Source organism: Oscillospiraceae bacterium, from assembly GCA_025757985.1.
In the GTDB taxonomy this organism is placed as follows: domain Bacteria; phylum Bacillota; class Clostridia; order Oscillospirales; family Ruminococcaceae; genus Gemmiger.
This window is the reverse complement of the sequence record CP107210.1, coordinates 2528099-2643441: the sequence shown is the minus strand read 5'-3', so window position 1 is coordinate 2643441 and position 115343 is coordinate 2528099. Positions and strand designations below refer to the sequence as shown.

Annotated in this window: 97 protein-coding genes, 3 tRNA genes and 2 rRNA genes (2 of these 102 running past the window's edge); 28 read left to right on the top strand and 74 right to left on the bottom strand. The window is 59.1% G+C overall.

Going from position 1 to position 115343, the window contains the following annotated elements:
• The 4 genes from OGM67_12535 to OGM67_12520 all read right to left on the bottom strand — a co-directional run.
• Positions 1–1354, bottom strand: a 23S ribosomal RNA gene (locus tag OGM67_12535) (it extends 1478 nt beyond the left edge of the window).
• A gap of 327 nt (positions 1355–1681) precedes the next feature.
• Positions 1682–1758: transfer RNA gene (locus tag OGM67_12530), tRNA-Ile, on the bottom strand.
• Between the two features lie 3 nt (positions 1759–1761).
• Positions 1762–1837, bottom strand: a tRNA-Ala gene (locus OGM67_12525).
• 235 nt (positions 1838–2072) lie between these two features.
• Positions 2073–3586, bottom strand: a 16S ribosomal RNA gene (locus tag OGM67_12520).
• Together the 16S and 23S rRNA genes with 2 tRNA genes alongside form the textbook arrangement of a ribosomal RNA operon.
• 702 nt (positions 3587–4288) lie before the next feature.
• Between OGM67_12520 and OGM67_12515 the strand changes: the two genes are divergently transcribed.
• The 3 genes from OGM67_12515 (at position 4289) to OGM67_12505 (ending at position 6482) form a co-directional block, all read left to right on the top strand.
• Positions 4289–5230 (top strand): magnesium transporter CorA family protein, encoded by a 942-nt coding sequence (locus OGM67_12515; GenBank protein UYJ34383.1) that lies wholly within the window; start codon positions 4289–4291, stop codon positions 5228–5230.
• A gap of 104 nt (positions 5231–5334) precedes the next feature.
• Positions 5335–5895 carry a sigma-70 family RNA polymerase sigma factor gene (locus OGM67_12510; GenBank protein UYJ34382.1) on the top strand — a complete coding sequence of 187 codons (561 nt, stop codon included), beginning with the start codon at positions 5335–5337 and terminating at the stop codon, positions 5893–5895.
• Entirely contained in the window at positions 5892–6482 is a 591-nt protein-coding gene (locus OGM67_12505) for a hypothetical protein (GenBank protein ID UYJ34381.1), read from the top strand. Before OGM67_12510 ends, OGM67_12505 begins: the two co-directional genes overlap by 4 nt.
• Positions 6483–6521: 39 nt before the next feature.
• Here OGM67_12505 and OGM67_12500 read toward each other — a convergent pair whose 3' ends face one another.
• From OGM67_12500 to OGM67_12480, 5 genes are all read right to left on the bottom strand, one after another.
• On the bottom strand, positions 6522–7241 hold the full coding sequence (locus OGM67_12500; protein ID UYJ34380.1) for an ABC transporter ATP-binding protein: 720 nt from the start codon (positions 7239–7241) through the stop codon (positions 6522–6524).
• Positions 7238–8617 carry a hypothetical protein gene (locus OGM67_12495; protein UYJ34379.1) on the bottom strand — a complete coding sequence of 460 codons (1380 nt, stop codon included), beginning with the start codon at positions 8615–8617 and terminating at the stop codon, positions 7238–7240. The genes OGM67_12500 and OGM67_12495 overlap by 4 nt, the downstream gene beginning before the upstream one ends.
• A gap of 53 nt (positions 8618–8670) precedes the next feature.
• Positions 8671–9441: a hypothetical protein gene (locus OGM67_12490; GenBank protein UYJ34378.1), complete on the bottom strand. Its 771-nt coding sequence runs from the start codon at positions 9439–9441 to the stop codon at positions 8671–8673.
• A gap of 63 nt (positions 9442–9504) precedes the next feature.
• A complete protein-coding gene (locus OGM67_12485) occupies positions 9505–9885 on the bottom strand; it encodes a GntR family transcriptional regulator (protein ID UYJ34377.1) in 381 nt (126 codons plus the stop codon).
• Between the two features lie 148 nt (positions 9886–10033).
• On the bottom strand, positions 10034–11278 hold the full coding sequence (locus OGM67_12480; protein UYJ34376.1) for a DNA polymerase IV: 1245 nt from the start codon (positions 11276–11278) through the stop codon (positions 10034–10036).
• A gap of 142 nt (positions 11279–11420) precedes the next feature.
• Between OGM67_12480 and argF the strand changes: the two genes are divergently transcribed.
• Positions 11421–12407 (top strand): ornithine carbamoyltransferase, encoded by a 987-nt coding sequence (gene argF, locus OGM67_12475; protein UYJ34375.1) that lies wholly within the window; start codon positions 11421–11423, stop codon positions 12405–12407.
• Between the two features lie 183 nt (positions 12408–12590).
• Here the strand turns inward: argF and OGM67_12470 are convergent, their stop codons facing one another.
• The 5 genes from OGM67_12470 to OGM67_12450 form a co-directional block, all read right to left on the bottom strand.
• Entirely contained in the window at positions 12591–14318 is a 1728-nt protein-coding gene (locus OGM67_12470; protein UYJ34374.1) for a peptide ABC transporter substrate-binding protein, read from the bottom strand.
• A 299-nt stretch (positions 14319–14617) separates the two neighbouring features.
• Positions 14618–15613: an ABC transporter ATP-binding protein gene (locus OGM67_12465; GenBank protein ID UYJ34373.1), complete on the bottom strand. Its 996-nt coding sequence runs from the start codon at positions 15611–15613 to the stop codon at positions 14618–14620.
• Complete coding sequence (locus tag OGM67_12460; protein ID UYJ34372.1) at positions 15610–16611, bottom strand: ABC transporter ATP-binding protein; 1002 nt, start codon at positions 16609–16611, stop codon at positions 15610–15612. The genes OGM67_12465 and OGM67_12460 overlap by 4 nt, the downstream gene beginning before the upstream one ends.
• 18 nt (positions 16612–16629) lie before the next feature.
• Positions 16630–17679 (bottom strand): ABC transporter permease, encoded by a 1050-nt coding sequence (locus OGM67_12455; GenBank protein ID UYJ34371.1) that lies wholly within the window; start codon positions 17677–17679, stop codon positions 16630–16632.
• A 15-nt stretch (positions 17680–17694) separates the two neighbouring features.
• Positions 17695–18612: an ABC transporter permease gene (locus tag OGM67_12450; protein ID UYJ34370.1), complete on the bottom strand. Its 918-nt coding sequence runs from the start codon at positions 18610–18612 to the stop codon at positions 17695–17697.
• Between the two features lie 387 nt (positions 18613–18999).
• Between OGM67_12450 and OGM67_12445 the strand changes: the two genes are divergently transcribed.
• Positions 19000–19076: transfer RNA gene (locus OGM67_12445), tRNA-Arg, on the top strand.
• Between the two features lie 639 nt (positions 19077–19715).
• On the opposite strand, the gene OGM67_12440 is transcribed toward OGM67_12445, so the two are convergent.
• From OGM67_12440 to OGM67_12425, 4 genes are all read right to left on the bottom strand, one after another.
• Positions 19716–19988 (bottom strand): type II toxin-antitoxin system YafQ family toxin, encoded by a 273-nt coding sequence (locus tag OGM67_12440; GenBank protein UYJ34369.1) that lies wholly within the window; start codon positions 19986–19988, stop codon positions 19716–19718.
• Positions 19975–20247 carry a type II toxin-antitoxin system RelB/DinJ family antitoxin gene (locus OGM67_12435; protein ID UYJ34368.1) on the bottom strand — a complete coding sequence of 91 codons (273 nt, stop codon included), beginning with the start codon at positions 20245–20247 and terminating at the stop codon, positions 19975–19977. Before OGM67_12435 ends, OGM67_12440 begins: the two co-directional genes overlap by 14 nt.
• Before the next feature lie 243 nt (positions 20248–20490).
• Positions 20491–21336: a hypothetical protein gene (locus OGM67_12430; protein UYJ34367.1), complete on the bottom strand. Its 846-nt coding sequence runs from the start codon at positions 21334–21336 to the stop codon at positions 20491–20493.
• On the bottom strand, positions 21333–21677 hold the full coding sequence (locus OGM67_12425) for a type IV secretory system conjugative DNA transfer family protein (protein UYJ34366.1): 345 nt from the start codon (positions 21675–21677) through the stop codon (positions 21333–21335). The genes OGM67_12430 and OGM67_12425 overlap by 4 nt, the downstream gene beginning before the upstream one ends.
• 272 nt (positions 21678–21949) lie before the next feature.
• On the opposite strand from OGM67_12425, the gene OGM67_12420 reads away from it, so the two are divergent.
• From OGM67_12420 to OGM67_12410, 3 genes are all read left to right on the top strand, one after another.
• Positions 21950–22300, top strand: coding sequence for a hypothetical protein (locus OGM67_12420; protein UYJ34365.1), 351 nt, complete (start codon positions 21950–21952; stop codon positions 22298–22300).
• Positions 22301–22310: 10 nt separating this feature from the next.
• Positions 22311–23897, top strand: coding sequence for a recombinase family protein (locus tag OGM67_12415; protein UYJ34364.1), 1587 nt, complete (start codon positions 22311–22313; stop codon positions 23895–23897).
• 729 nt (positions 23898–24626) lie between these two features.
• Positions 24627–25241: a PBECR4 domain-containing protein gene (locus OGM67_12410; GenBank protein ID UYJ34363.1), complete on the top strand. Its 615-nt coding sequence runs from the start codon at positions 24627–24629 to the stop codon at positions 25239–25241.
• 246 nt (positions 25242–25487) lie between these two features.
• On the opposite strand, the gene OGM67_12405 is transcribed toward OGM67_12410, so the two are convergent.
• The 14 genes from OGM67_12405 to OGM67_12340 all read right to left on the bottom strand — a co-directional run bounded on the left by OGM67_12405 (position 25488) and on the right by OGM67_12340 (position 40797).
• Complete coding sequence (locus OGM67_12405) at positions 25488–26594, bottom strand: aldo/keto reductase (GenBank protein ID UYJ34362.1); 1107 nt, start codon at positions 26592–26594, stop codon at positions 25488–25490.
• A gap of 165 nt (positions 26595–26759) precedes the next feature.
• Entirely contained in the window at positions 26760–27479 is a 720-nt protein-coding gene (locus OGM67_12400) for an amino acid ABC transporter ATP-binding protein (protein UYJ36235.1), read from the bottom strand.
• 13 nt (positions 27480–27492) lie between these two features.
• Entirely contained in the window at positions 27493–28182 is a 690-nt protein-coding gene (locus tag OGM67_12395) for an amino acid ABC transporter permease (GenBank protein ID UYJ36234.1), read from the bottom strand.
• Between the two features lie 131 nt (positions 28183–28313).
• Entirely contained in the window at positions 28314–29120 is an 807-nt protein-coding gene (locus OGM67_12390) for a transporter substrate-binding domain-containing protein (protein UYJ34361.1), read from the bottom strand.
• A 289-nt stretch (positions 29121–29409) separates the two neighbouring features.
• The gene (locus tag OGM67_12385; GenBank protein ID UYJ34360.1) at positions 29410–30312 is read right to left on the bottom strand and encodes a DMT family transporter; all 903 of its coding nucleotides are present in this window, start codon (positions 30310–30312) and stop codon (positions 29410–29412) included.
• A 129-nt stretch (positions 30313–30441) separates the two neighbouring features.
• Positions 30442–31065: a hypothetical protein gene (locus tag OGM67_12380; protein ID UYJ34359.1), complete on the bottom strand. Its 624-nt coding sequence runs from the start codon at positions 31063–31065 to the stop codon at positions 30442–30444.
• A 162-nt stretch (positions 31066–31227) separates the two neighbouring features.
• Complete coding sequence (locus OGM67_12375) at positions 31228–31803, bottom strand: YitT family protein (GenBank protein UYJ36233.1); 576 nt, start codon at positions 31801–31803, stop codon at positions 31228–31230.
• A gap of 132 nt (positions 31804–31935) precedes the next feature.
• The gene (locus OGM67_12370) at positions 31936–33120 is read right to left on the bottom strand and encodes an aspartate aminotransferase family protein (GenBank protein UYJ34358.1); all 1185 of its coding nucleotides are present in this window, start codon (positions 33118–33120) and stop codon (positions 31936–31938) included.
• Between the two features lie 250 nt (positions 33121–33370).
• Positions 33371–34225, bottom strand: coding sequence for an acetylglutamate kinase (gene argB, locus OGM67_12365; GenBank protein ID UYJ34357.1), 855 nt, complete (start codon positions 34223–34225; stop codon positions 33371–33373).
• A gap of 173 nt (positions 34226–34398) precedes the next feature.
• Positions 34399–35625, bottom strand: a complete 1227-nt coding sequence (gene argJ / locus OGM67_12360; GenBank protein UYJ34356.1) for a bifunctional glutamate N-acetyltransferase/amino-acid acetyltransferase ArgJ — start codon at positions 35623–35625, stop codon at positions 34399–34401.
• A 178-nt stretch (positions 35626–35803) separates the two neighbouring features.
• On the bottom strand, positions 35804–36745 hold the full coding sequence (gene argC / locus OGM67_12355; protein ID UYJ34355.1) for an N-acetyl-gamma-glutamyl-phosphate reductase: 942 nt from the start codon (positions 36743–36745) through the stop codon (positions 35804–35806).
• A gap of 170 nt (positions 36746–36915) precedes the next feature.
• A complete protein-coding gene (gene argH, locus OGM67_12350) occupies positions 36916–38289 on the bottom strand; it encodes an argininosuccinate lyase (protein UYJ34354.1) in 1374 nt (457 codons plus the stop codon).
• A 249-nt stretch (positions 38290–38538) separates the two neighbouring features.
• A complete protein-coding gene (locus OGM67_12345) occupies positions 38539–39777 on the bottom strand; it encodes an argininosuccinate synthase (GenBank protein ID UYJ34353.1) in 1239 nt (412 codons plus the stop codon).
• Positions 39778–40236: 459 nt separating this feature from the next.
• Complete coding sequence (locus OGM67_12340) at positions 40237–40797, bottom strand: NUDIX domain-containing protein (GenBank protein ID UYJ34352.1); 561 nt, start codon at positions 40795–40797, stop codon at positions 40237–40239.
• Positions 40798–41049: 252 nt separating this feature from the next.
• Between OGM67_12340 and OGM67_12335 the strand changes: the two genes are divergently transcribed.
• Positions 41050–41610: a TetR/AcrR family transcriptional regulator gene (locus OGM67_12335; GenBank protein ID UYJ34351.1), complete on the top strand. Its 561-nt coding sequence runs from the start codon at positions 41050–41052 to the stop codon at positions 41608–41610.
• 294 nt (positions 41611–41904) lie between these two features.
• On the opposite strand, the gene OGM67_12330 is transcribed toward OGM67_12335, so the two are convergent.
• From OGM67_12330 to OGM67_12300, 7 genes are all read right to left on the bottom strand, one after another.
• A complete protein-coding gene (locus tag OGM67_12330) occupies positions 41905–43680 on the bottom strand; it encodes an oleate hydratase (protein ID UYJ34350.1) in 1776 nt (591 codons plus the stop codon).
• 193 nt (positions 43681–43873) lie between these two features.
• A complete protein-coding gene (locus OGM67_12325) occupies positions 43874–44518 on the bottom strand; it encodes a hypothetical protein (protein ID UYJ34349.1) in 645 nt (214 codons plus the stop codon).
• Positions 44515–45276: a class B sortase gene (srtB, locus tag OGM67_12320; protein ID UYJ34348.1), complete on the bottom strand. Its 762-nt coding sequence runs from the start codon at positions 45274–45276 to the stop codon at positions 44515–44517. The genes OGM67_12325 and srtB overlap by 4 nt, the downstream gene beginning before the upstream one ends.
• Complete coding sequence (locus OGM67_12315) at positions 45276–46352, bottom strand: hypothetical protein (GenBank protein ID UYJ34347.1); 1077 nt, start codon at positions 46350–46352, stop codon at positions 45276–45278. Before OGM67_12315 ends, srtB begins: the two co-directional genes overlap by 1 nt.
• A gap of 37 nt (positions 46353–46389) precedes the next feature.
• On the bottom strand, positions 46390–46908 hold the full coding sequence (gene lepB, locus OGM67_12310) for a signal peptidase I (protein UYJ34346.1): 519 nt from the start codon (positions 46906–46908) through the stop codon (positions 46390–46392).
• On the bottom strand, positions 46909–49251 hold the full coding sequence (locus tag OGM67_12305; GenBank protein ID UYJ34345.1) for a DUF5979 domain-containing protein: 2343 nt from the start codon (positions 49249–49251) through the stop codon (positions 46909–46911).
• 133 nt (positions 49252–49384) lie between these two features.
• Entirely contained in the window at positions 49385–50587 is a 1203-nt protein-coding gene (locus OGM67_12300) for a family 10 glycosylhydrolase (GenBank protein UYJ34344.1), read from the bottom strand.
• A 154-nt stretch (positions 50588–50741) separates the two neighbouring features.
• Here OGM67_12300 and OGM67_12295 point away from each other — a divergent pair, with 154 nt between their 5' ends.
• Positions 50742–52661, top strand: a complete 1920-nt coding sequence (locus tag OGM67_12295) for a diguanylate cyclase (protein ID UYJ34343.1) — start codon at positions 50742–50744, stop codon at positions 52659–52661.
• Between the two features lie 233 nt (positions 52662–52894).
• Positions 52895–54388 carry a sugar transferase gene (locus tag OGM67_12290; protein ID UYJ34342.1) on the top strand — a complete coding sequence of 498 codons (1494 nt, stop codon included), beginning with the start codon at positions 52895–52897 and terminating at the stop codon, positions 54386–54388.
• Positions 54389–54697: 309 nt separating this feature from the next.
• Here the strand turns inward: OGM67_12290 and phoU are convergent, their stop codons facing one another.
• The 5 genes from phoU to OGM67_12265 all read right to left on the bottom strand — a co-directional run bounded on the left by phoU (position 54698) and on the right by OGM67_12265 (position 59266).
• On the bottom strand, positions 54698–55372 hold the full coding sequence (gene phoU / locus OGM67_12285; GenBank protein UYJ34341.1) for a phosphate signaling complex protein PhoU: 675 nt from the start codon (positions 55370–55372) through the stop codon (positions 54698–54700).
• Between the two features lie 13 nt (positions 55373–55385).
• Positions 55386–56138, bottom strand: a complete 753-nt coding sequence (pstB, locus tag OGM67_12280; GenBank protein ID UYJ34340.1) for a phosphate ABC transporter ATP-binding protein PstB — start codon at positions 56136–56138, stop codon at positions 55386–55388.
• A 185-nt stretch (positions 56139–56323) separates the two neighbouring features.
• Positions 56324–57169 carry a phosphate ABC transporter permease PstA gene (gene pstA / locus OGM67_12275; protein ID UYJ36232.1) on the bottom strand — a complete coding sequence of 282 codons (846 nt, stop codon included), beginning with the start codon at positions 57167–57169 and terminating at the stop codon, positions 56324–56326.
• A gap of 55 nt (positions 57170–57224) precedes the next feature.
• Positions 57225–58118: a phosphate ABC transporter permease subunit PstC gene (gene pstC / locus OGM67_12270; protein UYJ34339.1), complete on the bottom strand. Its 894-nt coding sequence runs from the start codon at positions 58116–58118 to the stop codon at positions 57225–57227.
• 197 nt (positions 58119–58315) lie between these two features.
• Entirely contained in the window at positions 58316–59266 is a 951-nt protein-coding gene (locus OGM67_12265; protein UYJ34338.1) for a substrate-binding domain-containing protein, read from the bottom strand.
• A gap of 699 nt (positions 59267–59965) precedes the next feature.
• On the opposite strand from OGM67_12265, the gene OGM67_12260 reads away from it, so the two are divergent.
• The 3 genes from OGM67_12260 to OGM67_12250 all read left to right on the top strand — a co-directional run bounded on the left by OGM67_12260 (position 59966) and on the right by OGM67_12250 (position 64235).
• Positions 59966–61759, top strand: coding sequence for a Na/Pi cotransporter family protein (locus tag OGM67_12260; GenBank protein UYJ34337.1), 1794 nt, complete (start codon positions 59966–59968; stop codon positions 61757–61759).
• A 339-nt stretch (positions 61760–62098) separates the two neighbouring features.
• Positions 62099–62791, top strand: a complete 693-nt coding sequence (locus tag OGM67_12255) for a response regulator transcription factor (GenBank protein ID UYJ34336.1) — start codon at positions 62099–62101, stop codon at positions 62789–62791.
• On the top strand, positions 62784–64235 hold the full coding sequence (locus OGM67_12250; protein ID UYJ34335.1) for an ATP-binding protein: 1452 nt from the start codon (positions 62784–62786) through the stop codon (positions 64233–64235). Before OGM67_12255 ends, OGM67_12250 begins: the two co-directional genes overlap by 8 nt.
• 159 nt (positions 64236–64394) lie before the next feature.
• Here OGM67_12250 and OGM67_12245 read toward each other — a convergent pair whose 3' ends face one another.
• A complete protein-coding gene (locus OGM67_12245) occupies positions 64395–65255 on the bottom strand; it encodes an undecaprenyl-diphosphate phosphatase (GenBank protein ID UYJ34334.1) in 861 nt (286 codons plus the stop codon).
• A 171-nt stretch (positions 65256–65426) separates the two neighbouring features.
• On the opposite strand from OGM67_12245, the gene OGM67_12240 reads away from it, so the two are divergent.
• From OGM67_12240 to OGM67_12230, 3 genes are all read left to right on the top strand, one after another.
• Positions 65427–66083: an HAD-IA family hydrolase gene (locus OGM67_12240; GenBank protein ID UYJ34333.1), complete on the top strand. Its 657-nt coding sequence runs from the start codon at positions 65427–65429 to the stop codon at positions 66081–66083.
• Between the two features lie 296 nt (positions 66084–66379).
• On the top strand, positions 66380–67579 hold the full coding sequence (locus OGM67_12235) for a pyridoxal phosphate-dependent aminotransferase (protein ID UYJ34332.1): 1200 nt from the start codon (positions 66380–66382) through the stop codon (positions 67577–67579).
• Between the two features lie 9 nt (positions 67580–67588).
• Complete coding sequence (locus tag OGM67_12230; GenBank protein ID UYJ34331.1) at positions 67589–68563, top strand: L,D-transpeptidase; 975 nt, start codon at positions 67589–67591, stop codon at positions 68561–68563.
• A gap of 165 nt (positions 68564–68728) precedes the next feature.
• On the opposite strand, the gene OGM67_12225 is transcribed toward OGM67_12230, so the two are convergent.
• Complete coding sequence (locus OGM67_12225) at positions 68729–69706, bottom strand: outer membrane insertion C- signal (GenBank protein UYJ34330.1); 978 nt, start codon at positions 69704–69706, stop codon at positions 68729–68731.
• Between the two features lie 189 nt (positions 69707–69895).
• Positions 69896–71170: a GTP-binding protein gene (locus OGM67_12220; GenBank protein ID UYJ34329.1), complete on the bottom strand. Its 1275-nt coding sequence runs from the start codon at positions 71168–71170 to the stop codon at positions 69896–69898.
• Positions 71171–71897: 727 nt separating this feature from the next.
• Here OGM67_12220 and OGM67_12215 point away from each other — a divergent pair.
• Positions 71898–73685 carry an aminopeptidase P family protein gene (locus tag OGM67_12215; protein UYJ34328.1) on the top strand — a complete coding sequence of 596 codons (1788 nt, stop codon included), beginning with the start codon at positions 71898–71900 and terminating at the stop codon, positions 73683–73685.
• Between the two features lie 371 nt (positions 73686–74056).
• Here OGM67_12215 and scfB read toward each other — a convergent pair whose 3' ends face one another.
• From scfB to OGM67_12175, 8 genes are all read right to left on the bottom strand, one after another.
• Positions 74057–75565 (bottom strand): thioether cross-link-forming SCIFF peptide maturase, encoded by a 1509-nt coding sequence (gene scfB, locus OGM67_12210; GenBank protein ID UYJ34327.1) that lies wholly within the window; start codon positions 75563–75565, stop codon positions 74057–74059.
• Positions 75566–75736: 171 nt separating this feature from the next.
• Positions 75737–75883 carry a six-cysteine ranthipeptide SCIFF gene (gene scfA, locus OGM67_12205; protein ID UYJ34326.1) on the bottom strand — a complete coding sequence of 49 codons (147 nt, stop codon included), beginning with the start codon at positions 75881–75883 and terminating at the stop codon, positions 75737–75739.
• Between the two features lie 179 nt (positions 75884–76062).
• Positions 76063–77466, bottom strand: a complete 1404-nt coding sequence (locus tag OGM67_12200) for a PLP-dependent transferase (GenBank protein UYJ34325.1) — start codon at positions 77464–77466, stop codon at positions 76063–76065.
• A gap of 179 nt (positions 77467–77645) precedes the next feature.
• Complete coding sequence (locus OGM67_12195; protein UYJ34324.1) at positions 77646–80141, bottom strand: SMC family ATPase; 2496 nt, start codon at positions 80139–80141, stop codon at positions 77646–77648.
• Positions 80138–81271, bottom strand: coding sequence for an exonuclease SbcCD subunit D (locus tag OGM67_12190; protein UYJ34323.1), 1134 nt, complete (start codon positions 81269–81271; stop codon positions 80138–80140). The genes OGM67_12195 and OGM67_12190 overlap by 4 nt, the downstream gene beginning before the upstream one ends.
• Positions 81272–81425: 154 nt before the next feature.
• A complete protein-coding gene (locus tag OGM67_12185) occupies positions 81426–81926 on the bottom strand; it encodes a GNAT family N-acetyltransferase (GenBank protein UYJ34322.1) in 501 nt (166 codons plus the stop codon).
• 105 nt (positions 81927–82031) lie between these two features.
• On the bottom strand, positions 82032–82364 hold the full coding sequence (locus tag OGM67_12180; protein UYJ34321.1) for a NusG domain II-containing protein: 333 nt from the start codon (positions 82362–82364) through the stop codon (positions 82032–82034).
• Complete coding sequence (locus tag OGM67_12175) at positions 82361–83251, bottom strand: ribonuclease Z (protein UYJ34320.1); 891 nt, start codon at positions 83249–83251, stop codon at positions 82361–82363. Before OGM67_12175 ends, OGM67_12180 begins: the two co-directional genes overlap by 4 nt.
• A gap of 355 nt (positions 83252–83606) precedes the next feature.
• Here OGM67_12175 and OGM67_12170 point away from each other — a divergent pair, with 355 nt between their 5' ends.
• Both OGM67_12170 and OGM67_12165 read left to right on the top strand, forming a co-directional pair.
• Positions 83607–84095: an RNA polymerase sigma factor gene (locus tag OGM67_12170; protein UYJ34319.1), complete on the top strand. Its 489-nt coding sequence runs from the start codon at positions 83607–83609 to the stop codon at positions 84093–84095.
• A gap of 3 nt (positions 84096–84098) precedes the next feature.
• Positions 84099–85154 (top strand): hypothetical protein, encoded by a 1056-nt coding sequence (locus OGM67_12165; protein ID UYJ34318.1) that lies wholly within the window; start codon positions 84099–84101, stop codon positions 85152–85154.
• Between the two features lie 297 nt (positions 85155–85451).
• Here OGM67_12165 and OGM67_12160 read toward each other — a convergent pair whose 3' ends face one another.
• Positions 85452–86642, bottom strand: coding sequence for a sodium ion-translocating decarboxylase subunit beta (locus OGM67_12160; GenBank protein UYJ34317.1), 1191 nt, complete (start codon positions 86640–86642; stop codon positions 85452–85454).
• Between the two features lie 12 nt (positions 86643–86654).
• Positions 86655–87068 carry an OadG family transporter subunit gene (locus OGM67_12155; GenBank protein ID UYJ34316.1) on the bottom strand — a complete coding sequence of 138 codons (414 nt, stop codon included), beginning with the start codon at positions 87066–87068 and terminating at the stop codon, positions 86655–86657.
• 526 nt (positions 87069–87594) lie between these two features.
• Between OGM67_12155 and OGM67_12150 the strand changes: the two genes are divergently transcribed.
• Positions 87595–89310 (top strand): ammonium transporter, encoded by a 1716-nt coding sequence (locus OGM67_12150; GenBank protein UYJ34315.1) that lies wholly within the window; start codon positions 87595–87597, stop codon positions 89308–89310.
• 360 nt (positions 89311–89670) lie between these two features.
• Here the strand turns inward: OGM67_12150 and OGM67_12145 are convergent, their stop codons facing one another.
• Positions 89671–90534, bottom strand: a complete 864-nt coding sequence (locus tag OGM67_12145; protein ID UYJ34314.1) for an AraC family transcriptional regulator — start codon at positions 90532–90534, stop codon at positions 89671–89673.
• Between the two features lie 361 nt (positions 90535–90895).
• On the opposite strand from OGM67_12145, the gene OGM67_12140 reads away from it, so the two are divergent.
• Positions 90896–92512, top strand: a complete 1617-nt coding sequence (locus tag OGM67_12140; protein UYJ34313.1) for a mannitol dehydrogenase family protein — start codon at positions 90896–90898, stop codon at positions 92510–92512.
• Between the two features lie 358 nt (positions 92513–92870).
• A complete protein-coding gene (gene uxuA / locus OGM67_12135; protein UYJ34312.1) occupies positions 92871–93968 on the top strand; it encodes a mannonate dehydratase in 1098 nt (365 codons plus the stop codon).
• Between the two features lie 295 nt (positions 93969–94263).
• On the opposite strand, the gene OGM67_12130 is transcribed toward uxuA, so the two are convergent.
• Positions 94264–95256: a 2-hydroxyacid dehydrogenase gene (locus OGM67_12130; GenBank protein ID UYJ34311.1), complete on the bottom strand. Its 993-nt coding sequence runs from the start codon at positions 95254–95256 to the stop codon at positions 94264–94266.
• Positions 95257–95597: 341 nt separating this feature from the next.
• On the opposite strand from OGM67_12130, the gene OGM67_12125 reads away from it, so the two are divergent.
• Positions 95598–95975: a hypothetical protein gene (locus tag OGM67_12125; protein UYJ34310.1), complete on the top strand. Its 378-nt coding sequence runs from the start codon at positions 95598–95600 to the stop codon at positions 95973–95975.
• 526 nt (positions 95976–96501) lie between these two features.
• On the opposite strand, the gene OGM67_12120 is transcribed toward OGM67_12125, so the two are convergent.
• From OGM67_12120 to dinB, 8 genes are all read right to left on the bottom strand, one after another.
• Positions 96502–98238: a recombinase family protein gene (locus OGM67_12120; protein ID UYJ34309.1), complete on the bottom strand. Its 1737-nt coding sequence runs from the start codon at positions 98236–98238 to the stop codon at positions 96502–96504.
• A gap of 114 nt (positions 98239–98352) precedes the next feature.
• Positions 98353–98526 carry a hypothetical protein gene (locus OGM67_12115; GenBank protein UYJ34308.1) on the bottom strand — a complete coding sequence of 58 codons (174 nt, stop codon included), beginning with the start codon at positions 98524–98526 and terminating at the stop codon, positions 98353–98355.
• Entirely contained in the window at positions 98513–98944 is a 432-nt protein-coding gene (locus tag OGM67_12110; GenBank protein ID UYJ34307.1) for a recombinase family protein, read from the bottom strand. The genes OGM67_12115 and OGM67_12110 overlap by 14 nt, the downstream gene beginning before the upstream one ends.
• 6 nt (positions 98945–98950) lie before the next feature.
• Positions 98951–99397, bottom strand: a complete 447-nt coding sequence (locus OGM67_12105; GenBank protein ID UYJ34306.1) for a recombinase family protein — start codon at positions 99395–99397, stop codon at positions 98951–98953.
• 41 nt (positions 99398–99438) lie between these two features.
• A complete protein-coding gene (locus tag OGM67_12100; GenBank protein UYJ34305.1) occupies positions 99439–100026 on the bottom strand; it encodes a hypothetical protein in 588 nt (195 codons plus the stop codon).
• Positions 100027–100456: 430 nt separating this feature from the next.
• A complete protein-coding gene (locus OGM67_12095) occupies positions 100457–100879 on the bottom strand; it encodes a sigma-70 family RNA polymerase sigma factor (GenBank protein ID UYJ34304.1) in 423 nt (140 codons plus the stop codon).
• A gap of 346 nt (positions 100880–101225) precedes the next feature.
• Positions 101226–101756, bottom strand: a complete 531-nt coding sequence (locus OGM67_12090) for a hypothetical protein (protein ID UYJ34303.1) — start codon at positions 101754–101756, stop codon at positions 101226–101228.
• A gap of 36 nt (positions 101757–101792) precedes the next feature.
• Positions 101793–103040 carry a DNA polymerase IV gene (dinB, locus tag OGM67_12085; protein ID UYJ34302.1) on the bottom strand — a complete coding sequence of 416 codons (1248 nt, stop codon included), beginning with the start codon at positions 103038–103040 and terminating at the stop codon, positions 101793–101795.
• A gap of 173 nt (positions 103041–103213) precedes the next feature.
• Between dinB and OGM67_12080 the strand changes: the two genes are divergently transcribed.
• From OGM67_12080 to OGM67_12065, 4 genes are all read left to right on the top strand, one after another.
• Positions 103214–103630, top strand: coding sequence for a helix-turn-helix domain-containing protein (locus OGM67_12080; GenBank protein UYJ34301.1), 417 nt, complete (start codon positions 103214–103216; stop codon positions 103628–103630).
• Between the two features lie 102 nt (positions 103631–103732).
• Positions 103733–104050, top strand: a complete 318-nt coding sequence (locus tag OGM67_12075) for a hypothetical protein (protein UYJ34300.1) — start codon at positions 103733–103735, stop codon at positions 104048–104050.
• Between the two features lie 224 nt (positions 104051–104274).
• Entirely contained in the window at positions 104275–104556 is a 282-nt protein-coding gene (locus tag OGM67_12070; protein UYJ34299.1) for a hypothetical protein, read from the top strand.
• 47 nt (positions 104557–104603) lie between these two features.
• The gene (locus tag OGM67_12065) at positions 104604–105224 is read left to right on the top strand and encodes an XRE family transcriptional regulator (GenBank protein ID UYJ34298.1); all 621 of its coding nucleotides are present in this window, start codon (positions 104604–104606) and stop codon (positions 105222–105224) included.
• 116 nt (positions 105225–105340) lie between these two features.
• On the opposite strand, the gene OGM67_12060 is transcribed toward OGM67_12065, so the two are convergent.
• From OGM67_12060 to OGM67_12030, 7 genes are all read right to left on the bottom strand, one after another.
• Entirely contained in the window at positions 105341–107170 is a 1830-nt protein-coding gene (locus tag OGM67_12060) for a prealbumin-like fold domain-containing protein (GenBank protein ID UYJ34297.1), read from the bottom strand.
• 125 nt (positions 107171–107295) lie between these two features.
• Complete coding sequence (locus OGM67_12055) at positions 107296–107445, bottom strand: hypothetical protein (protein ID UYJ34296.1); 150 nt, start codon at positions 107443–107445, stop codon at positions 107296–107298.
• A 362-nt stretch (positions 107446–107807) separates the two neighbouring features.
• Positions 107808–109325, bottom strand: coding sequence for a DUF4127 family protein (locus OGM67_12050; protein ID UYJ34295.1), 1518 nt, complete (start codon positions 109323–109325; stop codon positions 107808–107810).
• Positions 109326–109340: 15 nt separating this feature from the next.
• Complete coding sequence (locus tag OGM67_12045; GenBank protein ID UYJ34294.1) at positions 109341–110543, bottom strand: AGE family epimerase/isomerase; 1203 nt, start codon at positions 110541–110543, stop codon at positions 109341–109343.
• Positions 110544–110589: 46 nt separating this feature from the next.
• Complete coding sequence (locus OGM67_12040) at positions 110590–113070, bottom strand: glycoside hydrolase family 3 C-terminal domain-containing protein (protein ID UYJ34293.1); 2481 nt, start codon at positions 113068–113070, stop codon at positions 110590–110592.
• Between the two features lie 22 nt (positions 113071–113092).
• Complete coding sequence (locus OGM67_12035) at positions 113093–114376, bottom strand: Gfo/Idh/MocA family oxidoreductase (protein ID UYJ34292.1); 1284 nt, start codon at positions 114374–114376, stop codon at positions 113093–113095.
• 28 nt (positions 114377–114404) lie between these two features.
• A protein-coding gene (locus tag OGM67_12030) for a beta-N-acetylhexosaminidase (protein ID UYJ34291.1) crosses the window boundary here: on the bottom strand, positions 114405–115343 show its 3' portion. The gene runs 930 nt beyond the window's last position; 939 of the gene's 1869 nt are visible here — the last part of the coding sequence; its start codon lies off the right edge, out of view; it ends in the stop codon at positions 114405–114407.

Below are 115343 nucleotides of genomic sequence, written 5' to 3'. Positions count from 1 at the left end.
ACGAACCTTCCTCCAAAAACCTGAGGTTTCCGGCCATGTGGATTCTCACCACATTCGCGCTACTCATTCCGGCATTCTCACTTCTGTAAACTCCACAGCCGCTTACGCTACTGTTTCTCCGCTTACACAACGCTCCCCTACCCCGCATCTTACGATGCAGCCTAAGCTTCGGTTTGTATCTTAGCCCCGTTAAATTTTCCGCGCAGAGACGCTCGACCAGTGAGCTATTACGCACTCTTTAAATGAGTGGCTGCTTCTGAGCCAACATCCTGGTTGTCTGCGTATTTCCACATCGTTTTCCACTTAGATACAATTTGGGACCTTAGCTGTAGATCTGGGCTGTTTCCCTTTTGACAATGAGATTTATCTCACACTGTCTGACTCCCATACATCAATACTCCGGCATTCTTAGTTTGATAGGCTTCGCTACCCTCTCGGGCGCTAGGCCATTCAGTGCTTTACCTCCGGGTATCTAATATGAGGCTAGCCCTAAAGCTATTTCGGGGAGAACCAGCTATCTCCGAGTTCGATTGGAATTTCTCCGCTACCCACAATTCATCCGCCGCCTTTTCAACGGAGGTCGGTTCGGCCCTCCATGAAATTTTACTTTCACTTCAGCCTGATCATGGGTAGGTCACCCGGTTTCGGGCCCATTGCATGTTACTGAACGCCCTGTTCAGACTCGCTCTCGCTACGCCTCCAGTCCTTAAGACCTTAAGCTCGCAACATACAATCGCTCGCCGGACCGTTCTACAAAAAGTACCATATCACACGTTGATGTGCTCTATGTGCTTGTAGGCACAAGGTTTCAGGTTCTATTTCACTCCCCTCCCGGGGTCCTTTTCACCTTTCCTTCACAGTACTATACGCTATCGGTCACTGGGTAGTATTTAGGGTTGGAGGGTGGTCCCCCCATCTTCCGACCAGGTTTCACGTGTCTGGCCGTACTCTGGAACTCGCGCAGCTCTCGCCGTTTTCATCTACGTGACTCTCACACTCTTTGGTTGGCCTTCCCATGCCATTCGATTAACAGCTAAAGTCCTAAATGCGGTCCATACCCCGGAAGGATTTCTCCTTCCGGTTTGCCCTCTTCCGCGTTCGCTCGCCACTACTAACGGAATCTCGTTTGATGTCTCTTCCTCGCCCTACTTAGATGTTTCAGTTCAGGCGGTTCCCCTCCTGTACCTATGGATTCAGTACAGGATACCGGAGTATGAACTCCAGTGAGTTTCCTCATTCAGAAATCTCCGGATCAAAGGATGTTTGCTCCTCCCCGAAGCTTATCGCAGCTTACCACGTCTTTCATCGGCTCCCAGTGCCAAGGCATTCTCCTTGCGCCCTTTGTAGCTTGACCGTTGTTTATCTCTCGATAAACATATCTTATTTCAGATTCTCCATTTGCCAACGAGATTTTACCATTTACTGTCGAACTTGCGTTCTTCAGTTCCGCTTGGTGAAATTATAGATTTTAATTTAAAATCAGGAATTTTACATAGCTAATAAAATCTCATTTCGCAGTTCTATATTCAGTTTTCAAGGTACATCTGCCATTCTGGCGAATGGCCTCGACCATCGAGATGTTATACTCCGTTCGACTCTCTTTTCGGGGCTCGTCTCACTCCGTATAACCTTCGTGGTCTCGCATAAAGGATTTGTCGGTTACCCAACACTGGGTAACCAGTGGTGGGCTGAAATGGACTCGAACCATCGACCTCTCGGTTATCAGCCGAGTGCTCTAACCAGCTGAGCTATCAGCCCAAATGGTGGAGATAAAGGGATTCGAACCCTTGACCCCCTGCTTGCAAAGCAGGTGCTCTCCCAACTGAGCTATACCCCCGCGCTACTTGCGTTTCGGGTTTCGCTGTCCCTTATGCTTTTGAGGTTATCTGCAGCCTTTATTCATGGTCGCCTGTTCGGCTCCCTCTAAACAAGGCTATCGGCTCGCTCATCGCTCCGCCGACTTTTGGCCTTTTGAGGCCAAAAGCAAGACCCTCAAAATTGAACAATACTGAAACTTATTCACCTGTCCGAAATGATTTAGACCAGCTAGATCATTTCGTCTGACTCCCTAGAAAGGAGGTGATCCAGCCGCACCTTCCGATACGGCTACCTTGTTACGACTTCACCCCAATCACCAGTTTTACCTTCGGCGGCGTCCTCCTTGCGGTTAGACTACCGACTTCGGGTCCCCCCGGCTCTCATGGTGTGACGGGCGGTGTGTACAAGGCCCGGGAACGTATTCACCGCGGCATGCTGATCCGCGATTACTAGCAATTCCGACTTCATGCAGGCGAGTTGCAGCCTGCAATCTGAACTGAGACGTTGTTTTTGAGTTTTGCTCCACCTCGCGGTCTTGCTTCTCTTTGTTAAACGCCATTGTAGTACGTGTGTAGCCCAGGTCATAAAGGGCATGATGATTTGACGTCATCCCCACCTTCCTCCGTTTTGTCAACGGCAGTCTCGCCAGAGTCCTCTTACGTAGTAACTGGCAATAAGGGTTGCGCTCGTTGCGGGACTTAACCCAACATCTCACGACACGAGCTGACGACAACCATGCACCACCTGTCTCGATGTCCCGAAGGACTTCACTTATCTCTAAGCTATGCATCGGATGTCAAGACCTGGTAAGGTTCTTCGCGTTGCTTCGAATTAAACCACATACTCCACTGCTTGTGCGGGCCCCCGTCAATTCCTTTGAGTTTCAACCTTGCGGTCGTACTCCCCAGGTGGATTACTTATTGTGTTAACTGCGGCACTGAAGGGGTCAATCCTCCAACACCTAGTAATCATCGTTTACGGCATGGACTACCAGGGTATCTAATCCTGTTTGCTACCCATGCTTTCGAGCCTCAGCGTCAGTTGGTGCCCAGTAGGTCGCCTTCGCCACTGGTGTTCCTCCCGATATCTACGCATTCCACCGCTACACCGGGAATTCCACCTACCTCTGCACTACTCAAGGCCAGCAGTTTTGAAAGCAATTTATGGGTTGAGCCCATAGTTTTCACTTCCAACTTGCCGGTCCGCCTGCGCTCCCTTTACACCCAGTAATTCCGGACAACGCTTGCACCCTACGTTTTACCGCGGCTGCTGGCACGTAGTTAGCCGGTGCTTTCTTGTTAGGTACCGTCATTATCGTCCCTAACGACAGGAGTTTACAATCCGAAAACCTTCTTCCTCCACGCGGCGTCGCTGCATCAGGGTTTCCCCCATTGTGCAATATCCCCCACTGCTGCCTCCCGTAGGAGTCTGGGCCGTGTCTCAGTCCCAATGTGGCCGTTCAACCTCTCAGTCCGGCTACCAATCGTCGCCTTGGTGGGCCGTTACCTCACCAACTAGCTAATTGGACGCGAGTCCATCCTAGAGCGAATAAATCCTTTTCCCGCAGATCCATGCGGATCCGTGGGCTTATGCGGTATTAGCAGTCGTTTCCAACTGTTGTCCCCCACTCCAGGGCAGGTTACTCACGCGTTACTCACCCGTTCGCCACTAAGCTGAAAAAAGCAAGCTCCTCTCAGCTCCGTTCGACTTGCATGTGTTAGGCGCGCCGCCAGCGTTCGTCCTGAGCCAGGATCAAACTCTTTATAAATGGTATTTAATCGCCATTTAAAAGCGTTAAATCGCTGTAATCACTCAGACACAATCGCTTGCGTCCTGTATGAATTACTTGTAAATTTGGAATTGATTAACGTGGGTTTCCAAACCCACGATCAAGGTTCCACAAGTTTCAGTTTTGTTCAATTTTCAAGGTCCTGCTGTGCTGTCGCGTCTCCGTGACAGCTTGTATATTATATATCAGAAACGCTTGATTGTCAAGGGGTTTTCTGAAAGTTTTTTGAAGAAGTTTTCTTCAAAAAACGCGTACAAGCTGTTGATAGAAGGGCTTGCCGCGGCTTCCGCCGCGGGACAGCTTGACTATTATAGCAAGTGGTCATACTTTTGTCAATGGGGTTTTTCGGTTTTTTTGACAAATTTTGAGGGAGGTATTTGGGCAAGGTGCATATTGCGGGTGAGGGGAAGCATGACTACTAAATGTGGGTGCGGAGGGGTCAAGACCCCTCCCTACAGGCGGGCGGAGATGGAAAGATTGCCCGATAAAGGGCGTTATCCGCAAGGTTGCCCCTCATCCGGCCCTGCGGGGCCACCTTCCCCCTCAGTGGAAGGCTTGGGGGCGGGTGGGCCGTTGGGTGGGTGGCTACCGCAAGGGTTACGGCCGGGGAAAATATCTGCTTGCGCAATGTGCGGAAAAGCTTTATACTGATATTATAATAATGTATGGGTGGAACGAGCCATGATGAAGATTTACCGCACACAGGATAAGCAGCTGACGCGGGTCGATGATATGAGCGAGGGGACTTGGATCTGTCTGACCAGCCCCACGGACGATGAAGTGCGCCGGGTGGCGGCCACACTGGACATTGAGACAGCCGATATCGTGGCTGCGACCGACCCGGAGGAGTCGGCGCGCATCAGTCTGGAGGACGGCTACACTGTCATCATCGTTGACATTCCCATCAAGGTCGAGGGCGCCGGCGAGGGCGTCTACTCCACGATCCCGCTTGGTATTCTGCTGACGCAGGAGCTGATCGTCACGGTCTGCTCGGCCGATACCGCCGTTATCGGGGATTTTGCCGCCTGCCGGGTCAAGGGCTTCTCCACCCGGAAGAAGATGCGGTTCGTCTACCAGCTGCTCTACCGTGCGGCTACGATGTACCAGCAGGAGCTGCGCCTGATCGACCGCCGCCGTCAGGCCATTGAGAAAAATCTGTCCGGTGAGTTGAAGGACAGCGACCTGATGGAGCTACACGCACTGGAATCCACGCTGGTCTACTTTGCGACAAGTCTGCGGTCCAACGCTACCGTGCTGGACCGCCTGACCCGCTACAAGCGGTTGGAGCAGTACCCTGATGACCGTGAGCTGCTGGACGATGTGATTGTTGAGATCCGGCAGGCCATTGAGATGACCAGCATCTACCGCGATGACATCAAGGGCACTCGGGAGCTGTTCAGCTCGATTCTGGACAACCGTCTGAACAACGCGATGAAGTACCTGACCAGCATCACCCTGCTGATGGCCGTGCCCACCGTCATCAGCGGTTTGTACGGCATGAATGTCCAATCCGATGGTATGCCGTTTGCCAACACCACCGCCGGGTTTGCCATCGTGCTGGCGCTGACGCTGGCTTTGTGCGTGTTTGCGGCGTGGGTGCTGCATAAAAAGCATATGCTGTAAGCGCCGCTGCAAGCACAATTTCAAAAGTCTGCCCCGACCGGCAGGCTTTTTCTGTAACATTTGCGATTCTTTTCCTACTATACTATTAAAAGGAGGGCAAGATCATGGAGGATGCCGCCATCGTGGCGCTCTACTGGGCGCGGGACGAGCAGGCCCTGAGTGAGACCGCCGCCAAATTCGGCGCCTACTGCCGCAAAATTGCCGACAACATACTCCACAGCGCCCACGATGCCGAGGAGTGCGAAAACGACACCTGGCTGGCCGCCTGGAACAGCATGCCCGACAACCGCCCCGCAAGGCTGGCGCCCTATTTGGGGCGCATCACGCGGAATCTTGCGCTTGACCGCTTTGACAAAACCACAGCGCAGAAGCGCGGCTGCGGCCAGAGCTTTGCCCCGCTGGACGAGCTTGCCGAATGTGTAGCTGCGCCGGGCAGCGTGGAGGAAAGCTTTGACGCCGCCGAGACCGGGCGGCTGATCAGCGCGTTTCTGCGCACGCTGCCCGAGGAGACCCGCAACATATTTTTGCGGCGGTACTGGTACTGCGATGCCACCGCCGACATTGCCGCGCGGTACAGCCTGACCGAGAGCAAGGTGCGGGTGACGCTGCACCGCACGCGCGGCAAGCTGGCCGCATACTTACAGGAAAGGGGTGCTGCACTTTGACAGAGCGCGAATTGTTTGAGGCCATCGGCCATCTGGACGATGACCTGATTTTGGCCGCCGACGCGCCGGTGAAAAAGCGCCGCAGGCCGCCGGTGTACTGGCGCAGCCTTGCCGCCGCAGCCGCCTGTGCCTGCATCTTTTTAGGCGGCATAACGGTTTGGCAGCGCAGCGCCATCCCCCACGATGCTGTGATGCTGAGCGCCCAGCCGCCTGAGGCTGCAGCAGCCGAGGCAGCCCCCGATGAGGCGATGGCCGACACCGCCGCCCCGCAGACCGCGGGCAACGCAGAGGCCAACGAGGGGGCGGCCGCCCAAAGCGCTCAGGACACCGCCGAATCGTCCACAGCACTGGGCGTGGCGCGGTGCGTGCAGCTGGACGGTGTGCGGTATTTTGAGTCACCCGCCCAGATTGACTTTGCCGCCGACCGCGACCCCGACGGCGTGATTGCGGACAGTGTGGCGTACGATGCCTTCCCGGAGGCGGACGGATGCTCCAACTTCGGCACGGGGTATTCCTACTGGCTGACCGGGGAGAAATCCATCGTTGTGGAGATCGACAGGGAGTATTTATTGTTTGAAGCGAATTAAAAAAGTGGCCCATGAGCCTGCTTGCTCATGGGTCACTTTTTATTCTTCCTCAAACGCCAGATACCGCTGCGGGTCCCAATGGCAGGCCGATGCCATGTGGGCCAGCAGGCTGTCGCCGGGTGCCAGCGTGTCCAGCTGCAGGTCCTCCGCAATGCGGCCGTCATGCAGGATCAGTGCGCGGTCCAAAAAATGCTCCACATCCTCAATATAATGGGTCGAGAGCAGCAGCGTTTCCCCGCCGGTCAGCGTGGCGCTCATCAGCTTGATGAAATCCCGCCGGGTGAAGGGGTCCTTACCCAAAAACGGCTCATCCATCAGGTAATACGGCACCCGCTTGGCAAAGCCGGCAGCCAGCTCTACCCGTGCGCGCTGCCCGGTGGAAAGCTGCCCGATCGTATCCGTGCCGTGCAGGGCGAAAAATTCCAGAAATTTTTCGTACCGCGCAGGGTCAAACGCGGGGTGCAGGTCGGTCAGCAGCTGACCGTAGGCTGCCACCGTCAGCGCCGGGTAATAGCTGCCCTCGCCGGTGATATAACTGATGCGCTCGTACTGCACCCCGGCAGGCCGGCCGTCCAGCAGCGCTGTGCCCTTGTGCGGCAGAAGCCCCGCAATGCAGCGCAGCATCGTTGTTTTACCAGCACCGTTCTCGCCCAGAATGCCCACGATCTGGCCATCCGGCACAAGGAAATCCGCACCCAGCAGGCCCACAGCCGCGCCGTGGCTGCGGTAGGTTTTCTGCAGGCTTCGCACCTCGATCATAGCTGTCTCCCCCTGTCCTTTTCGTAAAGCTCGTAGCTCATGTAGCGGCGCAGAGTGACCCTGCGCCAGTCCTCGCCCAGCTGCGCGCCCCAATCGCGCTCGGCCCCGGTGTTCAGGCGGCCCCGGTAGCGCGTGCCGCTGCCGTCCAGCGGGCAGACCAGCAGCAGCGTGCCGGTCTGGTATATGTTGTAGGCATTGTCTGTGCCGCCCTCGCCCACCGTGGTGTACTCGGGCGTGGCAATAAGCAGTGCATCACCGGCTGTGTTCAGCACGGCTGCCTCGGCGTTGCGCAGGTAAACGCTTTCCCCCACCGGCAGGCTTTGGTGCAGGGCAAAGCTGCCATTCTCGATGCGCAGCGCAGTCAGATAACCGGAGTAGTCATCGCCGTAGATATGCAGCACGGCATCGCGGTCGGTGCTGCGCGGGAGGGCCACGGCGGAAAAGTCCGCTTGCCCGGCAAACTCCGCCAGCTCCAGATGATCGACCCGCACACCGGCCGCATTGACAAGGTCAGCGCAGGCCTTGTCTACCTTATTTATATAGACGCACAGTGTCAGGCCGTCAGCCATCGGCAGGCCGCAGGCGACCAGCCGGGCATCCTCGGGGCAATAGAACGGTTCCAGCGTGCCAACCTCGGTGGTCGCACACAGTACCTCGCGGTCACCGGCTTTGCCATCGGCGGGCAGCGCCTCAAGCGCCTCGTAGCTGACCGGCGTTGCCCTGTACAGACCCGCCCTGCGGCTGCCGATGGTGCGCTTCCAGACAAGGCCCTGCCCGCCTCCCAAGCCGAACAGCTGCCCGGCAATAAAATCGTAGTCCGTTTCTATGTTCTGCAGCTGCTCGGGGCTGTCGGCCTCATAGTCGTACTGGGAGCTGGTGCGTGTCAGATAACTCGGTGCCTCCGCGCAGGTGGTTACCGCAACAGGCTCGTCCGCCACTGCATCCCGCAGTGCCACGCGCAGCACGCCGTCGGCCATATAAATTTCAGCCATTACGCGGAAAGCGGATGCAGTGCTCTCCAGCTGCCAGCTGTCTGCGTAGGTATGCACACGGCGGGCAGCAGCGTCAACGGCGGCACGGCTTTCCGGCGTCAGCGCGTAGATTGTCCGCATGGTAACACCCGGTGCACCGTAGCGATACTGCTCCTCGTCCCCATCCGGGTCCAGCGCAAAGGCGGTGTCCAGATACCCATCGTGCAGCTCCCAGTAGGTGTGGGCACTGTCCAGCCTGCTCTGGCCGCGCATCGTAAAGCCGCGCAGCGCGGCGGGGTCGCCTGCCAGATCGGTGAGGGTGACATCCAACGCACCGCGCCAGCCCAGCAGCACCCAAAGCGCGCCTGCGGCCAGCAGGGCGGCGGCCAGAACGATTGCTGTCACAAAATTCCGCAGAGATGTTGATTTTTTCGTTTTCATGTCTGGTCACTCCCCTTTCAGGCTGCCTCGCCGCGGCGGATGCTGCGCACCGCCCACCAGACGGTGAGCACAGCCAGCACAGCGGCCGCAGCGATATAGAAGGCATAGCGCGGCTCGTCAAGCAGCCATTCCAGATGCTGCTCGATGCTCACGATATAGAAGCACACCCAAGCGCAGAACAGACCGCTGGCAAAGACGGGCAGCTTGCGCCAGCCGCGCACCGTGTCCAGCGCGGCCAGCATCGCGGCGGACAGGGCCAGAATCCCCAGCAGGATCACTATCTGTGCCGGGCGGCGCGGCAAAAGGCGGGCGAACAGGTTGTTGGCAACGACCTGCTCATACAGGTTGGCGGCGGGCAGCACCGCGCCGTACAGCTGGCGGCGGCGCCAGCCCTCCAGCGCTGTGACGGGGTAAAACTCCACGATGTACCACACAAGCTGCCACGCGGCAAAGACCAGCTCGGCAGCGGCGATCGTGACGGCCTTGGCCGCAAGCTTCTGCCCCGGCGTGCCGGGCAGCGTGGCCCATGTATAGCCGCTGCGGGCGCGGCGGCTGTTGTGGGTGGCCGCCCCCGCTGCCAGCGCGGTGAGCAGGTAGAACCCGAGGTAGACAAAAATCTGCATTGTAGCGTAATAATGGGACGCCAGCCCCAGCCCGGCCGCCCCCGGCTGCGCGGCCCGCCACAGGATGACCGCTGCCTGCTGGGCGGCAAAAACGCCCCACAGTGCCAGCAGACTGCGCCGCGCCAGACGGAAATTCCACGCGGCAAGGGTGAAGGTATGCTGCATCTGGATTCCTCCTTGTGTATTATAAGTATAGTACGCTTAACTTAAAAAAACGAAAGCCTCGTCCTACGCCTCGTCGTCCCAAAGCTCGCTGACCAGCGCAATGACCTTTTTGTAGCTCAGTCGGTTCGCCTTGGCCCGGGCCACAAAATCCTCCACAAGGCCGCGGGTCAGCTCCTCATCAATTTTCTCCCGCAGGGCGGGGGTCAGCCGCAGATAGCTGCCGCTGTTGCCGTCCGTGACGACATAGCCCTCCTCGGTCATCAGGCGGTAGGCCTTTTGGGCCGTGTTTGGGTTGATGCCGGTCTGCGCGGCCAGCTCCCGCCGGCTGGGCATCGGCTCGCCGTCCTGCACCGCGCCCGTCAGGATCTGTCGTTTGAGGTATTCCGCAATCTGCTGGTAGACCGGCGCGCCGTCATGAAATTGCAGCCCGCTGAAATTTACCAAGTGTTCCGCCTCCTTTCCCGGTTTTATATTGTGCTTTAAGTGTATTATACGCATAATACACTTGCTTGTCAATAGGTATCGCCATACTTTGTCCGCGCGCTGCGGTGCGCGGATGCCCGCTGCTTGTGGTTCGGGCCGCCCGCACCCGTCACTTTTTTTCTTTCTCGCGTTCCTTGGCGGCGCTCAGTGCCTCGGGCTTGCGGGTGTCAGGGGTCAGCAGCGTGGCGCGGGTCACGGCAGCGCCGCCAAACCTGCGGCGCAATGCATCGGCGGCGCGGTCGAGCTTTTCCTGCTTGTCGATCCGCGCGGCATCGGTAAAAAGATCCATCTGCTCAAAGTTATCCTCGCCGGTCTTTTCGGCGCTGACGCCCACCAGCCGCACGGGCCGCGCCGGCCACATCTGGCGCATCAGCTCGACCGCCACACGGTAGAGCCGGTCGGTGGAGTTGGTCGGGTTGGGCAGGGTCGTCTGGTGGCTGGTGCGGCGGAACGCATTGTCCACCAGCTGTACCGTCACGACACGGGCGGTCTTGCCGTCCGCCCGCAGCCGCCGCCCGACCGAATCGCAGAGCGCCAGCATCGTGGCGTCCGCCTCCTCGGGGCGGGGCAGGTCGCGGGGCATCGTCACACTGTTGCCGTAGCTGTTGTCGCGGCTGCCCTGCTTTGTCACGGGGTCGGCCTCGCGGCCGTTGGCGTAGTTCCACAGCGTATCGCCGCGCGCCCCGAACAGCGAAACCACCGTGGCCCGGTCCTGTGCGGCCAGATTTCCTATTGTATAAATGCCGCAGCTGTTCAGCTTTTTGGCCGCGCTGGGGCCGACGCCGAACAACTCCCCCACCGGCAGCGGCCACATCTTTTTTTCTACCTCGTACAGATAGAGGGTGTGGACCTTGTCCGGCTTTTGAAAGTCCGAGGCCATCTTGGCAAGCAGGCGGTTGGGGGCGATGCCCACATTGACCGTAAAGCCCAGCTCGCGGTGTACGCGGCGGCGGATCGTGTGCGCCGCCGTCAGCGGCGGGCCGAACAGCGCCTCGGTCCCGGTCATGTCCAGAAACGCTTCGTCAATGCTGTACTGCTCAACATCGGGCGTATAGTCGTTCAGGATTTGGATCAGCGCCTTGCTGTTCTGCACATACCAGTCAAAATCCGGCGGCACGACCGTCAGCCCCGGGCATTTGGTGCGGGCCGCGAACAGGCTCTCCCCCGTTTTGATGCCGTACTGCTTGGCGGGGCCGCTCTTGGCCAGCACAACGCCGTGGCGCTTGGTTTCATCGCCGCCGACCACAGCCGGGATCGTGCGCAGGTCCACCGTGCCGCCGTCCTGCAGGAGCTTGAGCGCCGACCAGGAAAGAAACGCCGAGTTTACATCGACATGAAAGTAGATTTTTGCCATACCGCTTTCCTCCTTGCCGGGCGCTGTTTTTTTGCATGGTATCATTATATCACAAAAAGCTGCGCTTGCATATCCGCGAAAAATGTGCTATAATACATGCATATTTATACACTAGTAACGAATTTTTAAAAGGAGAATGAATATGGACCTCGTAGGGCATGATTTTTTGACATTGCTGGACTTTACCCCCGCAGAGATCGGCGGCCTGCTGGAGCTGGCAGCCGAGCTGAAGGCTAAAAAGAAGGCCGGCATCCCCCATGACACGCTGCGCGGCAAAAATGTTGCGCTGATTTTTGAAAAGACCTCCACCCGCACCCGCTGCGCGTTTGAGGTAGCCGCCCACGATCTGGGCATGGGCACGACCTATCTGGACCCCACCGGCAGCCAGATCGGCAAAAAGGAATCCATCGCCGACACAGCCGAGGTGCTTTCCGGCATGTTTGACGGCATCGAGTACCGCGGCTACGGCCAGTCGATCGTGGAGGAGCTGGCGCTGCACGCCCGCGTGCCGGTGTGGAACGGCCTGACCAACGAGTACCACCCCACCCAGATTCTGGCCGACCTTTTGACCCTGCGCGAGCGCTTCGGCAGCCTGCAGGGGCTAAAGCTCGTCTACATGGGTGACGCCCGCTACAACATGGGCAACAGCCTGATGATCGGCTGCGCCAAGATGGGCCTGCATTTTGTGGCCTGCGCGCCGAAGGCCTACTGGCCGAACCCCGAGCTTGTTGCCCGCTGTGAGGAGTTTGCCCGCCTGAGCGGCGGCAGCGTCACCCTGACCGAGGACACGGATGCCGCAGCCGGGGCCGATGCCGTCTACACCGATGTGTGGGTCAGCATGGGCGAGCCGACCGCCGTATGGGAGGAGCGCATCAACGCGCTGGCCCCCTATCAGGTCAACGCCGCGCTGATGGCCAAGGCCAAGCGCACCGCCGTCTTTATGCACTGCCTGCCGGCCTACCACGACCACAAGACCGCCATTGGCCGGGAAATGGGCGAGCGGTTCGGCCGCGCCGAAATGGAGGTAACGGACGAGGTATTCACCGGCCGCCAGTCCATCGTTTTTCAGGAGGCCGAGAACCGTATGCACACGATCAAAGCTGTCATGGCGGCAACCTTAGGCGCGTAACTTCCTTGCCTTTCCCCCCGGGGAAGGTGGCCGAGCGAAGTTAGATTGGGAGAGGGGCGGCTGCGGAGAGTCCGCCCCTCATCCGTCAGCGGGCGGAGCCGCTGACAGCTTCCCCCGCAGGGGAAGCCGCGCAAACAAAAAAGGCACATCCCAGCGCGGGATGTGCCTTTTCTTTATAAGGAATTACTCCTCAACATAGCCGTACTGCAGGTACCAGTAGCCGTAGGGGCTGTGCCAGGTGCCCTTCAGAGAGGGGCTCTGCAGCCAGAAGTCGTTGTAGTAGGCCACCGGGATGCAGGCGTAATCATTCATCAAGATGTCCTCAGCCTCATGCAGCTTCTGGAAGTGGACGCTCTTGTCAGCAACCTTGGAAGCCTCGACTGCGGCATCAAAGTCAGCGTTGGAGTACTTACCATCGTTGTTGCCGTTGCCGGTGGTGAACAGCTCGATCATGTTGGAGGGATCGTTGTAGTCCATGACCCAGCCGTTACGGGAAGCGTCATAGTCGCCGGCGCGGCGCAGCGGGGTGAAGCTGGCCCACTCGACCTTGTTGATGTTCACGGTGATGCCCAGCTCGCCCCAGGCCTGCTGCAGATACTCAGCAACGGGGGTGTGGTAACCGGCATCGTTGGTGCTGTACTCGATGACGGGGAAGCCTTCGCCGTTGGGATAGCCGGCATCGGCCAGAGCCTGCTTGGCAGCCTCAAGGTTGGCCTCGTAGTCTTCGCTGATGTAGGTCTTGCCGCCGTTGGCGTTGTCGTAGAACATGCCGTTCTCATCGACGATGCCGGGGCCGACCAGATTGTAAGCGGGGGTGTAGGTGCCCTGCATGATGGTGTTGGCAACATAGTCACGGTCGATGGCGAGGCTCAGAGCCTTACGGACATTGACATCGTTGAACGGCTCCTTCTGGTCGTTCAGGCTGACATAGTAGGTGCCCAGGATGGTGTCAACATAGAAGTCCCCGCCGTCCTCAGCCTTGGTCAGGCTGGGGATCTCATCGGTGGGAACATCCTTGACGAGCTGTGCCTCACCGCTGTTGTAAGCGGCGTAGGCGGCGCTGGAATCCTCAAGCAGGAGCAGGGTGATGGTGTCGGAAACGATCTTGGAGGAATCCCAGCCGCCGACATAGTTCGGGTTCTTGGACAGAACAATACGCTCGGAGGGGACCCAATCGGTGATCATGTAGGGGCCGTTGCAGACGTAGGTGTCGGGCTGCGTGCACCATGCATCGCCGTTGGCCTCAACAGTGGCCTGCTGCACAGGGCTCATGGCGGCAAAGGCAGCCAGCTTGTCAAAGTAAGCGCAGGGGTAGCTCAGGGTGACGGTCAGGGTCTTGCCATCCTCGCTGGCAACGACATTCAGGGCGTCGAAGTCAGGCTCGGTGGTCATGTTGCCGCCTGCATCGGGGTTGCCGACGGCATCCTCATAGCCGTCGATCATGCCGACAACGGTCTCGGCATAGGGGGCAGCGGTGTCGGGCGCGGCCAGACGCTTGAAGGAGTACTCAAAGTCCTTCGCGGTCAGGTCGGAGCCATCGCTCCACTTCAGGCCGTCACGCATCGTGAAGGTCCAGACCAGACCGTCATCGCTGACAGTGTAGCTCTCAGCCTGACCGGGGATGACCTCGTTGTTCTGATCGATGAGCAGCAGCGGCTCAAAGACAGTGATCAGCGTGTTGGCGCCGTCGATTGCGCTGTTCAGCGCGGGGTCCAGAGTCTCGGGGTTAGGTCCGTACTCGACAGTGAAACCGTTGGCAGTGCCAGTGCTCTCTTCGCCGGTGGCAGCCTCGGTGGATGCAGCGGTGCTGGTCTCGGTGGAGGCTGCGGAGCTTGCAGAGCCGCCGCAGGCAGCGAGAGAAGCAGCCATGCAGCCGGCCATAGCCACGGCAGCAATGTTCTTCATCTTCATGTGGAATACCCTCCAAATTCATTATACTTTTATACCCAATCCCCCTCGGGGGCGCAGCCCCCAACGGAGTGAATATTTATACTTTACCACCCTAAAGCGGCATTTGCAAGTGTTCTGTAACTTTTGTAACTGTTTTGATAGAAAATCCGTTTGTGTTCCACTCGCGTACAATTCTGTGACACACAAATGAATGTTTCTCTGTCGCGCACATTTTTGGTGAAAGCACAAGGCGGCCGCGGTGAGCCGCCCTGTATAAGTATAAGTCTCAGGCCAAGTGAAGTCAGTCGGCGGACAGATTCTTACTTTACCTTATCCAGATGGTGGCAGGCCGCCCAGTGGCCGCTGCTGACCTCCTTGAACTCGGGCACCTCGGCGGCGCAGCGCTCATCGGCGTAGGGGCAGCGGGTGCGGAAGCGGCAGCCGCTCGGCGGGTTCAGCGGGCTGGGCACATCGCCCTGCAGCACAATGCGGTGGCTCTGGCGGGCCGTCACAGGGTCAGCCACCGGAATGGCCGAGATCAGGCTGCGGGTGTAGGGGTGGACGCTGTGGGCGATCAGCTCAAAGCTGTCGGCCAGCTCGACCAGCTTGCCCAGATACATAACACCGATGCGGTTGGAGATATGCTTGACAACGCTCAGGTCATGCGCGATAAAGAGGTAGGTCAGCCCCATCTCCTGCTGCAGATCCTCAAACATATTGACGACCTGCGCCTGAATCGAGACATCCAGCGCGGAGACCGGCTCATCGCAGACGATGAACTCCGGGTCCACAGCCAGCGCACGGGCGATGCCGACACGCTGACGCTGACCGCCCGAGAACTCGTGCGGGTAGCGGTTGGCATGCTCACTGTTCAGGCCGACACGCTCCAGCAGGGAGATGATCTTGTCGTGGCGCTCCTTGGCGTTGGCGCACAGGTGGTGGATGTCGATGCCCTCGCCCACGATGTCGCCGATCGTCATGCGGGGGTCAAGGCTCGCGTAGGGGTCCTGAAAGACGATCTGCATACGGCGGCGGTAGGGCAGCATGTCCACCGCGATCTTCTTTTTCTTGTCAAACAGCACCTTGCCGTCATAGATGATGGTGCCGTCCGTCGGCTCATACAAACGCAGCAGGGTGCGGCCGGTGGTGGTCTTGCCGCAGCCGGACTCGCCGACCAAACCCAGAGTCTCGCCCTTGCGGATGGCAAAGCTTACATCATCGACAGCCTGCACATACTGCTTGTTCTTGCCCACGCCGCCGGCAGGGAAATACTGCTGCAGGTGCTGTACCTCGACCAGATTCTTCTGCTCACTCATTCGGCCTTGCCTCCTTTCTCAAATTCTTCCTTCTGGCGCAGCCAGCAATAGGTGTAGTGGGTGTCGCTCAACTCGGTCTTGGGCGGCATCTTGTTCAGGCAGACCTTCATGCAGCTCTTGCAGCGCGGCGCAAAGGGGCAGCCGGCCGGCGGGTTGAGCAGGTCAACGGGCTGGCCCTCAATGGGCACCAGACGCTCCTTCTCCTCGGCGTTCAGCTTGGGGATCGAGTTGATCAGGCCCTTGGTGTACTCGTGCTGGGGGTTGTAGAAGATCTCATCGGTCGTGCCGTACTCAACGATGTGGCCGGCGTACATGACGGCGATCTTCTCGCACATCTGGGCAACAACACCGAGGTCATGGGTGATCATGATGATCGACATGCCCAGCTTGTGGCGCAGGTCGTTCATCAGCTCAAGGATCTGTGCCTGAATGGTCACATCCAGCGCGGTGGTCGGCTCATCGGCGATGAGCAGCTTCGGCTCGCAGGCCAGTGCAATGGCGATCATCACGCGCTGGCGCATACCGCCGGACAGCTCATGCGGGTACTGCTTCAGGCGGCGCTCCGGCTCGTTGATGCCGACCAGCTCCAGCAGCTCCTTAGCGCGGGCCCACGCCTCCTGCTTGGTTTTTTTGGTGTGCAGCAGGATGACCTCAACGATCTGGTTGCCGATGGTGTACACCGGGTTCAGGCTCGTCATCGGGTCCTGAAAGATGATCGAAACCTCATTGCCGCGAATCTTGCGGAACTCCTTCTCGGTCATTTTGTCGATCTGGTGGCCGTTGAACCACACCGTACCGCCGACCAGACGGCCGGGGTAGGCGGTCAGGCCCATGATGGAGTAGGCCGTGACAGACTTGCCGGAGCCGGACTCGCCGACAATGCCCAGCACATCGCCCTGATTCATGCTGAAGGAAACGCCGTTCAGCGCCTTGACCTCACCGGCGGGGGTGAAGAAGGACAGGCGTTCGTCCTTGATCTCAAGAATTTTTTCGCTCATGATTCTTCCTCCCTTCCTTTAGCTCTTCAGTTTCGGGTCAAAAGCATCGCGCAGACCATCGCCGAACAGGTTGAACACAAGGATCATGATGCTGATCATCAGCGCGGGCGCGATCAGCAGCATGGGGTAGGTGTTCATGCCCTTGACGGCATCGGTTGCAAGCGAGCCCAAAGACGGCATGGGCGCCGCAACGCCCAGACCGAGGAAGCTCAGGTAGCTCTCGGTAAAGATGGAGGACGGGATCTGCAGGGTGGTGGTGACGATCAGGGTGCCCATGCAGTTCGTCAGCAGATGCTTCTTGATGATGCGGCCGCCGGACGCGCCGAGTGCGCGGGCTGCGGTGACATACTCGCTCTCCTTGAGCGTCAGGACCTGAGAGCGGACGATACGCGCCATGCCGACCCAGTACAGCAGCGCGAAGATGATGAAGATCGACACCATGTTGGGGCCGAGCTTCTGCATCCAGCCGAAGCCGGGCTTGGTGGCCAGACTCTCCAGCGGTTCCTTGATGGCCATGGCCAGCAGGATGATGAGCAGGATGTCGGGGATGGTGTAGAGAATATCGGTGATGCGCATCATGATGTTATCGATCCAGCCGCCCGCAAATGCGGAGATGGCGCCGTAGGTCGCGCCGATGAGCAGGACCAGCACAGAGGCCAGCAGGCCGACGGACAGGGAGACGCGGGTTCCCATCATGACACGCACGGCAAAGTCACGGCCCATACGGTCGGTGCCGAGAATATGCGGAAAGACCTTCTCACCCGCATCGATGAGCTTCTGCTCAGCGGCAGAATACTCAAACGGAGCAAGGTTGTTGCTGCCCTTGATCTGCAGCTCATAGCTGTAGGGCCACAGGGACGGCAGAACATAGGCCATGAAAGCGATCAGCAGGATGACGACCAGACTGACCATGGCGATCTTGTTTTTGCGCAGACGGCGCATGCCGTCCTTCCAGAAGTTGACGCTCTCGCGCATGATGACAAGGCTCTTTTTCTCCTCGTTGGATGCGGGGGCGAAATCCTCCACGTTGAGTTGCAGGCTCAACGGATTCTTTTTCAGATTTTCCATTTTGTCTGCTCCTCCTTACTTCAGCTTGATGCGCGGGTCGATGATCTTGTACAGAATATCAACGACCACATTGGCCACAATGACGAGGGCGGCCAGCAGAATGGTGGTGCCCATGATCATTGTGTAGTCACGGTTGGTGATGGCGGACACAAAGTCGCGGCCCAGACCCGGGATCGAGAAGATCTTCTCGACCACGAAGGAGCCGGTCATCAAGCCGGCCAGCATCGGGCCGACATAGGTGACAACGGGCAGAATGGCGTTGCGCAGCGCATGCTTAAAGAGGATCTTCACGCTGGAAACACCCTTGGCGCGGGCGGTGCGCATGTAGTCCTGCCCCATGACATCGAGCAGGCTCGAGCGCATCAGGCGGGTGATGTAGGCGGTGGGATAGATTGCCAGCGCCGTGACCGGCATGATGTAGGCCGCAGGCTCGTTCAGGCCGACGGTGGGCAGCAGCTTGAGGTTCATGCCGAAGGTGTACAAAAGCACAACGCTGGAGATAAAGCTCGGGATGGCGATGCCGCAGGTGGCAAAGACAATAATAAGGTTGTCAGCCCATTTCCCTCGGTTATACGCAGACAGACAGCCCAGCGGGATGCCGACGCAGAGTGCTACCAGCACGGCCAGACCGGCGGTGCGGGCAGAGACCGGCAGCTTAGAGAAGATGATCTGGTTGACGGTACGGCCGCGCTGCTTTAAGCTCAGGCCCATGTCGCCGTGGACAAGGCTGTTCATATAGTTAAGGTACTGCACCCCCAGGGGCTTGTCCAGACCGTATTTCTCGGCCAGAGCCTGCTGGGCTGCCTTGCTGATGGACTTTTCAGCCACGAACGGACCGCCGGGGACCAGGTTCATGATGAAAAAGGTAAGGGTCGCAACGATGAACACACTGAAAATGCCCATTGCCACGCGCTTGACGATGTACTTCGCCATGGTTTAGTGCCACTCCGTTTCTTATTGGAATACAAATTGGGGTCAATTCCGGGTCAATCCTTCCCTATCCCGCGCTGTACGCACACGCTTGTTCGTGTACGGCGCACACATTGAAGAATAAAAAAGTCGATGGCGGCTGCGGCCCGCAAACGCCATCGCCAATATCCAAGAATTTATTTTATTATAAAATGTTGCAAAGTATTTGTCAATTCTCTGCACCCCAACAATCAACGACAAATGGCCGAAATGCTCTCCCCCGCCCCGCAAAATTTAGGGCAAGTTGCCCATTTGCCTTTTTTTCAAAGTTTTTTGAAAAAAAGGGTTGACTTTCTCCCCGGATGACGCTATAATAAAACACGTTCTCGAGCGGAACGCACAAGAGAATATGCGCCGGTAGCTCAGCTGGATAGAGTGTCTGACTACGAATCAGAAGGTCGGGAGTTCGAGTCTCTTCCGGCGCACCAAGCACCGCACCGGGGCAGAGATGCCTCGGTGCATTTTTGTTTGTATCGCTTTTTTCAAAGCGCACAAACAGCGGCAACCCATACAGTCACCGCTGTTAATCCGATTTGAAAATCAGAAAAAAGCGTGTTTCCATAGTGTTCCTGCCAGCGGGTGTTCTCCCGCTTTCCCCCGACCCAGCATCCCGGCTGGGAGGTTTCTGCCTATGGGGGTTGTACTTGATGGCGGGGTCTGTTGCATCCCAGCGGCTTCTGAGGCCGACCACAGTACAAAAGAAGTAAATACTTCTCACAGGAACAACATATTCGATTTTCAAGGTACAACGATAAAAACCCCCAACCATTTCACAACGGTGGGGGTCTGTTGTACCTTGACAAAGGCCAAACTGTATTGTAAACTGTTTAGGCGATAAACCAAACGGAAATTGGTTTATAACCATACAGATATGCAACACAGATTGTATTGCTTAGTACCACGTTACCCCACAACGCTGCGTCATTTTTAGCCTTGTGGTTACTGGTTGCCAGATTTTGAAGGTGGCTTCCAGGGTGGAGTTCTTATCGGGACTATTATAAGCAGATTCGAAAAGGAAGTCAAGCGACGAAAGCCGCTTGGCTTTCTTTTTTTCTGCATAATAGAATTTAGAAAAGATCGCTGTGTGAGCCGGTTCTGGTGAGGTACAGAATCAATTCCTCATCGGCTACTTCGTAGATCAGCAACCAATCCGGGGTGATGTGACATTCGCGGCATCCCGCATAGTCCCCGGAAAGTTGGTGATCCCGGTTCTTCTCTGGCAGCGGTTTCTGGTTGGCCAGCAGCTCGATCACCTTTTCCAGCAGGCGCATATCATAGCCGCGCTTTACAATTCTTTTGTAGTCTTTCTTGAAGGCGGCCTGATACTTAATCGTCAGCATTCAAATCCTCCATGAGTTCTTCTACGGAAGAAAAAGCCTTACTCATTCCAATACCTTTTCTGGCGTCTTCAATTGCCTTTTTCGTTTCGGCGTTCGGAACTTCGGCTCCAATCTCAAAGGGGATTCGATATTCCCGGACCGCCTTTTTCGCAAAAACGGTAAATGCCGTTGTCATCGTCATGCCAACATCATTGCAAAAAGCCTCGAACTGCTGCTTCAAGTCGGAATCCATGCGGATATTGATGTTGATGTTCGCCATACAGTGCAATCTCCTTTCCTTGATTCTGTAACTATTATAGCAGACATTGCGCGCGATGTCAATATATTTATTTACAATGCTTGCATGTTTTTTTCCCGCTTCCTGCTCGCTCCACTATATTTTCGGGCGTGATTGTTCGACACACAGCTCTGCAAATCTTGATGAAAAAAATAACGGCAAGGCGACTAAAACGCTTTGTGCCTAATAGGCACAAAGCGCCTTACAGCGCCAGCCCGGGCTGTATCATTGGCCGTCGTCTTTTTCCTTTTCTGCTAGGAATGCGGCGCGAACCTCTTGCAGTTTTTTGACCCCCAGCGCCCAATAGGGGCGAATTTCTTTGCCGGTCATACCGGCTTCGCGGCACAGGCGCATTTCACGCAAGACACGGGGACCGCACTTGTGCAGCTTGATGAGCTTTAGGCCGTAGGTGTCCGGCATAATGCCGTTGGCAATACCGATCAGCAGTTCCCGCAACTGGTTTTTGTCGATGCCGTGAACAGGGTCCTCGTAGTACATGGGCGGCAACAAGCCCTGCTCTCTGGCCCAATCCCGCAGCTGATGGACGCGGCGCTTCTTGATGATGTGCAGCGGCAAGGTCGGGTCATCGTAGCTGCTTTCATCAAAGCCCATGCGCATCCCCAGGCGCAGTTCGGTGAGCTTGGGCAGGCCCTCGTCGGTGTTGTACCCCTTGGCCAGATACGGCTCAATGTCCAGATCGTCCTCAATCCAGGCCGCTTTTTCTGCCTCCCAGGCCAGGTCTATCGGCCTGCCGCCCAGCATGGCCCGCTTTTCGGCTTTGGCCTTTTTTGCCAGGTAGATGATACCGCCCTGATGTGCGGCGCGGCGGGCTTTTTTGTTTGCAGTCTGCGCAATCTGCCGCCCGGAGTAGCCGATCATCTTCAACCCTTCCGGCGGCGTTGCGGTCTCGGCAACGCGCACCACCACCCGCAGCATCTTTTTGCGACACCCCGGGACGGGGACCCGCACCCAGCTGCCAGGCTTCAGCCCGGCGCTGCCTTTGTAGTCCTCCGGCACGCCGAACCCGTATTCTTTGCCATCCGGCTTGAATTTGATGAACACCATCTTCATGCAAAAGTCACTCCCTGTTCCGTGCTGAGTAGTTTGATTTCCAGATAGTCGTTCTCGCCGGTGGAATCCTGCTCCTGGGGAGCCAAAGACAAGTATTTCCAGTAGCCTTCCAGATGGGTTTTCATGGGGGCATACCCGGCTTTTTCGACAATCCATGTGTCACGCTGGATGCGCACCATCTGAGCAGGGGACATCAGAGGACGGCCCATCAGCTGATGGCTGCTGGTGGTCTTGCCGTCAGATCGAGAGGAGGAGCCGGTCAAAATGGTTTCGTCGCCCAGCATTTTGGATATGCTGGTAGCGGTGTCCTGGGCCGACGGCGATACAAACGTGTTGAGCAAAATCTGGCAGTTGTCTTTGATGATACTGCGGAAAGGACAGGTATCCGCCCATTGTCGAATATACCTTATTTCAAAAAGCGCAAGTCCTGTGCCAGCGAAAAGCCCCCACTTACACAGAAGCCTTAAAGGATATTCGCGGTGACATTATCTGCCCCGACTGCAACAGCAGACTGGAATGGCAGACGAAAGGCCATCGATGGCGCTGCCGCCACTGCGCAGCATTCTCCGTCCAAATTGCGCCGGATATTCTCCTGCAAAGCATCGCTACCACAATGAAACGCTTACAGGATAATCCTGACAGCATCAATGACCAGCCGCTGTCACACAACACAGTATCCATTGAAGCCGAAAAGCAGCAAGCAGAAATCGATGAAATGTTATCCGCCGGGGAATTTGATGCAGCATCACTTATCCAAAGCGTCCTTTCTCGCGCAGATACGCAATATCTCTGCTGCACAGCCGGAAAAGCTGACCCCATGACGCTGCGCATTAAAGAAGCCCTCGCTGCTGCACCGCCCTGCGATACGTTTGACACGAAGCTGTACCATGCCATTGCAGACAAAATAGTTTTGCACAGAACCACTCCCATTCAGTTGAAACTTATAAACGGAATGGTCGTATAAGGAGAATCCCATGAACCGCGAGAGAAGAATCATCGTCATTCAGCCCAACAGGAAAGCTTCCAAAAGCACGGCATCCCGCACCAAGCTTCGCGTTGCTGCATACTGCCGCGTCAGCACTGAGGAAGAAGAACAGCAGGGCAGCTTTGAAATTCAAAAGGAATTCTACACTGCCAAAATCAATTCCACCCCCGAATGGAAGCTTGCCGGGATTTACGCCGACGATGGTATCTCAGGTGTCCACACCAAAAAGCGTGACGGATTCAACCAGATGATTCAAGACTGTAAGAAGCACAAAATCGACCTGATTCTTACAAAGTCAATTTCCCGCTTTGCCCGCAACACCGTAGACAGCATCCAATATGTGCGGATACTGAAGCAGTTCGGTGTCACCGTCATATTTGAAAAAGAGAACATCAACACCAGCACCATGAATTCCGAAATGCTCCTTACTGTGCTGAGTGCCTTTGCACAAGCTGAGAGCGAATCCATCTCGCAGAATATTTCCAGAGGCAAGCGCATGGGATTTAGTCACGGAAGATTCTCCTTCCCCTATGCGCAGATGCTCGGCTACCGCAAAGGTGCAGACGGCCAGCCAGAGATCATCCCCGAACAGGCTGAACTGATTCGGATGATTTACACCAGCTACTTGCACGGCGACAGCTTGCAAACCATAAAGAGCAAAGTTGAAGCAGGCGGTTACAAAACTGTGCGTGGCAACACCACATGGTCAACGCAGGCGCTCCTACGCATCTTGCAGAATGAGAAATACTGCGGTGATGTCCTGCTGCAAAAGACCTTTACTGACAATGTGCTGACTGGAGGCCCGAAGAAAAATACCGGCCAGCTACCACAATACTACATTGAGAACAATCACGAGGGCATCGTCACCAAGCAGATGTACCGCGAGGTGCAAGCTGAAATCGCCCGCCGCAACAGCAAGTCCTGCGCGAACCGACGCAAACAAAAGCGCGGGAGGTACAACAGCAAGTACGCCCTTTCCGAACGGCTGTATTGCGGGGAATGCGGCAGCCCTTATAAGCGTGTGACTTGGAATATTCACGGCAGAAAGGAAATCGTCTGGCGCTGCGTCAACCGTGTCACCTACGGAACAAAATTCTGCCACAATTCACCCTCGGTGCAGGAAGAAGCCCTGCATCAGACCCTGCTGAGAGCCATCCAAAATCTGGCCGACAATTACACCGAAGAAGTCGCTATGCAAATCAACGGCATTCTGCATGATTTGCAAGGCGGCACAACAGAACTGGAAAAATTACAGCAAAAACTTGCGGACTCACAGCAAGAGTTTGACCGCCTGCTGGACTTGTCCCTTGAATGCGATGCGTCCTTTCTTGACGAGAAATTAAAACACGCAAGTGAGGAAATAGACACCATGCAAAAACAAATTGACCAACTTACTGCCAGCCAGCAGAAAGCCGCAAATCCGAATCTCCAACTGACCGACTCCGACTTCCGTATTACTGAATACTCCGATATCCTTGTCGCAAGAATCATCGAACGAATAGACGTTGTATCCGCCAACGAAATCAAAATTGAATTCATCGGCGGATACACAGTGACAGCCCCCTTGCAATCCTGACCGATATCCTGTATACTATTATTTATAAACTGAATGGTTAGGCATTGCCTTTCGGCCTCATTTTTATCGTTACGATATCCTTTTTGGCTGGGTATCTTTTTTGTAACATAGAGACAAGTTAAAGGCCACATTCAAAGCAATTTGGATGTGGCTTTAACTTTTTATTTTATATTGTAAGCGCCTCATGTTATAGTAGACGTGGGGCGCTTTTTATGTCTGTACAGACTCACACAATATATCCGACTATTATTAAAAAGGGAACACCTCTTGAATTGCAAAAGCTGCGCATTGCAGCATATAGGAAGATATTCGAATCCAAGTTGTCAATGTGGTGATTTTTAGAGTGGCAACTCCAATAAATTAAATATCGGCAACTTTCTTGTATCACACAAAATTGGCAAAGCCAGTGGTCGATTGTGCGTTTATTTGCAAAAATTTCATGAAATTGATTGCTAGATCTGTTGCTATTTTCGTTCGTCTTGTGTATACTATAGATAGGAAAGCAGACGACATTCTGCTGGTGGGCTAGCACCTAAAATCCGATCTGATGCAGGGCGTAAGAACCTGTGGTTGGCGGGCAACGATAAAACCCGAAAGCGATGCAGGGCGTAAGGACCTGTCGGTTGGCGGACAACGATAAAACTAGCCACAAGGGACATCGGACAGCACTGCGGTGTTGTAGGTGTCCCTTTCTTTTTGCAAAATATAGAATGCAACAGGAAGTTTATCATGACGAAAAAAGAAGCCTTGCAAATCGTTTTCTCCTGCGCAGCTTCCTATAAGGAAAACCTAGCGGGAAGAAGCCTTTTATTTGTTACGACTGACAAGCATAAGACCGTTCGGTGTCTGGAAGTTACATTTGACGGCAGCAATTTTCTGCACATGACAGGCTTTAAGCTGAACAAGAAGGAAATCAGTGCAAACAACTTTTTTAGTATGTGCTGCGACAAGCGCTTGTCTGAGTCTGATTTTGAGTTTGCAGCAGACGGCACAACCGAAATGAAAATGCGCGTTCTTCCCGGATTGGTGCAGAAGCATCTTTCCGCTAAGATGGTCGGGAATTACAATTTATCCCAGCCGAAATTGTACACTGACAAACTTGCCGGATCAGTTGGTGCTTGCATGGGCTTTGTCCGCAATGGCGGTAAGGGGCGTTTTGTTCCCAACACTGTGCTGGAAGGCGATATCCGAAGCATGGTTAAAGGCAGCGCAGATAGAATCGTCATTACATATCGGAAGCAGCGCGGAGACGCGCTCTATACAGAAATCGTATACGCAGCTAAGAAAATTGATTGGGTGGCTCTTACCCTACCAGAAGAATATCAATATCTTCCCTTGCCATAGGCTGTCTTTAGAGGCAGTATTCTAATACAGAATTTTCAGTCATAAAATCAATGTTTTATAAAACTGCGGCCTTGTCTAAGCCTTTTTATAGGATATCTTTTTTGTAACATAGAGACAAGGTCACTTACGAAAGTAAGTGACCTTTTTTGTTTTGTTCGGACTGTCCGACATTCCGCATTACACACAACACCCCCGCTTGCCTTCCATTTATATAAGGAAGGCGGGCGGGGGTGCTGTGTACGGTGCTTACTTTTCAAACTCCTTTGCCACATCCTGCAGCAGCTTGCGGATGGGCAGGTGCTGGGGGCAGATCTGCTCGCATCTGCCGCAGCGGATGCAGTCCGATGCGCGGGTGCCGGGGCGGGTGTGGACATCCTCGTAATAATAATCGGCGTTCCAGTCGTGGTGGATGTTCTTGGTGTTCATGATGGCGAACAGGTCGGGGATGGCGATCTGCTGCGGGCAGCCGTCTACACAGTAGCGGCAGGCTGTGCAGGGGATCAGGTTCTGCTTGCGGAAGATCTCCACCACCTTGGACACGGCCGCGCGCTCGGTTTCGTTCAGCGGCTGAAAGTCCCGCATAAAGCTGAGATTGTCCCGCATCTGCTGCATATTGCTCATGCCGGACAGCACCATCATGATGCCGGGGAAGCCCGCCGCAAACCGGATGGCATAGCTGGCCGGGCTGCCGCCGTGCAGCGATTCCAGCACAGCGGCGGCGTCCTTGGGCAGGTTGACCAGATTGCCGCCCTTGACCGGCTCCATGACAAGCACGGGCTTATTGTGCCGGCGGCAGACCTCATAGCATTTGCGGCTCTGCACGGCGATGTCATCGTAATCCAGATAGTTGAACTGAATCTGCACGACCTCGATCTGCGGATACTCGGTCAGGATCCGGTCCAGCACCTCGGCGCGGTCGTGGAAGGAGAGGCCGACATGGCGGATCTTGCCCTCGGCCTTGAGGTCGAACGCCGTCTCATACGCGCGGCACGCCTTGAATTGCTGAAAATTCTCGGCATTTTGGGAGTGCATGAGGTAAAAGTCAAAATAATCCACACCGCAGGCCGCAAGCTGGCGCGCAAAGAACGGGCGGATGTCGGCCTCGGTTTCAAAAAAGCCTCCGGACAGCTTATCGGTCAGGACATAGCTTTCGCGCGGGTAACGACTGGTCAGGCAGGTCCTGAGCGCCGTTTCGCTTCTGCCGCCGATGTAGCCGTGCGCGGTGTCGAAATAGTTGAAGCCCTGCGCCAAAAATTCATCGACCATCTGCTTTGTCTGGGCAAGATCGACCTCCTCGCCCTGCATGGGCAGCCGCATACAGCCGAAGCCGAAATTCCTTTTGATTTTTTCCATTGGCAAACGCTCCTTTCGCTTATCCTTATTGTAGCAAACCCGCGCCCCGGGCGCAATACGGCGGCGGTAAAGTCCCGCCCGTATTCTGTACACCGGGGAAATGCTTTCCTTAACACAGACGCCCCGCACCGGTGGGTGCGGGGCGCTTTGGCGTATTTTGCTGTGTTACAGCACCTTGCTCAGGAAGTCCACTGTGCGGGGCTGCTTCGGGTGGTTGATGACCTCATCGGGGGTGCCTTCCTCCACGATGTAGCCGCCCTCCATGAAGATGACGCGGCTTGCGACCTCGCGGGCAAAGCCGATCTCATGGGTGACCACGACCATCGTCATGCCCTCGGCGGCAAGGCGCTTCATGACCTGCAGCACCTCGCCGACCATCTCGGGGTCCAGCGCCGAGGTCGGCTCGTCAAACAGCATGATGTCCGGGTCCATGGCCAGCGCGCGCGCAATGGCCACACGCTGCTTCTGCCCGCCGGACAGCTGCGCCGGGTAGGCATCGGCCTTATCGGACAGGCCCACGCGGTCCAGCAGCTGCAGTGCCTTCTCCTTAGCCTCGGGGCGGGTGGCCTTTTTCAGCTCAACCGGTGCCAGCGTCATGTTGCCCATGACATTGAGGTTGTTGAACAGGTTGAAGTGCTGAAACACCATGCCGACATTCTCGCGCATCTTGTTCAGGTCGGTCTTTTTATCGGTCAGGTCGTGGCCGTCCACGATGACCGTGCCGCCGGTGATCTCCTCCAGCCGGTTAAGGCAGCGCAGGAAGGTGGACTTGCCGCTGCCCGAGGGGCCCAGCACGACAACGACCTCGCCCTCATAAATATCAGTCGATACATCGCGCAGAACCTCCAGATTGCCGAAGTTCTTCTTCAGATGCTCAACATGAATTTTTACATTGTTCTTATTGACGGCCACGGTTGAGCCTCCTTTCCATCCGCTTGGCAAAGCGGGACAGCAGCGTGATGACGATCAGGTACATAACGCCGACGATGAACCACACCTCAAGCGAGCGCATTATGTTGGCGTTCACATTCTTGGCGGTGTTGACCAGCTCGGGGAAGCCGATGACCGACAGGATCGAGGTATCCTTGAGGGTGATGATGAACTGGTTGATGATCGAGGGGATCATTGTGCGGATGGCCTGCGGCAGCACGACCTTGTACATCGCCTTCCAGTACGGCAGGCCGAGGCTTCGGGCGGCCTCCATCTGGCCCTTGTCCACGCTCTCGATACCGGCGCGGATAATCTCGGCCATATAGGCGCCGCAGTTCAGCGACAGGCAGATGATGCCGGCCTGCAGCGCCGTAAAGGTGAACTTGCTGCCGGTCATGGCTGCCCAGTTCAGGTTGTCGTTCATCAGCATCGGCACGCCGAAATAGACGAAGAACGCCAGAACGATCATCGGCACGCCGCGGATAATATCGACAAAGATCGTGGCGATGATGTTGCAGACGCGGCTTTTCAAAACGCTGAGGATGCCCACAAACAGGCCGATCAGACAGGCGAAGAAAAGGCTCCACAGGGCCAGCAGCAGCGTTTGGCCCATGGCGGCCAGCAGCAGCGGGCCATAGTTGGCAAGAATCTTAAAAATCAAGGCGCAGAACTCCTTTCGGGGGTTGGATTTGCAAGAGCCGCTCTCCGCGCAGGGGCCAAGAGGGATCCCGGGGTCGCAAAAGCGGGGCCGCCCGCAAAAACAGGCGTCCCCGCGTATTTTTTCATGGTTTAGCCGAGGTACTTTGCCAGAATCTCGTCATACTTGCCGTTGGCCTTGATGTCGGCCAGGCCCTTGTTGAACATGTCCAGCAGCTCCTGGCTGTCCTCGCTGAAGATGGCAAAGCCGTAGGGCGCGGGGGCGCTGGCGGTATCCTCCAGCACCTTCAGGGCCAGATCGCCGTCCTTGATGGAGGCCTTCATGATGGGGGTATCCTCAAAGCAGCCAACGCACTGACCGCCCAGAACGGCCTGATACATCGTGGGGGAATCCTCAAAGTAGGTAATGGTGAAGCCGTACTCGTCCTTGAGGCTCTCGGCGTAGGACGCGCCCTGCGTGCCGGTCTTGACGGCAACATTCTTGCCGGACAGGTCGGCAAAGCCGGCAATGTCGGAGTCCTCGGGCACGGTCAGCGTCTGGTTGGAATCATAATAGCCGTCGGAGAACATCCAGCCGCTCGCCTTGCGCTCATCGGTGATGGAGGCACCGGCGATCATGGCGTCCGCCTGACCGGACTGGCAGGCCGCGATGGCGGCGTCCCAGCCAAGGCTCTTCAGCTCATACTCAAAGCCCTGATCCTCGGCGATGGCGGCGAGGATATCCACATCAATGCCGACAAAGTTGCCGGAGGCATCGGTGTACTCAAAGGGCTTAAAGACCGTGTCAGTAGCCACGACCCACTTTTTGCCGGTGGCCTCGGCGGTTGCCGCAGAGGAGGTGTCCGCAGCGCCGGAGGCCGCGGAGGAGGCGGAGCCGCCGCAGGCGGCGAGAGAGAGGGCCATGACGGAGGCCATACCGAGTGCAAACAGTTTTTTCATGAGACACTTTCCTTTCCACTCCACAGATTTTCCCGCCGCCGCGCGGCGGAAAGCAAACATCGGGCAGAATAACAAAAAAGGACAATAGCGCCGTGGTTCCTGTGCTATCGTCCCGGATCACCCTGCCTGATCCTGCTTTTTATTATAGCACACCGGCTGAAAAAGTCAATACAAAATTCGGGGCATAGCTTTATTAAATAAAGTCTGTCACGGATTTTTGCGGTGTTTTTGTAACTTTGTCCGTGCATAGCGCACACAAGGCCGTTTATGACAGTCTCGCCGCAGGGGGTCAGGCGCGCTTTTTCTCGGGCAGCTGGCTGGCCACGATCGCGCCGAACATCAGCGCACAGCCGCAAAGCTCGGTCGCAGAGAGCGTCTCACCGAGGATAAGCCAGCCCGCGAGGGCGCTGAATACGCTTTCCAGGCACATGGCAAGGCTGGCGATCGTCGGGTCAAGGTCCCGCTGGGCAACGATCTGCAGCGTGAAGGCCACGCCGCTGGACATAATGCCGCAGTAGGCGATGGAGACCGCCGCACTCCGGAACTGGTCGATTGTCGGCGCTTCAAAGACAAACATAAAGATCGTGGACAGCACTGCGACCATCAAAAATTGGGCGAAGCTGAGCTGGATGCCGTCCAGCTTGGGGCTGAAGTGGTTTACCACGAGGATCTGCAGTGTGAACAGCAGCGCGCAGAGCAGCAGCTGCCACTCGCCGCCGGTCAGGCTGAGCGTATCGCGCCCCGCAAGGCAGAGCAGGTACAGCCCCACAACGCTGACCGCCACGCAGCACCACAGCTTGATGCCGGGGCGGCTGCCCAGAAAGACCCCCGCGACCGGCACCAGCACCACATACAGCGCCGTCATAAAACCGGCCTTGGCGGTGCTTGTCGTGCCGATGCCCATCTGCTGGGCCGCCGATGCCGCAAACAGCGCCGTGCCGCAGCAGATACCGCCCAGCACCAGCGTTTTGCCGTGGATCCAGAAGGGCAGGCCGCTGCCGCGCTTTTTCTGCCCGGCGCGGCGCACAAACAGCATCCCCAGCAGAAAGACGCAGGCCAGCCAGCTGCGGCTGGCCAAAAAGGTGTATGCGCCCATGTAGCCGCTGCCGACGCTTTGCGCCACAAAGGCCGTGCCCCAGATGAAGGCGGCGCAGATCAGCAGCAGTGTGTTGCGCAGCTGTTTTTTATCCATAGTGTAAAATCCTCTCTCGTTGTACAACCTGCCGGGCAGGGCTGTCCCCTGTCCGTCCTCTTTGTGTATACTTTCCCTGTGCTTCAAAAAATACCGCCCGGCCATCTGCGGCGCGGGCGGTATGTGTTATCAGCTGTTTGTGCTTTCCTCGCCGTAGGTGTTCAGCTCTTCGCTGCCCAGCCCCTCGACCTTGAGGCCGCCGGTGACATAGTACTTGTTGCCGTTATCGTAGCTGATCGTGATCTTGTACTGCTTGCCTGGGGTCAGGCCGGTGACATTGTACTGGTAGGCGCTGCCGTCCGCACAGTAGTAGATCGTTGAGCCCTGCACATAGCTGGTGCTGGTCTTGTCGTCGCTCAGCTCCCAGAACGCGATCTTAAAGTACATATATTTCTCGCTGCTGGCCTCGGTCGTGGCGTAGCCGGTCACTGTCATGCTGTCGCCGCCCGCCACAAAATACTCGGTGGAGCGGTTGGCAATGCTGTTGAAGGAGACATACAGCGTGTTGTCCTGCGGGTAGGTCACAACGCGGGCCGCGCTGGTGTCCATCCCCTCGGGAAATTCCACGCTGCCGCCGGCAGCCGCCTTGGTGGTGGTGTCGGTGTCGTCATCCTCGGACTCCTCGACCAGACCCATCGCCTTGACCAGCTTGACAACGGTGTCCTGCGCCCACGCCTTGGGGGAGCAGGCAGTCAGGGTGAAGGCCAGCAGCACCGCCATTGCCAGCGCCGTAAGCTTGCGGGTAAGTTTCATATCGTGAACCTCCATTGGGTGCTTTGCAGAAAATCTCCGCAGCAATCCCGCAGGCAGCGGCAGGGCGCACGCCAAGGCTGCGCCGCACCCGCACCCGGAATTATGCGGTAATGGCTTTATTATACCGCAATTCCGGCCCATGTACAAGCGTTCCCGCCGTTTTTACACATTTGTTTTGCCGGTTTTCGGGGTGTACTCCTTCACCCAGTCGATGAGGAGGGACGACACCGTGACCGTGACGAGCGAAAACGCGATGCGCCGCACCGGAATGTAGGACAGCGATGCAAGCAGCACCGTCAGATCGGTAAAAAGGTACGCGCGGGATAGCTTCCACCCGGTCAGCTTGTGGATGACGAGCGCCAGCGCATCATCACCGCCGCTGGAGCCGCCCTGCCGCACGATCAGCCCGACGCCGATGCCGACAAATGCGCCGCCCAGCAGCGCCGCCGCCAGCGGGTAGGGCGTCAGGTCGGGCAGCATCGGGGGCAGACACTCCCAGAGGCGGTAAAACCCGGCCAGACTGACGCTGGCAATGCCCGCCGATAGCAGAAAGTCCCACCCCAGAAACTTGAACGCCAGCGCGTAGCTGGCTGCATCCAGCAGGGGCGAGGCGACCGAGGCCGGCACCCCCAGCCAATGGTTGATGAGCAGCACCAGCCCGATGATGCCGCCCTCAGTGATGGCGGTGCGCTGGTGAATGTTGTGGATGCCGAAGGACAGGATCGCCGTGCCCAGCATGATAATGGCGATGCGCCCCGGTGTGAACCGCCCCAGCACCCGCTTTATTTTTTGTTGCAGCGTTTCTTTTGCCATTTTCTCCCCCTTGGCAGTAATACAACCAGTATACCATGGCTGTCAAGGGGGGCGACCTCAGCTGCGGGTGTTTTCCAGCACCCGGCGCAGGGTGGCAAGAGCCGCCGCGACATCGTCGGCGGTCAGGATCAGCGGCGGCAGCAGCCGCAGGCGGGTCTTGGCGGTCAGCACCAGCAGGCCCTCACGCTCACAGGCGGCGCGGACCTCGGCGGCCTTGATGCCGTCCGCAAGCTCAATGCCAACCATCAGGCCGAGGCCGCTGACCTGCTGCACATGCGGCAGCGCGGCCAGCCCGGCGCGCAGCTGGGCGGCGCGCTCCCTGACCTGCGCGAGAAACGCCTCGTCCATCGTGTCCAGCACGGCCAGCGCACCGGCACAGCATACCGGGTTGCCGCCGAAGGTCGAGCCGTGGGAGCCGGGGCCCATATGGACCGCCACCTTTTGGCTCATCACGACCGCACCGATCGGCAGACCGCCGCCCAGCCCCTTGGCCAGCGTGACGATGTCGGGCTTCAGGCCGAAATGCTCACACGCCAGAAACCGCCCGGTGCGCCCAACGCCGGTCTGTACCTCGTCCACAATGAGGAGAATGTCCTTTTCCCTGCAGAACGCCGCGACCCTGGCAACATAGTCCGCATCGAGCGCGACAACGCCGCCCTCGCCCTGCACCAGTTCCAGCATGACGGCGCAGGTGTCGGCATCCGTGGCCTTTTCCAGCGCGGCAAAGTCGCCTGCGGGTACATAGTCAAAATTTGCAGGGAACGGCCCGAAGTCGTGGTGGAACACATCCTGCCCGGTGGCGGTCAGGGTAGCCAGCGTGCGGCCGTGGAACGAGTTGACGAGGGTGATGACCTTATTGCGGGCGGGGCCGTAGGTGTCCACGCTGTATTTGCGGGCGCACTTGATGGCACCCTCGTTGGCCTCGGCACCCGAATTGCCGAAGAAAACGGCATCCAGCCCGGTGCGGGCGCAGAGCGCCTGCGCAAGCGCACCGCACGGCTCGGTATAATACAGGTTGGAGGTGTGCTGCAGGGCAGCCGCCTGCCCGGCCACGGCGCGCACCCATGCGGGGTGGCAGTACCCCAGCGAATTGACGCCGATGCCGGAGGTAAAGTCGAGGTACTGCCTGCCCTCGGCATCCCGCGCGACCATGCCCTCGCCCGCCACCAGCGCAACCGGGCTGCGGGCGTAGGTGTGCAGGATGTAGTCGTTATCACGGGAAATAACTTTTTCGGTATTCAATTGGGTGACCCCCTTTTTATCATACGCAAAAGCCTTCCTCTTCGAGGGAAGGCGGCCCGAAGGGCCGGATGAGGGGCGGGTGTACCGGAGCTGCCCGCTTTGGAGCCTTCCCCCTTGGGGGGAAGGTGGCCGCAGGCCGGATGAGGGGCAAGTGTCTTGCGGCTGCCCGTTTGCGGGACCGCGCCAAACACTTCGCCCTCATCAGTCAGCGGGCGGGGCCGCTGACAGCTTCCCCCGAAGGGGAAGCCATTTACCGGTTTTCTCTCTGGTAAAACATCGTGCCGGCGCCTCGGTCACTGAACATTTCCAGCAGGATCGAGTGCGGCATCCGGCCGTCAATGATGACCGCCTCATGCACGCCCTGACGGATAGCGTCCGCCATGCCCTCGATCTTGGGCAGCATACCGCCCGCGATGACGCCCTCTGCCTTGTAGCCCTCGATCTCGGCAAGCTCGACCTCGGGGATCAGCGTCGCTTCATCGTTTTTGTCGCGGAGCAGGCCGACAATATCCGTCATGCTGACGAGCTTTTCCGCGTGCAGCGCAATCGCAATTTCAGCCGCCGCCGTGTCGGCGTTGATGTTGTAGGGCACGCCGTTCTTGTCCATGCCGACCGTGGCGATGACCGGGATAAAGCTGTCCGCCAGCAGGTGGTCGATCAGCGTTGTGTTGACCCGCTCGATCTCGCCAACAAAGCCGAGGTCGGCATCGGTTTTGCGCCGACACATGATCATGTGGCCGTCCATGCCGCAAAGGCCGACACCACGCCCCTTGAGCAGCGCAACAAGATCCTTGTTGACCTGCCCGGCCAGCACCTGCTGCACAATGCCCATCGTTTCGGCATCGGTATAGCGCAGACCGTTGACGAAGCGGGATTCCTTGCCGACCTTTTTGAGCATATCGTTGATGGCCGGCCCGCCGCCGTGTACCAGCACCACGCGCACGCCCAGCAGCGTCAGCGTGACAAGGTCGTTCATGACCGCAAGCTTCAACTCATCGTTGACCATGGCATTGCCGCCGTACTTGATCACCAGCGTCTTGCCGTGGTATTTTTGAATATAAGGCGTAGCCTCGCTGAAAAGCAGGGCCATTTGTTCGTTTTTCATACTTTCCTCCATCCCCTTCTCCTAAGCCTTCCCCTTTGGGGGGAAGGTGGCCCCGCAGGGCCGGATGAGGGGCAAGCCTGCCGCGATTGCCCATGAGCGGGTTGCAGCAGGAAGTTTGCCCCTCATCAGTCACCTTCGGTGACAGCTTCCCCCCTTGGGGGAAGCCTTTTGCGTTAGGTTCGATAATCCCCGTTGATCTTCACATAGTCGTAGGTCAAATCGCAGCCCCAGGCCTTGGCGGTGGCGCTGCCGCTGCCAAGGTCTACAAGGATGTCGATCTCATCCTCCTGCAGCACCTTGGCGGCCTCGTCCTCGCTGTAGGGGTGGTAGGCGGCGTTCTCGCAGACGAACACCTCGCCCGTCTTGCTCTTGAGCCGCACCGAGGTCCGGCTGATGTCAAAGTCCCCCGGCGTGTAGCCGATGGCGCAGAGCACGCGGCCCCAGTTGGCGTCCGCACCGAACATGGCTGCCTTGAACAGGGTCGAGTGGATGACGCTCTTGGACACCGCGCGGGCGGTCAGCAGGTCGGGCGCGCCGGTGACGGTGCATTCCAGCAGCTTGGTCGCACCCTCGCCGTCCCCGGCCAGTTCACGGCTGAGCTGCTCGGCGGCCTCGGTCAGCGCGGCAACGAAAGCATCATAATCGGGCGTACCGTCAACGATTTCTGCACCCGACAGGCCGGACGCCAGCAGCAGCACCGTGTCGTTGGTGGAGGTATCGCCGTCCACCGAGATCTGGTTGAAGGTCGCGGGCACCACGGTGGAGAGCGCCTTCTGCAGGGTGGCCGGCTCAACCTTGGCATCGGTCGTCATAAAGAGGAGCATCGTGGCCATGTTCGGGTGGATCATGCCGGAACCCTTGGCGATGGCGCCGATGCGCACCGGCTTGCCGTCCACCGTGAACTCCAGCGCAAGCTCCTTGGGGTGGGTGTCAGTGGTCATAATGGCGGTGGCGGCGTCATGGCTGCCTGCCTCATCGGCGGCCAGCTTGGCGGCAGCCTCGGGGATGCCCCGGGCAAACGGCTCGATGCTCATCTCCTGCCCGATAACGCCGGTGGAGGAGGGCAGCACATCCTCGGCGCGGATGCCGAGTGCCTCGGCCACAAGGCCGCAGGTATCCCGCGCAAGCTGCAGGCCGTTCGGCGCGCAGGTGTTGGCGTTGCCGCTGTTCACAACGATGGCCTGCGCGTAGCCGTCCGCAAGATGCTCACGGTCAACCGTGATGGGTGCGCCGTAGACCTTGTTGGTGGTATAGCAGCCCGCGCCCGCGCAGCGCACCGATGCCTTGATGAGTGCCAGATCCTTTTTAGCGTGGTTGTGGCGGATGCCGCAATGCACACCCGCTGCATAAAACCCCTGCGGCGCACAGATACCGCCGGGAATAGATTTGAAGTTGCTCATTGTATGTACCCCTCTTGCTATTTTATATCGAACTTCAAAAGCCTTCCCCCTCGGGGGAAGGTGGCCGCAGGCCGGATGAGGGCAAAGTCCGCCATTGCCGCCCGTAAACGGGTTGTTCCGGCAAGGCCGCCCCTCATCAGTCACCTTCGGTGACAGCTTCCCCCTTGGGGGGAAGCCTTTATCGCGCCAGCCCTTTCGTCTCCTCCAGCCCCAGCATCAGGTTCATGCACTGTACGGCGGCGCCGGAGCTGCCTTTTCCCAGGTTATCAAACAGGCTGATCAGCTGCAGCTGGGTGCCGTCCGGGTTGGGCAGGCAGAAGATCTCCAGCGTGTCCTTGCCTGCAAGCTTGTTGGCAGCCAGAAAACCGCCGTCCGTTCCTTCGCCGAGCGGATGCACCCGTATCATCGCCTGCCCTGCGTAGTAGTCGGCCAGCGTATCGGCCACCGCCTGCGCTGTGATGCCGAGCGCCGCCAGATCCAGCGGGATCATCGTCTCCATACCGGCGTAGTAGTCGGCCACGATCGGCACAAAGTTGGGCGCGGTGTCCAGCCCTGTGACAGCGGTCATCTCCGGCAGGTGCTTGTGGTGCAGCGCCAGCCCGTAGGGGCGCGGGGCGTTCAGCGCCGTGTTGACGCGCTCGCCCTCGTACTCGGCAATCATCTTTTTGCCGCCGCCGCTGTAGCCGGTCAGGCTTGTGACCGAGAGGTGCGCAGCCGTGGGGATAAGCCCCCGCTCCACCAGCGGCGCAACGGGTGCGATAAAGCCGGTGGCATGGCAGCCCGGCACGGCGACGCGGGCGGCGGCAGGCAGCGCCGCGCGGGTGCCGTGCAGTTCCGGCAGGCCGTAGACCCAGCCGGGCGCTGTGCGGTGCGCCGTGCTGGTGTCGAGAATCCGCACATCCTCGCGCACCAGCGGCATGACCTCGCGCGCGGCGTCATCAGGCAGGCAGAGGAAGGAGAGATCGCTCTCATTGATGACCGCCGCCCGGGCGCGGACATCCTTGCGGTCTGCCTCGGAAATTTTCAGAATTTCAAATTCATCCCGCTCCGCCAGCCGGTCCGCGATCCGCAGCCCGGTAGTGCCGGAACTTCCATCCACGAAAATTTTGTACTTTCCCATACTTGCACCCCTTACCTTATAAAGGCTTCCCCTTGGGGGGAAGCTGCCGCCCGCAGGCGGCTGATGAGGGCAAAGCCTCCGGCAGCAACCCGTAAAACAGGCAATTGCAGCAAGGTCTGCCCTCATCCGGCCTCGCAGGCTCGGCCACCTTCCCCCGTGGGGGAAGGCTTTTACAGCTTCCCCTTCACATCCGCAACCTGCTTCAGCACGCTCGCCTTCGTCGGGCCGCCGTAGCTGGTGCGGCCCTCGCAGCAGGTCGTCAAATCAATGGCAGTGTAGACGTCATCTTCAAACAAATCGCTGTACTGCTTAAACTCGTCCAGCGTCAGCTCCTCCAGCGTCTTGCCCTCACGGATGCAGGCCGCCACCATCGTGCCGGTGCATTTGTACGCATCGCGGAAGGGCATCCCCTTCTTCGTCAGGTAGTCGGCGCAGTCGGTCGCGTTGATAAAGCCCTTGGCGGCGGCGCGGCGCATGTTGGCGGGCAGCGGGGTCATCGTCGCCAGCATCGGCGTGACGGTGCGCAGGCAAAGCTCCAGCGTGTCCACCGCGTCAAAAATGGCCTCCTTATCCTCCTGCATGTCCTTGTCGTAGGCGAGCGGAATGCCCTTCATCATGACGAGCAGCGTGTTCAGATCGCCGTAGACGCGCCCCGTCTTGCCGCGGATCAGCTCGGTCACATCGGGGTTTTTCTTCTGCGGCATGATGGACGAGCCGGTCGTAAACGCATCGTCCAGCTCAATGAACTTGAACTCCCAGCTGCACCACAGGATGATCTCCTCGCTCAGGCGGGAAAGGTGCATCATGCAGGTGGCCATGGCGCTGCACAGTTCAATGCAGAAATCGCGGTCGGACACGCCGTCAATCGAGTTGCCGCACGGTGCGGCAAAGCCCAGCTGCTCCGCCGTATAGAAGCGGTCAAGCGGGTAGGTCGTGCCGGCCAGCGCGCCCGAGCCCAGCGGGCACTCGGCGTCCATGCGGCGGGTGGCATCCTGCATACGGCCCAGATCGCGCAGCAGCATCCATGCGTAGGCCATCAGCTGATGGCCGAAGGTGACCGGCTGGGCGCGCTGCAGATGGGTGTAGCCGGGCATGACATAGCCCGCGCCCTTCTCGGCCTGATCGCACAGCACGGTAATCAGTTCTTTTATCTGACCCTCAATATGCTCGCTTGCGGCGCGCAGGTTGAGCCGGATGTCGAGCGCGACCTGATCGTTGCGGCTGCGCCCTGTGTGCAGCCGCTTGCCGGCATCGCCAACGCGGGCGGTCAGCGTCTGCTCCACAAAGGTGTGTACATCCTCGGCGTTGGGGTCGATCTCCAGCGCGCCGCTGTGCAGATCGTCCAAAATAGAGTGCAGACCTTTGTGAATATCGTCCACATCCTGTTGGGAGATGATGCCCTGTCTGCCCAGCATGGCCGAGTGGACGAGGCTGCCCTGAATATCCTGCTCGATCATCCGCGCGTCAAAGCGGATGGAGGAGTTAAAATCGTTTACGCGGCTGTCAACGGCCTTGCTGGCCCGGCCCTGCCAAAGTTGGGGCATAAGATGTACCTCCGTTTTCTAAAGGCTTCCCCCTTGGGGGAAGCTGCCGCCCGCAGGCGGCTGATGAGGGCAAAGTTCCCGGCAGCAACCCGTAAAACAGGCAATTGCAGCAAGGTCTGCCCTCATCCGGCCCTGCGGGCCACCTTCCCCCTCAGGGGAAGGCTTTTGCTTTTTTGTAGAACGCCAAAACCGCCAAAGGGTTGCCGCGCCCCTTGGCGGTTGCTTATTCGGCGTTCGTTCGCTTATAAATCAGTCCTGTGCGGGCCAGTTCTTGGCCAGCTTGGCGCGCTCGGCAATGGGCAGGCCGAACAGGTTGATAAAGCCGTTGGCGTCTGCCTGATTGTAATCATCATCCTCACCGAAGGAGGCCGTCTGCTCATCGTACAGGGTGTACGGGCTGGTGACGCCGGCGTTGATCATGTTGCCCTTGTACAGCTTCAGGGTCACATCGCCGGTGACGGTCTTCTGCAGGTCATCGGTAAAGGCGCTGATGGCCTCACGCAGCGGGGTGAACCACTGGCCGTTGTAGACCAGCTCGCCCATCTTCTGGGCCAGCTGTGCCTTGAAGTGCATCGACTCCTTGTCGAGCGTGATGGTTTCCAGAACATCGTGCGCCTTGTACAGGATGGCACCGCCGGGGGTCTCATAGACGCCGCGGCTCTTCATGCCGACCAGACGGTTCTCGACGATGTCCAGCAGGCCGATGCCATTGGCGCCGCCCAGCTTGTTCAGGTACTCGACCAGCGCAACGCTTTCCATCTCCTTGCCGTCAACAGCGGTGGGGATGCCCTTCTCAAAGTGGATCTTGACATAGGTCGGCTTGTCGGGGGCCTGCTCGGGGGAGACGCCCAGCTCAAGGAAGCCGGGCTTATTGTACTGCGGCTCGAGAGAGGGCTTCTCAAGGTCGAGACCCTCGTGGCTGAGGTGCCAGAGGTTCTTATCCTTGGAGTAGTTCGTCTCGCGGTTGATCTTCAGCGGGATGTTGTGGGCCTCGGCGTAGTCGATCTCCTCGTCACGGCTCTTGATGTCCCACTCACGCCACGGGGCGATGATGGCCATATCGGGGGCGAGGGCCTTGAGGGTCAGCTCAAAACGGACCTGATCGTTGCCCTTGCCGGTGCAGCCGTGGCAGATGGCGTCGGCGTTCTCCTTCTTGGCGATGTCGGCCAGTGCGGCGGCGATGCAGGGGCGCGCATGGGAGGTGCCCAGCAGGTAATCCTCGTACTTGGCGTCGGCCTTCAGGCAGGGCCAGATGTAGTTTTCCACATAGTCTTTCTTCAGGTCCAGCACATACAGCTTGGAGGCGCCGGTCTTGAGAGCCTTCTCCTCCAGACCGTCCAGCTCGGTGCCCTGCCCCACATCGCCGGAAACCGCAACGACCTCGCAGTTGTTGTAGTTTTCCTTCAGCCATGGAATGATGATGGAGGTATCCAGACCGCCGGAGTACGCCAGAACAACCTTTTTAATATCCTTCTTATCCTTTTTCATGATAAAATTCCCCTCTCTGTAATTGTCAAGACCCGCAGGGTGTTGCTGCTTGCTGTGTGTCTTGAATATTTATTCATTCATTGCTGTATATTATACACTCTTTTATACATTTTGCAAGAGGGCAAACCTGCCAAAGGATTTTCTATATTCCGGTTTGTTTTAGGCAGGTTGCTGAATAGTTATGCGTTTATGCAGCGGATGCTTGCAAAAATATACAGGCATGTATGTATACACAGCGCCGATACGGGTATTATAGCACGGTTTTCCGCAATGAGCAACACAAAATTGCAGTTTTCGCAACACATGTGGTACTGGCGGGAAAGCGGCAAAGCCCCTCAGGCCTCGCAGGCTCGGCCAGCTCCCCCGGAGGGGGAGCCTTTTTTGCGCGGGCTTCGCCCGCGTGAAAGCCTCCTCACGCAAGTGGGGAGGTGGTCGAGCGAAGCGATGACCGGAGGGGCTTTACCCCTTCGCCCCCGCCACGAACTCTCTCACCATCCCCAGCTCCTCCGGGAAGATGCAGTTTGGTATCGTCCCCTCGTCCACGGCACGGATGGCCTCGTCCAGATCAAACCACTTCACATAGTCGATCTCCGACCGCTGCACGGTGAAGTCCTCGGCCTCTTTGTCCAGCCAGAGGCAGAACACCCTGCTGACCTGATTGTCCTTAAACGGTCTGCCGTGAAAGACGCTCTCAAAGCGGAAACGGCGCAGCCCGCAGACATGCAGGTCCTGCGGCGCGGCGGTCACGCCCAGTTCCTCCTTCAGCTCCCGCAGGGCGGATTCCACAAACTCATCCCCCGCCGGGATATGCCCGGCCGAGGAAATATCATAGCAGCCGGGGTAGGAATCCTTGGCGGCGCAGCGCATCTGCAAAAGCACCTGCACTGCGCCGTTCTTTTTCCGCACGATCCAGACATGGCTGGTGCGGTGGCGCAGCCCCTCGGCATGGGCCACGGTGCGCGGCACGCTGCGGCCGGTGGGGATGCCGTTTTCATCGACAATATCCAGCATTTCAGGCATGGGGAACACTTCCTTAACAGATTTATTATCCCTTTTATACCACAGTTTCGCCCTTTCCGCAATTTTTTCTTGCATGGCCCGCAAGCGGGTCGTGACGCTATGGGAGCGGGTGCAGGGGTTTAAAAATTCATAATCTTCTTTTATAATAATGATATTGCCGCAAACGGCCACGGGCGGATATGGAATCCGCCCCTACGGTTGCAGGGGGCGGCATCCCCGAAGCCCCGCCGTATCTATAAAAAGGAGAACCCCATGTCCCAGATGACAAAACGCGCGCTGGTCGCATCACTGAAAGAGCTGCTGGCTGAAAAGCCGCTGGACAAAATCACCGTGACCGACCTGACCGAGCACTGCGGCGTGAACCGCATGACCTTCTACTACCATTTCAAGGACATCTACGACCTTGTCGAGTGGGCCTGCATCGAGAATGCCACCCGCGCGCTGGCCGGGCAAAAGACCTATGACACCTGGCAGCAGGGCTTTTTGCAGATTTTGCAGGCCGTGCAGCGGGACAAGGTGTTTTTTACGAATGTCTACCACTCGATCAGCCGCGAGCATATCGAGAGCTACCTCTACCGCGTGACCTACGATTTGATGATCGGCGTGGTGGAGGAGAAGGCTGCCGGCATGACGGTGCGCGAGGAGGACAAGGAGTTCATCGCCGATTTTTACAAGTACGCCTTTGTCGGCCTGACGCTGGAATGGGTGCGCACCGGCATGAAGGAGGACCCCGCCGCCCTTGTGGAGCGCGTTTCGACCCTGATCCACGGGGATATCACCAAATCCCTGAACGCCTGCCGCATCGACAAATAAATATACGCAGACAAAAATCGCCCCCATCCGGTTGCGGCTCCGGATGGGGGCTTGGGGTATCGGTTTGTGTGAGGAGGAATCATGTTCCAGAATCACGGTTGCGGCTCCGTGACCCTGTGCTTATATAGTACAGGGCAACTGCTAAAAAACTATGTTTTTCGTATGAACATTTTGTAAATTACGCCGCAGTGCCGTTTCCCCGGGAAATGCCGGTTCCCTATTCCCTCTGCGGGGGGGCTTGACACAGCGCGGGGGCTGTCCCAATCGGACAGCCCCCGCATTGTGTTCTGTTGCTTAAATCACGTTGTATTCCTTCAGCAGCTTCTCGACCTCGGTGCCCTCGATCTTCTTGAGGGCCTCCTTCATGGCGAGCTTGCCGACCAGCGGCATCTCCATGTCGGTGATCTTGCGGCCGTCGCGCAGCTTGACGGTGGCGTCCAGCAGGCAGCGGATGTCATAGACGCTGCCCCAGACCTCGGGCACGCCGCGGTCCACATTGAGCAGGGTGTAGACAGCCTCCATGCCGGTGCGGATGGAGTACTCGGTCGTGAAGATCGTGTCGCGGGCGGTCTCGGCAAACTGGCCGAGAAACGCAAAGTTCACAGCGCCCTCGGGTACGATGTCGGGGCGGTCGCCGGCGGCGCGCGGCATAAAGAACGCGTCAATATACGGCATCATGCAGGGCACGGTGTTGGCGCTGTTGGTCGCCATATCCTCGATCTGATCCTCGGGCACACCGATGTGGTACAGCCACTCCATGCAGATCTCCTTGCCGGTGCAGTCGCGCATCGGCTTCTTGATATAGTCGCCGGGCTTATCGGTGAACAGGCCGTAGACCCAGACGCAGAGCTGATCCTTGGGCTGGTCGCGGAACTGCTGCTGGCGGTTCAGCGTCCAGCTGAGCAGCCAGTTGGAATCGGTGACTGTGACGATGCCGCCGGTGACGACCTTGCCGCTGAACGGGTCGCGCTTGCAGATCTTCTTGATATAGGGCACGATGCGCTGATCCAGCGTTGTGATGGTGGCACTCATCCAGTTGGACAGCTCAGGGTCATAGCAGAACTTGTCGGGATGGCCGAAGCTCGGGTCCTGCGCGGCGATCTTGCGCCACAGGTCCCAGCCGCCGCCCTCCTTCAGCTCAGGCTTGAACTCAGCGGGGATATCTTGGCTGCCGAGGGTCGAGTTCTCGACACAGCCGCCGTTCGTGATAAAGACGAGGTCGTTCTCGGTCAGGTCGATGGACTCTTCCTGCCCGTTGTGGAGGATGTCAATGCGGGTGGCCTGCTTTTTGCCGCCGGCACAGTCGAAGGCGATGTTCGTGACCTTGGTGTCGTAGTGGAACTGGACGCCGAAGCCCTCGAGGTACTTGACCATCGGCAGGATCATCGACTCATACTGGTTGTAGCGGGTAAAGCGCAGCGCCGTAAAGTCGGGCAGACCGCCGATGTGGTGGATGTAACGCTGCAGATAGCGCTTCATCTCCAGCGCGCTGTGCCAGTTCTCAAAGGCGAACATCGTGCGCCAGTACATCCAGAAGTTGGAGTTCAGCACCTCATCGTCAAAGAAGTCGGTGATCTTCTTGTCGTACAGCTTCTCATCGGGGGACATGAACAGGTTCATGATCTCCATGGCGGCCTTGTCGGACAGACCGAACTTGCCATCGGTGTGGGCATCCTCGCCGCGGTTGCGGGTGGCGCGGCAGAGGCTGTAGTTGGGGTCGGCCTTGTTCAGCCAGTAGTACTCATCCAGAACGGTGTGGTTCTCGTCCTCGATGGAGGGGATGGAGCGGAACAGATCCCACATGCACTCAAAGTGGTTGTCCATCTCACGGCCGCCGCGCATGACATAGCCGATGTCCTGATATTTGTAGCCATCGCAGGCACCGCCGGGGATGGGGTCCTTCTCGAGAATATGGACATGCTCGCCCTTCATCTGGGCATCGCGGACCAGATAGCAGGCCGCAGACAGCGCTGCCAGACCGGAGCCGACCAGATACGCGGACTTGCCGTCCACACCGTCCGGCTTTTTGGGCGTTGCAAAGGCTTCATAGTTACCGCTGGAATAATACATAACGCTACCTCCTGTAGTCATACGGCGCGGGCCGGTTTCCGCCGGGCCGTTGTACCGTTTGTTGTTTGGTATGGCTTTAGTATACCCACGCCGCGCCCCGGTTACAATCAGCAAAAAATCCCGTTTGATAAGAATTTTATCAAACGGGACGAATTGTAAAGATTATGACCAATCTGTGACCGCCGGGGCAGGCTTACCGGTGCTTTGACCAGGCTGTGGCAAAGCCAACAAGCCCGGCGCAGAGCGCGGCGGCCAGCGCCTCCACGGGGAAGGCATCGCCGGTCTGGGGCAGGGCGGGTGCGGCGCTGCCCTTAGCCGTGCGTGCCGCCGGGGCGGCGGTGTTCTTGGCGGGCCGCGCCACGGTGGTTTTCGCCTCTTCCGCGGGCGGGTCATAGCGGTTGGTAAACTTCACGCTATCCGCCTTGGCGGTTTCGCCGCTGCGCACCGCCCACAATTCCGTATTCAGGCCTCCGTCGGGACGGCCCGTCACGCGGACGGTCACGGTGTAGCTGTGGGTGTCGTACACCGTATGCGGCCGGCCGCTGCCCGCCTGCGTGACGGTGTAGCGGTAGTCCCCCGGCGCATCAAAGGCAAAGCCGGTAAAATACGCCGTGCCGCTGCTCTGTATCGTCAGCGATGCCTGCGCCGGGGCGGGCGCAGCGTCCAGCGGCGTGATGCTCACCACGCAGGCGGCATCAGCGGCCGTGCCCTCGGTGTACACCGTCACGGGCAGCACCGCCCCCGCGCGCGCCGCAAAAACCGGCAGCGGGCAGCACAGCGCCAGCAGCAGGGCCGCTGCCGTCAGCCAGCACCGCAGGGCCGTTGTGGCATACCTCATTGCATTTCATCTCCTTTTTCAACAGGGTGCAGCCACCCGAACACCACCACCCGGCCGTTTGTCTCGGCCCCGGCGCAGGTGGACAGCGCAAGGATGCCCGCCTGTGCATCGGCGCTGCTGGGGCGCTGCTGCACGGCGTTGGCCGCCAGATAGTCCAGCAGCGGCTGCACGCCGGTCTGGTACCGCGCGGGGTCATAGACGGCGCTGTCGTAGGCATCGGTACACAGGCAGGCGAACAGCTCCACGGTGTAGGCCGCATCGGGCAGGCTTACGCTGCCGGTCGTGTGGGCGGCAAAGAAATCCGCCTGCGCAAAGGCGGCCACATCGCCGAACATTGCGCCGTTCTCCATATGGTGGCCGTACATAAGCGTGTAGGGGTCGGTCAGCCCGGCGGCGCAGCGGCTGTCGAGAAAGACCGAGCCGGACAGCGAAAACGCCCCCGTGACATCGCGGTTGATGTAATCCATATTCGTGGCCCCCTGCACAAAGGGGTAGTCGATATTCGTGCCGTCAATGGTCAGCCAGCCGCAGACATCGGGGTTGCGGGCCTGCAGCTCGGCCAGGGTGGGGTTGTCCGCCGCCAGCACGGCGGGCTTGTAGTGCAGCAGCTCCGCCCCCGCAAAGGCCCCGCGGCTGACGGCAGCGTCCTGCCAGAGGGCAAACCCGCCGAAGGTGAGCAGCACCAGCATAAGCAGCCCCGCCGCCGCGCTGACGGCCGCGCTGCCCGCGCGGGCCAGCCGGGCCGCCGCCCGCAGCATCAGCGGCCGCGGCGGCGCTTGCGGAAGAACACCGCGCCGCTGCCGGCGGCCAGCGCCAGCATGGCACCGTAGGGCGCAGCATCCAGCAGCAGGCCGGTGGGGGCCGCTGCCTCGCGGGTGTTCGTCACGGTGATGTCGGCATCCGCAGCCGTCATGGCGCGCTGCGCCAGCGTGCGGGTATCCTCCACCGTGCCGGTGGGTGTGGCCCAGTCGGTCGTGTACTTGGCGGCATCATCGCCGCCCTCCGCGATCGTGTAGAGGGCGCCCTCCGGCAGGCCGGTGACCTCGATTTTCTGATTCGCGCGGATCGTCTCGGTGATGGTTGCCTTGCCGTTCGCATCAAAGCTCAGCACCGTGCCCTCCCCGGTCAGCGCGCCCCCGGCCTCGCCGGTGCGGACCGTCACGGACGCCATGTGCTTTTCGGCATCGGGGTCCTGCAGCGTGAGGGTAAAGTCAAAGCTGTCGCCGTAGTCGGCAAAATCACCGGCCAGCCTTTTGGTCAGCGAGAGCGCGTAGGTCGTGTAGGTGTTTGCGATAAAATCCACCTTGTCCCCGCCCGCCAGCGGTGCCAGCGCGGCATAGTCGATCTTAAAGCTCGTCCCGTTGGGGTCGGCGGCGTCCGCATTGACGACACGGGCCTTCAGCAGGTAGGCGGGGGCGGCGGTCAGCCCCGCAATGCCGGGGTCACGCTCGGTCAGGCGGTAGTAGTAGACGCCGGGCTCGGTAAACTTTGTCATATCGAACTGCACGGTGACATCGCTCTCGGCGGCAAGGCTGCCGTCAGTCCCCCGGGCAAAGACCGCCGTGACGGTGGGGCTGGCCAGCTGGTCGGTGCTGCCGAGCGCTGCGCCCTCCTCCGGCTGGCCGGGCAGGTCGCCTTCCTGCGCGCCGGTCCCATCGAAGGTCATCGTGCCCAGCACGCCGCCCGCACCGGCGGCATCGGTCATATCAATGGCCTTTTTAAAGGTGACGCTGGCATCGCCGGTGGGCAGCCGGTCGGCGGCAAGCGCCGTGGTGGACAGCGCCCCCGCCAGCAGGGCCGCTGTGAGAACTGCAGAAAGCTTCTTTGCGTTCATAAGTAAGGTCTCCTCTCCAATATGTGTGGGGGTCGGGTCATATCCCGCTGCGGCGCAGCAGGGCGATGACGCGGCCGCGTATCTCGCCGGTGCGGACCGGGCCGAACCACCGGCTGTCGCGCGCACCTGCGCGGGCATCGCAAAGGATAAAATATTCGCCGTCCGCCAGCGTCAGGGGGTATGGTACGCCGTTGTCATAGCGGGGCGTCTGCTCGTAGATGTCCGGCTCCGCCACCACGCTGCCGTTGATGAGCAGCAGCGCCGTGTCGGTGACCTCCACCGTATCGCCGCCGCGGGCGGCCACCCTGCCGGTATAGCGGGTGCCGTCCTTCTCAAAGACGACCGTCTCCCCCGCCGTATAGCGCTGCGGCAGGCGGTAGTACAAAAGCAGGTCGCCGGGCTTGATATGGGGGTGCATCGTGTCGTCCGGCTGGATAGCCAGCCCGAACACCACCCCGAACAGCACCGCCAGCAGCGCCGCCAGCACACCCGCCCGCACCAGAAACTCCCGTATCTCCGCCCATGCGGCGCGGCGGTCCTCCTGTGTTTCCAGCACTCACACCCCCCTTCGGCGGCGGAGCAGCGCACAGACCAGCGCCGCCGCCACTGCCGCCAGCGCAGGCGCAGCGTCCCGGCGCAGCCCGGTGGGCGGTACGCCGTCCTTGTTGTTGCGGCAGGTCAGCGCCGTGTCGCTCTGCCCCACCGTGCCGGTCCATTGGCCCCCCTGCGTCACGGCGGTGCCGTCGGCAAAGCTTGTCTCGTAATCCGCCAGCGCCTCCTCGCTGACGGTCAGGGTCTGCCCGGGCTTGAGATGCCCGATCGTCACGCTGCCCCGGTGGGGGATCGTGAAGCCCGCCGCCGTCAGCGCCGCACCGCCCGCAGCGGTCACGGCCGCGCGGTCGGCTGTCACCGGCACGCCGTCCACAGCCGCCGTAAAGGCAAAGGCGCGGCGGGTATCGCCGTAGCCGCCCGTCACCTGCTTGGTGATCGTCAGGCTGCGCCACGGCGCGTACCGGTTTGTGATGACGGCCTGTGCCGTGGCGCCGGTCGTCACCTCCACCTTCGTCTGCGCCTCGGCGGCCGTTGTCGTGCAGTAGGCGCTGTCCAGATCGGGGTGGTCGGTCTCGGTCACGGTATACTGCCCGGCGGGCAGGCTGCCGATCGTGACGCTCTGCAGCCCGCGCAGCCCGAAGCGCAGCGCGCCGGGCGCAGCAAGGGTGCGCGTCTCGGCCGTGCCGTCCGCATAGGTCAGCGTATAGCTGCCGGCGGGCAGCTCGATCGAAAAGGTGTTTGTAACGGCGGCGGCCTCGGTGCGGTAGGCGTCCTGCTCCACGGCCTTTGTCAGCTGCAGGCTGCCGCTGCCCATGACCGGTGGCTCCGGCTCGGTGCTGAACCAGACCTTGTCGAGCAGATTTCCCTCCCGCCGGTCCCCGCTTGCGCAGGACAGTGCGAGAAAGAAGAACCGGCTCAGATACTGCCCCGCCGCCACCGTGTAGTCGCCCCGGTGGGTCACCCAGGCGGTGTTGCCGTCCGTCATCTCCCCACCGACCATAAAGCTGCGGATCGTGACCGGCTGGCCGTTGTAGTCCACCGTCCGGTCCAGTGCGCTGCGCACGCTGCCGCCGGTCATATCGGCCGAGGCCTGCGTCAGGATCTCGGTGATCTGCTGCGCCACCGCGACCGGCGCGATGAGCAGCGCCATTGAGTCACTGCCCGCGCGGCCCCGGTGCGCCAGCGACCAGTGCAGCGTGGTGCCGGGCACGGTCAGCACATCCTGATACAGTGCGCCGTAGGCCTGGCAGTTCAGCTCGGCAAACTGGCTGCCGTCATAGGCACCGGGGGTGTGGTAGCAGACGGACGGGTCGTTGGGGTCAGTGCGCAGCTCCCCGTCGATCAGATCGGTGTAGCTGCGGCCTGTGCCGTCCACAAGCTCTATGTAATGGCCGTTGACAAGGCTGCTCCAGTGGGGGGCCGCGCCGGTCGTTCGCCATACAATGGCAGGGTTGGTGTCGGCGTCCGCCGTCTGGATAAAGTGCGACCGTTTGGCCGTAAAGGGGTAGTACAGCGTGCTGCTGCCGGCCACGGCGGGGGCCTCAAAGCTGCCGTTCTGCAGCTGGATGTAGTAGGCCACCCGGGTCTGGGCGGCCGCGGCGGTGCCGTCTGCGCCGGTGACCTCCACTTTATAATAAAGCCTGTCCGCATCGCCGATGCCCGCCACGCAGGAATCGAGCGCCGCGTTGAGCCGCTGCTCGCTGCCCGCCTCGATGTTCCGGCCTGAGCCGGAGCAGATCTGCGGGGTCACGGCCTGCCAGTCAGCCCCATCCCTGCTGCGATACCATGTGTAGACGGCCCCCGGCAGCTTTTCGTCACTGCCGTTGACCTGCGCGGTCAGGCAGCCATCGGCGGCAATGCTGTCGATGAGCACCACCCCGGTCACGGCGGCCGGCTGGGCGGTCATCTCCGGCAGGGCACGCAGCACCGGGGCGCGGGCGGTCTCGGGTGTGGCCGTCTGCTGCGGTGCAGGGGCCGGGGCTTCGGTCGGTACCGCCGTGGGCACTGGGGTCTCGGTCGGCGCGGGGGGCGGTGCCTCGCTTGGCGCGGGGGTCGGCTCCTGTGCCGGGGTCTCTGTCGGCACGGGGGGTTCGGTCGGCTCCGGGGGCGGCTCCGGGGTTGGCTCGGGTGTTGGCTCCGGGGTTAGCTCCGGGGTTGGCTCGGGTGTTGGCTCCGGCGTTGGCTCCGGGGTTGGCTCCGGGGCGGGGGCCTCGGTCGGCGCCGGGTCAGGCGGGGCCTCGGCGGCCACCGCTGCGGGCAGGGGCGGCTCCTCCTCCGCAAAGACTGCGCTGGCCATACCCGCCGCCATACAGCAGGCCAAAAGCACAGCCAACAGACGCTTTTTCATAGGCGTATTCCTCCTTTGCACAAATTCCTGCGCGGGCGGCTTGTCCATTGCAGGGATCGTCTTGGAGTATACAGGCCCGCCCGCGCAGAAGGCGTCGATAGCGGGAATCCGCTAAAACCTTACGCGCCGCGCCTTATTTCCACGCGGCGCGCAGGGCGGCGGCCTCGCTCTCGGCCAGTGCGGGGTAGTCGGGGTTGTCAAACAAGCTGGCGTAACGGTACAGCCCCACGCCCGTGATGCCGCTGTGCGCCAGCAGTGCCAGCTGGTCGGCCAGCGCATGGCCGCTGACCCACTCGCTGCCGCTGTCGGAGCCGTCCCCCGCGCCGATGCGGTAGGCCCCCAGCCCCGCATACAGCTGCACCCCCGCTGCCCGGGGCAGCGCCGCCCATGCGGCCGCCAGCCGGGGCAGACTGTGCGCGGTATCGCCGTCCTTCTCATACGCCTGCCCCCAATAGAGCTGGGGCATCAGGTAGTCCACTGTCCCCTGCCGCAGCCAGCGGGCGGCGTCACTGTACTGCAGGGTGTAGTTCTGCTCGGGGTCGCCCGCCGGGGCCGCGCCGAACCGCACGCCGTACCGCTGCGCCGCCGCGTGGCACAGCTCCATCAGTGCGTTGACATTCTCCCGCCGCCAGTCGTCCAAACGCAGCGCCGTGCCGCTTGCCGCATAGTCGGCAGCGTCAAAATCAGGGTCCTGCACAGGGTAGAAATAATCGTCAAAATGGATGCCGTCCAGCGGGTAGCTGCGGCACAGCTCCTCCACCCCATCGGCAATATACTGCCGCACGGCCGCGCTGGACGGGTCAAGCACCGCGCCGCTGTCGGTATAGCGCACCCACTCGGGGTGAAGGCGCGCAGGGCTTTCGGCACAGAGCGCCGGGACCTGCCCTGCCTGCAGGCGGTAGGGGTTGATCCACGCCTCAAGCTGCAGCCCCCGCGCATGGGCCGCCGCAATCATAACGGCAAGCGGGTCAAACCCGGGGTCCTGCCCCTGCGTGCCGGTACAGATATGGCTGAACGGAAAATACGCGCTGGGGTAGAGCGCATCCCCGAAGGGGCGCACCTGCGCAAGGACAACGGTCGCGCCCAGCCCGGCGATGTCGTCCAGCATCGCCTCCACATCCGCCGCAAAGGCTGCCTGCGTGGAGAAATCGACCTGCTGCCATTCCAGATAGCTGACCCAGACCGCACGGTAGGGCGCGGCAGCCGCAGGCTGTGCCGTGGCCGCGGGCGTTGGGGCCGCAGGCTCGTCCGCCCCGGCCGCCCTGCGCGGCAGTACGGCGAGCGGTGCCAGAAAAAACACCGCCGCCAGCAGCAGGATATACCGGATATATCGCATCGTACCACCCCCTGTCCCACAAATATATGAGCTGCCGCCTGCAGGGATTCCGTTTTACCGTTTTTTTACCCGCGCAAAATTTGACAGGAATTGGCAGGAAATGATATATTAGATATATATGCAACATTTTTTAGGGCACAAAGGCGGCGAGGCTATGACCAGAGACGAGGTCGAAAAGGAAATAATGCAATACCGCACGATTTTTCCGATCGTGCGGCTGCTGGACGCGGGGCAGGTGTGCGGCAATGTCCCGGTGGATGGGCATTGCCCCTGCCATGAATTCTGGCACAGGGACGCCCCCTGCCAGAACTGCATCTCCCGCCAGGTGATGGAGGATCATACCCAGCGCACCAAGCTGGAATATATGGGCCGCGATCTGTATCAGGTCACAGCGGTCTACCGCGAGGTGGACGGCGCACCCTGCGTGCTGGAGCTGATCCAGCCGCTGGACTGCGACAATCTCATCGACCCCGAAAACAGCGACCGGCTGATGAGCAGCGTGTCCGGCTACCACATCAAGCTCTACCACGATGCCCTGACCAGCTGCTATAACCGCCGCTATTATGAGGATGTCATCAAAAGCCGGAGCGAGCCGGCCGGCGTGGCCGTGCTGGACCTTGACGATTTCAAGCTGTACAACGACACCTACGGCCATCAGGCCGGCGATGCAGCCCTGCGCACCACCGTGGAGGTCGTGCGCGGCTGCATCCGCAAAAGCGACCATCTGATCCGCTACGGCGGCGATGAGTTTTTGCTCGTGCTGCCCGGCATTGCACAGGCAGCGTTTGTTGCCAAGCTGGAGCGCATCCGCCAGCAGCTGCACACCGCCGTTGTACCCGGCTACACCCGGCTGCAGATCTCGACCAGCATCGGCGGCGTGATGAGCCGCCCGGGCGAGAGCTGCGAGCAGGCGGTCTCCCGCGCGGACCGGCTGATGTATCAGGCCAAGAACCACAAAAACACCGTTGTGACCGAGGACACCGCCGGCACCGCCGCCCCCTCGGCCGCCGGGCGGGACCGGCAGGCCCGCCAGAATATCCTGATCGTAGACGATTCCGAGATGAACCGCGCGATTCTGGCCGAGATCCTCGGCAGTGATTACAATATACTGGAGGCCTCCAACGGGCAGGAATGTCTGACGATGCTGGACCAGTACGACACCGCCATTGCGCTGATCCTGCTGGACATCGTCATGCCGGTGATGGACGGCTTTGAGGTCCTGAACACGATGAACCGCAACCACCGGATCGAGGACATCCCGGTCATCATGATCTCAAGCGAGGACGCCGACACCGTTGTGCGCCGCGCCTACGAACTGGGCGTCTCCGACTATGTGAGCCGCCCCTTTGACGCGGGGGTCGTCTACCGGCGCGTCTTTAACACGATCAAGCTCTACGCCAAGCAGCGGCGGCTCATCTCGCTGGTGACGAGCCAGATCCGTGAAAAAGAGAAGAACACCCAGATGCTGATCTCGATCCTGAGCGAGGCGGTCGAGTTCCGCAACGGCGAGAGCGGCGCCCATGTGCTGCACATCGGCACGCTGACCCGGCACCTGCTGGAGCAGCTGACCCAAAAGACCGACCAGTACGCCCTGACGCCCGAACAGCAGGAGCTGATCGTCATGGCGTCGTCGCTGCACGACATCGGCAAGATCGCAATCGACGATGCGATCCTGAACAAGCCCGGGCGGCTGACCCGCGAGGAGTTCGACATCATGAAGCGGCACACCACGATCGGCGCGGCGATGCTGGACCAGCTGCACCGCTACCGCAACGAGCCGCTGGTGCGCACCGCCTATGAGATCTGCCGCTGGCACCATGAGCGGTGGGACGGCCGCGGCTACCCCGATGGGCTGAGCGGTGACCAGATCCCGATCTCGGCGCAGGTGGTGGCGATGGCCGATGTCTACGATGCCCTTGTGAGCAAGCGCGTCTACAAGGACGCCTACGCACCCGATGTGGCGGTGCAGATGATCCTGCACGGCGACTGCGGGGCCTTCAATCCCCTGCTGCTGGACTGCCTGACCGACCTGCAGGACACCTTCAAAGCCGAGCTTGCCGCCCCCGAGGCGTGATACCGTCCGCTTGCGGGCGATTTTTCTGTTACTTTGCAACCAGTTTTCAAAAATTCCGTTGTGAAACTACCATTTTGCTGCCTGTGCACGGGCTTGGATTGGAAATTTTGCCGAAAATCGCCGTTTTCTGCCGCAGGGTGCCGCTTTCGGTTGAATAGCGGCGCTTGATGTGGTAAAATTGTACATGATTTATACGCAGGAACGGACAGCCGCAGACCGGCTGCCCTGCTTATATGATTTTGTACAGAAAGAATGAGAGGAATTTGGAGTTGCACGTCATTACAAAACGCGAAAAGATGCAGTACGCCTATGTGTTCCTGACGGATCTGCTGGCCCTGTCGGTCAGTATTCTGCTGTCGTGGCTGATCACTGACGGACTGTTCAATGTGCTGGTGCCCTACACCGCACGGGACTGGATGCAGACGCTCTGCGCGCTGGTACTGGCCTTTGTCGCGACCTTTTTCTGCTTTGACCAGTCCGAGAACATCGTCACCCGCCGCCCCGGCGCCGAGATAAAGCTCTCGCTCAAATTCAACCTGATGCTCTGCGTCATCTACTCGGCCCTGATGCTGCTGACCAAGGCAACGATGCTCGACTCCCGCTATTTTGCGGTGACGGTGCCGCTCATCAACGCTTTGCTGCTGCCGCTCGCGCACGGTGCGCTCAAGCGGCTGCTGCTCCATTTCCAGCGCAGCTGGGGCATGGAGAGTCTGGTCGGCATCGTGACGACCACCGACCGCGCCGACCGCCTCATCAATGAGATCGGCAAGGACTGGTCCCGCCGCATTGTCGGCGTGGCGTTGTTGGAGGCCACGCATGAGATCGTCGGCACCGAGATCGACGGTATTGCAGTGGAGGCGAACTTCACCGATTTTATGGACTGGATCCGGCGCGAGGCACTGGACGAGGTCTATGTGGACGTGCCGATGGACAGCGGCGAGAGCTTCATCCCCTATCTGGAGGAGATGGAGAGCATGGGCCTGACCGTACATTTCTGCCTGCCGCTGCTTGACCGGATCGAGGAGGCCTGCTGCGATGAAACAAGCGCCGCACGGCTGAGCCGCACGCTGGGCCGCTGCGCGGGGGGCAGCATCGTGACGATGGGCACCGTGGAGCTGAAGCTGCGCGACCAGATCGCCAAGCGGTGCATGGACATCGTGGGCGGTCTGGTGGGCTGCATTCTCAGCATCCCGATCATTGCGATCGTGGCGATCCCCCTCAAGATCGAAAGCCCCGGGCCGCTCTTCTTCAAGCAGAAGCGCGTAGGCCGCAACGGACGGTACTTTTACATCCACAAGCTGCGCAGCATGTACATGGACGCCGAGGAGCGCAAAAAGGAGCTGATGGCCCAGAACGAGATGAACGGCCTGATGTTCAAGATGGAGGACGACCCCCGCGTGACCAAGGTGGGCAAGTTCATCCGCAAGACGAGCATTGACGAGCTGCCGCAGTTTTTTGATGTGCTGCGCGGCGATATGAGCCTTGTGGGCACCCGCCCGCCGACAGTGGACGAGTACAAGCAGTACGAGAGCCACCACAAGCGCCGCCTGTCGATGAAGCCGGGCATCACCGGCCTGTGGCAGGTCAGCGGCCGCAGCAACATCGAGGACTTTGAGGAGGTCGTCAAGCTGGATGTGACCTACATCGACAACTGGTCGCTCTGGAATGACATCAAGATTTTGTTCAAGACCGTGTATGTAGTCTTCGCCGGACGCGGGGCGAAGTAAAAGCACATTCCCGGGCGGCTCACCGTGAGCTGCCCGGGATTTTTTTATGGGGAAGTCTTTGGCAGTCTGCGCCTTCCCCCTTTGGGGGAAGGTGTCTGCGGCCCCGACCGCAGACGGATGAGGGGGAAGTTCACGGCCGCAGTCCGTTTGCGCGCAGCCTCGGCAGAGCTTGCCCTCATCAGTCACCTTCGGTGACAGCTTCCCCCGCGGGGGAAGCCTTTTCCCTCCACGCCAAAACGGGGTCTGCTTTGCGGCAGGCCCCGTTTTGGTTGGTATAGGAAAATAGAGAATGGCTTTTGGCTGCCCGCGTCAGACGATCTTGCGGGCTTTGTGGACGCCGGTCTTTAAGAACTCGACCCACTCGGCAATGTTCACGGCGTGGTCGCCGAGGCGCTCCAGATACTTGTCGATCATAAACAGGTCGAGCGCCGTCTCGGCATCATCGGGGTGTGCCGCAATGTAGGCGGCAATCTCCTTGCTGATGCGGCCGAACATGGCATCGCACTCATCATCGCGGGCAATGACCTGCGCGGCGGTGGACAGATCGACCTGCACATAGGCCGCGATGGCGTCCTTGACCATGTGCAGCGCAATATCGCCCATAGCGTAAAGGTCGTCCAGCACGCCGACGGTGCGCGCGCCCTCCGGGTGGAGGTGCAGCGTGATCTCGGCAATGTCGCTGGCCTGATCGGCGATGCGCTCAATGTCGGTGACCATCTTGAGCGCCGTGGACACCTTGCGCAGATCGCCCGCGACCGGCTGCTGGCGCAGGAACAGCGTTAAGCAGCGGTGCTCGATCTCATGCTCGGCGGAGTCGATCTCGCTGTCCCGCGCAATGACGCTGCGCGCCAGCTCAACATCGCCGGTGCGCAGGGCGGTCATTGCGCTCTCGATCGCGCCGCCCGCCGCATGGCCCATCCGGGCCAGCATCGTGTCCAGCTGCAGCAGCTCGGCATCGTACATCTTCCGTACACTTGTACCCATGTTGCAATCCTCCTTAACCGAAGCGGCCCGAGATATAATCCTCGGTGCGCTTATCCACAGGCGTAGCAAAGACGCGCTCGGTGGGGCCCATCTCGACCAGTTCGCCCAGCAGGAAGAACGCCGTTTTATCGCTGATACGCGCGGCCTGCTGCATGTTGTGGGTGACCATGACGATCGTGTAGTTTTCCTTCAGCTCGGTCGCCAGCTCCTCGACCTTGGAGGTCGAGATGGGGTCCAGCGCGCTGGTCGGCTCGTCCATGAGCAGGACCTCCGGCTCGACAGCCAGCGCGCGCGCAATGCAAAGGCGCTGCTGCTGGCCGCCCGACATGCCGAGGGCGCTCTTGTTCAGGCGGTCCTTGACCTCGTCCCAGATGGCCGCGCCGCGCAGGGATTTTTCAACGATCTCGTCCAGCTGGGCCTTATTATGGATGCCGTGGGTGCGCGGGCCGTAGGCAATGTTGTCGTAGATCGACATCGGGAAGGGGTTCGGCTTCTGGAACACCATACCGACCCGCTTGCGCAGGACATTGACATCCATCTTGTCCTTGTAGATGTCCACGCCGTCCAGTTTGATGTCCCCGGAGATGCGGCAGCCCTCCACAAGGTCGTTCATCCGGTTCAGGCTCTTCAAAAAGGTCGATTTGCCGCAGCCGGACGGGCCGATAAAGGCAGTGATCTCCTTTTCCGGGATGTCAATGTTGATATTTTTCAGTGCATGGAAGCTGCCATAGTACAGGTCCATGCCGCGGACTTCAAATTTGTTCATGAAATGACCTCTTTGCTATATCTTCGTTTTGCGCGGGTTTTAGCGGCACGGTTCAGCGGAGGGGTCAAGACCCCTCCCTACAATTTGCCGGTCATGGGTGCCCTGTAGGGAGCGGTCTTGACCGCTCCGGGCGGTGTCCCCATCGGCACCCGCTCCGTTCTCGCTGCCCCGTAGGAGCCGCAATTTTACTGCTTCGTCAGCTTGCCGGCCACAAAGCCGGACAGGCAGTTGATGACCAGCACCAGCGCCAGCAGGACCACGGCGGTGCCGTAGGTCTGGCCGATGTAAAGCCCCTCGTTGGAGAGCAGGTACATGTGTACGGCCAGCGTGCGGGTCGAGCTGAATACGCTGGTGGGGATCTTTGCGACCGAGCTGGCGGTGTAGATCAGCGCGGCGGTCTCGCCCACGATGCGGCCCGTGGCAAGGATGACGCCGGACAGAATGCCCGGCATGGCGCTGGGCAGCACGATGGTGAACACCGTGCGCAGCTTGCCCGCGCCGAGGCCGAAGCTGCCCTCGCGGTAGGAGTCGGGCACGGCGATGAGCGCCTCCTCGGTCGTGCGCATGATGACCGGCAATACCATAATTGCCAGCGTGAACGCACCCGCGATCATGCTGTAGCCCCAGTGCAGCTGGGTGACGAAGAACAGCATACCGAACAGGCCGTAGACGATGGAGGGGATGCCCTGCAGCGTCTCGGTCGTGACGCGCACGACCTTGACGAGCTTGCTGCCGCGGCAGGCGTACTCAACCAGCCAGATGGCCGCGAAGATGCCCAAGGGCGTGGCAATCGCCAGCGCGAAGGCTGTCATCAGCACCGTGTTGATGAGCGCGGGCATCAGCGAGACGTTTTCGGAGTTATACTCCCACGCGAAAAGGGCGGGCTTCAAATTGGGAATGCCCATGACGAGGATGTAGCCGATCAGAAACACCAGCACCCCGGCGGTCAGCAGCGCGGCAATGCGCACGAGCCACCGCAGCGCGGCGGCCTGCACGCGGGCGGCGCGGCGATTTTCCACACCGCTGGGCATGAACTCGTGCGGTTTTGCATAGGCCATATCGGCAGCCGTTTGCGTTGCGGCGATCTCAGGCATGTTCGCTGCCCCCTTTCACAAGGCTGAAGCAGAGGTTGATGAGCAGGATAAAGACGAAGAGCACGACGCCGGTGGCGATCAGCGCCTCGCGGTGCAGGTCGGCGGCGTAGCCCATCTCGATGACGATGTTGGAGGTCATCGTGCGCAGGCCTTGGAACAGGCCCTTGGGCATCCATGTCTGGTTGCCTGCGACCATAACGACCGCCATCGTCTCACCGATGGCGCGGCCGATGCCGAGGATGACCGCCGACAGCACGCCGGACTTGGCGGCGGGCAGCACCGCGCAGAAAACGCTGCGCTCATGGGTGGCGCCCAAGGCAAGGCTGCCCTCATAGTAGCTGTTGGGAACGGCATCAAGGCTCGTCTTGCTGACCGTGATGATGGTGGGCAGGATCATGATGCCCAGCAGCACGGCGGCGGTGAAAAGGCTCATACCCTTGCCGCTTTTGACGTGGAGCACCGTCTTGAAGAAGGGGGTCTTGACCATAGCCTGCACAGCCGGCACCAACACGATCATGCCGAAGAAGCCGTAGACGACCGACGGGATACCCGCCAGCAGCTGCACTGCCGGCAGCATGACCCGGTTGATGGCCGGGCTGGCAAAGCGGGACATATAAATGGCGGTCAGCAGGCCGATGGGCACGCCGATGAGGATGGCGCCCGCCGTGACATAGATGCTGCCCAGAATCATCGGCAGGATGCCGAAGATGTCGTTGCCGGGCTTCCATGCGGTGCCGAGCAGGAACTGCATCGGCCCGATCTTGAACAGGGTAGGCACACCGTTTGCAAACAGGAAGATGCAGATCAGCGCGACCGCCAGAATGGATACACAGGCGCAGAGGGTAAACACCACCTGCATGACGCCTTCTTTTAGCTTGGAGGTCATTTTCCTATACTCCTTATGCTCGTAGGTTGGTTATGATACCCAAAAAGCCTTCCCCCTGAGGGGGGGAAGGTGGCGCCGCAGCGCCGGATGAGGGGCGGCCTTGCCTTACCAACCCGTGAACGGGTTATCTTGGGAAACCCGCCCCTCATCAGTCCGCTTCGCGGACAGCTTCCCCCTAGGGGGAAGCCTTTTTCTTTTTACTGCACATCGGCCCAGGTGGTCAGCTCGCCGGTGTAGATGCCCTTGATCTGGTCAACGGTCAGATCCTCGGTGGTGTTGGCGGGGTTGACAACGACTGCGATGCCGTCCAGTGCCAGAACGGTAGCCTTGGCACCGCCCTCGACCTCGGAGTCCTTCAGCTCACGGCTGGCCATGCCGATGGTGTAGGTGCCGTCCAGCGCGCCGGAAACACCGGTGGTGGAGTCGGTGGTGAGCAGCTCAAGCTCAGCGTTGGGGTTGACAGTCTTGTAGGCTTCGATCAGCTTCTCCATCAGCGGAGAGACGGAGGAAGAACCGCCGACGGTGATCTTGCCGGCAGGCTGGGCGGAGGTGAAGTCCGCGCCGTCCTCGCCGATGTAGCCCTTATCGGTGGCAAGCGCCTGACCGTCCTTGCTCAGGCAGTAGGCGATGAAGTCCACGGCCACAGGGTCGGTGGCATCGCCGTTGGTGACGATGTTGAACGGACGGGCCAGCACATAGCTGCCGTCCTTGACGGTCTCGGCGGAGGCGGCCACACCGCCGACCGTGACGGCCTTGACGGTGTCGTTCAGAGAGCCGAGGCTGATGTAGCCGATGGCGGTCTCATCGTTGGCAACAGCGGTCATGACGCCGTTGGTGCTGGACTGGATGGCGGCGGCCTCGGTGGTGTTATCGACCTTCTTGCCGTCAGCGTTCTTCTCCTCAACGCCGGTCAGCTCAATGAAGGCGCCGCGGGTGCCGGAGCCGTCCTCACGGGAGATGACTGTGATGTCCTGATCGGTGTCAAAGTCACCGGCGGGGGCAGCCTCCGCCGGGGCGGCCTCGCTGGAGGCGGTGCTCTCAACAGGGGCAGCCGAGGAAGCGGCGGCGGAATCAGAGGAACCGCAGGCGGCAAGGCTCAGGGCCAGGGCGGCGGCGGTAACGGCAGCAATAGCAGATTTGCGTTTCATGTGTGTGTACTCTCCCTTTTCACCAAATTTATGTGGTATAGTTTGTGTATTTCGCAGTGCTTCACCGGAAGCAAGGCCATTGTACCGCATTTCCGTGCAGGTATCGACCATGGTGCGGTACAATCGCGGTAAAGCTTTTGCAAAGATGTACCCGGTTTTGTGTGAGAACGGTAAAGTTTGTAAAGAATATGCAAAACAGCGGGGGTGCGGGATGGGATACGGCGGCGGGTTTGCGGCAAGGATTGTAGGGGGCGGCGTCCCCGACGCCCCGCAGTGGGGGCAGGATTTTCCCCTGCGCACGGATTTTAAGTGGGGTTGTAGGGCGGCCAGCCCTCTGGCCGCCGTGGCCGTTTACGGCGGCGGGAAGGTGCCCGGGAGGGATGAATCCCTCCCCTACGGATTGACCGTGAAAGGGATTTGGCGGTAGGTAGCGGAGGGGTCAAGACCCCTCCCTACGATGTAACATACAAGGGGGCACAAAGCGAAACCGGAAGCTGACGCAAGGTTGCGGGCCGGGCATGCCCGGCCCCTACAACTGCGGCGAACAAAAAAATCCCGGTGCACACTTGCCTCTCTCCTGCGGCTTTACACAAATTTTACATAACATTTACTTTGCCGTGGTGGTGTGCTTTGTGCGCATACATTATAATAGAAAGCGGTATAGTGAAAACAAAACAGAGAATGGATGTGTAACACCGGATGACCATATTTAATGTGTTCACCCTGATGGGCGGCATTGCCATGTTCCTGTATGGCATGGACCTGATGGGTAAAGCGCTGGAGCAGACAGCCGGCAGTAAGCTGCAGGGCATTCTGTCCACCATGACCAGCAGCCCCATCCGCGGCCTGCTGCTCGGCATGGCCGTCACCGCCGTCATTCAGTCCAGCGGTGCCACCACCGTTATGGCGGTCGGCTTCGTCAACTCGGGTCTGATGGAGCTGCATCAGGCCATCAGCGTCATTATGGGCGCGAATGTCGGCACCACCGTCACCGGCTGGCTGCTGTCGCTGTCCGGCCTCGAGGGTGACAGCTTCATCACCCAGATGATGAACCCCAATGCCTGGAGCCCAATCCTCGGCTTTATCGGCATCTGGATGTATATGATCGGCAAGGACCGCAAGCGCGGCGTCGGTAAAATTATGCTGGGCTTCGCCATTTTGATGGCCGGCATGAACACGATGTCCCATGCCATGTCCCCGCTGGCCGATGAGCCGTGGTTCATGGATCTGTTCCTCAGCTTCAAAAATCCCATCCTCGGCGTTATCGCGGGCGCGGTGCTGACGGCTGTTTTGCAGTCCTCGTCCGCATCGGTCGGTATCCTGCAGGCCCTGACCAGCACCGGCGCGGTCACCTACTCCGCTGCCGTGCCCATCATCATGGGCCAGAACATCGGCACCACCGTCACGGCGCTGATCTCCTCCGCCGGTGCCAACAAGAACGCCAAGCGCACCGCCTTTGTCCATCTGTATTTCAACCTGATCGGCACCATCATCTTCCTGTGCGGGTTCTACGGCCTGAACGCGCTGATCGGGTTCAGCTTCTTTGCCGACACGGCCAACACCTTCGGCATTGCCATCGTCCACACGGTCTTTAATGTCGTGACGACCGCGATCCTGCTGCCGTTCAACCGTGTGCTGGAGAAGCTTGCCATCCTGACCGTGCCCGATTCCCCCGCCGACCAAAAGCAGGAGAACACCCTGCTGGACGACCGTCTGCTCACCACCCCGTCCGTGGCCGTTGGCCGCGCCATGCTGACCGGCAGCGATATGGCGGAAATCTGCCGCACCGCGCTTTTGCAGGCCATGTCCACCACCCGCGTCTGGAACGATGCCATTGCGGATGAAGTCCTGCGCAAAGAGGACGCCGTTGACCATTATGAGGACGTGCTGGGCACCTACCTTGTCAAGCTGAGCGCCAAGCATCTCTCGGTGGACGACAACCGCACCGTCAACACGCTGCTGCACACGATCGGCGACTTTGAGCGCGTCTCCGACCATGCCGTCAACCTGATCAAGACGGCCGAGGAGATCCGCGACAAGTCGATCAAATTCAGTGACGAGGCCCTTGGCGACCTGAGCGTGCTCGAGGCCGCCGTGCAGGACATCGTGAACCGCACGGTCGATGCCTTCCAGAAGGGCGACACCTACGCCGCCAAAAAGATCGAGCCGCTGGAGCAGGTCGTGGACGGTCTTGTGCGCGAGGTCAAGAGCCGCCATATCGCCCGCCTGCAGGCCGGTGCCTGCACGATTGAGTACGGCTTTGTGCTGGACGATCTGCTGACCAACTATGAGCGCATCGCCGACCACTGCTCGAACATTGCCGTTGCGATGATCGAGGTCGCCGCCGATAAGTTTGACACCCACGAATACCTCAACACCGTCAAGCACGGTGATGATGTCAAATTTGAGCGCCGGTACGAGAAATACCGCGGCCGCTACACCTTCCCGCCGGAGGCATATTCCGAGCCTGCTGAAAATCCGGCCGAAAACTAAAAATTACGTGCCTTCCCCTATGGGGGAAGGTGGCCGAGGCTCCGACCGAGGCCGGATGAGGGGCAGCCTTGCCCCGCCATCCCGTTACCGGGCTGTATTGGGAACCCCGCCCCTCATCAGTCCGCTTCGCGGACAGCTTCAGTCTCCGCGCTAAGAGCCGCCTGCGGCGGTTGCGCTCCGACACGCGCCTGCGGGCGCAGCCCCGAGGGGGAAGCCTTTTTGTAGGGGCGGGGCATGCCCCGCCCGCAACAGAAAAGCAGCCGCCCGTTATCGGACGGCCACGCAAAGCCGCGGGCCGGGCATGCCCGGCCCCTATGTTTATAGTAAGGGGTATTTACTATGATCTACATCGTCGAGGACGATTCCAGCATCCGTGAGCTGGAGCAATACGCGCTGCAGTCCAACGGCTATGACGCCCGCGGCTGCGAGGACGCCGCCAGCTTCTGGGCTGCCGTGCGCGAGGCCCGGCCCGAGCTGGTTATTCTGGATGTGATGCTGCCCGATGAGGACGGCTACCAGATCCTGAACAAGCTGCGCGCCGACCCCGCCTGCGCACACCTGCCGGTCATTATGGTCACGGCCAAGACCAGCGAAATTGATGTCGTCAAGGGGCTCGACCACGGCGCGGACGACTACCTCTGCAAGCCGTTCGGCATCATGGAGTTTATCTCCCGCGTGCGAGCCGTGCTGCGCCGCGCGGCGGTTGCCGCCCCCGCGCCGGCTGCATCCACCCTGCATTTCGGTGAGATCGTGCTGGACGATGTGGCCCGCACGGTCCGTGTGGGCGGCACACCCGTTGAGCTGACTTACAAGGAATACTCGCTGCTGCATCTGTTTTTGGAGCATCCCGAGGAGGTACTGGCCCGCGAGCGGATCATGAAGGATGTCTGGGACACCGATGATCTGCTGGAGTCCCGCACGATTGACATGCATGTGCGCACCCTGCGCCAGAAGCTGGGCGCAGCGGGTGAGGCCATCCGCACCGTGCGCAAGGTGGGCTACAAGCTCAGCACGGAGGGCAGCGATGACTGACGAAAACACCCAAAAGCAGCCGTTGAGCATGACCCGCCGCTACCGCCGCGGCCTGATCCTGACCGGCGTGCTCTGCGTGCTGGCGATGCTGGCCGCCGCCACGGTGCTGTTCCAGCGCAGCTATGTGGAGCGGGTGGACAGCTACCTTGCCCAGATCTGCGACGGATACGCCGCCGCCTACAAGGCGCAGGGCACCCACGATGCCGCGTCCTTTGTGACCATGCTGCCGGAGGAGAGCGCCCGCACCCTGCGCTTTACGCTGATTGATGCAGACGGCACCGTGCTTTTTGACAGCAAAGCCTCGGCGCTTGTCTACGATGGCACCCATACGCTCTGTGCCGTCATGGACTCCAGCCTGCCCAACCACGCCGACCGGCCGGAGTTCCGGCAGGCGATGGAGAAGGGCAGCGCCAGCGTGACCCGCGAAAGCGAGACGATGCAGACCGAGACCCACTACTACGCGCTGCGCATCGACACACCGGACGGGACGCAGGTGCTGCGCGTGGGCGAGGACATTGCGAACATCTGGGGCCTGAGCGCCGACACGCTGCCGCTGCTTTCCGCGGCGGTCGTGCTGATCCTGCTGGCGGCCACGCTGTTCAGCTGGTGGCTGACCCGCCGCATGGTGCAGCCCATCAACCATCTGGCCGAGCATCTCGACACGATCGAGGCCGATGTGCCGTATGAAGAATTGATCCCGCTGGCGCGGACGATCCAGACCGACCGCAAGCTGCGCGAGGACAACGAAACGATGCGCCGTGAGTTCACCGCCAATGTCAGCCACGAGCTGAAAACCCCGCTGACGAGCATCTCCGGCTATGCGGAGCTGATCGAGACCGGCATGGCCAAAGCCGAGGACATCCCGACTTTTGCCGCCCGCATCCACAAGGAGGCGCAGCGGATGATCGCGCTTGTCAGCGACATTCTGCAGCTGAGCGAGCTGGACAGCAATCAGGCCAGCCGCACCCGCGAGGCAGCGGCCGAGGCTGTGCCGGTGGATCTGGCCGCGCTGGTCAAGGAGACCGCCCAGAACATGACGGTCAACGCCCGCCGCGCCTATGTGACGCTGCAGTATGACGCCCGGCCCGCCACGGTGCAGGGCAGCCGCGACCAGCTGAGCGAGCTGACCCAGAACCTGTGCGACAACGCCATACGCTACAACCGCCCGGGCGGCCATGTAGAGCTGCGCTGCGGCGTGGGCAGCGACGGTTGCCCCTACTTTGAGGTCGAGGATAACGGCATCGGCATCCCGCAGGACAGCCAGACCCGCGTGTTTGAGCGGTTCTACCGCGTGGACAAGAGCCGCTCCAAGGCAACCGGCGGCACCGGTCTGGGCCTTGCGATCGTCAAGCACATTGCCCTTTTGCACGATGCGCGCATCGACCTGCAGAGTCAGGTCGGCACCGGGACGACCATACGGGTGACCTTCCCGAAAAATCCATAGAGTTGTAGGGGCCGGACATGTCCGGCCCGCAACAGAAAGGTAAAATCGCGCCTGCGGGAAAGCCGCGGGCCGGGCATGCCCGGCCCCTACCGCGCAACCGCCACAAAAAATCCGCTGCTCCCCCGGCATGGGGAAGCAGCGGATTTTCTATTGTGTATTTTACGCCAGCACGAAGCTCTGCAGCGCCCAGATGCCCAGCACAAGGATGCCGAGCGCGATGCGGTACCAGCCGAACACCGTGAAGGTGTGCTTTTTGACATAATCCATCAGGAAGCGGATCGCAAGGATCGAGACGACAAACGCCACAATGCAGCCCACCAGCAGCGTGCCGACCTCACCGAGCGTAAAGACGCCGCCCTTGGCAAGGAACTTGACCAGCTTGAGGCCGGAGGCACCCGCCATGACCGGGATGGCCAAAAAGAAGGTGAACTGGGACGCGCAGGCGCGGCTCATGCCGCAGAGCAGGCCGCCGATGATGGTCGCGCCGCTGCGGGAGGTGCCGGGGATCAGCGCCAGCACCTGCCATGCGCCCACAATGATTGCCTGCTTGTAGGTAATGCGGCTCAGCTTGGTGGTGGTGGGCACGCGGGGGCGGCGCTCGATCAGGATGAACGCAATGCCGTAGACGATCAGCATGATCGCAACGACCACGCTGTTGTAGAGGTGTGCGTCCATCCAGTCATCCAGCAGCAGGCCCAGCACGGCGGCGGGCAGACAGGCCACGATGATCTTGCCCCACAGCCGCATGACCGGCCAGCGGATGTGCTTGGCCAGACCGGAGTCGCGGCCGTTATCGCCGCAGAAGGGCCACAGCTTTTTGAAGTAAAGCACCACGACCGCGAGGATCGCACCCAGCTGGATGACAACGCGGAACATCTCCATAAACTCGGCGCTCAGGCTGAATTTCAGCACCTGCTCGGCCAGAATCATGTGGCCGGTGCTGGAGATGGGCAGCCATTCGGTAATGCCCTCGATCACGCCGTAGACGATCGAGCGCAGCATATCAAAAAACAATTCCATTCAACAAACCCTCCTTGCAATGCTACCTTATATCATACCATATTTCGGCAAAATAGGAACAGTTTTTTAAGAATTTACATTTTTTTCACGGTAAACGGCGCGGGCGTCTTGCCGTTTTCGTCAAATGACACTATAATAAGAGTGATTTCTTGTGCAAAGAGGTTTTGAGGAATGTATAAAACCGTACTGTTTGATCTTGACGGAACCCTGTTGAACACGATCGACGATCTGGCGGACTCCGCCAACCGCGTCTGCGCCGCCCACGGCTGGCCCCAGCACGATACTGCGCAGTACCGCTATTTTGTGGGCAACGGCATCCCCAAGCTGGTGGAGCGTTTCAGCCCTGCGGACTGCCGCAGCCCCGCGCAGCTGGCCGCCACACTGGCCGAGTTTGACCAAGTATACGGCGTGCACATGCACGACAAGACAGCGCCCTACCCCGGCATACCGGAGCTGCTGGCGCGCCTGAAAGCCGCCGGGGTGAAGATGGCGGTATTTTCCAACAAGGCGGACGAGTTTGCCCGCGCCGTGGTGGCCCGCTACTTTGACGCCGACCTGTTTGAGATCGTGCGCGGCGCATTGCCCGATGTACCGACCAAGCCCGCACCCGAGGGCACCCGCGCGCTGATGGCAAGCCTTGGCGTAACGCCGGACGGCAGCGTACTGTATGTCGGCGACAGCAATGTCGATGCCGACACCGCGCACAACGCCGGCCTGCCCTGCTGCGGCGTGCTGTGGGGCTTCCGCACCCGGGAGGAGCTGACCGCCGCCGGGGCCGAATACCTTGCCGAGGACGCCGCCGCACTGGAAAAGGTGATTTTGGAGTGAGGGCACCCGGGAGGGATGAATCCCTCCCCTACGGATTGACCGTGAAAGGGATTTGTCGGTAAGTTGCGGGCCGGGCATGCCCGGCCCCTACAGGGTGGCCGGAAGGTTTACGGCAATGGAAATGTAGGGGGCGGCGTCCCCGACGCCCCGCAGGGGAGCAGCCTTTCCCGGGGCATAGGTAGGGCGGCCAGCCCTCTGGCCGCCGTGGCTGTTTGCGGCAGCGGAAAAGTCCCCAGTAGGGACTGCCGTTCCCCCTCCCCGCATCTCGACAAACATTTTGCAAAGGAGCTGTTATTATGATTGCACAGCACTATAAAGATATGCTGGGTGCCAAGTCTGTCATTCGGCAGATTTCTGAGTGGAGCACCGCGCGCGGCGCACAGATCGGCTACGAAAATGTATTTGACTACTCGCTGGGCAATCCCTCGGTGCCCTGCCCGCCGCAGTTCACCGCCGCGTGCGAGAATTTGCTGCAAAGCACCGACCCCGTCACGCTGCACGGCTACACACCGACCCTGACGCTGCCCTCCGCCCGCAAGGCCGTGGCCGAGAGCCTGAACCAACGCTTCGGCATGGACTACACCGCCGACTACATCTTTATGACGAGCGGTGCGGCCGGCGCGCTGGCCCATGCCCTGCGCTGCGTGGCTGTGCCCGGGCAGAACATCGTGACCTTTGCGCCGTTCTTCCCCGAATATAAGCCCTATGTTGAGGGCGCGGGCCTGACGCTGCGCGTCACACCGCCCCGCTGCGCGGATTTCCAGATCGACTTTGCCGCCTTTGCGCCGCTGGTGGACGAGAACACCGCCGCCGTCCTCATCAACAGCCCCAACAACCCCAGCGGCACCGCCTACAGCGCCGAAACGCTGCAGCAGCTTGCGGATTTCCTTGTTGAGGCGTCCGCCCGATTCGGCCACCACATCTTCCTGATCTCCGATGAGCCGTACCGCGAGATCGCGTTCGGCGGCACCGCGATCCCCTACCCTGCCAAATTCTACGATGACACGCTCACCTGCTATTCCTTCTCCAAGAGCCTGAGCGTCCCGGGTGAGCGCATCGGCTATCTGGCCGCCAACCCCCGGTGCGAGGACGCCGCTTCTATCGTGCCGATGTGCGGGCAGATCTCCCGCGGGACCGGCCACAACTGCCCGTCCTCCCTGATCCAGATGGCGGTGGAGCGCTGCCTTGCGGTGACGAGCGATCTGTCTGTCTATGAGACGAACATGAACCTGCTCTATGACGAGCTGTGCGCGCTCGGCTTTACCGTTGTCAAGCCGGACGGCACCTTCTACATCTTCCCCAAAGCGCTTGAGGAGGACGCCAAGGCGTTCTGCCGCAAGGCGCAGAAATACGATCTGGCGCTTGTCCCCGGCGACAGCTTCGGCTGTCCGGGCTACTTCCGCATGGCCTACTGCATCGGGACCGAAAAGGTCCGCCGCAGCTTTGCTGCGCTGGAGCGGTTTGTGGCAGCGGAGTACGGCGTCACCAAGCAATAAGGAGCCTTTATGTCGAACCTACGCCGTATCCTGCCGCTGCTGCTCTGCCTGAGCCTGCTGTGTGCCTGTGTGCAGATGCCCAACGCCCCCAAGGACGAGACCCCGCTGCAAAGCCCCCTGCCCACCGCCACGGCGGAGAGCAGCGCCGCCCCCGCCCCGACCGCCACGCCGGAGCCGACCATGGTGCCCGCCATGGCAACCGCCCATGACAACGCGACCCGTACCGCACCGGTGATCGAAGACCCCGCCGTCTGGGACGACAACGCCGAGGAGGTGCTGTCTGCGCTGGAAAAGCAGTTTGCCTCCTACGGCATGACCCTGACCGCCAAGGAGGGGTACCCCTACCTGCTGGCCGTCAACAACGCGGGCGGGACCGTCACCGTCTACACCGTGGACGCCGCCACCGGCCGCTACGCCGTACCCTTTATGGCCATGGTCTGCAGCGGCGGCGCGGACACCCCGACCGGCTATTTTTCCACCCCCGTGGACTACAGCTGGCGGCTGCTGATGGGCCCGAGCTACGGCCAGTATGCGACCCGCATCTACAGCAGCTACCTGTTCCACAGCGTACCCTACTACAGCCAGCACAAGGACGATGTGGAGTATGACGAGTTCAACAAGCTGGGCACGATTGCCAGCCTTGGCTGCATCCGGCTGGCGGTCGTGGATGTAAAGTGGATCTACGACAACTGCCCGCTGGGCACGCCGGTCGTGATCTACAACGACAAGGAGAACCCCGGCCCGATGGGCAAGCCCGGCACGATCTACACCGACCCCGCCGACACTGAGAAGCGCGGCTGGGACCCCACCGACCCGGACCCCGCCAACCCGTGGGACGATGCCTTCGAGAGCGGCACAGCCATCCGCAGTCAGGCCGCCTGGGACCAGTGGGAGAGCGAGCGCGAAGGCTGGCTGAAGAGCCTGACCCCGACCGATCTGCAGGGGTGGAGCACGGATTCCAAGATTGAGGGAACGAGAGGGTAAAAAAGAGAAGCCGCACCGTAGGGGCCGGACATGTCCGGCCCTCAACATAAAATCAGACGGTCGTCTGCGGGAAGGCTGCGGGCCGGGCATGCCCGGCCCCTACACAAGCCGACCAACAAAAAAGCACCTGCTTTCTGACGAAGGCAGGTGCTTTTTATGCTTATTTTAGCTGAACATCACGACATCCTGTGCGGGCTTCTCGCCGGGTTCCACAGAAATCGCGGTCAGGACCGGGCCGGTGGAGTCCGGCGTCTGGCCCTTGTAGATGGGGTGGTATTTTACATTGACCTTGGCGGTAATGTTGATCCAGCTGCGCTGCTCCAGACTCTTGTAATCGTCATAGCGGCAGGGCATGCCGACAAACTGGATATCCTGCACGCAGCAGGTCATGGCAAAGCGGCCGGGCACGAACGAGCCTTTTCCGGCCTGCTGGGTCTGGCAGACCTGCGCCAGATATTTCACCGTCTTGCCGTCATATTTCTTCGGATCGTCCATGCAGTCCATGTACCAGACGCCGAAGAACTCCTCCGGGATCTCAATGACGGGGGCGTCCACATCAAAGGGCAGCGGGTCGGGGATGTCATCGTAGGCAACGCTGCCGTTGGCGAACTCATAGGCAATGTCGCAGCGGCGGCTGGCCTGACGGACCAGCTTGTGGATCAGCTGGCGGCTCTCATCATCGTTGACAGCCTCGGCACGGTTGACGACCAGCAGCTCGCTGCCGCGAATCTTATCCAACAGCAGGCTGCGCATGGCGCTGTCACCCGCGTAGGTCTTGATGGTCGTGCCATCCGCCGTGGCCAGACACTGGTAGACGAGCCAGTTGTCCGGCAGGGCATCATACAATTCCTGCACAAGCCACATGCCGTTGTACTCGATGATAACGCGGCCGCAGCCGGACTTTTTCTCCAGCGCGGTCAGGTTCTCCTGCGTCAGCTCGCTCTTGTCCTCGATCTGGGCAACATGCACGCCGCCGAAGGCAAACTTTTTGGGATCATACTCGATCTCGCCCTCCTCGCAGACCAGCAGCAGCGTCTTGTCGCCGGAGTCGAAGTTGGGGTCCTCCATCGTTTCCTGAATGAATTTTGTCTTGCCGCTCTCCAGCTGGCCGACAAAAAGGTATACGGGGATTTGTTTAGGCATAGGGGTGTCCTTTCGGTTAGTAGCAGTCAAAGGCTTCTCCCCTAGGGGAGAAGCTGTCCGCGAAGCGGACTGATGAGGGGAGAGCTAATCGCGGCCTGTCATTCGTGGGCTGTTGCGGCAGGCTCGCCCCTCATCCGCCTTCGGGCGGAGCCTCAGGCACCTTCCCCCAAGGGGGAAGGCGTTGCAAAATCAAACATGGAACAGCTCGGCGATCTCGTGCTCTTTCAGCTCGGAGCCGATCACACAGAGCTTGCCGGTGACATCGGGGCCACAGGTGCGGATCTCATGCTCGCCGGGAACCATATCGAACTCATACCATGTGTCGCCGCCGTCCACGATGCCCTTGGCGCGCAGGATCATGCCGTAAGCACCCTCGTCCAGCGCGTGCAGCGCCTTGTCGAGATCCTCGCGGCTGTACTTGTGGGCCGTCTCCTTGCCCCAGCTGGTGAACACCTCATCGGCATCATGGTCGTGGTGGTGGCCGCAGCTGCAGACGCCATGCTCATCGTAGTGATGCTCATGATGGTGGTCATCCTCATCATGGTCATGATGGCAGCAATGCTCATGGTCGTGGTCATCCTCGTCATGATCGTGATGGCAGCAATGCTCGTGGTCGTGCTCATCCTCGTCATGGTCATGATGGCAGCAATGCTCGTGGTCATGCTCGTCCTCGTCATGGTCGTGATGGCAGCAATGCTCGTGGTCATGCTCGTCCTCGTCATGGTCGTGATGGCAGCAATGCTCGTGGTCATGCTCGTCCTCATCATGGTGATGATGGTGGTGGTGATGCTCCTCCTCACCGGCATGTGCCTCGTTGGCGGCGCGGGCCTCGTCCAGCAGCTCGGCCACAAGGTCGCGCTTGCCGTCCATGACAGAGACGATCTGGGCGCCGGTCAGGGCGGTCCAGTCGGTGGTGACGATGGTGGCGGTGGGGTTCTTCTCGGCCAGCAGGGCAACGGCGGCAGCGACCTTATCCTCGCCGGCGTTGCCGGTGCGGCTCAGGATGATGCAGGAGGCATGGCTGACCTGATCGTCATAGAACTCGCCGAAGTTCTTCATATACATCTTGACCTTGTTGACATCGGCCACGGTGACAAAGCTGTTCAGCAGCACCGGCAGGGTCTCGGCCACGCCCTCGACTGCGCGGGTGACATCGCTCAGCTTGCCAACGCCGGACGGCTCGATGAGGATGCGGTCGGGGTGGTAGGTCTCAACGACCTTTTTCAGCGCCTCGCGGAAATCGCCGACCAGACTGCAGCAGATGCAGCCGGAGTTCAGCTCGTTGACCTGAATACCGGCCTCGCGCATAAAGCCGCCGTCAATGCCGATCTCGCCGAATTCGTTCTCGATCAGGACGATCTTTTCGCCCGCGAACGCCTCTTTGATGAGCTTTTTGATAAGGGTGGTCTTGCCGGCACCGAGAAAGCCGGAGAAAATGTCGATCTTGGTTTTGTTTTCAGCCATAATTGGGTACCTCTATTCAGATGTTTATGATTTTGGCAATCTAAAAGACTAACTGCTAATACTATTATAACAAACGAGTCAAGGGGTTTTGCGCCTTTTTGCGCCGTAATTTTTGAATTTTTTGCAAAATTTATTGGATTACCGCCTCCCCGTAGGGGCCGGGCACTGCGGGGTTGTGAGCGTGGGGCCACGGTTGAGCGGAGCGAAACCGGGGAGCGAACAATGTTTGCCCCCGCGGGGCAAACAACCGCACGAGCGGGCCAGCTTTGCTGGCTGGCGGCGCTCGTTGTGCGCCGCCAAGCGCCCGGCCCGGGGGTGTCCCGCGGGCTGGCGCTAATGGGACACTGCCTCGGAGGGGTTAAGACCCCTCCCTACGGGCTATCGTTCACGGGTGCTTTGTAGGGAGCGGTCTTGACCGCTCCGCCGGGTAGGCAGACATTAGCGGGTTGGCCCGTAGGGGCGGCATACATGCCGCCCGGGAACCCTGCGCCGCCGCAAACACCCCGGGAGGGATAAATTCCTCCCCTACGCATTGCCCGCAAACAACCGCCTGCACGGCGGGGCGTCGGGGACGCCGCCCCCTACCGCCGCATTTTGTTTGCGCTCAGCGCAAACTCCACCTTTTTTATTATCTATTATCTTTTATCTCTTATCTATTTATTATTTGCAGCATTCGTGGTATGATATACCTAACCCCAATATCTATCACAAAAAGGAGCGATCCATTTTGACTACCAATGAAAAAATCGCCGCGCTGCGCGCTGCCGCGAAGGCAGCCGGGGCCGATGGCGTGCTGATTATGACCAGCGACCCCCACTGCAGTGAGTATCTGCCCGGCTATTACAACGCTCTTCCGTGGTTTTCCGGCTTTATCGGGGAGAACTCGACCCTCGTTGTGACCCAAGACCGCAGCGCCCTGTGGTGTGACGGCCGCTTCTATGTGCAGGCCGACCGCCAGCTGGCCGGCAGCGAGATCGAGTGCATGCACGCAGGCTCTGCGGGCGTGCCGACCGTGGCCGAGTATCTGGAGAGCCACTTTGCACAGGGCGAGACGCTGCTGCTGGACGGCAGCTGTGTGCCCGCCACGATCGCCAAGGAATACCGCGATGCACTGGCCAAAAAGGGTGCCGCGCTCAAGAGCCTTGATGTCGCCTCCCCCATCTGGGACGCCACGGGTGAGCGCCCTGCCCTGCCCGACACCCCCTGCAACCTTCTGACCCCCGCCCAGACCGGCGCGGCCGCCGCCGACCGCATTGCTCTGGTGCGCGCCGCGCTGCAGAAGGCCGGTGCCACCGCGCTGGCCGTGACCGGTCTGGACTGCGTGGGCTGGCTGCTGAACCTGCGCGCCCGCGACCTGCCCTGCACCCCGCTGGCCGTTGCCTACGCCCTCGTCACGATGGACGCCTGCACGCTGTTTATTGCGCCGGGCCGCCTGTCTGACGCCGATACCGCCACGCTGGCCGAGAGCGGCGTGACGCTGCGCGGCTACAATGAACTGATCGACGCCGTCCACGCCCTGCCCGCTGAGGAAGTGTTCCTTGTTGACGAAAAGGCAACCAATTTTGCCCTGTACGAGGCCCTGACCGCCCACAAGACGGTGGCCGGCGCTGACCCGATCTTCGCCCTGAAGGGCATCAAGAACGAGACCGAGCTGAAGAACCTCCGCGAGTGCCACATCCGTGACGGCGTGGCTGTGGTGCGGTTCCAGATGGATTTGGAAAAGGCACTGGCCGAGGGCAAGACCCTGACCGAGATCGGCATCGACACGATGCTGCAGAAGCGCCGCGCCGAGCAGCCCGGCTACTTTGAGGACAGCTTCTCGACCATTGCCGCCTACGGTGCCAACGCCGCCATGATGCACTACCACGCCGAGGGCGAGGTCAACAGCGTCATCGAGCCGCACGGCTTCCTGCTGGTGGACAACGGCGGCCAGTATGACTGCGGCACGACCGACATCACCCGCACCTACCCGGTCGGCCCGCTGACCGACAATGAGCGCCGCTATTACACATGGGTGCTGCAGAGCCACATCGACATGGCCCGCGCCGTCTTTCTGGACTACTGCACCGGCTTTGCGCTGGACACCTTTGCCCGCGGCCCGGTCTGGGCGCACAAGGTCAACTACCGCTGCGGCACCGGCCACGGCGTTGGCTTCATCTCCGGCGTACACGAAGGCCCCCAGAGCCTGCGCCCGAACAACCCCGTGATTTTTAAGCCCGGCATGACCATCACCGATGAGCCGGGCATCTATGAGACCGATGAGGTCGGCATCCGCATCGAGAACGAGCTGGAGTGCGTGGATATGGGCGAGAACCAGTACGGCCACTGGCTGGGCTTTGCCCCGCTGACGCTGGTGCCCATCTCGACCGAGCCGCTCCTTGTGGACGAGTTGAGCCGCGACCAGCTCAACTGGCTGAACGACTACCATGCCCATGTCTATGAGATGCTCAGCCCCCGCCTGAATGAGGACGAGAAGGCATGGCTGCAGGCCAAGTGCGCGGCGATTGGCAGATAAACAGCTGACAGGTGTTTATCTTTTATATTCCTGTAGGGGCCGGACATGTCCGGCCCGCAACATAAACCGGAAAGCAGGTGCTTGCCGGTAAGCTGCGGGCCGGGCATGCCCGGCCCCTACGCCTTAACAATGTTTTACCATGCAATAACGGCACATGTCCCCGGAACGGTCAAGACCGTTCCCTACAAAGCACCCGTGGACCCCGATCTGTAGGGAGGGGTCTTGACCCCTCCGCAGCTGCCGTTTGCCATTGTGACGCGGTAGGGGCCGGGCATGCCCGGCCCCTACAGAGCGGCATACTCAATGGCTATTTACTTCTCGCACGCGCCGTCGTTGCCCTACTCTTGCGGTTACCGCATCAAACTTCGCCTTTACAGGCTCGTTTTCTGCGACCGTTGCGCTTCCTCCGTCTCGCTGCATCCGCCGCAGGCGGCGCTCGACTCCGTCGCCCCGCAGCCGTCGCAGTCACTCTCGAACTGCACGGCGTTCTTCGCCAGCTCGGGGTCAAGGCGCTGTGCGACCTGCATCATCAGGGCGCACTCCATCCGCTTGCGGAACACCTTGCAGCCGTACTCATAGGTGCCGTGGATGTCGCCGGTGGCGTGCAGCGCGTTGGCCGCGCAGCCGCCCGCGCAGTAGAGCCGCGCCCAGCAATCCTTGCAGTCGGGGCGGGCGTAGACATTGCAGAGCTTGAACTCATCGCGCAGGGCGGTGTTGGTCACGCCGTCCCAGACATTGCCCAGCTTGTAGTTCGGGTCGCCCACAAACTGGTGGCAGGGGTAGAGATCGCCCCACGGGGTCACGGCCATATACTCGGTGCCGGAGCCACAGCCCGAGATGCGCTTGTAGATGCAGGGGCCGTGCTTCAGATCCAGAATGTAATGGTAGAAGGTGATCGGCTTGCCAGCCTTCTGGCGGCGCAGCATGTCGTTGGCCAGCAGCTCATACTGGTCAAACAGCTTGGGCAGATCCTCCTCGGTCAGCGCCTCGGGGGAGTCGGGCGGCGCCACAACAGGCTCCATCGACAGCTCGCTGAAGCCGAGGTCGTCCGCCATATGGAACAGGTCCTTGGTAAAATCAACATTGTGATGCGTAAAGGTGCCGCGCATATAGTAGCCCTTGCCGCCGCGCGCCTTGACCAGCTTCTGGAACTTGGGCACGATGCGGTCATAGCTGCCGTTACCGGCCAGATCCACGCGGAAGCGGTCGTTGACCTCCTTGCGGCCATCGAGCGAAAGCACAACATTATGGCATTCCTTGTTGCACCAGTCAATGACTTCATCGGTGATGCCGATGCCGTTGGTCGTCATCGTAAAGCGGAAGTTCTTGTTATACTTTCCCTCGATGCTGCGCGCATAGGCAACCAGCTGCTTGCAGACCTCGAAGTTCATCAGCGGCTCACCGCCGAAGAAATCGACCTCCAGATTGCGGCGGGTGCCGGAGTTTTCGATCAAAAAGTCCAGCGCGCGCTTGCCGGTCTCAAAGCTCATCAGCCCGGCCTCGCCGTGGAATTTGCCCTGCGCGGCAAAGCAGTAGCTGCAGTTCAGGTTGCAGGTGTGGGCCACATGCAGGCAGAGCGCCTTGACCACATTGGAACGGTTTTTAAAGTCAAAGGCGTGGTCGGCGTAGGCATCGGGCGCAAACAGCTGGCCGGCGGCGGTCAGCTCGTCAATATCGTCCAGCACATCGTTGATGTCGTTTGCCGTGACATCGGCGCGGCCCGCGTACTTTTTGGCGAGGGCTGCAGCAGCCTGCTCCCGGCTGCTGCCTTGCTCGATCAGGGCGATGGCGTCATAGGCGACGTCATCCACCGCATGTACGCTGCCGCTGTAGACATCCAGCACAATGTTGTAACCGCTTAATTTGTATTGATGGATCATGGTTTTCTCCGTTTTGTCAGGTTGGATATACGGCAGGCGGCCACGGGCGGATATGGAATCCGCCCCTACGGCAACCCCTTGCGGGGGCACATTTCCTATGCGCCCCACCGCATCATATCATAGAAAATGCCGGGCTGCCACACGGCACCCCGGCATCAAAGCCAGCAAAAATTACTTGTCGGTCTTCTCGCAAGGCTGGTTGGCAATGCCGCAGCTGGTCTTGCAGGCGCTCTGGCAGGAAGTCTGGCACTCGCCGCAACCGCCGTTCAGCAGGCTCTTCGCCATATCGCGGGTCTCGAGAGTCTGGATGTGCTTCATAAAACAGTCACCCCTTTATACATTTAGAATTATTACTATAATACATGAAAAGGGAGGGTTTGTCAATAGAAACCGTCTCTTGATTTTTGGTAGCGTTGTAGGGGCCGCACATGTGCGGCCCTCAACCGTATGGCAGATGCGCTTTTGCGGGAAAGCCGCGGGCCGGGCATGCCCGGCCCCTACAGAACGCGGATTTCTTGCGCGCTGCTTCCCCCAATATGCTTGATCCTCGTCCCCGCCTTTTCCAGCGCCTCACACGCGGCGGCCAGTGCCGCCGTCACCTCCTCGCCGGGGGCGATCAGCGGCACGCCGGGCGGGTAGGCCCAGAGGTACTCGGCGGCGGTCTGCCCCACGGCGCTCTGCATCGGCACAATGCGGGACGGGCGCAGCAGTGCCGCGCCGATCGTGCAGCGCACCGCGCCGGGCGCGGGCAGAATATGCGGCGCAGCGGCGGGCGGCGCAGCGGTCTTGTCCCACGCGGCCAGCACATCGGCCAGCCGGTCCAGCGCGTCCTCTGCATCGCAGGGGCTTGTCATCGCCAGCACATTGGGGCCGCAGACCATCTCCGGCTCAAAGCCGTTTTCCCGCAAATACGCTGCGCCCGCCGCGCCGATCTGCAGCAGCAGCTTGCCGGCATCGTGCGCAAAAAAGTCCGGGTGGGGCGCGTCCGCGCCGCAGCACAGGATGCGCGTGTTCTGCAGCTTTTTCGCTGCAGCGTCAAATCGGTCCAGCCGGGCGCGCCATGCGGCAAAGGCCGTGTCCCCCTGCTGCGCCAGCCAGCCGGTGCAGCCGTCCAGACTGACGAGCAGCGGGTAGCTGGGTGAGCTTGTCTCAAATACATCAAGCTGGCGTTCGACCTCGGCGGGGTCCGCAAGGCTGCCGTTCAGCTGCAAAAAGGCGGTCTGGGTCAGGCTGGGCAGCGTTTTGTGGGCGCTTTGCACGACAAGGTCGGCCCCCGCCGCGACCGCGCCGCCCTGCCAGCCGTACTGCGCGGCAAACGGCAGATAGTGCGCGCCGTGCGCCTCATCGACAAGCAGCGGCACGCCGTGCGCGTGGCAGAGCCTTGCAATGGACGCTATATCGCTTACAACGCCCTCGTAAGTCGGGCTGGTCAGGATGACGCAGCGCGCCTGCGGGTGCGCATCGAGCGCGGCAGCCACCGCGGCGGGCGGCACGCTGCCGTAGATGCCGAACGCCGCATCGACCGGCGGCGTCAGGTAATGGGCGGTCAGCTGCCCCAGCTCAAGGGCGTGATAGACGGCCTTGTGGCAGTTGCGCGCCACAATGACCTCACTGCCGAAGGGTGCCAGCGCGCGGATGCCCGCCAGCAGGCCGACCGTGCTGCCCCCCACCAGATACCAGCAGCGGCGGCTGCCGTACAGGGCGGCGGTGCGCTGCATGGCAGCGGCCAAAATGCCGTCCGCATCGTGCAGGTCGTCCGCACCGTCAATTTCGGTCATATCCCACGCAGCGCAGCCAAGCCCCGGTGCGGGCAAAGTGCGGCGCTTGTGGCCGGGCATGTGCAGCGGGTAGCGGGCAGCGGAGAGGTCTTCTAATTGTTGTTGCAGCGTCGATTTTGTCATAGCATACCTTATATAAAAAGCCTTCCCCCAAGTGGGGGAAGGTGCCCGAGGCCCCGCCCGAGGGCGGATGAGGGATGACTGTACCATGCCCGCCCTTTTGCGGCTGGCAGCGGCAGGCTCTCCCCTCATCAGCCGCCTGCGGGCGGCAGCTTCTCCCCCAAGGGGAGAAGCCTTTGGGGTTACGAAATCTCAATTTCAGCCTTACTGCCCGCCCGTGTCTTGGTCACGCGGATCTGGCGGGTCAGGCGGTCCTGCAGGGCCTCGACATGGGAGATGACGCCGATGAGCTTATCGCCCCCGGCCAGCCCGGCCAGCGTATCAACGGCCTTTTCAAGGCTGTCGGCGTCAAGCGAGCCGAAGCCCTCGTCAATAAACAGCGTTTCGATGACCACGCCGCCCGCGTTCTGCTGGATCGTATCGCTGATGCCCAGCGCAAGGCTCAGGGCGGCCATAAAGCTCTCGCCGCCCGACAGACTGCCCACCGGGCGGGTCTTGCCGGTGTAGGCGTCAAAAACATCGAGATCCAGCGCGGTCTTGCCGCTGACGGCCTCGCTCCGGCGGCGCAGCAGGCGGTACTGCCCGTCCGTCATGCGGGTGAAGCGCAGGTTGGCAGCCTCGACCACGCCGTCAAAATAGAACGCCTGTACGTACTGTTCAAACGGAAGCTTGATTTTTCCGGTCAGGTTGCCGTTGATCGTTTTGGAGAGGTTGTCCCACATGGCCCGCTTTTCCCGGGCGGCGGCGCTCTCCCGCATGGCCTTGTGCAGGGCATCCAGCGCGGCGCGGTTGGTGTGCAGCCGGTGGACCGCCGCATCGCGGGCATCCATAGCGGCGGCGCGGTCGCTGCGCAGCCGGGCCAGTGCCTCCTGCAGGCGCTCCAGCGCATCGGGGTTATCCCGCTTGGGCATCGTCTCCTGCATCTGCTGCACGCGGGCCGTGGCAGCGGCGTGGCCTGCCTTGGCGTTGGCAGCGCGGCGGGTGGCGGCAAACTGCTGCTTGTCCAGTTCAGCCAACTGGCGGGTCAGGATGTCTGCCTGCTTGGCAAGGCTCTTGGCGCGGTCGGTCTTTTGCTTCAGCTTCAGGTGGTCGGCCTGCAGGCCGCGCAGCCCCTCGGCCAAGCTCTCCTGCTGGGCAGTCAGGGCAGCTTTCAGCTCGTCCGGTGTCAGCTCGGCGGCGGGCTTGCCCGTATAGCGGTCCCCGCGGCGGGCGAAAAATCCATCTGCGTCGCGCTGCAATGCCGCGCGCAGCTCATGCGCGTGGGCAGCGGCGTCACCGGCAGTGCGGCTGGCGGCGGCCGTTGTGCGGCGCTGGGCCGTCAGCTCCTTCTCGCGCTCCTCCAACTGCTTTTCGGTGATGTGGTCCTTGGGCAGGGCCGCGATCTTGGGGTGGCGGGTCGAGCCGCAGACCGGGCAGGGCTTGCCCTTTTCCAGATCGCGGGCCAGCAGGCCGGCGCGGTTGGCGTTAAGCTGGCGCTGCAGCGTGCTGTACTCTTCCTCGGCCTTGTCCAGCGCGGCCTGCGCCGCCACATAGGCGGTCTGGCGGTCTGCGGCGTCCTGCCGGGCCTTGTCAGCGTCCTGCAGCTGGCTTAAAAGCTGCCTGCAGTCGGCAGAAAGCCCCTCCGCCAGCTCAATGCGGTGGTCGGTTTTCAGCAGGTCGGCCTCAGCCTGGCTCAGCGCGGCGCGGTCGGCCTCGTTTTTGGCAATGCTCTCCTTGAGGCTCGCCGTCCGCTTTTCAAGGTCGGCCATGATGATGTCGGTCTGGTGCTCGACATCGGCGGCGCGCTGCTCCTCGGCGATGAGGCCGGCCAGCTGGCGGCGGCGGGCGGCGCGCTCCTCGGCAATTTTAAGGCCTGCGTCACCGCGGGCGATCTTCTCGTCCAGCTCCTTCATGACGGCGGTCTGGCGCTTCTCGTTCGCCTCATCGGCCTCAAGCAGCAGCTTGCCAAGCTCTGCGGCAGCGCCTGCGGCAAAGGGGTCGCGGTCGTCCTGCATTTCGGTTAGCTCGGCGGCGGTCTGCTCATCGGCGCCCTCCCCCAGCAGGGCGCCTACATGCATCAAAAGTACATCATCCAGCCGCTTACATTCTTCCTCGGCGCGGCGGGCGTAGTCCACGGCGGCCTGTCCAAGGCGCTGGTGGTCGGCCGTGTCAAAAACGCGGCGCAGGATGGCGGCCCGCTCGGCGGAGGGGGCGTTCAGCAGCCGGGTGAAATCGTTCTGCGCCAGCATCGACACCTGCGCAAACTGCCTGGCGTCAATGCCCAGCAGCTTGACAACGGCGTCCGTCACAGCGGAGGCACCGCTGACCGGCTCGTCCGGCTCGCGGATGAGCTCGGCCTTGGCGGGCACCTTGACCATGCCGCTGCCCCGCTTGGCCGCGCGCTGCTGGTCGGGCCAGCGGCGCACCGTGTAGCTGCGCCCCCGATGGGTAAAGGTCAACTCCACCGAGGTCTCGGCCTCCGGTGCAGCAAAATCGCTGCGCAGCATCGTTGTTTTTCTATTTTCGCCCGAGGTCTCGCCGTAGAGCGCAAAGGTGATGGCGTCAAACAGGGCGGTCTTGCCCGCGCCGGTATCGCCGCCGATCAAAAACAGGCCGTTGCCGCCGAACGCCGCAAAATCCAGCTCTGTGCGGCCGGCGTAGGGGCCGAAGGCGTTCAAGATCAACTTCCGGGGTTTCATTCGCTTTTTGACGCCTCCTCGCGCAGTTTTTTCACGGCCAGCACTTCCTCGGTCGTCAGGGCACGGCCGTTCATCTTGGTGAAAAAGTCCTGAAACAGCTCGGCAAAGGGCTTGCCCTTGACGGCCTGGGTCATATCGGCCGGCAGCGCCGCCGTGCCCTTGGGCTGGTAGTCGAGCCGCATCGCGTTGGGGTAGGCCGCGCGCAGCTGGGCCATCGCATCGGGCAGCGGGGTCGGGTCGGTCAGGGTCGCCCAGATATAATCCTCGGTGTCGGTGGGGTGCGCGACCAGCTTGGCCAGCGGGCCGGTCAGGTGGCGCATGGCGCGGCGGGGCGTCAGCGGCAGCTGCTCGATCTTTTCGACACCGCGCTTGCCGATCCGCACAAGGGTGACGGATTTCTGCATACCGCACTCGTCCAGATGGTAGCACAGCGGCGAGCCGGCGTACCGCACGGCGTCAATGCCGACCCGCTGCGCGCGGTGGATATGCCCGAGCGCCGCATAGCAGAAGCCTGCAAACCGCGCTGCATCAATAGAATCCACCGTGCCGACCGTCAGGGGGGCCGTCTCACTGCCGGCAAGCTGGGGCGGGCATACGCCGGAGACCACCATCTGGTGGGCCACCAGCACACGGCGGGGGGCGGCAGGCTCACAGACGGCGAGCGCCGCGCCCACGGCAGAATCATAGTCGGAGATCTCGGCCTCGGGCAGATAGTGGCGCACGGTGGCCGCCCGCACAAAGGGCAGCAGGGTAAATTCAAGGGGGCCGTAGCGGTCATGCAGCACGACCTGCTTGGGCATGCCGTGGAACCGCCCGGCGATGTAAACGCCCTGCTCTGCCAGCAGGCCGCTGGCGAAATCAAGGCGCTCGGCGCTGTCGTGGTTGCCGGACACGGCCAGCACCGGTACATGCCGCAGCGAAAGCTGTGTCAAAAACCAGTCGAGCAGCGTGCAGGCCGCAGCCGGGGGGACGGGGGTGTCGTAGATGTCGCCCGCCAGCACCACGGCCTCGACGCCGTGCTTATCGCAGAGGGTCAGGATCTGCTCCAGAATAAAGCGCTGATCCTCCAGCATATCAAACCCGTTGACCCGTTTGCCAAGGTGCAGGTCAGCCAAGTGCAGAAGTTTCATAGTGTATCTCCAGATTTTGCGTTTACCGCGCTGCAGGGGCCGGACATGTCCGGCCCGCGGCCTTGCGGGGATGGGGTGCTTGCCGTTTGTAGGGGGCGGCGTCCTCGACGCCCCGCGGGCCGATGCAAGCATCGGCCCCTACAAATTCACTGCGTTACCGCCACAGCTTCTCCCATGTGGTAATATCCAGCGTCACGCCGGGCAGGACCTCCATCGGGGCGGTCTCTGCCTTGCGGAAGCGGCATTTTTTCGCAAAGCCCTCGGCCTTGAGGTCGCGCGCCCACACCTTCAGGTAAAGGCGGCTGCGGCCATCCCCCTCGGCCAGCTTCTGGGCGTAGGCCACAGCGCTGCGGCCGATGCCCTTGCCGCGGGCCTTCTCCTTCAAAAACAGGCGGCTCAGGCACATGGCGCCCGCCGGGCCGAGGTCGAGTGCAAAATAACCCACCGGCTCGGTGCCGAGATAGACGAGGAAATAGTTGATAACGCCGCTGTGGATCTCGTCATCGGTCAGGATGTCGCTCTGGTACTTATCGGCCAGCGCGGCGGCGACCTTGGGCGTCAGCTTGGTGTAGTGCTGCACAAAAATTTCCTGTGCCAGCTCCGAAACCAGCTGCACATAACGGGTCTTGGTAACTTGTTTGAATGTCGGGTTCATAGTAACTCCTTTTGGTAAACATATGCCGCCGTAGGGGCGCATTCTATATGCGCCCGTGCAGCTTACGGCAGGTGCCGCGGGCGGATATGGAATCCGCCCCTACATTTATTCAATGGTAACGCTCGCCTTCGCCGGCATACAGGCGGCCCAGTCGCCCTCGTTTTTCAGCACGCCGAACCCCTCGCACAGGTGGTCGGGGCAGGGGCTGTCCACAAAGGCAATGCCGCCGTTTTCCACATGCAGGTGGATCGTGTACCGGCCGGTGTCGATGTCATAGTCGGCGTCCCTGCGCAGGTCGATGCGCTGCTCCGTCTGCGGCGTGCCGTAGCGCAGCACCGCCGTATGCCCGCTGCCGCCGGTGCGGCATACCAGCCAAAGCACCGCCGCCGCGGCCAGAACCGCCGCAATGAAGATGATATTTTTGCGTTTGTTCGTCATTCTTTGTCAAATTCCAGTTCCTGCGCCATGCCGTCATACCCGGCCAGCGCTAAAGGGTAAGCCGTGCGGGCCGCAGCCAGCCCGGGGGCGGTGTCGGTCACGGCGGCGCTGTAGTGGGTCAGCCAGAGACGGCGCACCGCGGCGGCGGCGGCCAGCGCGCCCGCCTCGCGGCAGGTCGTGTGGCCGTAGAGCCGGGCCTTGGGCAGGTCGGCGTCATCGGCGTAGGTCGCATCCATGCAAAGCAGGTCGGCGTCCCGGGCGGCGGCTTCCAGCGCGGCGCAGGGGCGGGTGTCAGTCGCATAGACGACCTTGAGGCCCCGGCGCGGCGGGCCAAGCACCTGCTCCGGCGTGAAGCCGCCGGCCGCCGCACCCTTTTGCAGCGTTTTCCAATACGCCACCGGGATGCCCGCCGCCCGCGCCCGCGCGGGGTCAAACCGGCCTGCGCGGGGCAGTTCAAGCGCGTAGCCGCAGCAGGGCACGCGGTGTTCCAGCGGGAACGGCGTGATTTTCAGCGCATCTACGGCAAACGGCGCGTCCGCCTCCCGCCAGAGGACGGGATAGGGCTGCGCACCTGCCAGCGCCATGACGGGCCGCGCGACTGCATCCAGCCCCGCAGGGCCGTAGACGGTCAGCGGCTCGGTGCGGTTCAGGCTGCCCAGCGTCTGCAAAAGCCCGGGCAGACCCAGAATGTGGTCCCCGTGGTAGTGGGTCAGCAGCACGGCCGAAAGCCGGTACGCGCTGACGCCGTACCGCCGCAGCCCGACCTGCGTGCCCTCGCCGCAGTCGAGCAGAACGCTGCGCCCGGCCACCGTCACAGCGGCAGCCGCCAGCGCGCGGTCGGGCAGCGGCTGCGTGCTGCCCGTACCCAAAAGCGTTACCTTCAGCATCGGCTCACCTCTTTCCAACAGTACCCCATTATTAAGCGTATTATAGCACAGATCAGGGAGGAGTACAACAGGCGTATGCCTTCCCTCTTGGGGGAAGGTGCCCGAGGCCCCGACCGAGGGCGGATGAGGGGCAGCGCTTTCTCTATTGCCCGTGAACGGGTTGCTGCGGGAACGCCGCCCCTCATCAGTCGCCTGCGGGCGACAGCTTCAGTCTACGCGCTAAGAGCCGCCGCAAAAAAAGCGGCGGTTGCGCTCCGACACGCGCCTGCGGGCGCAGCCCCTCGGGGGAAGCCAAAGTTTTTGAAACACTCCGCCCGTTTTTGTCGTATAATCTTTATGAAAGGGGGCGACGCCCATGACAGAACACGAGCTGGACACACTGTTGCGGGACTACGGCGGCGCGGTACGGGCGGTGTGTCGGGCCATTTTGCCGGGCCACCCGCAGGACGCCGAGGAAGCCGAGGCCGACACATTTTACAAGCTGTGGCGCAGCGCAAAGCTGCCTGCCGACGAAGCGCACCGGCGGCGGCTTGTGGTATTGACGGCGCGGCAGTGCGCCATCGACCGCTACCGCGCCCTGCTGCGCCGGGGCGAGACGCTGCCGCTGGACGACCGCGATGACGCCGAGCTGGCTGTAGCGCTGGAAAGCCATCTTGAAAGCCGCGAACTGATGGCGCAGATCATGGCGCTGCCGCCGCCGGACGGTGAGCTGTTTCTGCGGCGCTACTTATACGGCGAGACGGCGGCCCAGCTGGGTGCGCGGTTTGCCATGCCCGCCGCCACGGTGCGCACCCGGCTGCACCGCTCACGGCTGGCACTGCAAAAGCTATTGAAGGAGGGCTGACCTATGACCGAACTGGAACGCTGGATGAACGACAACCCGCCGCTGGCGGACGCCCTGACGGCGGAGGAAACCGCTGCACTGCGCCAAAAAGTACTGGCGCGCCGCCCAAGGCTGCATGCTTTGCGCGGCTGGCGGCTGGTCGCTGCGGCGGCAGCGCTCTGCTTAGTGGCCGCGGGCGCGGTGGTGCTGGGGCTTTTCCACCCCATGAGCGCCGCCAACGAGACGAACGCACTGGTGCAGAAGTACGGCGTGGTGCTGGACGAACCGCTGACCGCCGAGATCAACGGCCGCACGGTCAGTGTAAAGGCGCTGCTGCGCGGCGAAAACACGCTGCGGGTGCTGTACGATGTGGACAACGCCCAAGGGATGGAGCCAAGCGATTTGGTGTGGGACACCGGCGCGTTTTACCTGCGTGCAGCGGACAACAGCGGCGACAAGCGGCTCTATATTGCAAGCAACGCACAGGTAGGGCCATGTTATGGGTACGCCATTGGTTCGTGGGCAACGCGCAACGCGGTCAGCGAAGGCGATGTTCTCTCCTGCTATGTGGATATTCCGTTGACCCAGACGGCCACCGACACGCGAACGCTGTATATCTGCGATTTAACAAATTACAAGGCCTCTGCACATGTTAAGGTCATGCTGCCCGACATGGCTGAAGCAGTGACGATAAACGTAAAGAAAACCATCTCGCTGAAGGGCGGCCACTGGTTCCATTATGATATGACCGATGAAGAGGCTGCTGAATATCCCGATGCAACGTTTGACATTCAAGAGGTTCGTATTGAACCGCTGGCGGTCAGCGTCATCGGCAAGAATCACGGCAGTCTTCCGCTGGGCGGGACCTCGCGGTACGATGTGCAATCCCGCGTGAAGCTGTTCCGCGCTGACGGCACGGAACTGACCTACGGCTGGGACGGAGAGTTTTATCAGGGTTTTTATGGCCGCGTGAGAAAATCTTCCGGTCAGAGCGCTCTGCGGGTGAACACCTACAACTTGATCGACCCCGAGGCCGTGGCGTATGTCGAGATCGACGGGGAGAGGTTTGAGGTGAAGTAAACGCGGCAAAAGCCCCTCCGGCCATCGCTGACGCTCGGCCACCTCCCCTGTAAGGGGCGGCTTGTTGCGCGGGCGAAGCCCGCGAGAAAGGCTCCTCACGAAGTGGGGAGCTGGCCGAGCCTGCGAGGCCTGAGGGGCTTTTGCAGGTTTGCGGGGGCACCCCGTTGACGGGATGCCGTGGTGAACTCTGCCCTCATCAGTCGCCTGCGGGCGACAGCTTCCCCCGCAGGGGAAGCCAAAGAGAAAAAAGCACCCGCATGGCGCGAACCATGCGGGTGCTTACTTTTTATGTCAGTATCAGCCGAACATATTGATCAGGATACCAGCGGCAACGGCGGAGCCGATAACACCGGCAACGTTGGGGCCCATGGCGTGCATGAGCAGGTAGTTGCGGGGGTTGTACTCCTGGCCGACCTTCTGGGAAACACGAGCGGCCATGGGAACGGCGGAAACACCGGCGGAGCCGATGAGCGGGTTGATCTTGCCGTGGGTGACCACGCACATGATCTTGCCGAGGATGACACCGCCAGCGGTGCCGACACCGAAGGCGACGATGCCCAGAACGATGATCTCAACGGTCTGGATGTTCAGGAAGGTGGCGGCGTTGGTGGTGCAGCCGACCGAGAAGCCGAGGAAGATCGTGATGATGTTCATCAGCTCGTTGCCGGCGGTCTTGGTGATACGCTCAACAACGCCGGACTCCTTCATCAGGTTGCCCATCATCAGGCAGCCGACCAGAATGGCGGCGTCAGGCAGGGTCAGGGCAACGATGATGGTGACAATGATGGGGAAGAGGATCTTCTCGGTCTTGGAGACGCGGCGGGGGGCCGTCATGACGATCTTACGCTCTTTTTCAGTGGTCAGAGCCTTCATGATGGGCGGCTGGATAACCGGCACCAGCGCCATGTAGCAGTACGCAGCGACCGCGATGGAGCCGAGCAGATGCGGGGCCAGCTTGGTGGTGACATAGATGGCGGTGGGGCCGTCCGCGCCGCCGATGATGCCGATTGCGCCGGCCTCCTGATTGGTGAAGCCCAGAATCTTAGCGCCGACAAAGGTGAAGAAGATACCCAGCTGTGCGGCAGCGCCCAGCAGCAGGCTGGACGGGCGGGCGATCAGCGGCTCGAAGTCGGTCATCGTACCGATGCCGAGGAAGATCAGCGGCGGATAGATGCCGAGCTTGACGCCCAGATAGATGTAGTCGACCATACCGCCGGAGGAACCGAGCAGCTCCCAGTTGATATGGTTCGTCTCGTTGATGAAGATGTCCATGTGGAAGATGCCATCGAGGGGCAGGTTGGTCATCAGCATGCCGAAGCCGATGGGCAGCAGCAGCAGCGGCTCAAACTGCTTGACGATGGCCAGATACAGCAGCACGCAGGCCACTGCCAGCATGACGGCGTACTTCCAGCCGCCCTCGGTGAAGAGGATCTGTGCCCAGCCGGACTTTGCGAAGATCTCCGCAATATTGGTAAAAATCGCACCCATTTCCGTACCTCCTTACATAAAGGGCGTGGTATGCTCGCGCACGCCTGCGTCACCCCATGCGCCGCGGCGGGAGCCGGCAGCGGGCTTGGAAACGCGCTTGATGCCGCGGATGACGGCATTGCCGCCGCACACAGAGGCCACGGCAGCGGAGATGGCGGCGATGATCTCGCCGGGGATGGAGCCGTTGTCAGCCTTGGCTGCAGGGGCAGCGGGCTTAGCGGCAGGGGCAGCCTTGGCAGCGGGGGCCGCAGGGGCCTTCGGCGCGGCAGGCTTGTCGTTCTTCTTATTGTTGATGTTGTCGAAGATCTTGCCTTCCAGCGTGATGATAAGGCACAGGGCCACCAGCATCGCGAAAACCAGTGTAATGCTGGTCAGAACAACGGTGCCGTCGCTGGCTTCAAGGGCAAGCAGAGCTAGGTTGGGCATGGATGATCCTCCTTTAATTGGTAAACGGCCGGAAAAAGGCTATTTGATGATATTATAGCACAAAGTGATTTTTTTGGGTAGATTTTTTTACAAAAAAATGAATATTTTTGGGGAATTGTATGGATGAGGATGTTGGGGCGGCTGCGGGAAGGTGCCAAAGCCCCTCAGGCCTCGCAGGCTCGGCCAGCTCCCCACTGCGTGGGGCGCCTTTTTGCGCGGGCTTCGCCCGCGTGAGAGCCTCCCCTCTCAGGGGAGGTGACAAGCAAAGCGAAGTCGGAGGGGCCTTGCCCGTTTGCCGTTGTGCACACCGCCCAATTTTTCAGCATCATTTTCGGCTGATCGCACAGCATTTTCTACAAATATGAACAAAATATCTCCCCGCCCTCTTGACTGGACTGCAACTCTGTGATAGCATAAACGCAACAAAAGAACGGCAAAGGCGCCGGGCAGAGTATTTCTGCCCGGCGCTTTTTCTGTTTCTTTTGCAAGTATTCTGTGCGAAAGTAAGAGAGAGGGGTTTCAAGGTATGTACAACTCAGCAGATGTAACATGGACACTGGTTGCGGCGTTTCTGGTGTTCTTTATGCAGGCAGGCTTTGCTTTGTGTGAAGCCGGCCTGACCCGCGCTAAAAACACCGGCAATATTCTGATGAAGAATATGATGGATTTTTGCATCGGCACACCCTGCTACTGGCTGGTCGGCTTCGGCGTGATGTTCGCCGGCTCCGGCGCGCTCATCGGCGGGTTTGACCCGTTCATCCGCGGCAGCTATGACTTCGGCACGCTGCCGGTCTGGGTCTACGCGGTGTTCCAGACGGTGTTCTGCGCGACCGCCGCCACCATCGTTTCCGGCTCGATGGCCGAGCGCACAAAGTTCAGCGCCTACTGCTGCTACTCCGCCGCGATCAGCCTGATCGTCTACCCCATCTCCGGCCACTGGATCTGGGGCGGCGGCTGGCTGGCGCAGCTCGGCTTCCATGACTTCGCAGGCTCCACGGCGGTCCACTTTGTCGGCGGCGTCACGGCCTGCCTCGGCGCCTGGATGCTCGGCCCCCGCATTGGCAAGTACAACAAGGCGGGCACGCCGCGCGCCATCCCCGGCCACAACCTGACCGCCATGGCGCTGGGCGTTTTCATCCTGTGGTTCTGCTGGTTCGGCTTCAACGGCGGCTCCACCGTCAGCATGACCGGCGATGATACGATGATTTCCGCCGGCCTTATCTGCTTCAACACCAACCTTGCCGCCGCGCTGGCCACTGTTGCGGCGCTGATCGTCTCGTGGGTGCGGTACGGCAAGCCTGATGTCTCGCTGACCTTCAACGGCGCGCTGGCGGGCCTTGTGGCCATCACCGCGGGCTGTGATGTGGTCGATCCGTTCGGCGCAGCCGTCATCGGCATTGTGGCCGGTGTGCTCTGCATCTTCTCGGTCGAGTTCTTCGACAAGATTGCCAAGATCGATGACCCGGTCGGTGCGGTCTCCGTCCACTGCGTCAACGGCTGCTGGGGCACGCTGGCGGTCGGCCTGTTTGCCACCGAGGGCGGCCTGTTCTACGGCGGCGGCTTTGCCAAGCTGGGCATCCAGCTGCTGGGCGTTGTCAGCGTGGCCGCGTGGGTGCTGATCACGATGTACATCATCTTCTCGATCATCAAAAAGACGATCGGGCTGCGCGTCTCCGAGAAGGAGGAGCTGGACGGCCTTGACATCCACGAGCACGGCCTGACGAGCGCCTACGCCGGCTTTGCGATCAGCGACCCGACCTACGCCGAGCTGGATGTCAACGAAAACACTGATCTCGGCGAGGACGACATCACCAAGGCCAGCCCCGCCAAGGTGGCGGCGGCCGTCAAGGTCACGCAGGAAGCCCCGCTGCCCGCCGGGCTGGATTCCGGCATGCACAAGGTTTCCATCATCGTGCAGCTTGCGAAGTTTGAGACCCTGAAGAAGGCGCTGAACGACATCGGCGTGACCGGTATGACGGTGACGCAGGTCATGGGCTGCGGCCTGCAGAAGGGCAGCGGCGAGAGGTACCGCGGCGCCGAGGTGGACGCCACCCTGCTGCCGAAGGTCAAGGTCGAGGTCGTTGTGAGCAAGATCCCGGTCGACAAGATCATCGACACCGCCACCAAGGCCCTGTACACCGGCCACATCGGCGATGGCAAGATTTTTGTCTACAATGTGGCAAAGGTCGTCAAGGTCCGCACCGGCGAGCAGGATTACGCCGCCCTGCAGGATGTGGAATAAGCGTTGCTCTATTATATAAGGTATAAAGGTCAGTAAAGCCCCTTCCGTCTGGAAACGGAAGGGGCTTGGTTTGTTATATGGTTATATGCCATTTCCGGAAGTAGCGCAGTAGGGGCGGGGCTCTGCTCCGCCCGCGGCTACCCGGTAAATGCTGCTTGCGGGAAACCACCGGGCGGCATATATGCCGCCCCTACGAACCGGCGGATGATTTACGGCATTTGGTGGTAAACAGCGGAGGGGTCAAGACCCCTCCCTACAGGCTCCCAAAAAAGCCTTCCCCCTTGGGGGGAAGGTGGCCCCGCAGGGCCGGATGAGGGGGAGGCTGCCCGCCAGCAGCCGTTTGCCTGTAACATAGGAGCATCACTTCCCCCTGGCACTCTGGATATACTGTCTCGGCGTCTGGTTGTACTCGGCCCGGAACGCACGGTAAAAATTCGCGTAATCGCCGAAGCCGCAGTACTGACAGACCTCATTCGGCGGCACGCCGCCTGCAAGCAGCTGCTTGGCGTTCAGCAGCCGTTTTTGCAAAATATATCGGTGTACGGTCGTGCCGACCTGTGCATCAAACTTGCGCAGCAGGTGATACTTACTGATGAAGAACTTCTCCGAGAGCTGGTCAAGGGTCAGCGGCTCGCTGTAATGCTCGTTGATGTAGTGCAGCACCGCATCCACCACCTGATCGCTCGTGCCAACAGGCCGGGCATCGCCGCGGTCGGCGGCGGCGCGGTTCAGCCCGACCAGCAGCTCCACAAGGGCGCTCTGGGCCAGCAGGTCGCTGCCGTAGTCCTTGCTTGCCTTCAAGGCGCACAGCTTGTCCACCGTGGTGCGCAGCGGCGCGCCGGTCGCGCCGGGCAGCCGCAGCAGGTTCGTATGGCCGGGGATCGTGGTGTCAAAGCAGCGGGTCAGGCTGGTGTGCGCAGTGGACAAGCCCTCCAGATACGGCCGGGCGATCCAAAGCACGATCCGCTCATAGGCATCGGCATCGGTGGCAATACGGGCCTGATGCAGCTCCAGCGGGCTGCAGAGCATCCAGTCACCGGGGCGCACACGGTAGAGCTGGTTCTCAACGATATATTCCACCCGGCCGCGCAGCAGCAGATAGACCTCATAGAAGTCATGGTGGTGCAGCTCGACCTCGTTCATGTAGGTAGACCGGTAGCGGTAGACCTCATAGTCGGGCGCGATCATCGTCTGGCGTTTGGTGTAGGGGTTGTAGTTTGACATAAGGGACTCCTCAAAAGTCTTCCCCTGAGGGACAGACTCCCCCGGTACGGGGGAGGTGGCGCATAGCGCCAGAAGGGGAGCAGGTGGCTGAGCGAAGCGAAGCCGGATGAGGGGCGGCTGTACCGCTGCCGCCCCGTAAAAGGGCTTTTGCGGCAAGTTCTCCCCTCATCAGCCGCCTGCTGCGGCAGCTTCTCCCCCATGGGAGAAGCCTTTTTCGATGCTAGGTTTAGTTTACCGCAATTTTTACAATTTTTCAAGCAACTACGGTTATTTTCTTGCGAAAAGTTGCGTGCTATACTGAAACTATCGCGAGTGGCATATAGGACCACTCCCTCAACAGCAACAAAAGGAGCAAATCATTATGCAGATGAACGCGTCTTCCATCGTCAACCAGAAGGCTGAGTGGGAAAAGCTGGGCGTCAAGCTGCCCGCATTTGACCACGCCGCCATGACCGCCGCCACCAAGGAGCACCCCATCTGGGTCCACTTCGGTGCCGGCAACATCTTCCGCGGCTTTATCGCCGCCCTGCAGCAGCGTCTGCTGAACGAGGGTCTGGCTGACCGCGGCATCATCGCAGCCGACACCTTCGACTACGACATCATCGACAAGATCTACACCCCGTATGACAATCTGACGATGAATGTCACCCTGAATCCGGACGGCACCACCAGCCGCGAGATCATCGGCTCTGTGGCCGAGGGCCTGCGCGCCAACTCTGCCGACGCCAAGATGATGGCCCGCTTCAAGCAGATCTTCACCGATCCCGGCCTGCAGATGATCTCCTTCACCATCACCGAGAAGGGCTACGCCCTCTATCGTCCCGACGGCAGCCTGATGCCCGTTGTGCAGGCCGACATTGACGAGGGTCCCGCCCACGCCCGCCACGCCATGAGCATGGTCGCCGCCCTGCTGCTGGAGCGTTTCCAGAACGGTGCCGCCCCGCTGGCAGTTGTCAGCATGGACAACTGCTCTCACAACGGCGAGAAGCTGCAGGCCAGCGTCATGACCGTTGCGAAGGCTTGGCTCGAGAAGGGCTTCGTCGGTCAGGACTTCATCGACTACCTGTCCGATGAGAGCAAGATCACCTTCCCCTGGTCCATGATCGACAAGATCACCCCGCGCCCCCACAAGATGGTCGAGGAATCTCTGGAGAAGGACGGCATCGAGGGCATGACCCCCATCGTCACCTCCAAGAACACCTTCATCGCTGCGTTTGTCAACGCCGAGCGCCCGCAGTATCTGGTTGTCGAGGACAAGTTCCCCAACGGCCGCCCCGCACTGGAGAAGGCCGGCGTCTATATGACCGACCGCGAGACCGTCAACAAGACTGAGCGCATGAAGGTCACCACCTGCCTGAACCCCCTGCACACCGCCATGAGCGTCTACGGCTGCATGCTGGGCTACGACCTGATCTGCGCCGAGATGAAGGACGAGGACATCGTTGCCCTGATCAAGCGTCTGGGCTATGTCGAGGGTCTGCCCGTTGTTGTTGACCCGAAGATTCTGGACCCCAAGGCCTTCATTGACGAGGTCATCGAGCAGCGCCTGCCCAACCCCTTCATGCCCGACATGCCGCAGCGCATCGCAACCGACACCTCCCAGAAGGTCGGCATCCGCTTCGGCGAGACCATCAAGAGCTACATCGCCGAGGGCCGCGACCTGAACAGCCTCGTTTCCATTCCTCTGGCCATCGCCGGCTGGCTGCGCTACCTGCTGGCCATCGACGACAACGGCAACGCCTTTGAGGTTTCCGCTGACCCGCTGAAGGACGACCTGCAGGCCAAGCTCGCCGGCATCGAGTTCGGCAAGCCCGAGACCGTCACCGATCAGCTGGACGGCATCCTGTCTAACGCCTCCATCTTCGGCACCGATCTGACCAAGACCGTGCTGGCAGACAAGATCAAGGCCTACTTCAAGGCCGAGATTGCAGGCCCCGGCGCCGTCCGCAAGACCCTGCACGAGGCCGTGAACGGCTGATTGCAACTTCCCTAAGCCTTCCCCAAAGGGGCTGCGCCCGCAGGCGCGTGTCGGAGCGCAACCGCCGTAGGCGGCTCTTAGCGCGGAGACTGAAGGTGGCCCCGCAGGGCCGGATGAGGGGTAAGTTTGCGTAGTTGCCCCGTCAACGAGCAGCAATGGCCAGGTTCCCCCTCATCAGTCATCTTCGATGACAGCTTCCCCCAAGGGGGGAAGCCTTTGCAGCTACGCTGTAGGGGCCGGACATGTCCGGCCCGCCGCATAAAATCTATAACCCGCTCACGGGTTTGCAACCGGAAACTTGAGGGCGAGGCATGCCTCGCCCCTACGCAAACGACTATACAAACAAAAGGAGCACCACATGTCTATGAAAATGGGTTGGCGCTGGTATGGTGAGGGCAATGACCCCATCACCCTGAGCGACATCAAGCAGATTCCCGGTGTTGAGGAGATCGTCTGGGCGCTGCACAGCAAAATGCCCGGCGAGATCTGGGAGGAGAACGAAATCAAGGAGGTCGTAGACCAGATCCACGCGGCCGGCTTCAGCGCCACCGTAGTTGAGTCCGTCAATGTCCACGATGACATCAAGATCGGTCTGCCCACCCGCGACCAGTATATCGAGAACTACAAGCAGTGCATCCGCAACCTGTCCAAGTTCGGCGTCAAGACCATCTGCTACAACTTCATGCCCATCTTTGACTGGACCCGCACCGACCTGTTCCACCCGGTCGGCGATGGCTCCACCGCCCTGTTCTATCAGAAGGATCTGATCAAGGACGACTACAAGGGCATGGCAAACTACATTCTCGAATTTACCGAGAAGTACAACATGACCTTCCCCGGCTGGGAGCCGGAGCGCATGGCCAAGCTGGACGAGTTGTTCAAGGCCTACGCCCCCGTCACCAAGGAGAAGCTGTGGGATAACCTCAAGTACTTCCTTGAGGCGATCATGCCCACCTGCCGCGAGTGCGACATCAAGATGGCCATCCATCAGGACGATCCCCCATGGGATATCTTCGGCCTGCCCCGTCTGCTGGTTGACGCCGAGAGCATCGACCGCTTCCTGACGATGGTCGATGACCCGTACAACTGCCTGACGCTCTGCTCCGGCAGCATGAACGCCAACCCCAACAACAATGTGGCCGCCATCGTGCGCAAGCACTGCGACCGCATCCCGTTCGCCCATGTGCGCAACATCCATCACTTCGAGAACGGTGACTTCTCTGAAGCTGCCCACCGCGACTGCTGCGGCGAGACCGGCATCATCGAGATCCTGCGCGCCTACCACGACTGCGGCTTTGACGGCTGCATCCGCCCCGACCACGGCCGCCAGCTGTGGGAGGAAGGCCCCGGCAAATGCCGCCCCGGTTACGGCAAGTACGACCGCGCCCTTGGCGTGCAGTACATGCTCGGCGTCTGGGATCTGCTGGATCGTCTGGACGAAGAGAAGAACCGCTGATTCCTGCCATCCTCTAGTTGCTGTATAAAAACAAAAAAGCCGCTGCGCAAGCAGTGGCTTTTTTGTTTTGGGAAATCTGCACCGCACGGTAGGGGCCGGGCATGCCCGGCCCGCAGCTTTCCCTGTATCACAACGTTATCTTTAAACCGTAGGGGAGGGATTCATCCCTCCCGGCAGCTTTGCCTCCCTTGTCAAAGGGAGGTGGCCGAGCCTGCGAGGCCGGAGGGATTCCTGCAGTAGGGGCGGCATATATGCCGCCCGCGCCTTCCTTGCCAAAGGCGATGCCTGCGGGGCTTTACTTCACCTCATTCACCAGCTTTTCCCCTCGCGCAAATGCCCGCGCGTTCTCCATCGTTGTGATGGCGATGCTCTGCAGCGCGGTCCGGGTAAAAAACGCCTGATGGCTCGTCACGACCACATTCGGAAAGCTCATCAGCACCGGCACGATCTCATTGCGCAACACATCGTCGGAGAAGTTTTCAAACACCTGACCGTCCTCATCCTCATAGACATCCAGCCCCACACCGGCAAATTTGCGGCTGCGCAGCGCATTGATGAGCGCCCGCGTGTCGATCAGCCCGCCCCGGCTGGTGTTGACAAGCACCGCGCTGTCGCGCATCATCCGGATCGTCTCAGCGTTGATCATGTGGTAGGTTTCCGCCGTCAGCGGGCAATGCAGGCTGACCAGATCTGCGGTACGCAGCAGCTCCTCCAGCCCCACATACCGCACAAGGCCGTCCAGCGCAGGGTTGCGGTATTGGTCGCAGGCCAGCACCGTCATGCCGAAGCCGCAGCAGATACGGGCCATCGCCGCACCGATGCGCCCCGTACCCACAATACCGGCCGCCGAGCCGTACAGGTTGTACCCCAGCAGCCCATCAAGCGAAAAATTGTTGTTGCGCACCTTGATATACGCCTTGCAGATGCGGCGGTTCGCGGCCAGCGCCAGCGCCATGGCGTGCTCGGCCACTGCCTCGGGGCTGTAGCCCGGCACCCGCAGCACCGTTATGCCGTACCGCTGCGCCGCCGGCAGGTCCACATGATTGTACCCGGCGCAGCGCAGCAGCAGGCAGCGGATGCCCGCCTGCGCCAGCTTTTCCAGCACTGCCGCCGAGCAGTCTGCATTGACAAACGCGCACACCGCGTCCCCGCCCCGCGCCAGCGGCGCGGTATCCGCATCGAGATTTGCCGTTAAAAACCTGATCTCGCAGCCATATTCCGGGTCAGCCGCCAGCACATCAAAGTAGTAATGGTCATACTCCCGCGTCCCGTAAAAGACGATCTTCATAGCAATCCCCCAATCCCTTTCAGTATCGGTCGTTTACGCTCCCATTATACTGAATGGAGTGGGGGATTTCCGTTGTAGGGATAACACTGCCTTGGTTTTGCACCGCCACGTAGGGGCGAACATTGTTCGCCCGCGCAACGTTACCTTTGCTGCAACTGAATCTTCCACCGCGCCGTAGGGGCGGGGCTCTGCTCCGCCCGCGCAGCCTCCCACCCATGGGATAGCCGCGCCCCTTAATGCCGTCGGCAATCAAAAACTGTCCTTGAAATTTCACGCTGCTTGTAAAGCAATACGCCATATGATACAATTAGCTAAATCGGAAGTTATAAAGGAGAAACACTATGGGATTATTTGGTAAAAGCAAAAAAGAGCGAGAAAAAGAGTATATGAACAGATTAGATGTTCCATTATGTTTAAAAGAAGACTTTGAATTGATTATTGATGATGTATTTACAATTATGGGGGTTGGAACAGTTGCCACAGGAAACATATCAACAGGAATGTGTAGAGAAGGAGAAAATGCGTGTGTTTATAAAGCAAATGGAGGTGTATTAGAGACTATAATTACTACCATCGATATACATACAAAAGAACGAAAATCAAATGGTTGTGGATATAAAACAGAACATGTTGGACTTGGGTTAAGAGGAGTTTCTAAGGAACAATTAGAAAAAGGAGATAGAGTGATTGTAAAGAATGCCAATATGTATGGAATGTAATTACAAATTCCAGTTTATTTAATCGTAGTTCTTTATAAAAAGCTATCGAGAATATCTCCCCAATGAAAAGCAAGCGGCAGGCGCTAAATACGCCTTCCGTTTTATAGTACCGTATTGAATAGGGGTCGACCACTCTTTTCTCTACCCTCATCCCCATCATGCTGCCATTGAATCGGGGACTCTCCCGCGCCCTAAAAACAGTCCGCAGGACTGTTTTTGCCCCGCGGTACGCGGACGCGGGGCCCGGGCTGTTCTCGTCCCCGATGGTGCACCAAGCTCCTGCTTTTCCGGAAAACAGCAATAAAAAATACCCCGCAACTTCTTGCGAGGTATCTTTGTGGTGCACCATCGGGGACTCGAACCCAGGACCCACTGATTAAGAGTCAGTTGCTCTCCTTAGTTGCTCACACTCATGGTGTATGCTGTTGTAATAAAAAGCACTTTTCTAACGATCAAAATCACTAAATATATCCTATGCAAAGTCATTGACCAGCACCGTTTTTGTGTGGCGCTGGTCTATTTTCTTTTACGCACTAATCAGCGGTATAAGTTTCTGTTCTTCTGTGATTTCCAAGAATTGCTGATATTCCATATTTAGCTTTATCGTAACCTGATACTTTCTTCCGACCTCCACTCTTTCTATCAGTTGGCTCAGTATCATGCGTTTGATTTCTAATGGTGCCGCATCGAATTCTTCTGCCCAGCCTCTAAATTCATCATAGTAGGTACGCAGTTTTCGAATCTCTGCAGCTTCGTTCAGCCTCGCATTTTGAAGTGCAGCATACTCTGCTTTCGCATCATCCAGTTCTTGTTGGTATCGCCGGATTTGCTTGGCAATCATATCCTCGGTAAAATTGCTTGTTCCATCAAGGCATTTCAGAATCTCACCTTCAAAGCGTTCCAAAGCATGCTGTGCAGTTTTAATTTTCTTTTCTACCGAAGCGCGTTTAGATTTTTGTAGATTTGATTCCTGCCTTATTCGGTTTTCTGCCATCCTTGAGTACGGTGTATCTCTAATCTGCTCAAATATCTTTGATACCGCTTGCAGAACGATAGCATCTACCCTCTCCGCAAGATATAATGCCTGTCCATCGCAGTCTCTGCCGCCTTTGTTTCGCTGACCGCGCTGAAAGCAGTTATATTTGGGCTGGACTTTTTCGCGGATACTGCCATCCGCCAGTTTGTAGCGATCCGTATGCATAAATCCCGACATCTTCGCACCACAGTGTGCACAGTACACGATGCCCGCCAGCAGCGTTGGATTCTGACTGGTGTGGGCGATTTTTCGTTCTTGCTCCGATTTGGCTTTTCTGCGGTTTATTATGTCATTTGCCTTATCGAATGTTTCCCTGTCGATGATCCGCAATTCTGGAATATACTCAGAACGAGCATTTTTCGTAATTATGTAGCCTGTATACCCCTCGTGGCGAATAATTCGGATTATATTGCTCGACTGGAACTTTGCTCCGGCACGGGTACGCAATCCTCGGTTATTTAACATTTCAGCCAGAGCATATCCGCTGGCGCCTTCTTGGATAACCTTATAAAAGAGCTCCCGAACCCATGTAGCTTCTTCCTCATTGATGACCAGATCCATAACAGGCTTATCACGCTTGTTTCGTCTGCCTTGGTCTTCTAACTTGTAACCATAGCATACGAAGCCACCTGTGTAGTGACCACTGGACACGATTTGCCGGATTCTATCGCGGGTTCGGATGGATGTTTTCTCCGATTCCCCTGCTGCCTGCCAAAAGCGGATGTAGTTCATCAGCTTATCGCCATGTGTCTCGATTTTCTGCTGACCTTCGTGGGTACTCCACATTTGAATTCCATGCTGGACGAACCATTCCAGCACAAAGGGAGTTTCGCTTTCGATTCGTCCGAGACGGTCAAACATATAGACTAGCAGAATATCAAATTCGCCGTTGGCGGCTTCTTCTTTCAATTGCTGGATGGCATCGCGTTTTGAGGCCGACACCTTAGAACCAGAGACGCCCTTTTCGGCCACCTCTTTTACCACCCGCCACCCTTGCTTTTGTGCAAACTTTCGGCAGTCAATTTTCTGCATTGGAATATCATCGTGGTCTACCTGCCCTTTTGTCGATACTCGATAAGCCAGTGCAACGCGCGGTGCATCCGCTTCAAGATGCATCTGCTTTCCCTTAAAATAGGCATCATCCAGCCACATCTGGTCCGCTACCGAAATTTCAATAGCTTGGCCATTCGAATCTACGCAAATCATTCTGTTCACCTCGCTGTTCATCTTGCGAAATGGTTGGTGCATTTTCGCAAGACAAACGATACTCTATTATAATAAGGAAAGCTATTCACCAAAACGGAGAACAATTATCTTACAAAGGGGATATAATTCTACCTATTATCCTGTTTTCCTTTCCTCTTGCTGTTTACGTAAGTCGTATGCGGACATAATTAATTCCTTAATGGGAATCATAACATCTGTATCGCACTTTTCACGAAAAACAAGAGTTGCTGTATATTCGTCGCAACTAATGCGAATCATCTTCGGATGAGTATTTTCAGCACTTTGCATTTTCATAATCCTCATATTCCCATACGCAGCCATCCGTTTTAAGCGGATGGTTTAACAGTCTACTTTCCAGACCTGTCAGATACAATTCATATCGCAGGTCGGTCTTTGTCGTGATAAGTACCGCTCCATGCTTTTGCATAAACAGCAAAATCGTATAGAGGACATTCAGATCATGGCTCAAACGGTCAAGGCTCTGAACTACAACTGCATTTACTCTCCCCTGCTGGATGGCCTGCAACATGGCAAACAAATCCGGCCGCCAAAGTTCATTACCGTATTTTTGCTCCATACATGAATTCACAATGATGTATCCACGGCGGTTAGCTTCTCTCATAACATCTGCCAGTTGATCTTCCAACGCAGAAAGATTTGGCATTGCGGTTCTCGCAAAAGCCCATACTTTATATTCTTTCATCATTGCACCTCATAATTTGTCCGCAAATGGTAAGCTGACATCGAATCTCGGTTGCCCGAATGAGGCTCGTGTAAAGCGGTCACCCACATAACGAGCCAAGCCAACACGAGCCAGTTCTTCGTTCAAATCACATTCCGTGGTAATAAGATAAATATCATGCTGGCGGAAAATTTCGATTACACCAACCAGCAGGTAGCTGTTCCGGCTAATTTGGTCTAGGTCACGAATCATTACCGATTCAACGCGACCAGCCTTTACAGCATCCAGCATACTGCGAAGGCCATCTCGGTCTTTCAAGCTGTTGCCCCCGCATTTATCAAATGATGTGCCACGAACTAAAAAACCATGACTCCCAGCCTCCTCAAACAAATCCGCCTGCCGCCGCAGTGCGCTTTGAACGTCATTTGTTGTGTACCGCACATAGATCCAAGTCGGATGTTCTTTGCAATAGCTCATAACTAAAATTCCTTCCTTTTATATAATGTACAGGGTTTTAACTAATCTTTCTTTTTTCGGCCACGTCCAATTCGCATCCATTTTTCCCGGTCAGGTTCGATTGAATTGTTCTGCTTCAAATAGTCAGCGTATGCTTTTTCGGCTTCTTCGCTCCAATTGTCTTTATCAAAGAGATCCTCTCTGTGGGGCGCACAGTTAAAGAAAGGATCTTTACTAAACCAAATTTTCAGATTATGAATTGTAAGGCGATCCACGAATCGTAAGGCTCGTGCCTGTTGGCAACCAATTGCATTCATAAATGAGTCCGGACAATCTGAGAGGATATGGTCAACACTTTCCGTTTCAATTTTCTGATAGAGCCGCTCAATGAGATCTGTCCCATCCGTTTGGACACCGCAAATTACATCAAGGATCTTGTAGTTTCGCCTTTCGGCAGTCATCCTCTGCACTGCGACATTAACATTTAGTTTCCTCAACTGATCATCATGAAGGCATATAAAAATAATTGCATTTTCCATTTTTTTGTCATTCCTGTCTCCTTTTATCAAATCATCAAACGCACAGTAATGCGCCGAAGTCCTGTTGGTGCGAACTTCGGCGCATAGTCTGCGTTTGATTTGCAACTGCATTTATCCACATTGCCCCAGTTGCCAGGACGACTTACAAGGCTGCTGCTTGGTTAATGCAGCATCATGGGCTTCTCACCCCAGCCAGGTTCTCTGCCTGCCGCCCTCATTGCGTGTGCTGTGACTGGACGGAAGTATCTTTGAAACCACATCTGTTATTGCGCTCCATCCCACCACAGGATGTTTATCAGATGACTCAATCGCTCGTACCATAATTTTGCCAATTTTCAGCTAAAAGCCGTGGTAGTCTTGGCGCATACTCTGTCAGCGCTTGCCGTAGTGTTTTTACCAAACACCTTTTCTCTCATGGGTTGACGGCAATGTGGCGAACGTACCTTGTTTGTCGGATATTCAATTTTCAAGGTTCTTTTTGAGGTGGCTTATTTGCCCCTTCACTATATAGCCAACGAGAACAGCCAAAATTACGAACCTCTCAAAAAATATTTTTAATTTTCTTCTGAAGCACAGAAATTCTGCTGTAAATCGTTGTTTTAGGAATTTTGTACATCTTTGAGATTTCCTTGATTGAATACCCCTGCATCTTATATAGAAGAATTTCAATCGTCAATTTGTCTGTGTCTTTCAAAATTGCATACAAGCGTTCATTTTCGATTTCATCTAACAAGCCTTGCAAGTTGCTCGCCTCTTTTGGCTTATCTACGACAGATAGTTTTTCAAGAGGCTCCGATCCGGCATTTAGCCGTTGGTAGTTTCGCTCTGACTTAAATGCATCCCAATCGTAGGTATGCAATCGTTGAATCGTGTCCTCATCAACACCTAATTCTCGCAGTTGATTCTCTTCCTTATTTTTCCATTTGAGCCATTCCATTTCGGCCTTTGCCTTGTTATAAGCCATTTTGTACCTCCGTCAGATTGAAAAAAGTTTCAAACCGATGGAGGTCTGGAGGCGAACGGCATCTCGACAGGTCAAAATGCAGATTCTTCATTGCCAGTACTTCCTAAAAGTGGTCAGCAAAAAGGCCGGGACGATTTAAATCGTCCCGGCCTTGCTACCGTATTGGCTGGCAACAAAAAAGAGCCCCATCGCTTATGCGATGGGGTGCTTATAAAGGTATGCTCTCTGCCAGCATACCCATTCTACATTTTTAATGTCGACTGTTCATTAGGCGTTATATAGTTATTTTCTTGTCTTTTTGATGACATTTCATTGTCACTGTGTAGTATTTATGTCGTAGTTTTGTTTATCCACTACTTTCTGTTCTTGCATTCACCTTTTCTCTTGGAATCACGATGGCCCACAATGCATATCCAAACAAAAGCACCGCTTCTTGACGTCGATTATAGTACACGCTTCGCTCCAAGCCCAGACTCTCAATGATTTCATCTACTCTGTACACCACTCCCGTTAGGTAATTTTTTGAAAGAAGTTCTGCATACAGGTCCCCCCGCTTGTAAAAAGTACGCACTCGCTCAATCGCAAGATCAATGAGTTGAATCCAATGTTCAGATTCCATAAGGTTCTGAATTCTGTATTCAAATTTCTCTCTTTGAACATCTGGAGCAAATTCCATAAGGTACGCTAATGCAGCAGTATAATCCTCACCATAGTGACAGGATTCATCCATAAGATAGTACGCATCATTTTGAACACTCCAGCAGATTCTGCGGTAGCTGCACAACAGCAACTGGCTTTTGGCGTAGATTGTATTCACATCAAGCCCTGCATTTTCGTACATTTTTATCACTTCTCCAGTGATTCCTGTTTTTCTCATGATACTGTAGTTCCTCCATTTCCGAACAGATGTGCGTTAGTGGTACATTGGCGCAGGCATCTTAGGGAAATCCGTGCTGAGTGTTGGTCTGCACGATTTTTCCATTAGTGATGCCGGCACGACTATCTTATTGCCAAATCGCTCCCTCAAGCGATCCACTGCTGATTCCAATCGGACAATGTCATCTTGTTTATCATAACCTGCAAACAAATTAAGTTGCTGTGGTGTGTCCTCTGGGACTAAATCAATTGCTCGTACCGTAATCGATCGTAAAGGCGTAGTAAACCGATGTTTTTTGAAGAAGAGCAGTTTGGCCGCCTGTGCCAAAAACAGCGTACTCTGCGTCATATACTCTAACTTCATCTGATACTGGCAGCTAAAAAGATTTTTATCTCTGACATTTATCTGGATTCCTCTTGCAGCCAAATGATTTTTCTTCAGTTTATAGCCAATTTCCTGCGTGAGGTCTAAGATTGTACGCCACACTTCCTCATCCGATTCCATATCCTTTGCCGTAGTTGCTCCATGACCGATACTCTTTATTGGTGCAATGTACCCATATCTGGCGACTCTTGATGTATCGCGACCATTTGCGTACAGCCATAGTTGAGTTCCCGCGACGCCAAATCGTTCCTGCAAAAATTGGAGATTGGTTTTGGCCAAAGCACCTATCGTATTGATACAATAAGAATCCAACTTCTTTGTTGTTTGCCTACCCACACCCCACAAGTCAGACACAGGTAGTGGCCAGACGAGTTCTTGAAATCCTTCTTCTGGAATTACCGTTGTTGCATCTGGTTTTTTCATATCCGATCCAAGTTTCGCAAATATCTTGTTTGACGCCACGCCGCAAGAAACGGTCAAGCCAAGTTCTTCTTTAAACCTCCTGTGAATTTCTGCTGCAATTTCTTCACCTGACCCAAACAGTTCCACACTGCCTGAAACATCAAGCCAGCACTCGTCCAGTCCATACGGCTCAATCAGAGGCGTATATTTCTTATAAATTTCGTGCGCAAGTCTCGAATACTGAACATACTTGTCATAGTGTGGCGACACAATAATCAAATTGTGGCATTTGTTCTTTGCCTGCCAGATGGCCTCTCCTGTTTGAACTCCAAACGCCTTTGCTTCATAACTTTTTGCAAGAACTATTCCGTGCCGTTCTTCTGCAGCACCACAAACCGCAATTGGCTTACCTGCAAGTGAGGGATTTAGTTGCCGTTCGATTGATGCATAGCAATTGTTTATATCGCTATGAATAATAACCCGCTTCACTTTTTTCATCCTTTCCGAAAAAGGGTATTGCATTTTCTATGCCGCCGTGTTATAGTTAGCTTGTAAGTTATCATTTTCATTAAAAAGTTATCTTTTCTTGTACTTATGATAACAGCGAGCAATCTTAAAGTCAACAAGTTTTCATAAAATGCTAACTTTAATTTCGGAAAGGTGGTTTTACGATGACCAACACATTGGGAACCAATATTGCAAAACTTAGGGAAAGTAAAAAACTCACACAAGAAGAACTCGGAAAGCTATCCGGTGTTTCTCGTGTGAGCATCTATAAAATTGAGACCGGACAAAGTACTCCAAGGGATACCACCTTACAGCATATTGCTGAGGCACTGCATACGACTCCTTCCGCTTTGAGAAGCAATCAAAACGAGTCCCCCACTCCTCAGCTCGACCAAGTCAAAGAACTCTATGGCGATCAGGGTGCAGAAGAAGTTAATGAGTTATTCGCCAAAAATGTCGGTCTTTTTGCTGGTGGCAAACTTTCACAGGCCGCCAAGGATGCCTACTACCGTGCGCTCACACAGGCATATCTCGATTGTCGTGCCGCAGCCGAGTCCGAAAAGAAGGACTCCGAGAATTGAAGTACAGACTATTGGACTCTCCATCTGGTAAAATAGAGATAGGCTCTCCAACTATACCTTTTTGCCGTATCAAACTAGTAATCCGAAGGGAGGGTGTGACTTATGGCAATTGAGTATATTATTGATGCCGTTGCTTTTCTCAAGCAAGAATATGGCGATATTTCTCCCATGGCCCTCGCCCACTCAAAGGGTATCCTTGTTGATGCACAGCATTATGGAAATATACAAGAATCCTTCCGAGGGTTTGCCATCCAACTACACGGAAAACTTCATATAACCCTGAATCTCGACCAAGATGAAGTAATGCAACAGGTGTGTCTTGCACATGAATTAGGGCATTGTATTCTCCACCCCTATTCTGCAGATGCGAGATCTTTCACAAGTCTTTCGTTGGACAACACCTCCACCACTGAATATTAGGCCAGCCTTTTTGCTGCTGAATACTTAATAAATGATAATGATATCCTCGCGCTTTGCCACGATGGATACAGCGTCCAGCAAATAGCTTGCTCACTTGGATATCCTGTAGAGTTGATTGTGCTTAAGGTCAAATTACTCTTATGCAAGGGATACTCCGAGCTACGACTTCCATTTGAGGCACATGGAGATTTTCTAGGAAATTGACTTTTAAAGAGGTACCCACCATGACACAATGGCAGCGCGTTTATATAGATGTGGATTGCATTATTCAATCGGATGGCGTAATGCGTCCGCGGATCATTAAATGGCCGGATGGTCGACACTTTATAATCGACAGAGTTATCTGCCGCCGTCAGGCCGCCGCTGCCAAAGCTGGCGGTCAGGGTGACCGCTATACCATCGCCGTCTGCGGCCAGGAACGTTACCTGTTTTTTGAGCGTTCTTCCAATATTTCTGGTAATACAATTGGGAAATGGTATGTTGAGGTCGAGGTGCCTGTTCAATAATTCTTTTTGACCCGCCGGGGGAATCCGACTACACAAAAGGAGTACAAATGTTTGCAGAACAGCTAAAACGAACCCGGCAATCCAGACACTATAGTCAAGCTGAAATTGCTTCAAAGCTGGGTGTCACACAGCAAGCCATTGCCAAATGGGAAACGGGAGTATCCACTCCTTCCCCTACCTCAATTTCTAAACTCTCGGATATCTTGGGTATCTCTACTGATGTACTCCTCAAAGGTGCCAAGGACATCTCCCCCGTTGGTCACGATTTCCTTGATGCTCCCGCTGAGTATTCCATCCCTGCCGTTGGGAAAATCAGACCATACGGAAAGTCATATATTTTCGACGAGCAGTATGGTTCCGCATGGGCATACGTGCCAAACCCGAATGACTATATTTACTATACCCTTGACGATGATGCAATGGCACCTCGGATAATGACAGGTGATACTGCGTTGATTCATTATCAGCAGCGTCTTTGCGATGGAGATATCGGCCTTTTTATCTATAATCCTTATCCAGTCGGCTTCATTGCGCAGTATAAGCAAGTAGGGTCATCAATAGTTTTGCACTTTTTTAATTCTACGCGAGAAGATTTCGTAGCCAAAAGTAATTTGCTTGACCATCTATTTATAATTGGCAAGGTTGTTGAGACAAGGGTCAAGTGGTAATTTCCACTGGACGTCAATTATTAGACGGTTACCTTCATACCTTTGGACTCAAAGTGTATTTAGCCAAAAATCCCCCGCAGAGGACCTTACGATGGGTCGCTCTGCGGGGGATGATTTTAGTTGTTGGTCTTGCGCTTTTTCAGCAGCAGGGCCAGGGCGGTGCCGGTCAGCAGCAGACCAGCCGTCATAAACGGCCAAGTGCCGATGCCGCCGGTTTCCGGCAGGTTGTAGCCGGGTCGGTTAGTCACAGAAACAGATGCTGTTCCACCGCCTGTGGGGCGGGTCACCTTGCGCACTGTGCTGTCAAGGTTATAGCCGTTGGGGGCCTGCACCTCGACATACCGGTACTCGCTTTCGGAAAGCCCTGCCCAAGTCAGGGTGCCATTAGCATCGGTCTTGACCACAGACTTCAGGTACCATTTTGTGCCATTTTCGTCCTCGTACGTCAGGTCTGGCTTCTTGGTAACGAGCAATGCACCGCAGGCATCTTTCGTCATCTGGTCCGCTTCAACCGGGCTGTACAGGGCAAAGTAAGCATCCTGCAGCTTGATCTCAGGCTTGTTTTCCTCGATCTTGGTCAGCTTCGCTGCCCAACTGGTGCCAATGTTTACACATTGCAGCGTGTTTTTATTGGCATAGTTGTAAGTAAAGCTATAGCTGCGTGCCGTGCTGCGGTTAATGGAACCATAGCGGTAGTCACCTGTAATCGGCAACTCGATCACATGATAGGTGCTCCCGTTCTTCCATGTCCAAGCCGTATCAGTTGCGGTCCAGGTGCCGTTTGCATAGCTGTACTGCTTCAGGTCTTTCAGCCATGGGGCATCGGATTCCATCTGGCCGGGGTCAACCTTCTTTGCCACATACGTGTAGGTACGCCCTTGCAAGGCTTTGGCCAGGTCGGCTTCGGTAAAGTCATCCTTCAAGGTCACTGCGGCACCGTCATAGATGACAAAATTGAATTTTGCATCTGCACCGGCAGCCATAGCCTCACCATCCGGGGTCTCCAGGCGCTTTTGCAGGGTGGGCACATACGGGGTACGCAGGCCAACGCCCGAGGGGGCAGCTTCCAGTGCAGTTCCGCCATTCACCTCATAGTGGTAACCAAAACTGTTGTAAGCGGTCTGGCCGGGTTCGATGCTGTCCGGGGTATCTGCTTTGGCGTCGTACTCCACGGTAACTTTGCTGTGTGCAGGCATGGCTGCACCAGACGGGTCATCGATAATAATGCGGAAAGATCGTGCCCCCTCCGGGTTCGTCGTCCATTTAACGGATTCCTTACCGTTCCAGTCATCCCCATCAAAGCTAACGTCCTTGCTGTACTGTATTTTAATGTACTTAGGGTCGATTACCTTTGTCTCAAATGTACCATCATTTTGACGGATGCTGGCCTTTACGGTGAATGTATTGCCCTCTGTCAGGCTCATCTGGTATTCACTGCCGCGCATATCGTCGTCCTGGAAGGGGTTATGATCTCCCTCTTGCGGCAGGTTATTGATAAGCACCAGTTTGGTCAGGGCCTGCGGGGAGGCATAGACCGTATTGTCCACCGTCAGGGTATAATGGACCTTGTCGTTCTTGTCAGGCAGGATGGTCGTGGTATCCGCCTCGTCGGAGCTAGTCGAGTAAACTGTATGATCTGCCGGGTCAGTCTGGGAGACGGCAATCGACGAGCTGGTAGAGTAACCGTAGGACACCATTACATTCGCACTGCTGCGGATGGAGGCGCGGGTCTTATCCCAGTACGGTGCAGACAGCTTCTTATCAATCACGCCCTTGGTAGCCGTACCATCCCAGCCCAGGTCGTCCCGCAGCGGGGTCAGCCAGGCGGTGTTGGTGTAGGTCTTGTTGACCAGCCGAGAATCATCCGGCTTTTCGGTCCAAAACCGAAAATCTGTATAGGTTCCGCTCTGAACTGCCCATGTGGGACCAGCCAGCCGTACATTCACGCGGAGTTTTCCAGATACCGTATCCCGAACAATCGCAATGTAGAACGAAGGATCTTTTTCTACAACAGGGTGACTACGATAGGTTCCGCCATGTGTATCTGCCTGTATTTTTATTGGATCGCCATTTACTTTGAGCCGCTGGTTCGCCACCAGGAATGTGTCACTTGCTTTGTCATAATCCCCGATCGAGCACAAAAACGCATTTTTTCTGCAGCCGCAGCAGTTTTTGCTTCTGCGGTCTGCCTCTTGGTGGACTGCGCTTTTTTCTGTGCCACAACAACTCTTCCTTTCAAATTGTATTGCGCCAATGCCCCAAGGCTGTGAAGCGACGCAAAGGCTCCTCTCCCTCGTCCCTTCCCCGGGGATGGCGGGCTGGGGGCATGGCAGCCATAGCTTCCCGGTCCCCTGGTCCTATGAGAAAACATTAGCATATTCTAGCCCGAATTTCAATCCTTGCAGGCTTTTTTCGTGGCTGTGGGCACAGATACAGAAAAATACGTGTGCAGCCACAGGCAGAACTGTGCGGAAATCTGTCTGAATGTGCGCTTGGGGCATAGGGGCGCTGGAGGGGCGCGGAGCTTTTTGCCTGAAAAAAAGCGGGCGGCAGATGCCGTCCGCTTGGGGGGCTGATTTTCTTTTACATGCCCGCTTTGGAAGGTGCGGAGAGCTGGATGAAAAGCTCGATTTCAAACGGGCGATGCCAGGGAAAGGAAATTTGGCTGATTTCCACCTGTGCAGGGAGAGAAAGCCCTTTGGCCAGCCGGCACATCTGCCGTGTCACATATTTTGCAAGCAGCTGTTCCTGCCAGGAGCCGTCAAAAGAGAGCCCTTTTCGCTGCGCGTATGCAGCAACGTCCCGGCGCACCAGGCTCATATAAAGCCAATCCTCCAGAATCCGATGGCAGGTGAACAGGGCACTTTGTGTGCTATCTTTGCCGCAGAGCATTCCCTGGGCGATGCAGCAGCCGGCAGCATTGGCCGCTGTGTTCCAGCCTGCATAGGCATAGAGCGTTTTCAACAGATTTTGCTGCTGCAAAAGGTCCATCCATTCCCGGTCGGCTCCGTTTGTGACAGCCAGGTCGGCCAGAATCACAGGCTTTTTGGCGGCCAGTGCCCGCAGATTGGCGGCGAGATCGGGCAGGCATCGTTCGCCAAAAGCAGAGTGAGGGGCGGGAGATTTGGCGTCGCCCATGGCGCTTTGCCCTTCGGTGGGGGCGTTGACAACAAGGATGTAGTCGGCTTCTTGCAGGGAAAAGCAGGTTCTGCCGCCGGCCGCGGCGACCAGCCATTTGAGGTTTTCGCCCAGCGGCCGGTCTTCAAAGCGGGGAATAACCATAGGTGCGCCGGCGCTGCTGTAACAGATGTGCACCGACGGGGTTATGCCGCGGCTGTGGTTGACCGCCCGTGCCAGCAGGATGCAGCCGGCCTCATCGGCGCCGGAGTAGCTGTATATGCGGCTGCCCAGCGCGTGGCTGCGGATAGCGGCGGCGAGCTGCTGCCGCTCTGCGGCGGCCCATCCCAGGAGAGCACAGTCGTCCAGGGGGATGGTGAGAAAATCCAATACCCCCTGTTCCGCCAGAAAAATAGTTTGCAGATTCACCGCGTGGTTGGTGCTGCGCCGGCTGCAGAAATCGGAGAGGACGGAGCGCGGAATGCTCTGTTCCAGGCCGGAAAGCTCGGATTTTTCTTCGGCTGTGGCCAAATTGCGCTGGATTTTGTCCCGCAGCACTCCCACACGGAAGAGGGAGCTCCCGTGCTCGGCATAGTAGTCCGGCTCCTCGTCGGCAGAATTGTAGCAGGGCGCCCGCATGATAAGGCTGAAGGCAAAGAGCTTGACCTGGGGATATCGCGCGCGCAGATCGGCCAGAAGATGCAGGCGATCCAAACATTCCCGGGTGGTTTGATGGTGCAGCCGGGAAGGGACGATGCCGCCATATACGAGCATATCAATCGAGATCACCGCATAGTCACAGCAGGAAAAGTTTTTTCCCAGCCATTGCGCCAGCAGCAAAAACGGGGCAGGCCGCTTTTTGCTGCCCATCAGCTCTTTGGGAGGGAGCAGCAGCTGGACATCGGTGCATTTTTCGACCATTAACGCGGGATAGAGAAAGTTGCAGGGGCGCTCATCCAATGGCAGCAGTAGGATACGGGGCATAGCCAGTCCTCCTTTTTATGGAGCGAGAATCTCGTCGATGAGCTTGTCCGCCATGGAAAGGCTGCGGGGCACGTGGAACGGGCCCTTGAAGGTGCTTCCCTTGCAGGCAGGCAGCGTGGGTTTGCCGTCCCGGCGCAGGTATCCATACCACTCCCCGTATGCAGGGTCGGCGAAGTGGTCGCGGCAATAGGCGATGGTTTTGTAGAACCAGTCCAGATAGGTTTCGTCCCGGGTGTCGCGGTAGGCCATGAGGCTGGCGATGAGGATTTCGTTGTGGGGCCACCACAGCTTCATGTCGTGTTCATAGGCTTCGGGGGGCAGCCCCATGCAGTCAATGAAATAGAGCAGACCGCCGTATTCCTGGTCCCAGCCGGCGTTGATGGCAAAACGGAACACATCCTCGGCCTTCCGGTGCAGGTCCCGGCTGCCGATGCGGTTGGCTTCCTCCATCAAAAACCAGCTGCACTCGATATCGTGGCCCGGGTTGACGACGCGCCCCGCGGAAATGTCGCTTTGAAATTCTCCGTTCATCCCCACCGATTCCAGGGTGCAGTGCAGATCGGGTTTGTGGTGGTAGGCGAAGATGTCGTGGACGCACTGGGCGGAATACTGGTCGTAGAGAGCGGCCTGTTCCGGGTCTACACGGCGCAGAACGCTGGTCATGTTCAAAAAGATCATGGGGTCGGCCAGAGCGCGCCCCTTTCGGGTTTCGGGGATGGTTTTGGGGCCAAGGCCGGTGGGGTCGGGAGCGCCGTGGTTCAGATCGTATACCAGCTGATAGGCCCGGCGGGCTCGTTCCAGGCATTTTCTGTCGCCGGTAATGCCGTAGTATTCCGCATTGGCGATGGCATAAAATCCCTCGGAAAAGCAGTACCGGCGCTGGCGCAGGGGCTTTCCGTCTGCCGTCACGGTGAAGTACATCCGGTTTCCGGCACTGCGGTTGATGCAGTGGTCTTCCATAAAATCCAGACAGGACCGGGACGCTTCCAGCCATTCCGGCCTGGTGCCGTACAGGCGGCACATGTGGGCAAAAATCCAGCCGCACCGTCCCTGCATCCAAACGCTTTTATCGGTGGAAAACACCTTGCCTTCCCGGGTCAGGCAGGTGTAGATGCCGCCGTGCTCGGGATCCATGCCGTTTTTGAGCCAAAAGTTCACAGAGGATTCAAGTTCGGTGCGAATCCAGCTTTGCCAGCTGCGCAGTTTTTCGGTATCCATTGTTGTAAAAACCTCCTTGTATGTGATTGCCGCCATGGTTGTCTGGTCAGGGCGCTGTGGGGGCGGAGAGCCCCAGCGCCGTTTTGATGATCCGCCCGGCACAGCTGCGCAGCAGCCGGCGGTCCAGCCTGCCATCGCGGAGAGCGCACAGCAGCGCGCTGTACTCCCGCCGGCTGCCGGGCATCAACAGATCGTTGCCGGCCTGGATGCAGCCCTCGGCGGTGCAGCGGCGGCTGGACGTGGTGTCCCAGTCGGTCATAAAGATGCCGGCAAAGCCCCATTCGCAGCGGGCGATGGCTGTGCAGAGGGCGGCACTGTTTGCCGCATGGACGCCGTTTACCAGATTGTAGCTGGTCATAATGGCACTGGGCTGGGCCGACTGTACGGCGATTTGAAAACCCCGCAGATAAATTTCGCGCAGAGCCCGTTCCGAAACCAGGCTGTTGGATTCCAGCCGTTCGGTCTCCTGGTTGTTGCAGGCAAAGTGCTTGAGGGTGACGCCGCAGCCCGGGCAGGACTGGACTCCCCGGGTGATGGCGGCCGCCATCTGGCCGGACAAAAGCGGGTCTTCGGAAAAATATTCAAAATTGCGGCCGCAGAGTGGGCTGCGGTGGATGTTCATGCCGGGCGCCAGCCAGAGGCTGACCCCAAACAGAGCCATTTCGTAGCCCACGGCGGCCCCCACTTCCTGCAAAAGGCAGGTGTTCCAGGATTGGGCCAGCATGGTTCCAATGGGAAATGCAGTGCAGTACTGGTAGTGCCGGGTGCCGCCCGGGTTGTACTCGCCGCGGGCCAGAAAGCCGTTTTCAAAGCACTGTTCCAAAGGCGGGATCAGCGGCTGCCCTTTTTGGGTGAAATAGCAGCTGGCCAGCCGCAGGCCGGCGGGCCCATCCGCCAGGACCAGAGAGGGAACCCGGATGTCCCCGCCGATTTCCTGGGTTTCGCCGGCAGACCCGGGCACGCTCACCCCGGCGGACCCCAGTTGGCTTTCGTCGTCTTTGTGCCATTGGCCCACACAGAGCCGCACCAGCGAATCATCATCCAGCTGCGAGGCGATTGCAAGGGCTTTTTCGGCGTTGGGGTCGGGGTGCGGACGAGAGCGGGCGGAGCCGAGCAGCAAGCCCGGGCGGACCGGCAGGATGGGCAGCCCCTGCTGCAGGAGTTCTTTTTCCAGAGAGCGGCGCTTTTCCAGGCAGTGCTTCATTCCGGGAGAAAACCAGTCCTGCGGTGCGTCCGGCCAGCAGAGCGAAACCTGTTCCAGTACCTCCCGCTGTTCCAGCTGTATGCCGCCAATCAGGCGGCAGCTCTGCAGCGAGTTTCCCAGCCAAAGGCCATAGGTTTTGGCGTCCAGTACCCAGCCGCCCGCCTGCGGATCAAAAGAGGCGAGAGCATCGGGAGAAAATTCCAGTGCAAGTGTCTGTTTCTGCCCGGGCGCCAGCAGGCCGGTTTTGGCAAAGGCGACCAGCCGGCGGTATTCTTTTGGCTGCAGGGCGCAGGGACAGGTGGCGTAGAGCTGCATCACCTCTTTTGCGCTCCAGCGGTCCCCGGTGTTTTGCACGGTGCAGTCCAGCACAAACCGGGGCCGGTTTCCCCGTTCCAGGCGCAGGCAGCCGGCCTGGATGGAAAACTGCGTGTAGGAAAGGCCATCTCCAAATCCAAATCGAACCGGTACGTCAAAGGTGTCAAAGTAGCGGTATCCCACAAAAATCCCCTCATGGTACCGAACGGTGCGGGGGTCAGGGGAAGGCTGCTGCATACAGGGGCAGTCCTGCAGCCGCAGCGGCCAGCAGTCGGTGAGCCGCCCGCTGGGGGACACGGCGCCGCGCAGCACGTCGGCCAGGGCGTTTCCGCCTTCCATGCCGGGCTGTGAGAGCAGCAGCACGGCATGGATCCGGGGCAGCTCGTCCAAAACCGAAAGGTCCACGATGCCGCCGGTGTTCAGCACCAGAATGACAGAGGGATAAAAGCTGCACAGACTGCGCAGGTCCTGCATTTCCCATTTCGAGAGCAGATAGTCGCCGGGCTCGTTTTTGCGGTCTGCCCCTTCTCCCGAGGACCGGCTCAATACATACAGTGCAGCATCGCAGGCCGCTTTGGCAGGCGCACAGGCGGGAGCCTGAAAGGGCGTGTTGACATACGCGGCAAAAAAGTGGGGCTGCTGGCCGGTTTCCAGCTGTTCCCAGACGCGGCCCCGCCATTTGCTGCGGGCCTGGCGATAGATGGTGTCACAGTGCTGCAGCCAGGCTTCGTTGGCGATCTGAAAGCCGGCGGCGTACAGGCCGTCGCGGATGGAAACGGTTTCCCGGGCGTTTACATCTCCCGATCCGGTCCCGCCCTTCAGGGTGTGCAGAGCGCCTGTGCCGTAGAGGGCAATGCGGCAGCCGGAGGGCAGAGGAAGCGTGTGGTTTTCGTTTTTCAAAAGGATGATGCCTTCCTCCGCAGCCCGGCGGGCAAGGGCGCGGTGCACTTCTTCGTAGGGGCGGGGGGAGCAATCGGTGCAGCGGGGCAGGTGACGAACACATGGCATGGGGAATACCTCCGGGGAAAAATCAGGTGCGGCGGGCAAACTGAAGCAGGTCGATGCAGGCGCCGCCCTCCAGCCGTGAACGCTCGGCAGCAAGCGCCATGATATGGCTGTCGATGGAAACGTCCACCGAGGTGAGCGAGGCGGGGTCTTCCCGCTGGAAAAGTGCGGCCAGGGCGTCCATCATCCGGTCATCGCCGCCGCCGTGCCCGGCAAAGCGGTCGGTGAGCTTGTCCAGCTCGATGATCTGCTCGGGCTGCCCAAAGCGGCGCAGCATCACGCGGTTGCGGAGCATGTCGATCTCCAGCTCTCCCAGCGAGCCCATGGCGCGCATGGTGCGGCAGCATTCCTGGGTGAAGGCGGTCACGGTGAAGGTGGCGCAGACGCCGTTGGCAAACTGCATGTTCACACACTGGTGGTCGGCCACATCGTTGTCACAGGCGTAGACACAGCGCCCGTAGGGCCCCTTTTCCAGAGCGGCGCGGATGCTGTCCGGCGTGGGCGTTTCGCTCAGCACCGAGCAGGGCCAGCCGGCATTGCCGCCGAGAATGCCGGTCTTTTCATTTTCCATGTAGATGCGCACAGCGCTGTACGGGCAGCGGGTGGATAGGGCACAGCGGGTGCAGCGGTCGTCCGCGCCTTCGGGGGCGCTTTCAGCGCGAAAAACAGACAGGCCGCCGTTGGAGGAGAGGGATATACAGGCGCTGCCGGCAAACCAGCGCAGCAGGTCCAGGTCGTGGCAGCTTTTTGCCAGAATCATGGGGCTGGAATCCTCCTCGCGGCGCCAGTTGCCCCGCACATAGCTGTGGGCAAAATGCCAGTAGGCCACATTTTCGATCAGATCCATGTGGATGAGCCGGCCGATCTCTCCGGATTCCAGCAGCCGTTTCACAGTGGAGAAAATCTGAGTGTAGCGCAGCACATGGGCCACGGTGACGATCCGGCCGCAGCGGTGCGCCGCTTGCTGCAGTGCCAGACATTCCTGCAAAAGGGGAGAGATGGGCTTTTCGAGCAGCAGGTGATACCCTTTTTCCAGGGCGGGAAGTGCCAGCCGCACATGGTCGCGGTCCTGGGTGGCGATGACAGCCACATCCCCCAGACGGGGCTGCTGCAGGAGGGATTCCATGGTTTCGTAGCACTGGCTGTCCGAAAGGCCCAGGTCCCGCTGCACATCCCGGCGGCGGATGGGGTTGGGTTCGGCGATGGCGGTCACCTGCATTTTGTCGGGGTTGCGCTTGGCATAGGAGGCGTATACCTCATATCCCCGCACACCCAGACCGCCGATGACGATTTTGATGGGAAGATCCATTATAATACCTCTTTCTTTTTTATATGCGTTATATGCGGCAGGCGGAGATGCATTCGCCCCAGGAATAGCAGCCCCGGAATTTGCCGTCGGCGTTGGTCAGGCAGCGCAGCTTGGGGCAGGCAAGGGTTTCGATCTCGTCGATCTCTCCCTGGTGCAGGCGCTGCATTTGGACTTCGGCGGTGCGGAATCGCCCGGTCAGGCCCGCCATGCGCAGATCGATCACCTCATAGCCGAAAGGTTTGTTCACCGCTTCCCACAGCCTGCCCCAGGCGGCTCGGCAGCTCTCGCATTGCCGGGCACAGGCGTGGGCCAGGGCGGCCATTTGGGCGGCCTGGGGGCTTTGGCAGCGGGCGGCGGGAGCCTGAAGAAACCACTGGACCTTCAGCGCCAGCAAGCCGGCCAGCTGCTCGTAAAAGCGGTACATGGCCTCAAACCGCGGCTCCTGGCTGGTAAAGCCGTGGTACAGGCGCTGCAGCGATTCATACCGGCCCGAAAGGGCAAGGCCCTCGCAGTCGGCCTGAAACAGCGGCAGCAGCGGGTCCTGGTAAAGCAGAAATTTGGAGAAGTTTACGGGGTCGTCGGACACAGGGGCAAACAGGGCAGGCAGATCGAACTCGCCCAGACGGGAAAAAGCCTCGCAGGGCTCCCCCACGCAGCTTTCAAAGCGGCTGGCCAGGGCAGAGGGGCTGGTGTCGCCGGTATAGGTGAATTCGGCGTACAGCTGCAAACCGTACAGAATGGCGGGCAGCGGGCATTCGGCGCCGTTGTCGCCCCAGGCGGTGGCCAGCACGGTGGAAATGTGGTGGTCACGCGCTTCTTCCAGGCCGGGAAGGCTGGCGCTGCGCATTTTTTCCACCGCGGGCACGGGCCCCACCCAGCTCCACAGGCCGCCGGCAAACAGAACCGGTGCGCCGAACTGCTCGTGAACGTCAAACAGCTTGCGGTAGCTTGCCCGGTCCATGTGGTA

Excerpts from the sequence above, each read along its gene's own strand:
- OGM67_12240 (UYJ34333.1), top strand. The coding sequence starts at position 65,427 with ATGTATAAAACCGTACTGTTTGATCTTGACGGAACCCTGTTGAACACG.
- OGM67_12045 (UYJ34294.1), bottom strand. The coding sequence starts at position 110,543 with ATGGATACCGAAAAACTGCGCAGCTGGCAAAGCTGGATTCGCACCGAA.
- OGM67_12250 (UYJ34335.1), top strand. The coding sequence starts at position 62,784 with ATGACTGACGAAAACACCCAAAAGCAGCCGTTGAGCATGACCCGCCGC.
- pstC (UYJ34339.1), bottom strand. The coding sequence starts at position 58,118 with ATGACCTCCAAGCTAAAAGAAGGCGTCATGCAGGTGGTGTTTACCCTC.
- OGM67_12305 (UYJ34345.1), bottom strand. The coding sequence starts at position 49,251 with ATGAAAAAGCGTCTGTTGGCTGTGCTTTTGGCCTGCTGTATGGCGGCG.
- OGM67_12405 (UYJ34362.1), bottom strand. The coding sequence starts at position 26,594 with ATGGAAAAAATCAAAAGGAATTTCGGCTTCGGCTGTATGCGGCTGCCC.
- OGM67_12265 (UYJ34338.1), bottom strand. The coding sequence starts at position 59,266 with ATGAAACGCAAATCTGCTATTGCTGCCGTTACCGCCGCCGCCCTGGCC.
- OGM67_12140 (UYJ34313.1), top strand. The coding sequence starts at position 90,896 with ATGCAGATGAACGCGTCTTCCATCGTCAACCAGAAGGCTGAGTGGGAA.
- OGM67_12070 (UYJ34299.1), top strand. The coding sequence starts at position 104,275 with ATGACACAATGGCAGCGCGTTTATATAGATGTGGATTGCATTATTCAA.
- OGM67_12245 (UYJ34334.1), bottom strand. The coding sequence starts at position 65,255 with ATGGAATTGTTTTTTGATATGCTGCGCTCGATCGTCTACGGCGTGATC.
- OGM67_12200 (UYJ34325.1), bottom strand. The coding sequence starts at position 77,466 with ATGACAAAATCGACGCTGCAACAACAATTAGAAGACCTCTCCGCTGCC.
- OGM67_12435 (UYJ34368.1), bottom strand. The coding sequence starts at position 20,247 with ATGGCGAACATCAACATCAATATCCGCATGGATTCCGACTTGAAGCAG.
- OGM67_12340 (UYJ34352.1), bottom strand. The coding sequence starts at position 40,797 with ATGCCTGAAATGCTGGATATTGTCGATGAAAACGGCATCCCCACCGGC.
- OGM67_12115 (UYJ34308.1), bottom strand. The coding sequence starts at position 98,526 with ATGCAAAGTGCTGAAAATACTCATCCGAAGATGATTCGCATTAGTTGC.
- scfA (UYJ34326.1), bottom strand. The coding sequence starts at position 75,883 with ATGAAGCACATCCAGACTCTCGAGACCCGCGATATGGCGAAGAGCCTG.
- OGM67_12075 (UYJ34300.1), top strand. The coding sequence starts at position 103,733 with ATGGCAATTGAGTATATTATTGATGCCGTTGCTTTTCTCAAGCAAGAA.
- argJ (UYJ34356.1), bottom strand. The coding sequence starts at position 35,625 with ATGAGCAACTTCAAATCTATTCCCGGCGGTATCTGTGCGCCGCAGGGG.
- OGM67_12325 (UYJ34349.1), bottom strand. The coding sequence starts at position 44,518 with ATGAGGTATGCCACAACGGCCCTGCGGTGCTGGCTGACGGCAGCGGCC.
- OGM67_12460 (UYJ34372.1), bottom strand. The coding sequence starts at position 16,611 with ATGAGCGAAAAAATTCTTGAGATCAAGGACGAACGCCTGTCCTTCTTC.
- OGM67_12175 (UYJ34320.1), bottom strand. The coding sequence starts at position 83,251 with ATGCTGAAGGTAACGCTTTTGGGTACGGGCAGCACGCAGCCGCTGCCC.
- OGM67_12185 (UYJ34322.1), bottom strand. The coding sequence starts at position 81,926 with ATGAACCCGACATTCAAACAAGTTACCAAGACCCGTTATGTGCAGCTG.
- OGM67_12160 (UYJ34317.1), bottom strand. The coding sequence starts at position 86,642 with ATGGGTGCGATTTTTACCAATATTGCGGAGATCTTCGCAAAGTCCGGC.
- OGM67_12260 (UYJ34337.1), top strand. The coding sequence starts at position 59,966 with ATGACCATATTTAATGTGTTCACCCTGATGGGCGGCATTGCCATGTTC.
- pstA (UYJ36232.1), bottom strand. The coding sequence starts at position 57,169 with ATGCCCAGCGGTGTGGAAAATCGCCGCGCCGCCCGCGTGCAGGCCGCC.
- OGM67_12195 (UYJ34324.1), bottom strand. The coding sequence starts at position 80,141 with ATGAAACCCCGGAAGTTGATCTTGAACGCCTTCGGCCCCTACGCCGGC.
- OGM67_12190 (UYJ34323.1), bottom strand. The coding sequence starts at position 81,271 with ATGAAACTTCTGCACTTGGCTGACCTGCACCTTGGCAAACGGGTCAAC.
- OGM67_12465 (UYJ34373.1), bottom strand. The coding sequence starts at position 15,613 with ATGAGTGAGCAGAAGAATCTGGTCGAGGTACAGCACCTGCAGCAGTAT.
- OGM67_12490 (UYJ34378.1), bottom strand. The coding sequence starts at position 9,441 with ATGCAGCATACCTTCACCCTTGCCGCGTGGAATTTCCGTCTGGCGCGG.
- OGM67_12440 (UYJ34369.1), bottom strand. The coding sequence starts at position 19,988 with ATGCTGACGATTAAGTATCAGGCCGCCTTCAAGAAAGACTACAAAAGA.
- OGM67_12165 (UYJ34318.1), top strand. The coding sequence starts at position 84,099 with ATGACCGAACTGGAACGCTGGATGAACGACAACCCGCCGCTGGCGGAC.
- OGM67_12335 (UYJ34351.1), top strand. The coding sequence starts at position 41,050 with ATGTCCCAGATGACAAAACGCGCGCTGGTCGCATCACTGAAAGAGCTG.
- OGM67_12295 (UYJ34343.1), top strand. The coding sequence starts at position 50,742 with ATGACCAGAGACGAGGTCGAAAAGGAAATAATGCAATACCGCACGATT.
- OGM67_12095 (UYJ34304.1), bottom strand. The coding sequence starts at position 100,879 with ATGGCTTATAACAAGGCAAAGGCCGAAATGGAATGGCTCAAATGGAAA.
- OGM67_12150 (UYJ34315.1), top strand. The coding sequence starts at position 87,595 with ATGTACAACTCAGCAGATGTAACATGGACACTGGTTGCGGCGTTTCTG.
- uxuA (UYJ34312.1), top strand. The coding sequence starts at position 92,871 with ATGTCTATGAAAATGGGTTGGCGCTGGTATGGTGAGGGCAATGACCCC.
- OGM67_12515 (UYJ34383.1), top strand. The coding sequence starts at position 4,289 with ATGATGAAGATTTACCGCACACAGGATAAGCAGCTGACGCGGGTCGAT.
- OGM67_12220 (UYJ34329.1), bottom strand. The coding sequence starts at position 71,170 with ATGGCTGAAAACAAAACCAAGATCGACATTTTCTCCGGCTTTCTCGGT.
- OGM67_12040 (UYJ34293.1), bottom strand. The coding sequence starts at position 113,070 with ATGCCATGTGTTCGTCACCTGCCCCGCTGCACCGATTGCTCCCCCCGC.
- OGM67_12390 (UYJ34361.1), bottom strand. The coding sequence starts at position 29,120 with ATGAAAAAACTGTTTGCACTCGGTATGGCCTCCGTCATGGCCCTCTCT.
- OGM67_12170 (UYJ34319.1), top strand. The coding sequence starts at position 83,607 with ATGACAGAACACGAGCTGGACACACTGTTGCGGGACTACGGCGGCGCG.
- scfB (UYJ34327.1), bottom strand. The coding sequence starts at position 75,565 with ATGATCCATCAATACAAATTAAGCGGTTACAACATTGTGCTGGATGTC.
- OGM67_12110 (UYJ34307.1), bottom strand. The coding sequence starts at position 98,944 with ATGATGAAAGAATATAAAGTATGGGCTTTTGCGAGAACCGCAATGCCA.
- OGM67_12480 (UYJ34376.1), bottom strand. The coding sequence starts at position 11,278 with ATGGCAAAAATCTACTTTCATGTCGATGTAAACTCGGCGTTTCTTTCC.
- phoU (UYJ34341.1), bottom strand. The coding sequence starts at position 55,372 with ATGGGTACAAGTGTACGGAAGATGTACGATGCCGAGCTGCTGCAGCTG.
- OGM67_12235 (UYJ34332.1), top strand. The coding sequence starts at position 66,380 with ATGATTGCACAGCACTATAAAGATATGCTGGGTGCCAAGTCTGTCATT.
- OGM67_12300 (UYJ34344.1), bottom strand. The coding sequence starts at position 50,587 with ATGCGATATATCCGGTATATCCTGCTGCTGGCGGCGGTGTTTTTTCTG.
- OGM67_12180 (UYJ34321.1), bottom strand. The coding sequence starts at position 82,364 with ATGACGAACAAACGCAAAAATATCATCTTCATTGCGGCGGTTCTGGCC.
- OGM67_12120 (UYJ34309.1), bottom strand. The coding sequence starts at position 98,238 with ATGAACAGCGAGGTGAACAGAATGATTTGCGTAGATTCGAATGGCCAA.
- OGM67_12230 (UYJ34331.1), top strand. The coding sequence starts at position 67,589 with ATGTCGAACCTACGCCGTATCCTGCCGCTGCTGCTCTGCCTGAGCCTG.
- OGM67_12065 (UYJ34298.1), top strand. The coding sequence starts at position 104,604 with ATGTTTGCAGAACAGCTAAAACGAACCCGGCAATCCAGACACTATAGT.
- OGM67_12090 (UYJ34303.1), bottom strand. The coding sequence starts at position 101,756 with ATGAGAAAAACAGGAATCACTGGAGAAGTGATAAAAATGTACGAAAAT.
- OGM67_12410 (UYJ34363.1), top strand. The coding sequence starts at position 24,627 with ATGACGAAAAAAGAAGCCTTGCAAATCGTTTTCTCCTGCGCAGCTTCC.
- OGM67_12330 (UYJ34350.1), bottom strand. The coding sequence starts at position 43,680 with ATGTATTATTCCAGCGGTAACTATGAAGCCTTTGCAACGCCCAAAAAG.
- OGM67_12450 (UYJ34370.1), bottom strand. The coding sequence starts at position 18,612 with ATGGCGAAGTACATCGTCAAGCGCGTGGCAATGGGCATTTTCAGTGTG.
- OGM67_12155 (UYJ34316.1), bottom strand. The coding sequence starts at position 87,068 with ATGCCCAACCTAGCTCTGCTTGCCCTTGAAGCCAGCGACGGCACCGTT.
- OGM67_12225 (UYJ34330.1), bottom strand. The coding sequence starts at position 69,706 with ATGCCTAAACAAATCCCCGTATACCTTTTTGTCGGCCAGCTGGAGAGC.
- OGM67_12470 (UYJ34374.1), bottom strand. The coding sequence starts at position 14,318 with ATGAAGATGAAGAACATTGCTGCCGTGGCTATGGCCGGCTGCATGGCT.
- OGM67_12035 (UYJ34292.1), bottom strand. The coding sequence starts at position 114,376 with ATGGATCTTCCCATCAAAATCGTCATCGGCGGTCTGGGTGTGCGGGGA.
- argC (UYJ34355.1), bottom strand. The coding sequence starts at position 36,745 with ATGGGAAAGTACAAAATTTTCGTGGATGGAAGTTCCGGCACTACCGGG.
- dinB (UYJ34302.1), bottom strand. The coding sequence starts at position 103,040 with ATGAAAAAAGTGAAGCGGGTTATTATTCATAGCGATATAAACAATTGC.
- OGM67_12510 (UYJ34382.1), top strand. The coding sequence starts at position 5,335 with ATGGAGGATGCCGCCATCGTGGCGCTCTACTGGGCGCGGGACGAGCAG.
- argF (UYJ34375.1), top strand. The coding sequence starts at position 11,421 with ATGGACCTCGTAGGGCATGATTTTTTGACATTGCTGGACTTTACCCCC.
- pstB (UYJ34340.1), bottom strand. The coding sequence starts at position 56,138 with ATGAACAAATTTGAAGTCCGCGGCATGGACCTGTACTATGGCAGCTTC.
- OGM67_12430 (UYJ34367.1), bottom strand. The coding sequence starts at position 21,336 with ATGAAGATGGTGTTCATCAAATTCAAGCCGGATGGCAAAGAATACGGG.
- srtB (UYJ34348.1), bottom strand. The coding sequence starts at position 45,276 with ATGCTGCGGGCGGCGGCCCGGCTGGCCCGCGCGGGCAGCGCGGCCGTC.
- OGM67_12050 (UYJ34295.1), bottom strand. The coding sequence starts at position 109,325 with ATGCCCCGTATCCTACTGCTGCCATTGGATGAGCGCCCCTGCAACTTT.
- OGM67_12255 (UYJ34336.1), top strand. The coding sequence starts at position 62,099 with ATGATCTACATCGTCGAGGACGATTCCAGCATCCGTGAGCTGGAGCAA.
- OGM67_12100 (UYJ34305.1), bottom strand. The coding sequence starts at position 100,026 with ATGCAGTTGCAAATCAAACGCAGACTATGCGCCGAAGTTCGCACCAAC.
- OGM67_12130 (UYJ34311.1), bottom strand. The coding sequence starts at position 95,256 with ATGAAGATCGTCTTTTACGGGACGCGGGAGTATGACCATTACTACTTT.
- OGM67_12290 (UYJ34342.1), top strand. The coding sequence starts at position 52,895 with ATGATTTTGTACAGAAAGAATGAGAGGAATTTGGAGTTGCACGTCATT.
- argH (UYJ34354.1), bottom strand. The coding sequence starts at position 38,289 with ATGCCCCAACTTTGGCAGGGCCGGGCCAGCAAGGCCGTTGACAGCCGC.
- OGM67_12145 (UYJ34314.1), bottom strand. The coding sequence starts at position 90,534 with ATGTCAAACTACAACCCCTACACCAAACGCCAGACGATGATCGCGCCC.
- OGM67_12105 (UYJ34306.1), bottom strand. The coding sequence starts at position 99,397 with ATGAGCTATTGCAAAGAACATCCGACTTGGATCTATGTGCGGTACACA.
- OGM67_12380 (UYJ34359.1), bottom strand. The coding sequence starts at position 31,065 with ATGAAACTTACCCGCAAGCTTACGGCGCTGGCAATGGCGGTGCTGCTG.
- OGM67_12315 (UYJ34347.1), bottom strand. The coding sequence starts at position 46,352 with ATGAACGCAAAGAAGCTTTCTGCAGTTCTCACAGCGGCCCTGCTGGCG.
- argB (UYJ34357.1), bottom strand. The coding sequence starts at position 34,225 with ATGAAAAACGAACAAATGGCCCTGCTTTTCAGCGAGGCTACGCCTTAT.
- OGM67_12345 (UYJ34353.1), bottom strand. The coding sequence starts at position 39,777 with ATGAAAAAGGATAAGAAGGATATTAAAAAGGTTGTTCTGGCGTACTCC.
- OGM67_12375 (UYJ36233.1), bottom strand. The coding sequence starts at position 31,803 with ATGCTGGGCACGGCGATCCTGTCCTTCGGCATCCACAACATTCACCAG.
- OGM67_12415 (UYJ34364.1), top strand. The coding sequence starts at position 22,311 with ATGAACCGCGAGAGAAGAATCATCGTCATTCAGCCCAACAGGAAAGCT.
- OGM67_12125 (UYJ34310.1), top strand. The coding sequence starts at position 95,598 with ATGGGATTATTTGGTAAAAGCAAAAAAGAGCGAGAAAAAGAGTATATG.
- OGM67_12080 (UYJ34301.1), top strand. The coding sequence starts at position 103,214 with ATGACCAACACATTGGGAACCAATATTGCAAAACTTAGGGAAAGTAAA.
- OGM67_12420 (UYJ34365.1), top strand. The coding sequence starts at position 21,950 with ATGAAACGCTTACAGGATAATCCTGACAGCATCAATGACCAGCCGCTG.
- OGM67_12500 (UYJ34380.1), bottom strand. The coding sequence starts at position 7,241 with ATGATCGAGGTGCGAAGCCTGCAGAAAACCTACCGCAGCCACGGCGCG.
- OGM67_12385 (UYJ34360.1), bottom strand. The coding sequence starts at position 30,312 with ATGGATAAAAAACAGCTGCGCAACACACTGCTGCTGATCTGCGCCGCC.
- OGM67_12455 (UYJ34371.1), bottom strand. The coding sequence starts at position 17,679 with ATGGAAAATCTGAAAAAGAATCCGTTGAGCCTGCAACTCAACGTGGAG.